The sequence below is a fragment of the Methanofollis sp. UBA420 genome (assembly GCF_002498315.1).
Classification (GTDB): domain Archaea; phylum Halobacteriota; class Methanomicrobia; order Methanomicrobiales; family Methanofollaceae; genus Methanofollis.
This window is the reverse complement of record NZ_DAGX01000005.1, coordinates 254,335-367,075: the sequence shown is the minus strand read 5'-3', so window position 1 is coordinate 367,075 and position 112,741 is coordinate 254,335. Positions and strand designations below refer to the sequence as shown.

110 protein-coding genes and 2 tRNA genes (1 of these 112 cut by a window edge) are annotated in these 112,741 nt (G+C 60.4%); 66 read left to right on the top strand and 46 right to left on the bottom strand.

The genetic code is table 11. The features are described from left to right. The 5 genes from BP869_RS07995 to BP869_RS07975 all read right to left on the bottom strand — a co-directional run. A protein-coding gene (locus BP869_RS07995; RefSeq protein ID WP_342678527.1) for a DUF2193 domain-containing protein crosses the window boundary here: on the bottom strand, positions 1-653 show its 5' portion. 847 nt of this gene lie to the left of the window's left edge; the window shows 653 of its 1,500 coding nt (coding positions 1-653); it begins with the start codon at positions 651-653; its stop codon lies beyond the left edge, outside the window. A gap of 712 nt (positions 654-1,365) precedes the next feature. After that, positions 1,366-3,291, bottom strand: a complete 1,926-nt coding sequence (locus BP869_RS07990; protein WP_342678525.1) for a methyltransferase domain-containing protein — start codon at positions 3,289-3,291, stop codon at positions 1,366-1,368. A 222-nt stretch (positions 3,292-3,513) separates the two neighbouring features. After that, positions 3,514-4,047, bottom strand: coding sequence for a ferritin (locus tag BP869_RS07985; protein WP_342678523.1), 534 nt, complete (start codon positions 4,045-4,047; stop codon positions 3,514-3,516). Positions 4,048-4,134: 87 nt separating this feature from the next. Next, positions 4,135-4,974, bottom strand: a complete 840-nt coding sequence (locus BP869_RS07980) for a thiamine pyrophosphate-dependent enzyme (protein ID WP_342678521.1) — start codon at positions 4,972-4,974, stop codon at positions 4,135-4,137. Beyond that, the gene (locus BP869_RS07975; RefSeq protein WP_342678519.1) at positions 4,971-6,617 is read right to left on the bottom strand and encodes a 2-oxoacid:acceptor oxidoreductase subunit alpha; all 1,647 of its coding nucleotides are present in this window, start codon (positions 6,615-6,617) and stop codon (positions 4,971-4,973) included. The genes BP869_RS07980 and BP869_RS07975 overlap by 4 nt, the downstream gene beginning before the upstream one ends. Positions 6,618-6,709: 92 nt before the next feature. Here BP869_RS07975 and BP869_RS07970 point away from each other — a divergent pair, with 92 nt between their 5' ends. After that, positions 6,710-7,216, top strand: a complete 507-nt coding sequence (locus BP869_RS07970) for a hypothetical protein (RefSeq protein ID WP_342678517.1) — start codon at positions 6,710-6,712, stop codon at positions 7,214-7,216. Here the strand turns inward: BP869_RS07970 and BP869_RS07965 are convergent, their stop codons facing one another. Beyond that, positions 7,217-7,900 (bottom strand): 2,5-diamino-6-(ribosylamino)-4(3H)-pyrimidinone 5'-phosphate reductase, encoded by a 684-nt coding sequence (locus BP869_RS07965; protein WP_342678515.1) that lies wholly within the window; start codon positions 7,898-7,900, stop codon positions 7,217-7,219. Positions 7,901-8,044: 144 nt separating this feature from the next. Between BP869_RS07965 and BP869_RS07960 the strand changes: the two genes are divergently transcribed. The 6 genes from BP869_RS07960 (at position 8,045) to BP869_RS07935 (ending at position 12,835) form a co-directional block, all read left to right on the top strand. Next, a complete protein-coding gene (locus tag BP869_RS07960) occupies positions 8,045-9,451 on the top strand; it encodes a PAS domain-containing sensor histidine kinase (protein ID WP_342678513.1) in 1,407 nt (468 codons plus the stop codon). Then, positions 9,441-9,806 (top strand): response regulator, encoded by a 366-nt coding sequence (locus BP869_RS07955; RefSeq protein ID WP_342678511.1) that lies wholly within the window; start codon positions 9,441-9,443, stop codon positions 9,804-9,806. Before BP869_RS07960 ends, BP869_RS07955 begins: the two co-directional genes overlap by 11 nt. A gap of 211 nt (positions 9,807-10,017) precedes the next feature. After that, entirely contained in the window at positions 10,018-11,355 is a 1,338-nt protein-coding gene (locus BP869_RS07950; protein WP_342678509.1) for a hypothetical protein, read from the top strand. Positions 11,356-11,511: 156 nt separating this feature from the next. Further along, entirely contained in the window at positions 11,512-12,162 is a 651-nt protein-coding gene (locus BP869_RS07945; protein ID WP_342678506.1) for a DUF4013 domain-containing protein, read from the top strand. Between the two features lie 69 nt (positions 12,163-12,231). After that, positions 12,232-12,636 carry a DUF2178 domain-containing protein gene (locus BP869_RS07940; protein WP_342678504.1) on the top strand — a complete coding sequence of 135 codons (405 nt, stop codon included), beginning with the start codon at positions 12,232-12,234 and terminating at the stop codon, positions 12,634-12,636. Further along, entirely contained in the window at positions 12,629-12,835 is a 207-nt protein-coding gene (locus tag BP869_RS07935; protein WP_342678502.1) for a helix-turn-helix transcriptional regulator, read from the top strand. Before BP869_RS07940 ends, BP869_RS07935 begins: the two co-directional genes overlap by 8 nt. Positions 12,836-13,283: 448 nt before the next feature. On the opposite strand, the gene BP869_RS07930 is transcribed toward BP869_RS07935, so the two are convergent. Beyond that, on the bottom strand, positions 13,284-13,901 hold the full coding sequence (locus BP869_RS07930; RefSeq protein WP_342678500.1) for a Yip1 family protein: 618 nt from the start codon (positions 13,899-13,901) through the stop codon (positions 13,284-13,286). A gap of 170 nt (positions 13,902-14,071) precedes the next feature. Between BP869_RS07930 and BP869_RS07925 the strand changes: the two genes are divergently transcribed. The 3 genes from BP869_RS07925 to BP869_RS07915 are packed head-to-tail and all read left to right on the top strand — an operon-like array spanning position 14,072 to position 17,153. After that, positions 14,072-15,292 (top strand): hypothetical protein, encoded by a 1,221-nt coding sequence (locus BP869_RS07925; RefSeq protein WP_342678498.1) that lies wholly within the window; start codon positions 14,072-14,074, stop codon positions 15,290-15,292. Beyond that, on the top strand, positions 15,292-15,972 hold the full coding sequence (locus BP869_RS07920) for an ABC transporter ATP-binding protein (protein WP_342679123.1): 681 nt from the start codon (positions 15,292-15,294) through the stop codon (positions 15,970-15,972). The genes BP869_RS07925 and BP869_RS07920 overlap by 1 nt, the downstream gene beginning before the upstream one ends. Then, positions 15,969-17,153, top strand: a complete 1,185-nt coding sequence (locus BP869_RS07915) for an ABC transporter permease (protein WP_342678496.1) — start codon at positions 15,969-15,971, stop codon at positions 17,151-17,153. The genes BP869_RS07920 and BP869_RS07915 overlap by 4 nt, the downstream gene beginning before the upstream one ends. 328 nt (positions 17,154-17,481) lie before the next feature. Here the strand turns inward: BP869_RS07915 and BP869_RS07910 are convergent, their stop codons facing one another. From BP869_RS07910 to BP869_RS07900, 3 genes are all read right to left on the bottom strand, one after another. Next, positions 17,482-18,492: a site-specific DNA-methyltransferase gene (locus BP869_RS07910; RefSeq protein WP_342678494.1), complete on the bottom strand. Its 1,011-nt coding sequence runs from the start codon at positions 18,490-18,492 to the stop codon at positions 17,482-17,484. Positions 18,493-18,672: 180 nt separating this feature from the next. Further along, positions 18,673-20,019: a PKD domain-containing protein gene (locus BP869_RS07905; RefSeq protein WP_342678492.1), complete on the bottom strand. Its 1,347-nt coding sequence runs from the start codon at positions 20,017-20,019 to the stop codon at positions 18,673-18,675. Positions 20,020-20,523: 504 nt separating this feature from the next. Next, positions 20,524-20,597 (bottom strand) — tRNA-Phe (locus tag BP869_RS07900). An 87-nt stretch (positions 20,598-20,684) separates the two neighbouring features. Between BP869_RS07900 and BP869_RS07895 the strand changes: the two genes are divergently transcribed. Continuing rightward, positions 20,685-21,650, top strand: a complete 966-nt coding sequence (locus BP869_RS07895; protein WP_342678491.1) for a phosphoesterase — start codon at positions 20,685-20,687, stop codon at positions 21,648-21,650. Here the strand turns inward: BP869_RS07895 and BP869_RS07890 are convergent. Continuing rightward, complete coding sequence (locus BP869_RS07890; protein WP_342678489.1) at positions 21,643-22,425, bottom strand: hypothetical protein; 783 nt, start codon at positions 22,423-22,425, stop codon at positions 21,643-21,645. The two genes, BP869_RS07895 and BP869_RS07890, sit on opposite strands and share 8 nt — an antisense overlap. Before the next feature lie 78 nt (positions 22,426-22,503). Between BP869_RS07890 and BP869_RS07885 the strand changes: the two genes are divergently transcribed. Both BP869_RS07885 and metG read left to right on the top strand, forming a co-directional pair. Continuing rightward, the gene (locus tag BP869_RS07885) at positions 22,504-23,346 is read left to right on the top strand and encodes a GNAT family N-acetyltransferase (RefSeq protein WP_342678488.1); all 843 of its coding nucleotides are present in this window, start codon (positions 22,504-22,506) and stop codon (positions 23,344-23,346) included. An 88-nt stretch (positions 23,347-23,434) separates the two neighbouring features. Further along, positions 23,435-25,435: a methionine--tRNA ligase gene (metG, locus tag BP869_RS07880; RefSeq protein ID WP_342678486.1), complete on the top strand. Its 2,001-nt coding sequence runs from the start codon at positions 23,435-23,437 to the stop codon at positions 25,433-25,435. 57 nt (positions 25,436-25,492) lie between these two features. Here metG and BP869_RS07875 read toward each other — a convergent pair whose 3' ends face one another. The 4 genes from BP869_RS07875 to BP869_RS07860 form a co-directional block, all read right to left on the bottom strand. Next, complete coding sequence (locus BP869_RS07875) at positions 25,493-25,942, bottom strand: hypothetical protein (RefSeq protein WP_342678484.1); 450 nt, start codon at positions 25,940-25,942, stop codon at positions 25,493-25,495. A gap of 102 nt (positions 25,943-26,044) precedes the next feature. Next, positions 26,045-26,119: transfer RNA gene (locus BP869_RS07870), tRNA-Arg, on the bottom strand. 52 nt (positions 26,120-26,171) lie between these two features. Continuing rightward, positions 26,172-26,570 carry a DUF473 domain-containing protein gene (locus BP869_RS07865; RefSeq protein ID WP_067049322.1) on the bottom strand — a complete coding sequence of 133 codons (399 nt, stop codon included), beginning with the start codon at positions 26,568-26,570 and terminating at the stop codon, positions 26,172-26,174. Between the two features lie 6 nt (positions 26,571-26,576). Beyond that, positions 26,577-27,302 carry a proteasome assembly chaperone family protein gene (locus BP869_RS07860; protein ID WP_394339030.1) on the bottom strand — a complete coding sequence of 242 codons (726 nt, stop codon included), beginning with the start codon at positions 27,300-27,302 and terminating at the stop codon, positions 26,577-26,579. Positions 27,303-27,334: 32 nt separating this feature from the next. On the opposite strand from BP869_RS07860, the gene BP869_RS07855 reads away from it, so the two are divergent. Next, positions 27,335-27,646, top strand: coding sequence for a DUF5611 family protein (locus BP869_RS07855; RefSeq protein WP_342678481.1), 312 nt, complete (start codon positions 27,335-27,337; stop codon positions 27,644-27,646). A 52-nt stretch (positions 27,647-27,698) separates the two neighbouring features. Here BP869_RS07855 and BP869_RS07850 read toward each other — a convergent pair whose 3' ends face one another. The 4 genes from BP869_RS07850 to BP869_RS07835 all read right to left on the bottom strand — a co-directional run bounded on the left by BP869_RS07850 (position 27,699) and on the right by BP869_RS07835 (position 37,888). Continuing rightward, positions 27,699-28,358, bottom strand: coding sequence for a hypothetical protein (locus BP869_RS07850; RefSeq protein WP_342678479.1), 660 nt, complete (start codon positions 28,356-28,358; stop codon positions 27,699-27,701). Between the two features lie 17 nt (positions 28,359-28,375). After that, positions 28,376-31,915, bottom strand: coding sequence for a NosD domain-containing protein (locus BP869_RS07845; RefSeq protein ID WP_342678477.1), 3,540 nt, complete (start codon positions 31,913-31,915; stop codon positions 28,376-28,378). A gap of 31 nt (positions 31,916-31,946) precedes the next feature. Then, positions 31,947-33,131, bottom strand: a complete 1,185-nt coding sequence (locus BP869_RS07840; protein ID WP_342678475.1) for a hypothetical protein — start codon at positions 33,129-33,131, stop codon at positions 31,947-31,949. Positions 33,132-33,469: 338 nt separating this feature from the next. Beyond that, entirely contained in the window at positions 33,470-37,888 is a 4,419-nt protein-coding gene (locus tag BP869_RS07835) for a NosD domain-containing protein (protein WP_342678473.1), read from the bottom strand. A 551-nt stretch (positions 37,889-38,439) separates the two neighbouring features. Between BP869_RS07835 and BP869_RS07830 the strand changes: the two genes are divergently transcribed. Next, complete coding sequence (locus tag BP869_RS07830) at positions 38,440-39,153, top strand: DNA alkylation repair protein (RefSeq protein WP_342678471.1); 714 nt, start codon at positions 38,440-38,442, stop codon at positions 39,151-39,153. 553 nt (positions 39,154-39,706) lie between these two features. Here the strand turns inward: BP869_RS07830 and leuS are convergent. Genes leuS through BP869_RS07810 form a run of 4 tightly spaced genes read right to left on the bottom strand, consistent with a single transcriptional unit; the run spans position 39,707 to position 45,649 of the window. After that, a complete protein-coding gene (leuS, locus tag BP869_RS07825) occupies positions 39,707-42,499 on the bottom strand; it encodes a leucine--tRNA ligase (RefSeq protein ID WP_342678470.1) in 2,793 nt (930 codons plus the stop codon). 26 nt (positions 42,500-42,525) lie between these two features. Then, positions 42,526-44,460 (bottom strand): PINc/VapC family ATPase, encoded by a 1,935-nt coding sequence (locus BP869_RS07820; protein ID WP_342678468.1) that lies wholly within the window; start codon positions 44,458-44,460, stop codon positions 42,526-42,528. A gap of 27 nt (positions 44,461-44,487) precedes the next feature. After that, positions 44,488-44,850 (bottom strand): phosphoribosyl-AMP cyclohydrolase, encoded by a 363-nt coding sequence (hisI, locus tag BP869_RS07815; RefSeq protein ID WP_342678466.1) that lies wholly within the window; start codon positions 44,848-44,850, stop codon positions 44,488-44,490. A gap of 4 nt (positions 44,851-44,854) precedes the next feature. Next, a complete protein-coding gene (locus BP869_RS07810; protein WP_394339028.1) occupies positions 44,855-45,649 on the bottom strand; it encodes an A24 family peptidase C-terminal domain-containing protein in 795 nt (264 codons plus the stop codon). A 103-nt stretch (positions 45,650-45,752) separates the two neighbouring features. On the opposite strand from BP869_RS07810, the gene BP869_RS07805 reads away from it, so the two are divergent. From BP869_RS07805 to BP869_RS07750, 12 genes are all read left to right on the top strand, one after another. Beyond that, on the top strand, positions 45,753-46,007 hold the full coding sequence (locus BP869_RS07805; RefSeq protein ID WP_342678463.1) for a 4Fe-4S dicluster domain-containing protein: 255 nt from the start codon (positions 45,753-45,755) through the stop codon (positions 46,005-46,007). After that, complete coding sequence (locus tag BP869_RS07800) at positions 46,007-46,570, top strand: hydrocarbon binding protein (contains V4R domain) (protein WP_342678462.1); 564 nt, start codon at positions 46,007-46,009, stop codon at positions 46,568-46,570. Before BP869_RS07805 ends, BP869_RS07800 begins: the two co-directional genes overlap by 1 nt. Before the next feature lie 8 nt (positions 46,571-46,578). After that, positions 46,579-47,496, top strand: coding sequence for a F420-nonreducing hydrogenase (locus tag BP869_RS07795; RefSeq protein ID WP_342678460.1), 918 nt, complete (start codon positions 46,579-46,581; stop codon positions 47,494-47,496). Beyond that, on the top strand, positions 47,493-48,896 hold the full coding sequence (locus tag BP869_RS07790; RefSeq protein ID WP_342678458.1) for a Ni/Fe hydrogenase subunit alpha: 1,404 nt from the start codon (positions 47,493-47,495) through the stop codon (positions 48,894-48,896). Before BP869_RS07795 ends, BP869_RS07790 begins: the two co-directional genes overlap by 4 nt. Positions 48,897-48,903: 7 nt before the next feature. After that, complete coding sequence (locus tag BP869_RS07785) at positions 48,904-49,251, top strand: roadblock/LC7 domain-containing protein (RefSeq protein WP_342679119.1); 348 nt, start codon at positions 48,904-48,906, stop codon at positions 49,249-49,251. 10 nt (positions 49,252-49,261) lie between these two features. Continuing rightward, on the top strand, positions 49,262-49,981 hold the full coding sequence (locus BP869_RS07780) for a roadblock/LC7 domain-containing protein (protein ID WP_342678456.1): 720 nt from the start codon (positions 49,262-49,264) through the stop codon (positions 49,979-49,981). Between the two features lie 3 nt (positions 49,982-49,984). Beyond that, positions 49,985-50,572, top strand: coding sequence for a hypothetical protein (locus BP869_RS07775; RefSeq protein ID WP_342678454.1), 588 nt, complete (start codon positions 49,985-49,987; stop codon positions 50,570-50,572). Positions 50,573-50,692: 120 nt separating this feature from the next. Further along, entirely contained in the window at positions 50,693-51,478 is a 786-nt protein-coding gene (minD, locus tag BP869_RS07770; RefSeq protein WP_067049374.1) for a cell division ATPase MinD, read from the top strand. Between the two features lie 96 nt (positions 51,479-51,574). Continuing rightward, entirely contained in the window at positions 51,575-52,201 is a 627-nt protein-coding gene (locus BP869_RS07765) for a hypothetical protein (protein WP_342678451.1), read from the top strand. Beyond that, entirely contained in the window at positions 52,194-54,638 is a 2,445-nt protein-coding gene (locus tag BP869_RS07760) for a type II/IV secretion system ATPase subunit (protein WP_342678449.1), read from the top strand. The genes BP869_RS07765 and BP869_RS07760 overlap by 8 nt, the downstream gene beginning before the upstream one ends. Then, positions 54,635-55,558, top strand: coding sequence for a type II secretion system F family protein (locus tag BP869_RS07755; RefSeq protein ID WP_342678447.1), 924 nt, complete (start codon positions 54,635-54,637; stop codon positions 55,556-55,558). The genes BP869_RS07760 and BP869_RS07755 overlap by 4 nt, the downstream gene beginning before the upstream one ends. A gap of 2 nt (positions 55,559-55,560) precedes the next feature. Then, entirely contained in the window at positions 55,561-56,598 is a 1,038-nt protein-coding gene (locus BP869_RS07750; protein WP_342678445.1) for a type II secretion system F family protein, read from the top strand. Positions 56,599-57,121: 523 nt separating this feature from the next. On the opposite strand, the gene yciH is transcribed toward BP869_RS07750, so the two are convergent. Then, on the bottom strand, positions 57,122-57,427 hold the full coding sequence (yciH, locus tag BP869_RS07745) for a stress response translation initiation inhibitor YciH (RefSeq protein WP_067049387.1): 306 nt from the start codon (positions 57,425-57,427) through the stop codon (positions 57,122-57,124). A 145-nt stretch (positions 57,428-57,572) separates the two neighbouring features. Between yciH and BP869_RS07740 the strand changes: the two genes are divergently transcribed. Together BP869_RS07740 and BP869_RS07735 are read left to right on the top strand one after the other, a co-directional pair. Next, on the top strand, positions 57,573-59,024 hold the full coding sequence (locus tag BP869_RS07740; RefSeq protein WP_342678443.1) for a cobyric acid synthase: 1,452 nt from the start codon (positions 57,573-57,575) through the stop codon (positions 59,022-59,024). Positions 59,025-59,089: 65 nt separating this feature from the next. Then, positions 59,090-59,437: a type II secretion system protein E gene (locus BP869_RS07735; RefSeq protein ID WP_342678441.1), complete on the top strand. Its 348-nt coding sequence runs from the start codon at positions 59,090-59,092 to the stop codon at positions 59,435-59,437. 16 nt (positions 59,438-59,453) lie between these two features. Here BP869_RS07735 and BP869_RS07730 read toward each other — a convergent pair whose 3' ends face one another. After that, complete coding sequence (locus tag BP869_RS07730; protein ID WP_342678439.1) at positions 59,454-59,705, bottom strand: hypothetical protein; 252 nt, start codon at positions 59,703-59,705, stop codon at positions 59,454-59,456. A 1-nt stretch (position 59,706) separates the two neighbouring features. Then, a complete protein-coding gene (locus tag BP869_RS07725) occupies positions 59,707-60,201 on the bottom strand; it encodes a YkgJ family cysteine cluster protein (RefSeq protein WP_342678437.1) in 495 nt (164 codons plus the stop codon). Between the two features lie 95 nt (positions 60,202-60,296). On the opposite strand from BP869_RS07725, the gene BP869_RS07720 reads away from it, so the two are divergent. After that, positions 60,297-61,460 carry a sugar phosphate nucleotidyltransferase gene (locus BP869_RS07720; protein ID WP_235809571.1) on the top strand — a complete coding sequence of 388 codons (1,164 nt, stop codon included), beginning with the start codon at positions 60,297-60,299 and terminating at the stop codon, positions 61,458-61,460. Between the two features lie 458 nt (positions 61,461-61,918). Here the strand turns inward: BP869_RS07720 and BP869_RS07715 are convergent, their stop codons facing one another. Continuing rightward, the gene (locus tag BP869_RS07715) at positions 61,919-62,707 is read right to left on the bottom strand and encodes a CBS domain-containing ParB/RepB/Spo0J family partition protein (protein ID WP_067049404.1); all 789 of its coding nucleotides are present in this window, start codon (positions 62,705-62,707) and stop codon (positions 61,919-61,921) included. A 79-nt stretch (positions 62,708-62,786) separates the two neighbouring features. Further along, a complete protein-coding gene (locus BP869_RS07710) occupies positions 62,787-63,251 on the bottom strand; it encodes an Hsp20/alpha crystallin family protein (RefSeq protein ID WP_342678431.1) in 465 nt (154 codons plus the stop codon). Positions 63,252-63,375: 124 nt separating this feature from the next. Between BP869_RS07710 and BP869_RS07705 the strand changes: the two genes are divergently transcribed. Both BP869_RS07705 and BP869_RS07700 read left to right on the top strand, forming a co-directional pair. After that, entirely contained in the window at positions 63,376-64,086 is a 711-nt protein-coding gene (locus BP869_RS07705; protein ID WP_342678429.1) for a hypothetical protein, read from the top strand. 41 nt (positions 64,087-64,127) lie between these two features. After that, entirely contained in the window at positions 64,128-64,388 is a 261-nt protein-coding gene (locus BP869_RS07700) for a thioredoxin family protein (RefSeq protein WP_342678427.1), read from the top strand. A gap of 326 nt (positions 64,389-64,714) precedes the next feature. Here the strand turns inward: BP869_RS07700 and BP869_RS07695 are convergent, their stop codons facing one another. After that, entirely contained in the window at positions 64,715-65,311 is a 597-nt protein-coding gene (locus BP869_RS07695) for an HVO_0476 family zinc finger protein (RefSeq protein ID WP_342678425.1), read from the bottom strand. Between the two features lie 9 nt (positions 65,312-65,320). Between BP869_RS07695 and BP869_RS07690 the strand changes: the two genes are divergently transcribed. Further along, positions 65,321-65,854: a DUF371 domain-containing protein gene (locus BP869_RS07690; RefSeq protein WP_342678423.1), complete on the top strand. Its 534-nt coding sequence runs from the start codon at positions 65,321-65,323 to the stop codon at positions 65,852-65,854. A 243-nt stretch (positions 65,855-66,097) separates the two neighbouring features. Here BP869_RS07690 and xseB read toward each other — a convergent pair whose 3' ends face one another. Next, entirely contained in the window at positions 66,098-66,280 is a 183-nt protein-coding gene (xseB, locus tag BP869_RS07685) for an exodeoxyribonuclease VII small subunit (RefSeq protein WP_342678421.1), read from the bottom strand. After that, positions 66,264-67,484 (bottom strand): exodeoxyribonuclease VII large subunit, encoded by a 1,221-nt coding sequence (xseA, locus tag BP869_RS07680; protein WP_342678419.1) that lies wholly within the window; start codon positions 67,482-67,484, stop codon positions 66,264-66,266. The genes xseB and xseA overlap by 17 nt, the downstream gene beginning before the upstream one ends. A gap of 38 nt (positions 67,485-67,522) precedes the next feature. Here xseA and BP869_RS07675 point away from each other — a divergent pair, with 38 nt between their 5' ends. The 26 genes from BP869_RS07675 (at position 67,523) to BP869_RS07550 (ending at position 84,210) form a co-directional block, all read left to right on the top strand. Continuing rightward, the gene (locus BP869_RS07675) at positions 67,523-68,344 is read left to right on the top strand and encodes a sugar phosphate isomerase/epimerase family protein (RefSeq protein WP_342678417.1); all 822 of its coding nucleotides are present in this window, start codon (positions 67,523-67,525) and stop codon (positions 68,342-68,344) included. A 94-nt stretch (positions 68,345-68,438) separates the two neighbouring features. Beyond that, positions 68,439-69,713 carry a hemolysin family protein gene (locus BP869_RS07670; RefSeq protein WP_342679117.1) on the top strand — a complete coding sequence of 425 codons (1,275 nt, stop codon included), beginning with the start codon at positions 68,439-68,441 and terminating at the stop codon, positions 69,711-69,713. Positions 69,714-69,738: 25 nt separating this feature from the next. Further along, entirely contained in the window at positions 69,739-70,359 is a 621-nt protein-coding gene (gene purN, locus BP869_RS07665; protein ID WP_342678415.1) for a phosphoribosylglycinamide formyltransferase, read from the top strand. Between the two features lie 28 nt (positions 70,360-70,387). Next, positions 70,388-70,717, top strand: a complete 330-nt coding sequence (locus BP869_RS07660) for a ribonuclease P protein component 4 (RefSeq protein WP_342678413.1) — start codon at positions 70,388-70,390, stop codon at positions 70,715-70,717. After that, positions 70,704-70,955, top strand: coding sequence for a YhbY family RNA-binding protein (locus BP869_RS07655; RefSeq protein WP_067049431.1), 252 nt, complete (start codon positions 70,704-70,706; stop codon positions 70,953-70,955). Before BP869_RS07660 ends, BP869_RS07655 begins: the two co-directional genes overlap by 14 nt. Before the next feature lie 137 nt (positions 70,956-71,092). Next, on the top strand, positions 71,093-71,542 hold the full coding sequence (locus BP869_RS07650) for a 30S ribosomal protein S19e (protein WP_067049433.1): 450 nt from the start codon (positions 71,093-71,095) through the stop codon (positions 71,540-71,542). 17 nt (positions 71,543-71,559) lie between these two features. Next, positions 71,560-71,889, top strand: a complete 330-nt coding sequence (locus BP869_RS07645; RefSeq protein ID WP_067053027.1) for a DNA-binding protein — start codon at positions 71,560-71,562, stop codon at positions 71,887-71,889. After that, positions 71,890-72,480 carry a DUF7411 family protein gene (locus BP869_RS07640; RefSeq protein ID WP_300163921.1) on the top strand — a complete coding sequence of 197 codons (591 nt, stop codon included), beginning with the start codon at positions 71,890-71,892 and terminating at the stop codon, positions 72,478-72,480. It begins immediately after the preceding gene. A gap of 16 nt (positions 72,481-72,496) precedes the next feature. Further along, entirely contained in the window at positions 72,497-72,649 is a 153-nt protein-coding gene (locus BP869_RS07635; protein WP_083523350.1) for a 50S ribosomal protein L39e, read from the top strand. A 4-nt stretch (positions 72,650-72,653) separates the two neighbouring features. After that, entirely contained in the window at positions 72,654-72,917 is a 264-nt protein-coding gene (locus tag BP869_RS07630; RefSeq protein WP_342678408.1) for a 50S ribosomal protein L31e, read from the top strand. Between the two features lies 1 nt (position 72,918). Beyond that, on the top strand, positions 72,919-73,584 hold the full coding sequence (locus tag BP869_RS07625; protein WP_342678406.1) for a translation initiation factor IF-6: 666 nt from the start codon (positions 72,919-72,921) through the stop codon (positions 73,582-73,584). A 12-nt stretch (positions 73,585-73,596) separates the two neighbouring features. Further along, on the top strand, positions 73,597-73,779 hold the full coding sequence (gene rpl18a / locus BP869_RS07620; protein WP_328585442.1) for a 50S ribosomal protein L18Ae: 183 nt from the start codon (positions 73,597-73,599) through the stop codon (positions 73,777-73,779). 3 nt (positions 73,780-73,782) lie between these two features. Beyond that, the gene (gene pfdA / locus BP869_RS07615) at positions 73,783-74,217 is read left to right on the top strand and encodes a prefoldin subunit alpha (protein ID WP_342678402.1); all 435 of its coding nucleotides are present in this window, start codon (positions 73,783-73,785) and stop codon (positions 74,215-74,217) included. Positions 74,218-74,222: 5 nt separating this feature from the next. Continuing rightward, positions 74,223-75,347, top strand: a complete 1,125-nt coding sequence (gene ftsY / locus BP869_RS07610) for a signal recognition particle-docking protein FtsY (RefSeq protein ID WP_342678400.1) — start codon at positions 74,223-74,225, stop codon at positions 75,345-75,347. After that, the gene (locus BP869_RS07605) at positions 75,347-76,663 is read left to right on the top strand and encodes a signal recognition particle protein Srp54 (RefSeq protein WP_342678398.1); all 1,317 of its coding nucleotides are present in this window, start codon (positions 75,347-75,349) and stop codon (positions 76,661-76,663) included. Before ftsY ends, BP869_RS07605 begins: the two co-directional genes overlap by 1 nt. Further along, positions 76,664-77,239 carry a tRNA (pseudouridine(54)-N(1))-methyltransferase TrmY gene (trmY, locus tag BP869_RS07600; protein WP_342678396.1) on the top strand — a complete coding sequence of 192 codons (576 nt, stop codon included), beginning with the start codon at positions 76,664-76,666 and terminating at the stop codon, positions 77,237-77,239. It abuts the gene before it with no gap. Beyond that, positions 77,230-78,477 carry a tRNA pseudouridine(54/55) synthase Pus10 gene (locus BP869_RS07595; protein WP_342678394.1) on the top strand — a complete coding sequence of 416 codons (1,248 nt, stop codon included), beginning with the start codon at positions 77,230-77,232 and terminating at the stop codon, positions 78,475-78,477. Before trmY ends, BP869_RS07595 begins: the two co-directional genes overlap by 10 nt. Continuing rightward, complete coding sequence (locus tag BP869_RS07590; RefSeq protein WP_067049467.1) at positions 78,464-78,757, top strand: 50S ribosomal protein L21e; 294 nt, start codon at positions 78,464-78,466, stop codon at positions 78,755-78,757. The genes BP869_RS07595 and BP869_RS07590 overlap by 14 nt, the downstream gene beginning before the upstream one ends. A 19-nt stretch (positions 78,758-78,776) precedes the next feature. After that, positions 78,777-79,127 carry an RNA polymerase Rpb4 family protein gene (locus tag BP869_RS07585; RefSeq protein WP_342678392.1) on the top strand — a complete coding sequence of 117 codons (351 nt, stop codon included), beginning with the start codon at positions 78,777-78,779 and terminating at the stop codon, positions 79,125-79,127. A 9-nt stretch (positions 79,128-79,136) separates the two neighbouring features. Then, on the top strand, positions 79,137-79,700 hold the full coding sequence (locus tag BP869_RS07580; protein WP_342678391.1) for a DUF655 domain-containing protein: 564 nt from the start codon (positions 79,137-79,139) through the stop codon (positions 79,698-79,700). Continuing rightward, a complete protein-coding gene (rsmA, locus tag BP869_RS07575) occupies positions 79,697-80,473 on the top strand; it encodes a 16S rRNA (adenine(1518)-N(6)/adenine(1519)-N(6))-dimethyltransferase RsmA (protein WP_342678390.1) in 777 nt (258 codons plus the stop codon). The genes BP869_RS07580 and rsmA overlap by 4 nt, the downstream gene beginning before the upstream one ends. Positions 80,474-80,841: 368 nt before the next feature. Beyond that, entirely contained in the window at positions 80,842-81,303 is a 462-nt protein-coding gene (locus BP869_RS07570) for a hypothetical protein (RefSeq protein WP_342678389.1), read from the top strand. A 12-nt stretch (positions 81,304-81,315) separates the two neighbouring features. Next, complete coding sequence (locus BP869_RS07565) at positions 81,316-81,804, top strand: hypothetical protein (RefSeq protein WP_342678388.1); 489 nt, start codon at positions 81,316-81,318, stop codon at positions 81,802-81,804. A gap of 76 nt (positions 81,805-81,880) precedes the next feature. Then, positions 81,881-82,342: a hypothetical protein gene (locus BP869_RS07560; RefSeq protein ID WP_342678386.1), complete on the top strand. Its 462-nt coding sequence runs from the start codon at positions 81,881-81,883 to the stop codon at positions 82,340-82,342. Positions 82,343-82,466: 124 nt separating this feature from the next. Next, on the top strand, positions 82,467-83,489 hold the full coding sequence (locus BP869_RS07555) for an ABC transporter permease (protein WP_342678384.1): 1,023 nt from the start codon (positions 82,467-82,469) through the stop codon (positions 83,487-83,489). Between the two features lie 166 nt (positions 83,490-83,655). Next, positions 83,656-84,210 carry a YIP1 family protein gene (locus BP869_RS07550; protein WP_342678382.1) on the top strand — a complete coding sequence of 185 codons (555 nt, stop codon included), beginning with the start codon at positions 83,656-83,658 and terminating at the stop codon, positions 84,208-84,210. A 152-nt stretch (positions 84,211-84,362) separates the two neighbouring features. Here BP869_RS07550 and BP869_RS07545 read toward each other — a convergent pair whose 3' ends face one another. Continuing rightward, positions 84,363-85,145, bottom strand: coding sequence for a winged helix-turn-helix transcriptional regulator (locus tag BP869_RS07545; protein ID WP_342678380.1), 783 nt, complete (start codon positions 85,143-85,145; stop codon positions 84,363-84,365). Between the two features lie 144 nt (positions 85,146-85,289). On the opposite strand from BP869_RS07545, the gene BP869_RS07540 reads away from it, so the two are divergent. Further along, positions 85,290-85,742, top strand: a complete 453-nt coding sequence (locus BP869_RS07540; RefSeq protein ID WP_342678379.1) for a hypothetical protein — start codon at positions 85,290-85,292, stop codon at positions 85,740-85,742. 41 nt (positions 85,743-85,783) lie between these two features. Next, a complete protein-coding gene (locus tag BP869_RS07535; RefSeq protein ID WP_342678377.1) occupies positions 85,784-86,128 on the top strand; it encodes a hypothetical protein in 345 nt (114 codons plus the stop codon). Between the two features lie 52 nt (positions 86,129-86,180). On the opposite strand, the gene BP869_RS07530 is transcribed toward BP869_RS07535, so the two are convergent. Continuing rightward, positions 86,181-86,762, bottom strand: a complete 582-nt coding sequence (locus tag BP869_RS07530; RefSeq protein ID WP_342678375.1) for a winged helix-turn-helix transcriptional regulator — start codon at positions 86,760-86,762, stop codon at positions 86,181-86,183. Between the two features lie 230 nt (positions 86,763-86,992). Next, a complete protein-coding gene (locus BP869_RS07525) occupies positions 86,993-87,439 on the bottom strand; it encodes a hypothetical protein (protein WP_342678373.1) in 447 nt (148 codons plus the stop codon). A gap of 289 nt (positions 87,440-87,728) precedes the next feature. Here BP869_RS07525 and BP869_RS07520 point away from each other — a divergent pair, with 289 nt between their 5' ends. Then, positions 87,729-88,310: a HemK2/MTQ2 family protein methyltransferase gene (locus BP869_RS07520; RefSeq protein WP_342678371.1), complete on the top strand. Its 582-nt coding sequence runs from the start codon at positions 87,729-87,731 to the stop codon at positions 88,308-88,310. A gap of 88 nt (positions 88,311-88,398) precedes the next feature. Here the strand turns inward: BP869_RS07520 and BP869_RS07515 are convergent, their stop codons facing one another. Both BP869_RS07515 and BP869_RS07510 read right to left on the bottom strand, forming a co-directional pair. After that, positions 88,399-89,223, bottom strand: a complete 825-nt coding sequence (locus BP869_RS07515) for an ion transporter (RefSeq protein ID WP_342678369.1) — start codon at positions 89,221-89,223, stop codon at positions 88,399-88,401. 61 nt (positions 89,224-89,284) lie between these two features. Then, positions 89,285-89,692, bottom strand: a complete 408-nt coding sequence (locus BP869_RS07510; protein WP_342678367.1) for a bacteriohemerythrin — start codon at positions 89,690-89,692, stop codon at positions 89,285-89,287. Between the two features lie 188 nt (positions 89,693-89,880). Here BP869_RS07510 and BP869_RS07505 point away from each other — a divergent pair, with 188 nt between their 5' ends. Continuing rightward, positions 89,881-90,972, top strand: a complete 1,092-nt coding sequence (locus BP869_RS07505) for an ABC transporter permease (protein ID WP_342678365.1) — start codon at positions 89,881-89,883, stop codon at positions 90,970-90,972. Positions 90,973-91,013: 41 nt separating this feature from the next. Here the strand turns inward: BP869_RS07505 and BP869_RS07500 are convergent, their stop codons facing one another. Next, positions 91,014-91,262: a hypothetical protein gene (locus BP869_RS07500; RefSeq protein WP_342678363.1), complete on the bottom strand. Its 249-nt coding sequence runs from the start codon at positions 91,260-91,262 to the stop codon at positions 91,014-91,016. 88 nt (positions 91,263-91,350) lie between these two features. Between BP869_RS07500 and BP869_RS07495 the strand changes: the two genes are divergently transcribed. From BP869_RS07495 to BP869_RS07485, 3 genes are read left to right on the top strand one after another with little or no spacing between them, the layout of a single operon-like run. Beyond that, positions 91,351-92,604 (top strand): 3-isopropylmalate dehydratase large subunit, encoded by a 1,254-nt coding sequence (locus BP869_RS07495; RefSeq protein WP_342678361.1) that lies wholly within the window; start codon positions 91,351-91,353, stop codon positions 92,602-92,604. Positions 92,605-92,606: 2 nt separating this feature from the next. Then, complete coding sequence (locus tag BP869_RS07490; RefSeq protein ID WP_342678358.1) at positions 92,607-93,104, top strand: 3-isopropylmalate dehydratase small subunit; 498 nt, start codon at positions 92,607-92,609, stop codon at positions 93,102-93,104. Further along, positions 93,083-94,195: a 3-isopropylmalate dehydrogenase gene (locus BP869_RS07485; protein ID WP_342678356.1), complete on the top strand. Its 1,113-nt coding sequence runs from the start codon at positions 93,083-93,085 to the stop codon at positions 94,193-94,195. The genes BP869_RS07490 and BP869_RS07485 overlap by 22 nt, the downstream gene beginning before the upstream one ends. Before the next feature lie 92 nt (positions 94,196-94,287). On the opposite strand, the gene wtpA is transcribed toward BP869_RS07485, so the two are convergent. The 9 genes from wtpA to BP869_RS07440 form a co-directional block, all read right to left on the bottom strand. After that, complete coding sequence (wtpA, locus tag BP869_RS07480) at positions 94,288-95,280, bottom strand: tungstate ABC transporter substrate-binding protein WtpA (protein WP_342678354.1); 993 nt, start codon at positions 95,278-95,280, stop codon at positions 94,288-94,290. Next, positions 95,277-95,831, bottom strand: a complete 555-nt coding sequence (locus BP869_RS07475) for a molybdopterin-dependent oxidoreductase (protein ID WP_342678352.1) — start codon at positions 95,829-95,831, stop codon at positions 95,277-95,279. The genes wtpA and BP869_RS07475 overlap by 4 nt, the downstream gene beginning before the upstream one ends. After that, positions 95,828-96,664: an argininosuccinate synthase gene (locus tag BP869_RS07470; RefSeq protein ID WP_342678350.1), complete on the bottom strand. Its 837-nt coding sequence runs from the start codon at positions 96,662-96,664 to the stop codon at positions 95,828-95,830. Before BP869_RS07470 ends, BP869_RS07475 begins: the two co-directional genes overlap by 4 nt. Before the next feature lie 4 nt (positions 96,665-96,668). Beyond that, positions 96,669-97,934 carry a metallophosphoesterase family protein gene (locus tag BP869_RS07465; protein WP_342678348.1) on the bottom strand — a complete coding sequence of 422 codons (1,266 nt, stop codon included), beginning with the start codon at positions 97,932-97,934 and terminating at the stop codon, positions 96,669-96,671. Beyond that, positions 97,910-100,927, bottom strand: a complete 3,018-nt coding sequence (locus BP869_RS07460) for a PEGA domain-containing protein (protein WP_342678347.1) — start codon at positions 100,925-100,927, stop codon at positions 97,910-97,912. Before BP869_RS07460 ends, BP869_RS07465 begins: the two co-directional genes overlap by 25 nt. Positions 100,928-100,936: 9 nt before the next feature. After that, complete coding sequence (locus BP869_RS07455; protein WP_342678345.1) at positions 100,937-101,719, bottom strand: argininosuccinate synthase; 783 nt, start codon at positions 101,717-101,719, stop codon at positions 100,937-100,939. 56 nt (positions 101,720-101,775) lie between these two features. Continuing rightward, the gene (locus BP869_RS07450) at positions 101,776-106,740 is read right to left on the bottom strand and encodes a PGF-pre-PGF domain-containing protein (protein WP_342678343.1); all 4,965 of its coding nucleotides are present in this window, start codon (positions 106,738-106,740) and stop codon (positions 101,776-101,778) included. Positions 106,741-106,981: 241 nt separating this feature from the next. Continuing rightward, positions 106,982-109,177 carry a DUF3344 domain-containing protein gene (locus BP869_RS07445; protein ID WP_342678341.1) on the bottom strand — a complete coding sequence of 732 codons (2,196 nt, stop codon included), beginning with the start codon at positions 109,175-109,177 and terminating at the stop codon, positions 106,982-106,984. 186 nt (positions 109,178-109,363) lie between these two features. Continuing rightward, a partial coding sequence (locus BP869_RS07440; RefSeq protein WP_342678339.1) for a NosD domain-containing protein occupies positions 109,364-112,741 on the bottom strand: 3,378 nt, incomplete at its 5' end.

Sequence of the window (112,741 nt, the reverse complement as noted above, 5' to 3'; positions counted from 1 at the left end):
ACCGGGTGGTCGTAGATCGCCTGGAGCTGTTTGACCTCCTGTTTCGTGGCGTCGGCAAGGGTGTCGCCCGCCTCCACGGCCTGTGCGAAGACCTCGCCGATGCCGTACGAGGTGTTCATGCCCCAGGACTTTGCCGCCAGGATCGCCTGTTTGTGTTCTGTCGGGATCTTGACGGTCTGGAGGATCTGGTTGACGACATTGGAGGTGCTGCCCGGTATCAGGGCGAAGTCGACGACGCAGGTCGGGCCGTAGAAGCCGGCATACCTCCTCGCCGCCTCGCGGCCGATGAGGGCTTCGGACTTCCCGATCGCCTTGATGAAGGCGTCCATGCTCTTTCTGAACGTCGGGTCCTCGGCATAGAGGATTTCCAGGACCGCAGGCGTCTGGTAGTGTTCGACGAAGGGGTCGTCCTCTGGCCTGACATAGTCGGTGAGCGCGGAGAGGTTCCGATAATGGGCCTTCACCGACTCCGCATGGAGGTCGATCACGGCCTTGCTCTGCCCTTCACCGGCCTTCATCTTCGCCGCGGCGTCGACGTAGGCCTTGCCGTCTTTCACCTTGAATGCCGTGCCGCGCTTCTTTTTGATCGTCTCCACGTCGGCGCGCTGCGCCGCCATGGCCTCGTCAAGAATCTTCGTATAGATCTCTTTCATGCTTTTCTCCTCCTGCAAAATGGTCGCATCTTGCTCCCACTCTTCTGGAAGCTCTGGTCTCGGCAGTGTGCCGGTATCAAACAAATTGGGTCGAGCGAATGACTGAGAGAAACTGAATGCCGGATGGTGTCTCTGTGCCTCCCCTACCGCTCTCTCAGGGTCTGGCCTGTGGTGACGCCTGCCTTTTCGTGCAGCCGCCTTGTACTTTCACCTCCTTACAAAGCGTGAGTGGTTCAGCCATTCACATAATAGTTTCCATCGGGGTATTGTCCCTGCATGGACTCTTCTGTCATGAAAATACGAGGCAAAATCCGGACAATTTCCAGCCTCACTCCCTTCCCCTCCCCGATACCAGGGAGGCCGGGAGAGGGGATGACATTACCTTCAATCATATGTGGGCTCAGAGGGGGTTGAGTCCTGCCGGATTTCACCCTGTTCCGCACACGGGCCCCGGTCTGCCCGGATCGCCGGATCTCCTCGATATGGCCCTGAATGGAAGGCTTGATCCCCTGATTGGGGGCAGATACAGGCGTATTTGACCTGGGCGTGTCCCGGGGATCCCCACCCTCATGCCGATATGCAGGCACCAATGGATAGGATGAGGGGGATTTTTACAGAGCCTGATTTTCTCTGTTAGCCTCACAGTTTCGATCAAAAAAGAGGTGGACGGCCCCTTTCCAGAGCCACTTCTTCAGGATCTGCGGATCGTTGCTCACGCCCGTTTCTCGCCGATCCGGCCTTCCGCGGCCTTCAGGACCATGCCGATCATCTCGGGATATGAGACCCCGGCGATCTTCGCCATCTTGGCAAGGTGGCCGTCCCAGCACCATCCCGGATTCGGGTTCACTTCAAGGAGTTTCGGTTCGCCGTCGGTCGAGAGCCGCCAGTCGAGGCGGGTATAGTCGCGGCTGCCGAGCCTTCTCGTCATCTGCACGCTCCACTCGATGATCTGTTTCTCGGTCTCCTCAGGGAGGTCGGCCTTGATGGAGGTGATCTTCCAGTACGGCGAGTCCTGGACCCACTTTGCCTCGTAGCCGCAGATCCTCGGTAGTTCGGGCGGGAGGGCAGAGTAGTCCTCCTCGATGATGGGCAGGACCGTGTACGACTCGGGTGGGTTGCCGATGATCCCGACAGAGAGGTCGGGGCCGGTGAGGTACTCCTCGACCAGGATCGGCTTCTCGAACCCGAAACGCGACCTGATCGCCGAGATCGCACGCGTCAGGTCTTCGAACGAATACGCGACGCTCTTCTCGGTGATCCCGAAACTCGAGTCCCCTGAGTTGGGCTTCACGATCGCGGGCAGCCTGAAGGGGATCTCGTAGGCGATCTCCTCGCCGCGGACGAGCACCGCCTCGGGCACCGGGATGTGCATCTCCCGCGCCACGCCCCTGACAAGCGACTTGTCGTAGCAGAACGCAAGGCACTGGGGGGCTGAGCCGGTGTACGGGATCCCCAGGATCTCGAGGAGGGCAGGGACATGCAGTTCCTTCCAGGGGTCGTTGAGGAAGCCCTCGTCGCAGAGGTTGAAGACATAGTCGGTCTTGCTGCGCACCCTCTCCAGATCGGCGATAAGGGTCTGGTGGTTGTCAAGGAAGGCGAAACGGTAGCCTTTCACCTGCTTCAGCGCCTCTTTGAGCCGGTTAATGGTGTCATAGTCGTCCTCGTCGAAGACGCAGTCCGGCTTGATGTCGTCCCTGAGGCGCGGGTCGCCGAAGATGACCGTCACCTGCCGCACGTCAGAAGCCGCACCCTTTGCAGGCTCTGTCCATGCCTTGGCGATCGTGCCGGTGACGACGATCCGCCTTTCCATCATGCCGAGGTCCTGGTTCCGTGCCGACTCGGTCGCAATCTCGCCGTGCCTGCCGATGTCGGAGAACCCGGCCGAGGAGATGAGTTCTTCGATTTTTTCTCCGGTGTACAGCCGCTCTGCATAGAACTGGTCGGCGATCACCCCCTTCTCTACATGGGTGATCACCTCCCGGGAAATGAGCCGCGCCCCGTCTGCCGAGAGGGACCGCTCCCTGCATACGAAGTGTTTTTTGTCGATCCATTCCCAGGAACGCTTCTGGAAGTTGTCCCTGAGATATCCGCCGTCAGAGATGTCGATGAGCACCCTGCCATCCGGTTTGAGCACCCGTGCAACCTCGGCAAGCACCAGGCGGTCGTCCTCCCCGCTCTCAAAGTAGCCGAAACTGTTCCCGAGAATCATGACGGCGTCGAAGGTGTCGGTGCGATACGGGAGACGCCGTGCGTCCCCTTCCTTGAACCTGACATCCAGCCCCTCCTTCTTTGCGGAGGCCCGCGCCTTCTGGACCAGGTAATGGGAACGGTCGAGCCCTTCGGCGGCAAAGCCGCGCCGGGCCAGTTCGAGGGTGTGGCGCCCCTGTCCGCAGCAGACATCGAGGATACGGTCGTCCTTCCTGAGGCCGGCCGCTTCTGAAAAGAGGTCTATCTCCTTTACCGTCAGGGTGTCGTCGCCGACCACGTCGCCGTCTGTCTTGAGGTAGAGGTGGTTGAAGATCCCCCGCCACCACTCCGGCGGGACATGGGCTTCGAGGTTGTTCACCGGACCAAGCGACCGCTCCTGCACTTTTTTCTTCTTCCCGTCCGAAATGGAGGTTGGCTTTCGTTTGTTCATTGAGGCAGCACTCCAGCATGCACATATGGTCGATCCAGCCCGGATTTTTCCGGGTACAGGTGGTATGCCCGGTGCGGTACTGAAGATCCCATCTGCTATCGTGGTGGATGGTACTACATAGGGTTTTGCCGGAGGCCTGGAGGCGAACCCCTCATAATGCCGCTTCCTGGCCCGTGCAGGCAGGCCCCCGGCAGGAGCGCGTTCCAGGAAAAAAGAGAGCAATCAGGGCGCGCCCTGACCGCTGCTTCCGGCAGGTGCCGGCGGAGTGAAGACCCTCATGCCGAGTTCTTTGTCGAGCATGAGAAGGGCGTTCGTGTCGGTGCCGACCCTCTTCAATTTGCCCAGGATCTCGGTGTCGTTCTCCTCTTCCTCGACCTGCTCGTCCACGTACCACCGCAGGAGGTTGGAGGTGGCGTGATCCTTCTCTTTTGCGGCAATATCGACGAGGTCGTAGATCATCTTCGTTACCTTCTGCTCATGGGCATAGGTGGCCTCGAAGATGGCGAGGGGGGAGTCCCAGCTGTTTGGCGGCGCCTCGATCGGGAGCATCGTCAGTCGCCCTCCCCGTGCACCACAGTAATCGAAAAATTTCATAGCGTGGAACTGTTCCTCCTGCACCTGGACCCGCATCCAGTTCGCAAAGCCGGGCAGGTTCTCCGCCGAGAACCAGGCCGCCATCGAGAGGTAGAGATAGGCTGAGTAGAGTTCCCGGTTGATCTGCCGGTTCAGCGCCTCAAGCATCGTGTGCGAGATCATGACATCACCAGACTTCCCCTGGGAGAGACAGGATATATAGTTTTTGAAGGGGCCGATCCCCCTGATGGGCGATTGGCGGCGGTATCTCTATGTCCTCTCCTGGAGAATGGCCCTGATCGTGTGTTCCCGTTCATCCTGCCCGATCCCGCCCATCGCTGGCCAGGGGTCGGCCGGGGCCTCCTCCTCGTAGAAGACGCCGAGGGCGATGGGTGCGTCGGTCGAGTAGTCCCATTCTCTTGCCTTGCCCATCGCCCCTGTCAGGTCGGCGGTATCGTGTCCTTCGAGGAGATAGACCCGGTCGTCGTAGTACTCCGTCAGGTTGTTGTAGGTGGCGCAGATCTGGAGCACGTCCACGAAGGAGAAGCCGCGGTGGAGGACAGCCGCCTTCAGCACCTCCCTGAGGTGGTCCATCTTCCGCGTGTATGTCCGGGCGACGAATGTCGCTCCCGATGCGAGCATCAGTGCGACCGGGTTGATCGGCCGCTCCTTAATGCCGCCGGGGGTGGACCGTCCCCTGAAGCCCTCGTACGAGGTCGGGGTGTACTGGCCGGTGGTCAGGCCGTAGACCCGGTTGTCATGGATGACAGCGGTGATGTCCTGGTTCCTCTTCGCTGCGAAGATGAGGTGGTCGAGTCCTTCGGCATAGGCGTCGCCGTCGCCTGCGCAGGCGACGACGGTGAGGCCGGGGTTTGCAAGTTTGATCCCGGCCGCCACCGGGAGGGTCCGGCCGTGGATGGCATAGAAACTGTTGACCGCGAGGTAGTCGGCGATCTTGGCATGGCAGCCGATGCCGCTGACGAGCACGAAGTCCTCGGCCCGCCTCCCCTCCTCTGCGAGGTCGGCGAGGACGTCCTTGAGGGCGTGTTCGATGGCGAAGTTCCCGCAGCCCGGGCACCAGGTGTTCTTCGCCCTGGTGATCCAGATCATGCGGTCACCCCCTGCAGGCGCCTCTCCAGCTCTTCGAGGGCGAAGGGTCGGCCGTCGTACTTCCCGACGACGGCGTCGGCCCTGATGCCGTGGAGGGACGCAAGACGGGCGAGCTGGCCGGTGATGTTCTCCTCCACCGCGACGATCCGCCCGGCTCCGGCAAGTGCGGCCTTCACCTGCGCCTCAGGGAAGGGCGAGAGGACGATCGGCCTGACCACCCTGAGGCCGAGGCGCCCTGCGGCCTCGGTGCAGACGCCGGCCGTCGAGCCCCAGCACAGGAGGGCGGTCTCTGCGCCGGAGTCGCCGGCGGTCGCCACGCAGGGGTAGCCTTCGAGCACCCGTGCGGCTGTCGTCCCTTTCTCCTGGAGTTTTTCTGCCATCCGCGCCACGACCGCCCCGTCCTCGGTGGTGATCCCGGCTTCGTCGTGGGCATAACTGTTCACCTTCACCATCGCCCCCGCGGTGCCGGGGAAGGCGAGGGGGGAGACCCCGCCTGTCCCGTCCCCATACCGCCTGTACTCCCCTGTCTCGTCCCAGAGGGATGACTCCAGCGCCGGCCTTTTCTTCGTCTTCCCGAAGGAGAAGATCCCCTCGCCGAGGTTCTTGTCGGTGAGAAGAATTGCCGGAGTCTGGAACCACCAGGCAAGGTCCATCAGGGCGCCGGCCCAGTACCATGCCTCCTCGGACGTGCCCGGTGCGGCGACGAGCCGCGGGAACTCGCCCTGCCCTGCGGAGAGGGCGAAGAGGAGGTCTCCCTGGGCCGAGTATGTCGGCACGCCCGTGCTCGGGCCTGGCCTCTGTGCCAGGACGACGAGCGCAGGGACCTCGGCCATGCCAGCCAGGGAGAAGCCCTCTGTCATCAGGCAGAACCCGCCGCCCGAGGTACCGACAGCGACGCGGCGGCCGGCATAGGCGGCGCCGAGGGCGGTGAGCATCACGGCGATCTCGTTTTCAGGGTGGACGACGCTGATGCCGAAACGGCCGGCAAGCCCTGCGAGGGTGTGGAGGATGCTCGACGAGGGTGTCATCGGGTAGGAGACATATCCCTCCAGACCGGCGTCGAGGAGGCCGAGGGCGATCGCTTCGTTGCCGGTGAGGGCCGGGATCGGTTCTTTGCCGGTCTCGGGAAGGCGCAGCACCTCCTGTGACGCTTCATAGCCGCGGCGTGCGACCCGAAGATTCGCATCCTGTTCCTTCGGGATCGCCCGCGCAAAGACGTCTTCGACCGTTTCCCAGGGGACCCCGCAGGCCTTGCAGAAGGCCCCGATAATCGCGGAGTTCCTGGTGATTGGCGGGGCCCTCTCCTCTGTCACGATGGCATCGAGGTCCACGCCGATCCCATCGCCCTTCACGACGCCGGCATCCCGGATGATGGTCCCGCCGGTACTTAAACGGTCTGCATGTCGCCGCACCGTTTCCTGGTCCATCGCAAGGAGGAGATCGACCTTCTCCCTGTGGCAGCGGACCTGCTCCTCTGCCGCCCTGATGACAGCAAAATTGTGTCCCCCCTTGATGAGAGAGGGATAGTCGTAATACATGTACGCCCGCAGCCCGCACGCCGAGAGGATGCGGACGACGACCGAACCTGCGATATTGATCCCTTCCCCTGCCTTTCCACCGATGAGTACGGAGATCTCCTGCATCTTCAGCCCCACCCGGAGAGGTGAAGAGTTCCAGATATAGTTTTGCCCGTTTCGGCACAATGCTCAAATAGAGGAAATTCAAAGATGAAAGCATGAAACGCGTTGCTCTTATGCTTGTTCTGGCAGTACTGGCAGTTTTTGCCCTTTCTGCCGGATGCACCGGATCGTCGCCCGCGACGACCCCGACCCCGACCGCCACCCCTGCGACGACCGTGCCCACGCCGACCCAGACGGTCTCTCTCCAGCCTGAACCGACCGACGTCATGCCTGCCGATTACCTGGTCGCCGCACAGGTGCAGAAAGACCCGATCTACCGGGGCATCACCGTTACCTTCAGCGGCGGCCTCGGCCAGGAGAATGTGAAGGAGTTCATCGCCACCGTCACCCGTTCTGACGGCACGACCGAGACAAAGTCTCTTACCAAACCCTCGGGTAAATCTCTTTCGAAGGGGCAGAGCGTTGAGTTTACCGGAACGGCTGGCGACGACCGCGTCCAGGTCTGGGTCGTGATGGATAGGCCGCTGGGCAAGGACACACTGACGAAGTTCAAGATCTGGGACAATGTCCTCGACTCCACAGGGAAGAAGAAGTTTCCCTGATCATTCCTTTTTTCTGACCATCCACCTGAGCAGGACGCCGTCGTCGATCTTTTCGACACTCACAAGTTCAAGGCGCGGGAACGCGTCCTCCTCGACAAAGCCCTCTCCGTCAGCAGGTGTCGGTGCGTCCCTGCCGCCGATGACGATCGATCCGACATAGGTAATGAGTTCGTCGACAAGGCCTGCCCTGAAAAGCCCCCAGATGAGTGTCCCCCCTCCCTCGACCATCAACCGCCCGATGCCGCGGGCACCAAGTTCGTCCATGAGTCTCCCGAGGTCGACCCCCTCCTCACCTGTGACGATCACCTCTGCCTTCTCCCTGAGGGTGCTGACTCTTTCTGCGGGTGCGGACGCGGAGACCGCCACGATCCTCCGCCCCTCTCCCTTCATGAGGATGTCGGCGTCAGGCGGCGTCCGTGCCGCCGAGTCGACGATGATCCGCACCGGGTGTTCGTCACGCCCTCCCTGCCTGCGCGCGGCCTTCAGGTCCGCAGACTTGACCGTGAGGGATGGGTTGTCCGAGACGATGGTGCCGATCCCTACCATGATGCCGTCTGCACCGGCCTTGATGCGGTCGACGCGCTGAAAATCGTCTGTTCCTGAAATCTTCACCTGGCGCCGTTCTCGTGTCGAGATCTTCCCGTCGGCGCTCATTGCAAGGTTGACAAAGACATACGGACGCATGCTCTGAGGTTTTGATCCGCTCTGATTTATTGTGCGCGTATTCTTACTTTCAACGCCGTTATTTTTTGAAATAAAAAGAAGGCAATATATAATCGTTGGATTCACATTTCTGTGCGCATGATGTCGAGGGATTGGAATGCCCCCATGATTTCCCCCTGGGACCTGAGGCGGTGGCTGTACCTGATCGGGATCAATGGTCCACTCATTGGCCTTCTCGCCCTTATCGTCCTGTACTCCATCATGCAAACTGCAGGTTTCGCCATATCCTATCTCTACTATATCCCTCTCGTGATCGTGGCAACCTGGTACTCGAACAGGTCGATATGGACTGCGGCTGCACTCTCATCAGGGTACACGGCAGTGACACTCTTCCTCGCTTTCGGCGGGTATGCCGTTGACCCGATCGTCCTCTTTCTCTTCACTATGCTCTATCTCTGGGGGATGACGGCCGTCACCCTCTTTGGCGCCGGGTCCGGCAGAATTCCAGGCTCTATCCTGCAAAAAGGCCCTTCCTTTTTTTTCGACGCAAAAAGTCTCCAGATCACCCGGGCTGATCCTGCCCTCGCCGTGATCCTGGGTCTACCGGGTCACGAGATCTCAGGCATGTCTCTTGCCTCGCTCTGGGAAGACCGCACTGATCTGAAGACCTTCTGTGGGGTGCTGGAGAGGGGGGTTGCGGTCCTCCACTATGAGACCTTTTTCCATGACCCTTCGGGACGACCGGTGCCTGTGCTCCTTTCCTGCGTTCCCGGTACGCACGAACACCGCTGTTCGGTCCTTGATGTCGCCTCCTTGAAGGCATTCAGGGATGCACGTTCGGCCGGGGAGGCCGCGGTCAGGAGGTGTGCCGCAGAGGTCGAACGGCGGCAGGACTTTGTCACCACGGCGGCCCACGAACTCAGAACCCCTCTCCAACCGGTCTACGGCTACCTCTATCTCCTCCTTGAGGACAGGCAGAAGTACGGCCTCGATGACGAGGTCTGCCGTATCCTCGGTATCTGTATGGAGAATATCGGCCGCGAGAAGAATGCCGTGAACAGGATGCTGGAACTGAGTCTTCTTGAGGGGGGGAAAGTGCGGTGCGAGCGTGCTCCTATCGACCTTGCGGGTATTGTCGGCGAGGTGCTCGCCTGCCATGACTTTGGCAACGATGTGTCGCTGTCCCTCCGAATCCCGGAGAATACGGTGATCGATGCGGACCATGACCAGTTCTTCATCGTTCTTGAGAGCCTCATCACCAATGCCGTCAGGTACAGCGAACCCCCGAAGGTCGTCGAGATCTCGTACGCCGAGGACAGGGCAGCCCGGTATGTCATGGTGAAGGACAATGGCATCGGGATCGAGCCCGGGAAGATCAGGACAATATTCGAACCATTTTATCTTGTCGACGGGGAGAGGACGAGTCGGACCTTCAACAGGATGGGGCTCGGCCTTTCCATCGCCGAGAGATATGCCCGCCTGAACGGGGGGGAGATCCGGGTCGAGAGCGTGCCTGGTGAGGGGAGTACATTTACGATCGTCCTGCGGCAGGGAAACGATCATGGGGCGTAGGATCCTGGTCGTTGACGACGACCGCCTCACCCTTGAGATGGTTGCGCTCCTCCTTGAGCGAGGCGGGTACGAACCGGTCGTCTCAGGGAATGCTGCCGAGGCCCTCGGGATCGCCCGTGTCTCCCGGCCCGATCTTGTCCTCCTTGATGTGCTGATGGAACCGGTCGACGGATGGGAGTTCCTCGACGTACTCATGGCCGATCCCGCCCTCTCCCCTATTCGGGTGATGCTCTTCACCGCCTGCCCTCTTGTCGGTGGGGAGTATGAAAAATATCGCGGACATGTCGTGAAGGTCTTCCAGAAACCGGTGTACCCCCCGGAGTTGATGAGTGCTCTGGACAGATTTTTTGCCTGAAGGATCTTCAATCCTCATTTCATGACTCTGAAGTTCTCTTTTTTCTGTATCGTCTTGTCCCGGATCTGCACAATGTGAGATATCTATATATAGAAAAAAGGTCTTTTCCGGATCGTCACGGGGGTGACGGGTCGCGGTGCTGTCATTGGGGTGGTGTCGTACTCCGAATGCTCTCGATGGACTGTTGTTGTGAAAACAGGAGAGATAGAAGATGAAATATGTGCTCTGTATTGCTCTGGTGCTCTGCTCCCTGCTTCTCATCCCGGTCGGTGCGGTTCCGGCCGCCGATGAGGGAGACGCCGGTGCGTATCAAACCATGGACCTCAGGTCTGCGGAAAAAAGTGCAGTCCCTCCGCCCGATGCTGTTGTCAAGACACTCTATGCGGGGCGGACCATTCCTGTCGGCACTGTATCACTCTGGACCGAGGACGGTACTATGATGGTTGCCTATGCGACGACCGGAGGATGGGTCCTGAAGGAAGTGCACCTGCATGTGGACTGTGTCGAGGCCGGGGACGTTCCCGGCGGTGCCGACGAAAAACCGTCGAAGAAGGGGGGGGGCAGGTACGGACATGGATGGGAGAAGAATGCCGGCAGTGCTGGCAATAGCGGTTATCCTGTCCCCGATCAGGACGACGTCCCGCAGAACCGGAACGGGAACCCGATCGTCGGCCACTTCGAGCATAAGGTCTACTACCCTGATGGCGGGACGACCACAAGCGGCACCATCGACATGGGCCCTGTCGGCACCTGCGATGCCATGTACGTCGCCGCCCACGCCAAGGTCGCGCGCGGCGGGGAGTCGATCCCATTGCCGCCGCCCGGCGTCGTGACCTATCTCCCTGTCCGGAACAAGGGGGACGCCCCTGTCACGTTCTCCCTCTTCGCCGCAACCATCACGGGCGGGGGACTGGACGGCGTCTACCCGGCATGGTGCATTGACTATGACACTGCGATCCGGTCGGGAACCGGGTACACGGCGAGGTTCTACCCGGCCTACGGCCCCGACGTGCCCGGCCCTCTGCGGGACTATGAGGCGAGCGACCTCTCCTGGGAGGAGGTCCTGAACTGCATCGCCTACCTGATCAACCATAAGGACGGTTCGTACACCTTCTCGTTAGACGACCCCTTCTTCCCGGGCGAGACCGTCTCCTGGTCTGAATCAGGGAACTGGAAGGAACTTCAGGGTGCGATGTGGTGGGTCATCAAGCCCTCCCTGGTGCCGGAGAATATGACTGGCATGTCCTCCGGAGGTCAGATCAAGTGGGACAACAGGATCACCTATGCGATCCTCTCCTCTGCCCGTGCCGACGGGTGCACCTCCTTCATGCCTGGCTGCGGAGACCTTGCCGCTGTGATCGTCGACCCCTACTCGTCCGATGCGCCCGACACCCCGCGGCAGTTGATGGTCATCGAGGTGCCGGTACCCTGCGGGCCTTACGAGGAAGAGAGCGCCTGGGGGGCGATGGGCGATCCGCTCACCTATCCGTTCCCATGGAAGAACTGGGCGACCTATATCGTCTACACGGTGAACGGCAACGCTGATTGAACTCCATGCTGCCGGGCGAGGTCTTCCCGGCCGTCTTCTTTTTTCTCTGGAATGCGCGGTTTTGTCCCTCTGGTAGTAGGTGCCTCCTCCTCCCCTGCCCCGCATCCGAGAATTCTTATCGCTCGGTCGCACACCTGATACAAACGGGATATGTCGATGGATTTCAGTGCACTGTTCATGGACGCCGCGGCGTACACGCGGGATGCGTTCTCGGGCCGGTGGAAGGATGTGCTCATGCTGCTGGTCAGCCTCATCCTCTTCCCGGTCTTCTTCGGGCATCTTGTGCGGGTCATGCGGGGGGAGAAGTCCGCGCCATCGGTGGAGTGGTCGTGGCGGTCGTGTGTGGACGGGATCAAGCTCCTCGTGATCTGGTTCTTCTACACTCTTCCGGCGATTGTTGCCGGTATCCTGCTCTTCGGGTACGTCGCCGTCGTGTACGAGATGGAGGGCGTGACGGCGATCGAGCCCGTCCTGCCCGAGATCATCGGCGGCTTCCTTGTCGTCTTCGTCGTCTATATTTTCACGGCCCTGATAGCAAACCTTGCAGGAGTCAGGTTTGCACGGGAGCGGAGATTCTTTGCCGCATTTTCCGTCAGGAAGATCTGGGGGCTGGTCGACCGCATCGGTTTCTGGGACTATGTCATCGCGGTGGTGCTCATCTCGGCCTTTACGAACGCGATCGTTGCCGTCATCGCGCTCATCCCTCAGGACGCTGTCGTGTTCGTCCTTGAATTCCTGGCTTTCATCCCTCTGCTCATTTTTCAGGCGCGGTATTTTTCCCGCATCTACGACCTGGCGACGGAGTGAGGAGACCTCTCCCTCCTCCATGTCAAGTTATATTAACATGGCTCGCGAACACATGTACTTACACAGTCCATGGATCGAAGCCGTTTTTTCCTCTGTATTGCGTTGATCGCCCTTGCCGAGGCGGCTGTTTTCGGGGCAGCCTCGGTTGCTGGCTATGACAACCTTGCCGAGCTCTCCTTCTATGTCGCCCTCCTCCTGATGTTTGTCTGCCGGCAACGGGTGAAAGGGGTTCTCTGGGACGAGCGTCTGGAGAGGCTCGACGAGCAGGTGGCCCTGAAGACCCTGCGGGTCGCCCTGTTCCTGATGCTCTTTTTCGGGGCTGGCTTCGTGGTCTCCGGTCTCCTGCTTCAGCTGGAGCGGGCCGTAAACGATGGGTTCTTCCTGCTCTCCCTCTCGGGCGGGATCATCCTCCTGTATCTGATTTTCTGGATCCTGGCGATGAAACCGTACTGGAGCGAGGGTGAGGATGAATAATAGGCTCAAGGTGTACCGGGCGATGCACGACCTCACACAGGAGCAGCTGGCCCTGGAATTGGGGGTGACGAGGCAGACGATCATCGCCATCGAGAAGAACAAGTACGACCCCTCCCTCGATCTCGCCTTCAAGATCGCCCGCTATTTCGGCGTCGCAATCGAGGACGTCTTCAGTCCTGCCCCTCCTGACGGGGACTGAGGGTTACCCGGCTCCGGCGGTATCGATTCGCCTTTTTTGAGATTCTGATCGACATTACACGCGGAGGGGAAGGCCCCGCGGTTCCCTCCTCTCAGGACACCCTTTGGATAAGGGTTGGATGGCAATCTTTCTCCTCAGGATCTCCGGTTCGCTCTTCCCGGGACCAATCCCGAGAAGACAGAACAGGAGATCATGAGGAGAGAGAACGATCCCACTCCTATCCTCATTGGTGGGCGCGGGCGGAGTGATCCTGAGTCGCCCATCACATTGTGTATCCTAACGTCTCCGGAAACGATCAAAAAAGTACCGCGTCGAAAAACCGGGACGCCCGATCGCTACGCGAGTGAAGTGGTGATGTGCGTGCGGTGCGGTCGGGCGAGTGTCCATCTCTGGTGATAGCGAACCGGCGGTCCCCACGACCGCCCGGTCAGGTGTGTGTTCTCCTGTCTCAGATGAGGCCGAAGAGCATGCTGATGATCGCCATGACCGCCGGAGCGATGAGGGCCTTGCCTAGGGGGAGGTCATGGGCGTGGACAAGGCCGTAGGCCTCGATCACGACCGACCAGACCAGGACGACGAAGCCGACGATGACGGTGACGGCCATGGCCGGAGCCATCGCGCCGAGTGCCGCCGGCCCGGCCGTGGCGATGGCGTTGACGTCAGGGTGGTAGATGAGAAAGACGGCGAGTGTCAGGAGGCCTGCGAAGATCTGCGGAAGGTTTGCGTAGCCGACCGTGGAAAGCGTCGACTTGAACGACCCGGTGCCGCCGAGGAGTTTCACGATCCCGTGCATGACGAGGGATCCGATCGCCCAGGCAAAGAGCATCACGACGACCACGACAAGAGCGGCGCCGCCGCCGGTGATCAACTGCATCATGGCCGGGTCGACGTCGGGGACATCGATCGTCATTGAAGACGCCATGAGGTAGGCTCCTGCTCCAGCGATGAGTGCTGAAACGAGGACAATCAGTGCAGGGAGACCGATTCTCTCCCTTCCTGCACCCAGCGCTCCGAAGAAGCGGTTCGGAGCGATGAGGACGTTAATAAGGGAAGCATCATTATCCATTATCTATTCACCTGGAGAGGGGTCGCCTCTGCGGCCCCTGCTGCAGATCAATGTACGTCCTGTGTGACTATATGAATACTTCTATTGACAAATGGTAAGTTATTAAAGACAAAATGTACATAGTATTTTACACGCATGCGGGGCAGGGGCCCCGCGCTGGAGTTATACATATGCATCGTACTGGCCTTGCCCTTATCATCGGGCTGATATTTCTCGTCTGCGCCGCACCTGCTGCGTCTGCCTTCGAGGCTTTAGACGAAACGACGGACAAAACTGTATCGCAGGCTTCGGTTTCGGTTACGAAGACCACTGTCGAACCGGGATCCCTCATGCCCGGCGACATCGCCACCGTCAGCATCGAGGTGACCAATAGCGGTGCCGAGGCCGTCCAGATCACGCGCACCTTCCTGCGGGACACAATGCTCCCCTCCATCGGCGAACAAACCTCCGGAGGTATCATCAGTGCCGGTGCAAAGCAGACCTTCACCTACACCGTGAAGGCCGACACGAACACCCACACCGGCACCTACTATCCCTGGTTCTACATGGAATTCCGGGAAGGCGGCAGCCTGAGCACCCACATCCCGGTTCAGGTCGACGAGACCCCGGCAACCATCCTTGTCACCTCTCGCCCTGACTCCTTTGTCGAGGGCAAGAAGGAGCAGATCAAACTGGTCATCGGCAACCCCCGCTCCTCTGCGATCAGCGGCGTCTCTGTCGTGCCTGTCGGCGACGGGATCGAGGCCGTCCAGACCGGTCACTTCGCCGGCGCCATCCCGCCCTCGGGGACCGCCAACCTCACCTTCGACGTGACACCCACGAAGGAGACCACCCTCGGCTTTGAGGTCACCTACCGCACCGGCCCGAACACCCACACCACGCGCACCGAGATCCCGGTGGTCTTTGGCGATGCCAAGACGATGGCCCACCTGGTCGTGAATAACATCGAGGTGAAGGGCGGGTTTGGTTCGTACTCGATCAGCGGCGATGTCACCAATGCCGGTCTCACCACCGCGCGGGGTGTCGTCGTCACCACCGGCAACCCGGCCGTGCCCGAGAACCCGTACCCCGAATATGTCCTTGGCAGCCTTGAGGCCGATGACCTCTCCAGTTTCGACCTCAACTGCCGTGTCGAGAACGCCACCCAGATCCCCCTGCTGATCTCGTTCAGGGACGCGGACGGCACCCTGTACACGCAGTCGACCACCGTTTCGCTTGACAAAGCGGGAGGATACGTCCAGAAAAAGGCCCCCACGGGTGCGGAAGCCGATGCCAGCGGTCTCCCCCTGCCTGTCATCGCCATCCTCGGCGTTCTCGCCGTCCTCGCCTGCGGACTGATCGTGAAGAAGACCGGTCTGATCGACGACCTGAGGAACTCACGGAGGCCATGATGGACGAGGAGGCGGTCATCAGCCTCAGGGACGTCACGAAGATCTATCCCCTGGCCGCGGGAGATGTCACATCTCTCGACCATGTCTCCCTTTCGATACCGAAGGGGGACTTCGTGGCGATCATGGGGCCGTCGGGTTCGGGCAAGTCGACTCTCCTGAACCAGATCGGCTGTCTTGACACCCCGACCGCCGGGGACGTCATCATCGACGGAGTGAACACGAAGGCCCTCTCCGACGATGCCCTCACCGAACTGCGGCGGGACTCCATCGGGTTCATCTTCCAGAAATTCAACCTCATCCCGGTCCTTTCGGCGCAGGAAAATGTGGAATACCCTTATATTATCAAAAACCGGCGGCGTGACGACGGCGGGAGGGCCGCTGCTCTCTTGGAACGCGTGGGGATCGACGCGGGTCATGCCACCCATACCCCGAACGAACTCTCGGGCGGGCAGCAGCAGCGGGTGGCGATCGCCCGGTCCCTCATCAATGACCCGGCGATCCTCCTTTGCGACGAACCGACCGGCAATCTGGACTCGACGACAAGCGTGCAGATCATGGAACTTCTTACTGAACTGAACCAGGGGGGGAAGACAGTGGTGATGGTCACCCACGATCCTTCCACGGCGACCTATGCCAACAGGGTGATCAGGATCAGGGACGGGAGGATTGAGGAGTCATGATCTTCACCGACATCTACATGGACCTTGCAAAGAGGAACGTGCGCCTCCACTTCCTCCGCTCCCTTCTTGCGGTGATCGGGATCGTCATCGGCGTCTTTGCAATCACCTCGATGGGGATCATGGGCTCTGCCCTCCAGGTGGCGGTGAGCGGCGACCTCGCCGAGAAGGGCGGGCAGTTGAGTATCTACCCCTCTTCGTCAGGGATGGGCGTCTTCGGGGTCTCCTCGGAGAAGAAACTCATCACCGAGCAGCAACTCACGAAGATCAAGAAGGCGAGCGGGAAGAACCCGGTCATCCCGTTCCGTTCGAGTTATGTCAGGTACGCGACGAAAGGAAAGGAAGGCTACGCCTCGATCTACAGCCTTGCACCCGAGGATCTCCCGCAGGTGCTGGAACTTGAGGAGGGCGTGATGATCCGGGGCGGGAGCCGCGCCCTTGTCTCGTCCACGATTGCGGAGGAGCACGACCTCAGGGTCGGGAGCAGGATCAAGGTCGGTGAGGATGAGCATGAGAAGAGCGTCCTTGTCGCCGGCATCCTGAAAGACACCGGTTTCGGGAGCGGGATCTCAACCTACAACTCGATCATCGTCACCGACCGCCTCTATGACGAACTGGAGGGGAAGGCGAATGGCTATGACCAGGTGCTGGTCATGGTCAGGGACATCAACGATATCGACGGCGTGAAGGATGCGATCGAGAAGAGCCTCAACGGCCGGAAGGAGACCGTGGAGATCATGGACATGCGGGGCCTGATCGAGTCGATCAACTCCATCATCGGCACGGTCTCCCTTGTGGTGACCGGCATTGCCGGGATCTCCCTCGTCGTCGCTGCGGTGAGCATCTTCAATGTGATGATGATGTCGGTGAACGAACGTATCCGGGAGATCGGCATCCTCAAGAGCATCGGTGTGAAAAGAGGCGAGATCAGCCGGATGTTCCTGTACGAGGCGGCGATCCTGGGCTTTATCGGTTCGGTGATCGGCGGCATCCTCAGTCTCCTCGGCGGCGGGGTGCTGATCATGGTCGTCCTCCAGGACATTTCGTTCTTCTTCAGCCCCCCGGTCCTCCTCAATGTGGTCTGGGGCATGCTGGTGGGGACAGGGGTCTGCGTCCTCTCGGGCGTGTACCCCGCCTGGAAGGCCTCGAAACTCTCCCCGATCGTGGCGCTGGCGGCCGAGTGACGGCCTCAGCCCTGCTTTCTTTTTTTCTGGCTCTGGAGAATGTCGATACGGGGGGCTTGCCTCTGGTATACTCCTCAGGGAAGGCAGTTAGTCGCCGTCCTTCCAGGGGGCAAAGCCCCCCGTTCCCCCCACCTTAGGATAGGGACAGGATGGTTATCTCCCTCTCGGGATCTCCACCCTGTCTCCCCCGGTCCTATCCTGGATCCGGGTCCGGGGGATGCGAACGGCGTGAGCACAAGAAGATCTCTGATTTTCGGTGTCAGTCTCTGATCTCTATTGTGGGGAAGGCGGGGGATCAGGGAATGTATCGATCCGAGCATGAGCAATTCTACAGGGGTCCTCTCTTCTTTTTCCTGCTCCCGATCCCGGCCCTTTCCAGGGCATAACTGATCGCCCACCGCCCCCTGCCAAACTCCTCCCCCAGGACGTCGACGGCCGCCTTCTTCGTCGCACCCTCTCTCACGAGTTGTCGATATCTCACCCTGAGCCTCTGGAGGTCTTCCGGTCGCCACCTCTTTCTCAGGTTTGCCGGGCCGCGGACGACCGGGCACCGTAGCGTCTCCAGGAGTTCGCCGGACTGCACCCCGGCCGTCTCCCGCACTCCTGCCTCGAAGATCGTTTCCGAGACCTCGAAGCCGACACAACGCCGGTTCAGCCCGATGGCCGCGATCGCCGTCGAGAACCCGCCGAGGAAGAGGTCGCAGACGAGGTCGCCCTCGTTGCTGCTGTACTGGATCATCTTGGTGAGGAGTGCCGTCGGGAGTTCGTTTTTGTTCTTCGCCCTGCCCGGTTTGTACTCCCGGTTGATGGTCCAGACGTCTTCCCGGTCGAGGTAGTTGAGGCATCCGCCGTCCTCTGTCTTCTCCTCCCTGCCGAAGCGCGCCTCCAGATTGAAGGTCCGCTTTCCCCCGGGCTTTTCGTAGAAAAGGATGTGGTAGTGGGATGAGACATATTTTCGGCTGGTGTACACGCCGAAGGGGTACTTCCAGATGATGTGGTTCACCTCCTCAAGGGAGGTCTGGCGGAGGGCGTGGAGGATGTGGTAGAGGTTTGTGTAGCCGGAAACGATATAGAGGGAACCGCCTGGCCTGAGGATCCGCTCGGCCTCCCTGATCCAGCCCTCACTGAATGCCCCGTACTCCTCTTCCGGGACCTCGACATAGCCGTCCACCACGAACTCTTCGTCCCTGTTGTAGTGGCGGTCCATCCTGTCGCCATGGATGCCGTACGGCGGGTCGGTGATGATCAGGTCGACAGAGTCCGTCTCAAGGTGCTCCACGGCGCCGCGGATGCAGTCGCCGTTGTAGAAGAGGTTCCTGCCAATAGTGACCGATCTCATGTCCTCACGTTTGACCCGGCAGTGTGTTTCTTTCCCTGTCCTGCCTCTAGTGATGTATTCCGGTCTCTGTTTTTGCTTTTACCGGTTGCCCTGTTACACAGGATATGTCGCCCCGGCAGGTGTGCAGCAGGGCCCGGCCCTCGCTTTCTCAGAAGGACCGGAAAAAAGTTGGGATCTCCCCTATGACGTGACGGTGATGTAGTCTTCCTTTGTCTCCTGCCCGCGTGTGGCGTTCTCGCCGTACACGGTGAGGTTGACGTCAAAGCTGCCCGGTCCGCTGTAGGTGTAGGCCGGGTTCTGCTCTGTCGAGGTGTTGCCGTCGCCGAAGTCCCAGAGCCACGAGGAGATATTCACGACTGTGCTCTGGTCGGTAAACTGCACGGCCAGAGGGGCCGGTCCCGACGTCCTGTTTGCGGTGAAATCGATCGTCCCTGCGGCTCCGCTGACATTGATGAAGCCTTCTGTCGATGTGTTCCAGGTGACGTTCTCTGCATCTGTCAGGGTGAGGGTGACGGTAAAGAGCCCCGGTTCATGGTAGGTGTAGATCGGGTTCTGCCGTGTCGACATATAGCCGTCTCCGAAGTCCCAGTACCACGAGGAGATGTTCTCCACCGTGCTCAGGTCGGTAAACCGGACCGTGAGCGGGGCCTCTCCCGAGGTGACGTCCGCGGAGAAGTTTACCGCCGATGAGGCATTTGTCGGGGTCACGTCGATCAACCCCTCTTTTGTTGCGGCATATGTCGCGTTCTGTGCATCTGTCACTGTCAGGGAGACATTGTAGAGGCCTGGCCGGGTATAGGTGAACGCCGGGTTCTGTTCCGTCGAGGTGGCGCCAGCGACCCCGAAGTCCCAGAACCATGAGGTGACGTCCCTGACCGTGCTCGTGTCGTTGAACTGCACGGTGAGCGGCGCCGGCCCGCTCGTTGGTTCTGCCGTAAAGTTCGCCGTGTCCTCCCCGGCGAGACGGATTGTCATGTCGACGGCAGTGGTTGCGCTCTCCACGGTCTGTTCGAAGGAGGCTGTCTGGGGCGCGTAGATGAGCCTGATCTCCTCGCCGTCGCGGAGCGATTTATATGTCGCGTTGTTTGTGATATAGGCTGTCGCGACGTCATAGAACCACCAGATTGTCGTTTCGTTGTCCCCCGCACTCACGGCGATGTCGTTGACTTTGTTGACATAGAACCCCCACTCTGCCTCCCAGATTTCATACGAGAAGTTCCCTGCTTCTGCTGCGGCATCGAGTGCTCCGAGCGGGGTGTTGCGGCTGATCTCAACGTCGGTGTCGGTGTTGACCGGCCTGACCCTGAAAGTCTCGCCCGGGTCGACGTTCACCGTCCCCTCCCAGACCGTGTTCACCTCGGCCGCCGGCACGGCGACGGACGCCCGGGACTGCAGTGCGGTGTCGTCGCCTGCTTCCCCTGCGAGAGAGAGGTGGCCGATCTCTTCTGCGGCCAGCGTCCCTGCTGGCAGGGCCATGCACAGAACAACAAGCAGGAGCATTCCGGTTATGCTGTGTGTACGCATCATTCTCTTTGTCTCTCCATTTTTTCCGGGTGGTGCGGCCTCGCCTCTGTGATAGCCCCCCGGGCCCGGCGGTGTCCGGGGATGACCCGCTCCGTGCAGGTATCTCCGTTTTCGGTTTCCCGGTCGATGGGTCATGGCCACATACCGCTGGATTTCGGGAAGTATAATGAAGTTACTGATATAATAATGCTTTCATATATGTGTGCATTCGTGCATGCCCTGCCGGTGGCCGTGTCCCGGTCAGTGAAGAAACTCAGGCCAAAGACCACCGAGAGGTTCCGGGCATGAACGAGGGCTTGCCGGGAATAGCCCTGCCGTCTGCTCCCTCCGGTGGCACCTGCCTGTCCTCCGGGGAAGAGAGGGAATTGGTCGTCATGACGAAAGGTGCCGTCGTGAAACCCGCCTTAGGACGTGTCGTGGAGTTGGTTGCCTGCCACCGACACCTGAGCGTCGTCGAATCAGAATGTGCAGAAAAAGAAATTCGGGGATTGATGCAATCCCCATCTATGCCCCAGCCCGGATTTGAACCGGGGACAACCAGATCTTCAGTCTGGCGCTCTCCCAGTCTGAGCTACTAGGGCGACCACTACATGTTGGTATTTCCGGTTAATAAATGATGCGGTTGCCACCGCCGCCCTTTTTATGCCTCTGCTCCCAGAATGTAGGTAATGGTTAGCGTCATCGATGGCAGAAAGACCACAAACGAGGACATTGTCGCCGCGGTCGAGGGGAGGAAGGCCGGGGTCCTTCACCTCACCCACAACGATCTCGACGCCGCCGGGGCCGACGCCGTCCTCAGGATGAAGTGCGGGAAGATCACGACGATCTTCTCGTCGGTCGGTCGGTATACCGCGATCCTCGCCCTCATCGCAGGCTGCAAGGGGCGGGGCGACGTCCTCTCGATCAGCGACCTCGGGTACCAGAAGGGGGTCGAGGGTATCGTGAAGACGGCGGCAGGGAATGGCTGGAAGGTCGAGTGGCGCGATCATCACCGCTGGACCGACGCCGAGACCGCGCTCGTCGAACCGCACTGTTCCCTCCTCCACATCGACACGACGGTCTGCGCCACCGGTGTCGTCGCCCGGGATATCATGCCCGGCGACGGGACGGCCGCGGAGGTCGCCAGGGTCGTCTGCGACTATGACCTCTGGAAGAAGGAGGACCCGCGGTCAGACGTCCTTGGTCAGGTGACCCAGCGCCGCCAGCACCTCACCTATGTGCGAAACCTCCTCATGCAGGGAAAGTTCACCGACCGCCGGGTGGCGGGGGTGTATGCCGAGATGAAAGCCGAGATGGACGCCGACATCCAGGCGAGCATCAGGGAAGCGAATATCTACGGGAAAAAATACCGGATCGCCTTCGCCCCTCTCCACGGCTACCCGTCGGAGACGGCCCATGCGATCAGGGACACACTCGGCACCGACATCGAGGTGATCGTCTCCTCGAACGGCCGGTTCTCCATCAGGTCGGTCCCGCCGGTCAGCCACCTCATCGCCCGCGAGTTCGGCGGCGGCGGCCACCCGAATGCAGCCGGGGGAAACCTCCCCTTCACTCTCATCGACCGCTTTTTCTTCTGGCTCCTCAAGAGGAACCGTCGCTTCGACGACCTCGTCGCGGTTGCCGAGGCTATCTGAGAATATAGGCCTCGTCACGGAGGGCCTTCCACCTCTCCTCCTCTCCCTCCTCTGTGTAGCCCGCGGCCGCGATCTCGTCGGGGTCAAAGTGGCCCGCGGCCGCCATCAGGTCTTCGTGGGCCGGGTGGAGGACGGCGAGTTCGCGGACCTCGTACTCGTCGGCAAGACGCCCGGCCTCATCGATCCCGGCCGGGTCGGTGATCAGCGTCGTCTGGTGTTCGAGGAGCGCCTGAAGGTGGCCGAGATCCCTCTTCAGCGGGAAGAAGCAGGCTTTCTTCCCTGCGAGTTCCTCCAGTTCGATCTCTCCGGCCTCCTCCGCGATGAGGACGTGGCCGCCCGCGCCCGCGTCCCGCATCTCCCGCATCAGGCGGCCGAAGGCATCGACGACCTCCTCTGTCATCTCGTCGTCGTCGCCATAATACGCGTCCGTGAACCTGAAGAGGGACGGCGCCGGCAGGGCGAACCAGAGGCCCTTCTGTCGCCGGGCAAGCATCCTGACATCCGCGACCGCTTCCTCCGCCCGGACGCCGACCTCGCCGGTCACCGCCGTACCCTCGATGCCTTCGAGGCATCCGAGCACGCGCCGCGCATAGAAGCGCCCGCCCGCGCAGGGGATGTCCACGCCCTGCTGGAGGCCGAAAGAGCGCTCGATCTGATAGGCCGTGAGGTCACCGCCTATCCCCCGCCTCTCCGCTATCCAGGGAGCGAGTTCGTCGACCGCCGGCTTCCCGACCTCAGCCCCGAATGAGCGCGTCCTGACAGCAATCCGCTTCATCGGATAGTGAATCGCCCTCCTCCCATATAGGGATGATCGAAAGGAAAGGCAGATGTGCCGGTGCGGCAAGGGATCTCCATGGACAGCAGGCTCTCTGTCAGGCAGATGGAGCGAAAAGACGTCGACTTCGCCATCACCCTCGCGCGGGATGAAGGCTGGAACCCCGGCCTCCATGACGCCGACGCCTTTTATGCCCAGGACACGGAGGGCTTTTTCATCGCCGAGGCGGACGGCGACCCGGTCGCCTGCTCCTCGATGGTGCGGTACGGCGACCGCTTCGCCTTCTTCGGCCTTCTCATCGTCAGGCCGGACGTCAGGGGGCGGGGGCACGGTCTTGCTGTCACGAAGGCCGCACTCGCCCATGCGGGAGACCGGACGATCGGCGGCGACGGCGTCCTTGCGATGCAGCAGAAGTATCACGACCGTCTCGGTTTCGACGTCAGGTACCGGAATATCAGGTACAGAGGGACGGGAGGCGGCACAATGCCCGACGGCCTGGTGCCTGCGTCCGCGGTCCCCTTCGCCGACCTCGTTGCCTACGATGCCGGCATCTTCTCCGCGGCACGGCCGAAATTCCTCGCGCCCTGGCTTTCGCAGGAGGGCGCGACCGCACTCGCTCTCTCTGGCCGCGACGGCATCGCCGGATACGGCGTGGTGCGGCCCTGCTTCGAGGGCTACAAGATTGGCCCCCTCTTTGCCGACACTCCCGCCGCCGCGGAGGCCCTGCTCGACGGCCTGCTGGCTTCGGTCCTGAACGCCCCCGTCTTCTTCGATGTCCCCGAACCGAACCCTGTCGCCGTCTCCCTCGCGAGGGCGCGCGGCATGGTGCAGGTCTTCGAGACCGCGAGGATCTACCGCGGCGCCCCGCCGGATGTTCCCCTCGACCGTGTCTACGGCGTCACGACCTTCGAACTCGGGTAAACAACTCTTTGAAAACCCCTTATGGGGGTTTCCACGGCAAACCCCATTTAAATAATCTATGTATATCTTCACCACCAAGAGGATACAGATGAGTGGCAAACCGTTGCTGGTGACATGCGGGCTTCCTTACACGAATGGCCCCTGTCATCTCGGGCATCTGCGGACCTATGTCCCTGCCGACTTCTATGTGCGGTACCTCAGGCGGTGCGGGGAGGACGTGGTCTTCATCTGCGGGTCTGACAACCATGGAACGCCGATCGTGATCAGCGCCGAGCAGGAGGGTGCGACCCCCCGTGTCCTGGCCGAGCGCTACCACGCGCACTTCGACGAGACCTTCAAGCGCATGGAGATCACCTTCGACCACTTCGGCATGACAGACGACGCGGCCAACCACCGCCGCGCCCAATCGATGGTGCAGGCCCTGATCGACAACGGCTATGTCTACTCGCAGACGATCCAGCAGAGTTTCTGCACGAAGTGCAACCGTTTCCTCCCTGACAGGTACGTGGAAGGGGTCTGCCCGTACTGCGGCGCCGAGGCGCGGGGCGACGAGTGCGACCGTGGCTGCGGCCGCCACCTGGAGCCCGGCGAGATCAAGGACCCGGTCTGCAAGGTCTGCGGTTCGCCCGCGGAGATGCGTGAACAGGAGCACTTCTTCTTCAAACTCGGCGAGTTCAAGGACTTCCTCCTCGACTACTTGGATGGCCTCTCCGGCACCTCGAATGCCCGCAACTATGCGATCGGCTGGGTGAAGGACGAACTCCACGACTGGTGCATCACCCGGACCCTGGACTGGGGCGTGAAGTTCCCTGGCCGGAACGACCTGGTGGTCTATGTCTGGGTGGACGCTCCCATCGGCTACATCTCCTTCACCGAGGAGTGGGCCGAGAAGACCGGGAACGACTGGAAGCGCTACTGGTGCGGCGAGGGCGAGGTCACCCACTTCATCGGGAGCGACATCATCTACCACCACTGCATCTTCTGGCCTGCCCTCCTCCACGGCGCCGGCTATGGGACGCCCCACGCGGTGGTCGCCTCGGGCATGGTGAAGTTCGAGGACCAGAAGTTCTCGAAGTCCCGCGGCTATGTCGTCTGGACGAACGATGACTACCTGGACCAGGGCCTCCCGGCCGATTACCTTCGCTACTACCTCCTCTCGTACACGAGCCACACGAAGGAACTGAACTTCTCCTGGCGGATCTTCCAGGAGCGGGTGAACTCCGAGATCGTCAACACTCTCGGGAACTTCTTCTACCGCACCCTCCACTTCGCCCACAAGTTCTTCGGCGGCGTCCCGCCCGGCCAGGCCGACCCCGAGGTTCTCTCCGAGATCGGGCGCTGCCTGGAGGGGCTGGACGTCTCGGTGCGGGAGTACGAGTTCAAGAACGCGGTGGACTCGATGATGGCGCTCGCCGCCTACGGGAACACGTACATCCAGAACAACGCCCCCTGGAAATTGGTCAAGACCGACCGCGCCGCCGCGGAGCAGGTGATCATCAACTGCCTCCAGATCGCCCGCGCCCTCGCCCTCATCATTGAGCCGGTCATGCCCGACGCCGCGGGGCGTGCCTGGGCGATGCTTGGCTATGCTGACAATGTCTCGGCCCACCGGGTCGACGAAGCTCTCGAACTGGTGCAGAGCGGCCCCCTGCCGGCACCCGAACCCCTCTTTGCAAAGATCGAGGACGAGAAGGTGGCCGAACTGGAGAAAATACTGGAAATGCGCGTGAGTGAAGCACGAATGAAAGAAATGAAAGCAGCAGAAGAGACCTCTGAGATCTCCATCGACGAGTTTGCGGCGATGGACCTCCGGGTCGCCCGCGTCGTCAGCGCGGAAGCGGTGAAGGGTTCGAAGAAATTGTTGAGGCTCATGGTCGACCTCGGCGACGAGCAGAGACAGGTCGTCTCCGGCATCGCCACGTTCTACTCCCCCGAGGAACTCGTCGGAAAGAGCGTTGTGATGATCGCGAACCTGAAACCTGCAAAGATCTTCGGGATCGAGAGCCGCGGCATGATCCTGGCCGCGGGCGAGGAGGCCTCCCTCCTGATGCCCCTGCGCGATGTCGCGCCCGGCACGAAGATCCATTAAACTCTTTTTTTCTTGACTAAGAAGGGCCGCATCCTGTGGGGGAAGAGAACGCCTTTCTCACTCGCCGACCCGGACCCGCACACTGACCGTACCGGCCCCGTCGTCGATCCCGACCTCCCAGATGCCGTTGTAGGGGAAGGGTTCGACGGCGTCGAGGTAGTCGTCGGAGAAGACCATCGCCGGTTCATTGGTGATCCAGTATTCCGGGGTGCCGGGAGTGCCTGGGCCGTACCTGAAGAGGTACCAGGTGGTGTTCCGGCCGCCTGCGGTGGGCCTGAGGACGCCTCTGCCGACCGTGTGGCCGACACCCCCGGGGTCGGTGAGAGTGACGACCTCCGCGGCGCAGATCCCCTCGATCATGATCGCTGCCCCGTTCCCCGCGCAGACGGTTTCAGCCCGGGGGATCTGCCGGTCATGGGAGGGTGCCGTTGCGATCAGGGGGTATGCGACGAGAACGACGGCTGTAACAAAGACCAGAAGAAGGGCGATTGGCCGCGTGAAAGTCACACAGATGCTTCACGCTCCGGGAATATATGTTTTGTAGAATCGCTCATGCGAAGTTTCAGGCGGTTTTCGAAAACCATTTCCGTGGTTTTCATGATGAAGGAGCGGGCCTGGAGGGATTCGAACCCCCGGCATCCGGGTTAGAAGCCCGGCGCTATGTCCTGGCTAAGCCACAGGCCCCTGTGACCACTAGAGTTTGCTCTCTGTAGTTAAGAAAGTTATGAAGGAGGGATCAGATGGCGTGGTAATGCGCCGCCTTTACCGCCTCCACCACGACCGGGTGACAGATGGAACCGATCTCCACCGACTTCGCCATGGAGTTGCCGCAGTAACTGACCTGGACCCGGGCGGAGAGGCGCTCGCGCTCCTCGTAGTAGACCGGGTGGATATAGTCGATCACCCGCTTCATGTTGATGTTCACCGAGAGCACCCTGACAATGATTCCGACGTCCCCGGCCGAGAGGTCCTCGAGGTCGACGCTCGTGAGAAAGAGGTGGGTGTCGGGGCCGGGTTCGAGCGCTGCGACGGAAACGACATTGTTCGTGCTCTGCAGCTCGATGGTCCGCGGTTTTCCCTGTTTGAGTTCGGATATGACCCCCCCTGCTATCCCTGTCAATGCAGTCATTTTCATCGTGCATCACCCGTACATCGGAAGGTTCTCTTTTTTCTGGGGCGTTTCGGTGCTCTGGACCTCTTCGGCGAGTTTGTGCATCGTCGCCTCGATCTCGGCCGCCTGTTCGAGGAGAGGTTCGACATCGACGTCCAGACCGTACAGGGTGTTGAGCACCTTCAGCGTCGCCGCCGCCGAGCGGGGGTCGGGGGTGTTCACCGTCTCGCCGAGGAACCCGTAGCCAGGGAGATTCCTGATCTTGCACTCGGTGAGGATGCTCCCCGCGATCCCGGAGATGCTCCCCATCGGGAGGATGACGGTTTCGTCCCTGATCCTCTCAAGCATCTCCTCCCGGGTGGCGACGCCAAAGACCCTCTTCTCCGGTTCGTTGGTGACGATGCCCGCGATCGTGATCACCTCCCTGACCGGGTACCCGGCGAGCCATTCGATGATCCCGTTTGCGACTTCATAGCAGATCATCGGGTGGATCGGGATGTCGGCGACGATGGCCGCCGTCTCCGCCTTCTCGTAGATCCTGACCGGGACATTGATGACGCCCTTGGCCATCATGGCGACAGGCGGGAAATATTTGCTCGTGATGTTCCCGATCTGCTCGAACTCCATCTGCTCCACGAGGTATTGCAGGGCAATGCTCCCGACGAGTCCACTGCCCGGAAAGCCCATGAGGACCAGAGGATTTTCGCCGCTCAGGGGCTTTGAAGTGATTTTTATCTCCGGTTCGGCCGACATCATCTTAAGATACACAGTCGACTACATAAAGTACTATGCAGGAATATCCGATTAAGCGGGGGTTTAAGGACGGGCTTGGCGAGCGGATGGTCGCCTCCCTCTCGGAGTGCTTTGACGTGGAGCCTTCGGAGACGGCAGGCACGTACACCATCTCGTACGGCGCCCTGAAGATGCTCGCCGTCTCCCTCGGCCCGAAGGGGAGCACGGTCCTTGTGGACACCGAGTCAGACCTTGCCGCGGACGATGAAACGATCCTGGATACGAACCGCAGGTTCAGGAAGTATCTGGATTCCGTGACCGGGTACACTTCCAAAGAGCGGGCGAAGAAGATGCAGAAGGCTGACTGAAGAGGATACTTTTTTTCTGACCGGTCCGTGCAAAAAAAAGAGGGGGGAGTGATCACTCCTTCCGGTTTTTCCCGATGTAGAATCCGGCGATACATGCAATGACGACGAGCGATAGCGCCGCCGCCGTCCAGATGATCGTGTTCAGGTCGCCGGGTGCCTCGCCGGTCGGTGCGGCGGTGTCGACGGGTGCTGGTGTTCCGGCTGCCGTGGTGCCGGTGGGTGCGGGGGGCAGGGTCGCCGTGGTGGCGGCGGCCTGGAGGGCCGGAGCCGTGGTGACCGGGACTCGCGGGGAGGAGGAGCCTCCTCCGTCACCGCCGCCGCCGGGACCGCTGGGGCCCGGCGGATTGGTGCCGCCGCCCGTTGCGGCGATTGCAAGGGTGTGCTGTTTGTCAGGGTCGAAGGTGGCGGTCATGGGCACGGTCTTCCCGTTTACGGTGAAGGTGATTGTCCTGCCGATGTCGCTCGCATAACCGGTGACGGCGAGTTTCTGATCGTACTGGTCGGAGCCGCCGAAGACTCCTTCCTGTGTCGTCGTCAAGGTGCCCCGCACCTCGCCGCCGATGAGGGCGGTGATGGTGGTGCCCGCGGGGGCGGGTGTGCCGTCGATGGTGAGGGTGCCGCTGTACTCGTCAGGGAACTGGGGTATCTCCTCCGCCGCCATGGCCCCTGCCACGAGGGCGAGGAGGAGGATGAGTGTGAGGTGTGTCTTCATGGTCTGCCTCGAAAAAATTAGGCGCTGATGGCCGCCAGCGTGCCGTCGGCCCGCATGAACAGCCAGTAGCCCCGGCCTGGTTCCATCGGGAGAGTGTCGACGTGGCTGCCGACAGCGCCGTTGATGGCCGAACGTTCGTAGGCCTGGTTCCCGGCGTCGAAGCCAATGAGGATGGCCCAGGTATCTTTCACTGATTCGAGTGCGTCTCTGGTCGGTTCAGGTTTGATGTCTGAGTACCCAACAGCGTTCCAGCCTGCGGCAAGACGCCGGTTCGGCGGGGTGGTGATGTCCTCGGTGCTGAAGGTGAGGGGGACGTTCGTGACCTGTTTTGCGTAGACCCAGACGCCCTGGAGGGGCAGGATCTTGTCGTCCGTCCCGAGGGCCTTCCAGAGGCCGTTCCTGGTGTCGAAGGTGTAGATGGAGTGGCCGGCGCAGTCGACGTTCGCGAAGATCAGGGCGGTGTCGTTGCCGGGTGCGAGGGTCCGCGGGGTGGAGACGAAGTTCCAGCCCTTCTGGAGAGTGAGGGCCATGCCCTCGTCGCCTGCGGCGAGACCGACGAGCCTGATGGCGTCGATGCTGCCGAGGCGCTTCTCCGCGGGCACGCCGCTGCCGACGAGTTTGAGGGGCCAATCGCCCTTGGCGAGGGGCCAGTCGTCGACCTCGTTCGCGAGGATGATGTCGTTGTTTCTCTTCACCTCTTTGCTGGTGAACTCGACGGCGCGGTCGTCGGCGGTGCTGGCGATGTTGTCAGGGCCGTAGTCGATGAGGACGACGGTGTAACCGGCGTCGGCGAGGTCGTCGCGGAATGGTGCATGCTGGTCGGCGTCGTCGACCCAGCCGCAGAGGAGCCAGAGGGGCATGCCCGACCACGTCTTCCCGCCGTCTGTCCAGGTGGCGCTGTGGCCTGCCTGGGTGCAGCCGACGCCCTGTTCAAAGGCGGGGCGGTCGATCTTTCGTGTGATCGCGCCGGAGAGGGCGAGGGTCCAGTCCTCCCTGGGTTCGGGGACGATCTTGATGGTGGCGATCTTCTTGACGGACATGCCTGCCGCCGATGGCCATTCCTGCCAGTAGTGGTGGTAGGCCTCGTCGAAGCAGATCCGCATGTCGTCGTTGCCGAAGACGCCGTCGGGGGTGAGGAAGAAGAGCTGCGGCCCGTCGCCCCATTCGGGGTACTCGCCCATCTCGGCGTCCCACCAGGCGATCATCGCGGGGCCCTGCCTCTCGTTGGGGGCGAGGACGGTTGAGGAGGGGAGTTTGCCAGGGTAGTCGTCCCTGCCGGCGAACTGGATCTCGCCGCCGTCGTAGGCACCGCCGACGATGGCGCAGAGGTCGGCGAGGGCCGTGCCTTTGACGGTGTTGTTGACCTTGCCGAGGTTGAGGTCCTCTGCCGGGTTCCAGGGGTCGTTCTTGTCGAAGGTCGGGCCCTGGAACCTGAGCATGGTGCCGTTCTCACCACCGAGGAGGGGGAGGTGACGCTGCATCCACCTGATGCTGACGGTCTTCTTCTCCGCGACGTTGACGCCGTCGGGGGCGTACTTGATGATCTCGATGGAGGTGAGGGTCTCCGGTGTGACGACGGTGACGTCGGCGGTGCCTTCGATCTCGCCGCACGCGGCGGTGAGGGTGACGGTGCCGGGTTTGACGGCCTCGAACCACCCTGTCTCGTTCACGGTGCCGATGCTCTCGTCGCTCGCCGTCCATGTGAAGTCGAGGCCGGGGATGGCGGATTTGTCCCAGTTGAGGCCGGTGGCGTTGAACTGCCAGGTCTCGCCTGTCTCGGCCTCGAAGGTTCCGGGTTCGACGGTGATGCCGGTGAGGACCGGGGCGGGTTTCACGATCACGCCGTCCTGCCAGACGCCCATCATCGGGTAGTCATCATGGTAGTCGCCGGCGACGCTGTCTGTGCCGAGGAGCATGGGTTCGTCGCCGATGCCGTTTCCGTCCCCATCGGTGCCTTCGTAGCCGCCATAGTAGTTGCCGACATAGCCGGTGTGCTCGGCGTCGTTGTAGGTGTAGGTGACCATCTCAGGCGAGTGGTAGGTGCTGGGGTTGAGGCACTCGACGGTGCCGAAGAAGGCGTTGGCCCAGATGACGTTGTCGGCGGGGTAGTCCTTGACGCAGAGTTCGTCGTCGACGTTGTTCCAGCAGGTGTTGTTGAAGACGGTGTTGCCGGTGACAGTGTCCCTGAGGCTGATGCCCCTCCGGGTGTTGTCGTGGCAGGTGTTTGCCTCAATGAGGTTGCCGGTGGCGTCGCCGCCGAGGTGGATGCCGTTGTAGCAGGCCCCGCCACAGTCGTTGCCGATGATGCGGCAGTTGTCGTAGCCGACGCTCTCGATGCCGGCGACGTGTTCGTTGGTCGGCCCGCGGACGGAGAGGCCTTCGACGGTGATGCCGTCGGCCTTGAGGTCGAAGACCGGTTTCTCGGGCACTTTGGCGGTCACGGTGACGGCCTTCGTCCCGTTCTCGGCCCTGATGGTCAGGCCCTTGTCGACGAGCACGTTCTCGGTGTAGGCGCCGTCGCGGACGACGATGGTGTCGACGCACTGTGCGGCGTCCACGGCCGCCTGGATGGTGGTGTAGACGCCGTCCCCGCCGTCGTCGTCGACGTACAGGGTCTGCGGGACGAGGACTTCATACTCCCCGCCCGCCTCCTTCAGCGGTGCGTAATCGGTGCCGAGGCCTTCGGGGAGGTCGTAGGGCGTGTCGATGACGCCGTCGACGTCCTCGTCGGCGCCTGTGTAGTCGGACCAGAAGTTGCCGAGGTAGCCGGTGTGCCCGGTGCTGTTGTAGAAGTAGGTGACGGGGGCGGTGGAGTTCCAGTGGGTAAGGGTGGGGGCGGTGCCCATGAGGGTGATCCCTGAGATGTTGGAGTTCAGGAAGATCTTGTTGCCCTCGCCGGGCGGGATAATGCAGAAACTATTCCCCATTACATCGAAGATGTTATCGGTTATGGTGCTGTTGGTTGCCTGATAAAGTACGATAGCCCCATAATCTTGGATTGTAATATTAGTGAACGTGTTATTGATGATTTTGCAGTCTTTCGAATCTTGCAGCATTACAATGGTCTGCTGCACCCTCTTTCCATTCATGAAAGTGTTGTTCTCAAGCGTGAGATTGTCGCCTTGTGGAGCGAATTCGCTCACTATTTCTTTTATGATGCAATTCCTGACAATCGAACCGTTGGCGGGGCCATACGTTCCAAGTTGAAAACTTGGTTTTCCATTAATAATTGTTAATCCGTCAATGATCGTCCCGGCCGCGTTACAGTTTTTTCCGTCCGGGATCCTGAGCCCCGGTCCATCCCGACAGTCAATGATGACAGAATCGGGCCCATCTCTGCTCTGGAAGGTCAGGTGAGGTATTCTGACAGCGAATCTTGAGTAGGTGCCTGGCAGGATACAGATCGTGTCCCCCTCCGCTGCGGCGTCATGAGCAGCCTGGATGGTTGTGTAGACTCCCTCGCCGCCGTCGTCGTCGACATACAGGGTCGCCGCCGCCGTCGGTGCGATGAGGAGAGTAAGTAGGATAAGGCAGAAAATTCCAATCGATTTTTTCATGAAAATCACCATAAGGAAAAGAAAAAAAGGGTTAGTAGGTGTGGTGATGGGTCACCACGAGCTTCACGTAGTCGGTCGCAAGGGTTGATTTAACGAGAAGTCCGGTGGCTGCACCCTTCTGCTTCACGAGTACGGTGACGTTGCCGTTGACGATGTAGTTGCTGATGCCTGAGGTCTTCTCGCCGGTGAGCGAGACCTCGGTGCTGCTGGTGCTGTCCTGCAGGAGCTCGTAACTGCTGCTGGTGCCGTTCCAGATGTAGAGGTCGGCGCCGGGGGTGCTGGCATGGGTGCCGGTGCCGTTCCAGGTGATGGCGAGTCTCTCGATCTTCGTGGCGTTCTCGGCGACAGTGAAGACGAAGCGCTGCGCGGCGGACTCGCCGGTGACTGAGGTGCTGCACTCTTGATCGATGCCGTCATCGGAGGCGATGTATGCGGTGCTGCTGAACGCGGTGCTCGGCACATTGCTGGCGGTCGGGACGCCGGTCACGCCGCCCTCGTACGCGTACTCGACGGTGTCGCTGCCGGTGGCGAAGTCATAGCGGTGCGGGGGGTAGATCTTGATCGTGTCGACATTCTGGACGGAGAGGCCCTTTGCCGAGGGTCCGACGAAGTCGGAGTTCCTGTCCTTCGCAAACTGCTGGTACCAGGGGGCGATGCAGTTCTTCATGTTCTGGTTGCTGAAGGTCAGGTCGTTCGAGGAGTAGAAGAAGAGGCGCATGCCTTTAGACCAGCCAGGGACGAAGCCGTACTCGGAGTCCCACCAGCAGAGGATCATCTCGCCCTGGCCTGCGATGGGGGAGTAGACGTTGGTCTTGTTGAAGTACCGGGTCGCCTTCGGGAATGTCGAGTCGGCGATCACGATCTCCGAGCCGTCGGGCATCCCGCCGACCTGCATGACGATGTCTTCGAGGAGGGTGCCGTTGTGGGCGCCGTAGTTCCCGAGGTTCACGCTCTCGGTGGTGTCCCAGCCGTTCTGGAATTCTGCATCGGTAAGATTGTACGTCACCTGGTCGGCGGGGGTGACCAGGCCCTGCATGGAGATGTTGCCGGAGCTCTGGTACTGGGTCATACCCATGAGGGTGGTGTTGTACAGGGTCGTCGAGTCATCGACGGTGGCATAGTTGTTGTCGCAGTACCTGGTCACGGTGACGCTTGTCGATGCCGCTGCCGGCATGACCAGCACCGCGAGGGCGATGCACAGGCAGAGAACTGCCATTGGTGTTTTTATTCGTGTAATCATACTTTCCGAGGTCATGGTTTCCGTTCCTGTCGTAGTAACGACAATGAATACTCGATCGAGGGCACTATAAATCTGTTTTGATGAAAATGTCAAAAATATTAAGTAAATTATGTTGATATGTTTGACCGGCATCTCAATTTTTGCCGGGGAAATGCCGGAAAATATCAGACATATGCACGATATCTCTGTGTTGTCTTGCCATATGGTGAAAATTTCTCCATTTTATAACTTGAATGGATCGTTTTCACCGTTTTATGTGGCATGGGACGAAAAATGGAGAATATAATCAAATTTGTATTCTGCGCTGCCCATCCTCAGGCTGCGGTCCCCGCCAGGGTGCCGTTGCCGTTCATGTGGAGCCAGTAGCCCCGGCCAGGGAAGAGGGCGGCGTCGGCCGCGACCGCGGGCTCGTACGCCTGCCGCAGGGCGTCGTAGCCGGCGCACGTCTCCCACTGCCCCCAGGCCGAGACAAGGGCGAGGCCCGCGGGCGTCGCCTCGGTGTCCGCGAACCCGACAATGTTCCAGCCCTTCGAGAGCGCCTTCGCCGGCGGGGCATGGAGCGGGTCGGCGTCGAAGGCGAGGGGCACGGCCGTCGCCTCCGCCGCGTAGACGAGCACGCCGGTGAGGGGCTCGATGCGGTCGGCGGCGCTCATGGGCCTCCAGAGCTGCGCCTTCCCGTCGAAGATGTAGAGGGAGTGGCCGGCCGACGCCACGCCCGCGAAGATCAGGGCCGTGTCATTCCCCGGCGCCAGTCTCTTCGGGACGGAAACCACGTTCCAGCCGGGTGCGAGTTCGATCACACCCTCCCTGAAGGCCGGGCCCTCGCCGGCCGAGAGGACGTAGAGTTGCTTCTTCATCACATTGTTCTCACGTTCCCTCTCGCCGGGCGGGCCCTCGACCACCGCCTCGAAGGCGTGGGCCCCGGCCGTCGCCGGCCGCCAGGGGAAGGCGAAGGTCGCCGTCTCCCCGGCAGGAAGACCGGCGGACTCCTCTCTCCCGAGGGCCGCGCCGTCCGCGGTGAGGTTCACCGCGAAGGCCCCGGCATCGCTCCCGCCGATGTTTGCGACCGTCACCATCACCGTGGCGTTATCTCCCGCCACCGCCGGGCTTTCAAACCTGATCGTCCGGGGCACAAGGTCGGGCCCGCCGGCGCCGCCGATCACCACCGGGTCAAAGACCTCGCCGGGCTGGTAGACCTTTACAATCTCTCTGTTGTCCTCAGAGACGTCGGCCACAGGCACGAACTCCAGCGTCACCGTCGCGTTCGCCGGGTCCACATGCACCCTCTCGTAGCCCAGGACATACTCCCTGCCCGCCTCGTAACAGGGCTCCTTCTCCTCCTCCAGGGGATACTGCAGGCCGCCGCCTGTCGCCGCGATGATGTACTGCGTGCCGTTGGCCATGTGGCGCTGGTACGAGTGGACGTGGCCGCTGAAGATCACGTCCGTCCCCTTCGCCTCGAAGGCCTCCCGCCAGCCCGCGTCTGCCCAGGCGCCCGTGTGGTGACCGCCGGAGTTGTACGGCGGGTGGTGGAAGGCCGCGACCGTCCAGCGTGCTTCGTCGGCCGCCAGGTCGTCCCTGAGCCAGGCCGTCTGCCCGGCCATCTCGCTGCCCTTCATGCTCGTGGAGTCCAGCACCACCACATGGAGGTCGCCGCAGTCGAAGGAGTACCACGGCGGCAGGGCGAAGACCTCGCGGACGAGGTTCTTGTACTTCTCCTCGTGGTTGCCGAGGGCCGTGTACAGCGTGGTGTTCGCAAGCATCGTCCGCGCCGAGGCGAAGAATCTGTCCCACTCGGTGGCGTCCTGTGCCTGGCTGACCATGTCGCCGGTGTGGAGGATGAAGACGGCGTCGCCCTCCTCCTCCGCGATCCTCTCCGCTACGATTCTGTGCCTCTCCAGCTGCGTGTAATACGGGACCTGCTCCTGCGAGTCGCCGTACACGATGAAGGTGAAGGGCTCTCCCGCCGCGGGGAAGGTCTGGAAGGTGAAGTCCTGCGTCACGTTCCGCCCGGCCGTCACCCTGTAGTGGTAGGTCGTCCCCGGTTCGAGGCCGGTGAGGGCGACATGGTGTAGCGAGGTCTCCCGGTCGTCGTCGGCGCTCAGGGTGTAGTTCCCGTCCGCGTACGCCGCCGCCGGGGCATAGTCCACCCTGCCTGTCGTTGGCACGTCCGTCTTCCAGCTGATAGTCGTCCCTGTCCCGGTGGTGCCGGTGATGTACGGCCCGTGGACGATCTCCTGCATCGGCGGGAGGACCTCGTAGTTTTCGAGCGGCCCGATCAGCGGGTAGAAGTCGTGGTCGTCGGCCGAGGCGTCGTAGGGCGTGTCGCCGACGCCGTCGCCGTCCGCGTCGACGCCCTCATAGTCGAAGTAGTAGTTGCCCAGGTAGCCGTGGTGGAGGGTGCCTTTGTAGATGTAGTCGACCTCCTCAGGCGTGCGGACGGTGTTGTTCGCCGACCCGGTGCTCTCCCAGCTTTTATGCTTCACTCCGGGCTTCCCGCTCTTCTCCAGCAGGTCGTTGAGGTAGAAGGCGTTCCCGCCGGAATTCGTCATTATGCTCCTGGAGTCGGTGTGCACGCAGGTGTTGTTGGTGATGGTGCTGTTCGTCGTGGAGATCCTCATCCCGTGGTAGGCGTTGGAGACCACGTTGTCGCGGAGCAGGTTGTGGTCGCCGGAAAGAACTATGGCTTCGCCCCCGCCGGAGACCGTGTTCCCGGAGACGGTCGATTTCGAGGCGGCGATACTGATCCCATTGTTGCTGTAGGACGAGACCGTGTTCCCGGAGACGGTGACGTTCTGGGACGAGGAGAGGGCGAGGCCAAAGTCGGCTCTCTTCACGTTCTTCAGGGTGTTCTGCACGACTCTCGCATTGTCTACCCTGCTCAGGACGATGCCGTAGGTGCCCTCTGTCGTGAGGGTGCAGGCCCGGATCACCGGGCCTTCTGAGGCGGAGAGAGCGATCTCCTCCCATGCATTCATCTCTACCGTGCATCCCTCGATCACGGTCCCGGCCGACGCCGTACCCGTGATCCCCGACCTGTGGTTCGCGTCCACCGTGGCTCCGGTGAGACGGGTGCCGGCCGAGGCGTTCAGGAAGACGCCGTTGTAGTTCTCCGTCGCCCTGATGCCCCGGAGGGTGCAGCCGTCGGTATGGTCCACCACAATCCCTGCCGTGCCCTCGATGATCCCTCCCTTCACCGTCAGTCCTTCGACCGTCACGTTCGCCGCGGTCACCGTCACCGGCGCTCTCTTGCTATCGGGCGTGGCAACGACCGTCGTCGCGGCTCCGTTCTCCGACCTGAGCACGATCCTCCGGTCCACCACCACGTTCTCGGTGTACGTCCCGTCCCTCACCACGACCGTGTCGCCCGCGTTGCAGGCATAGACGGCCGCCTGGACGGAGGTGAAGTCTGCGGTGCCGTCGTCGTCCACGTACCACGTCTTCGGCTCGGGCGGGAGCGGAACCACGCTCGCCGTGGCCGTCCCGCTGACTCCGCCGGCCGAGGCGGTGATGGTCGTCGTCCCCTCTGCCCGGGCCGTGAAGACGCCGTCCGCGACCGTCCCGACAGTGGTGTTGGAACTCGACCAGGCGACCGCGACATCCTTCATCTCACGCCCCTTCTGGTCGCGGACCATCGCCGTGAAGACCTGCGTCCCGTCGAGGGTCACCGTCGCCACGGGCGGGAGGACCTCCAGGGTCGTCGGCACAGGGCGCTCCTGCGTCACGATGAACATATGCCGCGTCGCCGTCGCCGTGCCGTCCGCGGCGGTCACGGTCAGGCTCACGTCGAAGAACCCGGCCTTCGCGTAGGTGTGGGTCGGGTTCTGCACGTTCGCCGTCGCATTGTCGCCGAAGTCCCAGTGCCAGGCCGTCGGCGAGGAGGCCGTCGTCGCCCCGGTGAACTGCACCGTCAGGGGGAGATAGCCGGAGGTCTGGTTGGCCGTGATGGTGACCGGGAAGAGAGGTGCGGGCTCCTGGCTCCTGATCACGATCTTCTGAACATACTTCATGGACTGCGAGCGTGAAGACGGCCACTTGACCGCGCCGTCATAATAATAACTCCAGTACTCCTCGTCCATGAAACGGCGCATATCAGTGTTCCCGAAGACGTACTGCCCCTTCGCGTTCTGTGTGGTCGCGAAGAAGATGGTGCGCATCCCTGTCTCGTAGTCGGGCACGTAGCCGTCGTCCGGCCGCCACCAGGTCAGGACCAGTGGCCCCTGCGCCGGGTTGCCGCCGTGGGCGGTGTCCGTGTAATAGATGTTCCTGTACGGGTAGTGCGCCGGGCTGAAGCTGTCGCTCGGGTGGATCCAGACGATATCGTCCGGCCCCATCCCGCCGACAAGGTCGCAGAGGTCCTGCATGTCCGTGCCTCGCATGGCATGATAGTCCGAGCCTTTGATACTCTCCGTATCTATCTCATCGGGGTCCCAGAGGTTGCTCTCGTTGAAGGTCGGCCCCTGCATATAATAATGCGTCACGCCGTCCCCCTGTATCGGGAGGTTCGCCTCCATCCAGCGGTAGTCCACCGTCCTCTCGTCAAGGACCGTCGTCCCGTCCGCGGCCAGTTTGACAACCGTCACTTCGGTCGTTTGTTTCCCGGCCGAGACCGGCGCCACCAGGAGGAGGCCCAGGAGAACAAGGATAAGGAGGGGGGTGATGTTCGCTTTTATCCTCGATACAGGTATTGATTCTTTGAATAATCTCGATTTACTCTTTTTTTCACTTTTCATGCGATCTCATCCAGTAATATGTATATCGATATCACCTCTCTGCCGGTATTATAAATTGGTTTTCATTATTCTGTTAATTATGTTAAACTGTCATTGTTAATGCTCCGGGCGTGAAGGGGGACGGAAAAACCGGGAAAAAAGTGTGCGTTGCTCGAACGTGGCGTGATATCAGGATGAGCACCTGAAAATGGACTTTTAGTTCGTTTTTCTCCCTCCGTCCGGGCATTTCTGGGGGATGGGGCCCTATCCGCCGATATGGGGGTGGATCCGGGATGCGCCCGGGATCAGAGAGAAAATGGGGTCGTATCTCGCTGTTTCAGAGCAGGAAAGGGCAAAAAAGATGGGGGAGATTATTCGATGATGATAAACGGCATGAATGAAGAGATAGGCGTCTGGAGGTAGGAAAACTGTCCGGAATTTCTCGACAAAGCATTTCGGAAGATGGTCTCTTCTTCATCCGCGTCATTTCAACGTTTTTTGGTGTTTGAGGTTGGAAAAAGCCCTGAAGATCTCTTCCAAACCCTTATCTTTCCCCCCCGCCACCTCTCTCCATGGACCCCGTCATCTCCTCTATCCGCAAAGAACTGCAGGAACAGGCAGACCCCGAGATCCGGAAGAACGCCCGGCGGTACTTCAAGGAAGATATCGTCTGCTACGGCATGAAGACCGCGGACGGCGCTGCCATCGCAAAAAAATACTGGCGAGAAGTCAAAGACCGGGACAAACAGGAGATCTTCGCCCTCTGCGAGGAACTCTATCGCTCAGGGTATATGGAGGAGGCGTTCATCGTCTCGACGTGGGCACCCCTGCTGAAAGACCGGTACGAGCGCGAAGACATCGCCGTCTTCAGGCACTGGATCGACACCTACATCTCCAACTGGGCGGAGTGCGACGGTTTCTGCAACCACACGATGGGCGACTTCATCGACCTCTACCCCGAGTATGTCGAGGAACTCAAACGCTGGACACGGTCAGGGAACCGGTGGATGCGGCGGGCCGCGGCTGTTTCGCTGATCATCCCGGCAAAACGCGGAAAATTCCTCGATGAGGCACTTGAGATCGCCGACCTCCTCCTCACGGATCCGGACGACCTGGTGCAGAAAGGGTACGGCTGGCTTCTCAAGGAGGCGAGCAGGCAGCACACGAACGAGGTCTTTGCATATGTCATGCAGAACAAGAAGGCGATGCCGCGGACGGCGCTGCGGTACGCGATCGAAGTGATGCCGAAGGAACTGAAGACGGAGGCGATGAAGAAGGACTGGTAGCAGGAGGGACTCTGTGAAAAACCTCTCCCTGTGTGTCGGGTGGCATCTCCGATCCCATAGTGGCAGTGCGAACCCGCCGCCTTCCCTCTCCACCTTCCCAAGATCTATCGTACTATGGGGGTCTGGGGCAACGAGCGTCAGCGAGTTCGAGAAGACCGTTAGGTCTTCGAGGAGCCCCCGGCGTTGTGTGAGGGGAAGGTGATGGATCGGCCTCCTCCTCCGGGGGGCTGCCGCCCCCCGGTCCCTCGAAAGCCTCCGGCTTTCTCAAGATCGCTCCGCTCGCACCCTGCCATTACGATAGGGGCGGGTTTGGCATACTCCCTCAGGATTCCTGCCCTGTCTTCCCGGAACCAATCTTAAATCGGGGGTCTGGGGGAATGACCGGAGGAAGTCGAGAAATCCGTACGTTTTCGAGGAAATCCCCGGCAACCTGTATGGGGAAGCCAGCGAACCCGTGCGTCCCATCATGGGGTCATGAGGGGAACCATGAGCGATTCTCCAGAGCCGGGAAAACACCTCCCTCGGCTCCGCGCAGAAAAAAAGAGGAAAAAGATTATTCGATGACGATCGCGGGCTTGAAGGGGAGGGCGGCGTCTGCCTTCGCCTCGCCGCTTCCCTCTGCTGCGAGGACCTGCACCGGCACGCCGAACTCCCTCTCCAGGAACTCCTTTGCCGACATAAAGACCGCCATCTCGTCGACGCCGTTCGTCGCAATGCTCCTGACCAGTTCTGGCGGCAGGCGGTGGATGAACTTCGTCACCTGTTTCGCCGTGTTCACCGCCTCCTTGCCGCGGGCACGCAGGCCCTCGTCGGCCATCACGAGCTTCACCGCATTGGTCCTGTCCTCGGCCGCCGCGATCATTGCGAAGACCTGCTCCTTCCAGGTCGGGGCGACATAGAGCCTGATCGCCTTCGGCTGGATCTGGATCAGCTTCGTGATCGACTCCACGTCCTCGACAGTCCGTGCGAGGAGTTCCTCGGCAAGTTCAGCCTTCTCGTCGACCTTCGCAACGTCGGCCACAGGCCAGGGGGCAAAGGCCACAGGGCCGTCATTGCCCATCGCGTGCCAGAGTTCCTCGCAGGTGTACGGCACGATCGGGGCGAGCAGCCGCACCCAGACAGAGCAGAGCTCCTGCACGGCCGCAGAGCCCGGCGCGATCGTCGGCAGGCGCCTGCGGTACCACTTCAGGTCGGCCTCGATCCCGAAGAACGCCTCCTGGAGGGCCTGCCGCGTCTGGAAGTTCAGCATCGCTGCGGTGGCATTCTCGATCCTGTGCTGCAGCCTGGAGATCAGCCAGCCGTCGATCTCGCGGCCGTCATTCTCCTCAACCGCGAGCCCCTCGGAGACCGTGTTCCAGAACCGCTCGATCTGCTTCTTCGCGCCGATCACCAGTTCGTTCCGCCAGTCGAAGTCCTGCCACGGCTCGGCCGAACCGATCAGGAACATCCGCACCGTGTCAGGCCCGAACTCGTTCAGGGCGTCTTCCAGCAGGACGACGTTCCCCTTCGATGAGGACATCTTCGCCCCGTTCAGCAGGCCCATGCCGAAGATGACCATGCCCTGCGGCTGTTTGTCCGCCGGCATCACCGCACGGTGGTGGAAGAGCTGGAAGGTGAGGTGGTTCGAGATGAGATCCTTTGCCGAGAACCTGAAATCGTACGGGTACCAGTACAGGAACTCGGCCCTGATCGCGTCCAGCGTCTCCCTCGGCACAGTCGTCGGGTTGCCTGTCCCGTAGACGACGTACTCGAAGACCTCGGGGGTGAGCTTCTCAGGCTCGATCTTCTTCACATGATGGGCGATCGTGTAGAAGGCCATGTAGATGGTCGAGTCAGAGAGCGGCTCGATGATCCAGGCCGGGTCCCAGGGGAGCTTTGTCCCGAGGCCGACCCGCCTGGTGCAGGCCCAGTCCTTCAGCCAGTCCACCGTCCGGTGGAACTCGGCGCGGACCTCCGCGGGCACGACCTTCATCTCGTCGAGCTGCTCGTGCACCTCTGCCTTCCAGGCCGGGTCCGAGTACTGGAGGAACCACTGGTCATGGAGGATCTTCACGTACACCCGGCCGCCGCACCGGCAGATCACCTGGCGGGTGTCGAAGTCGAACATCTCCTTCGACCCGTAACTCTCGACCATGATCGCGGCCACGTCGTCGCGGGCCTGCTTCACCGGCTTGCCGGCCTGGTCGCCGCAGTTCACGAGGAGGGTGCCGTGGAGCACCTCGGCTGCGTACACCTCGCGGGTGACATCGTCCATTCTCGGGTCGAGCTGGTGCCTGATCCCGGCCTTCTCAATGGCGTCCTTTGCCGGGAGCGCGCCGTAGCCCTCGGTCTTGATGATCGCGACCGGGGCGATGTCGGTAAAGCGCCCCTCCTCCTGGAGGTCGCGCAGGGCGATATAGTCGAAGGGTGCGTGGGCCGGCACAGACATCACGAGACCTGAGCCCATGTCAGGGTCCACGAAGTCCGCGGGCAGCACAGGCACTGTTCCGCAGAGCGGGTGCGAGGCAGTCGTGCCGACGATCTCCGTCCCCTTCACCTCGCCGGTGATCTCGATGGTGTGGTCCTGGAGTTCGAGTTTGTAGGCCGCCTCGCGGGAGAGCACCCACTCCTCGCCGTCCACCGTCGCCCGCACATAAGTGACGCCCGGGTTTGCCCAGAGGTTGGTCACGCCATAGATCGTCTCCGGCCGGAGAGTGGCGCACGGGACCTTTGCACCCTGCCACTCGAAGACGACAAGGGTGAACTTCATGATCTCGGCCTTTTCGCCTTCGAGGAGGTCGTGGTCGCCCACAGGGTTGTCGCACGACGGGCAGTACTTCACCGGGTGGACGCCCTTCACCACATGCTCCTCCTCGTGGAGGTGCTTGTACTGCCACTCGATGTACTTCGAGTACTGCGGGTCCACGGTGATGAACCGGCGGCGCCAGTCGATGGACAGGCCGCACCGGCGCATCAACCTCTCGTATTCCCCGGCAAAGTACCGGACGATCGTCATCGGGTCGTCGAACCTGTCGAGGACGTCCTGCGGCACCCGGTACAGGTCGCGGTAGATCCGCACCGTCGAGGGGTCGTTCTTCGCGATCCGGCGCGAGATCCCGATCACCGGCGTGCCGGTGACATGGAAACCCATCGGGAAGAGGACATTTTTGCCCTGCATCCTCCAGAAACGGGCGACCACGTCGGGTACGATATAGGTCCGCCCGTGCCCCACGTGCATGGCGCCGCTCGGGTACGGGAAGGCGACGTTCAGGTAGAACTTTTCATTGTCGTCCGGGTTGGCCTCGAATGCCGCCGGCCATGTGTCCCGGTACTTCTCTTCCAGTTTCTGAATATCCCATTCAGCCACGGTATGTCACTCCCACGATACTCTCTTTATACAGGTCTCAGTCTGATGGCCTCACGGTCGTTGTACCTGCGGATCAGTTCCTGTGCGATGCTGCTGCTCTTTGCCAGGTCGATCTCGCCCTTCTCGTTTACTGTTGCAGTAAAGAGGTACTCTTTCCCGGCAAAAACATCGACGATCGCCTCCCTGAATTCGGGGGCGACCAGGGTGAGATGCTTCTTCTCGACGCGGAGGCGCAGGCCCTCGCTCGCGGGCATTTCCTCGGCGGTCTCCTTCACCTCAGGGAGAGGGAGTTCGGAACGCGGCCTGATGTCGATCCCGATGCCGATCTTGTTCACGATCCCGGCGATATTCTTGCCGCCCCTCCCGATGGCTGCGGGGACATCTTTGTCCTCGATATAGGCGACGGCCTTCGTGTCGCTCTTCATGAAGACATCGATAGCCCCGGCGGTGAACCGGCCGAGTTCACGCTGGACCTCCCGTTCGGTGACCTCCCAGGCGGTCTCTTTCTCCTCGGCTTCGGGTTTTTCTTCGGCAACTGTCTCGGGAACCTTCTCTTCAGCCTTCGCCTCGACCTTTTCCTCGACCTTCTTCACCGGTACTTTCTTTTCGGCGCCGTCCCCTGTCGGCATCACGATCGTCTCGCCCTCGTACTTGAAGATCTCGAAGGCAATCCTGTCGGTCACCGTGTCGCGCACGGTCGTCACCGGCCTGATGTGCAGGTCGGAGTTCATGCCTTCGGGCACCTTGATCGAGAAGCTGACATCGTAGACCCTGGTGATCTCGCCGTTGTCCACGTAGATGATGGTGTTTATGATCTGGGGCAGGACGCTCGGCTCGACCCGGCCGAAGAAGCGCTGAATCGCGTCCTTCACCTCCATCGCATGGATCACGCCGACCATGCCGACGCCGGCAAGGCGCATATCGGCAAAGACGCGGAAATCCTCGTTCTTCCGCAGTTCGTCGAAAATGACGTAGTCGGGCCGCACGAGCAGGAGCACCTCGGCGGTGTTCTCCATGCTCCCTTCGAGGGCCGTGTACTGGGTGATGTTGTCTGGCACCTGAAGGTCGCGCGGGGCCTCCATCGTCTTGACGATAAACTCCTTATCGGCAAGGAAGGTGGCGACGCTCTGGGCGAGCGTACTCTTCCCGGCACCCGGCGGCCCGGCAATGAGAACGCCCTGACGGACACCCGTGATCCTTTCCTTGATCAGGTCTGCCATCGCGTAGTTTTCGAGTGCCACGTCACGGATCGGCCTGACCGCTGTGATCTCCATCCCGTCGGAGAAGGGCCGACGGGCGATTGCGATCCTGATCGATCCTATCTGCACCACGGTGATGCCGCGGCGTTCGATCTCGATGAAGCCGTCGGGATCGCGCTTTGCCCTTTCGAGCACTTCCTGTGCCATGGTGCGGAGTTCATACTCGTTCATCGGGCTGTCGCGGAGTTGCACAAGGCGCAGGTTCTTCATCGTCCCTTTTCTTGCCATCGGCGGGACGCGTTCTTTAAGGTGGACGGCGATCGTCTCCTCGTCGAAGTACTGGTCGAGCATGAGAGGGGTGCACTCGCCGACCTGGGGCTTCAGGTACATGACATCGATCCCCTTTGCCTTTGCGACCTCTGACTGGACGACATCGCTGGTGACGAACCTGGCATCATACTCGATGGCGACGTTCCTGATCAGGGCGTCGATCTCGCCGCCGCTTGCGAGTTTGACCTGGCTGAGACTTGGGCGTTCCCCCACATATCGGAGTTCTATAGTCCCCTCGCCCGCCATTCTGGAGAGGTTCTGCAGTTCTGTCAGACCGGAGAAACCGATCTCGCGGCCCTGGTTTGCCTGGGCCTCGAGCTCAGCAACGACCGCTTCCGGAATGATTATTGTCGACCCTGTATATTCACCGGTTTTTATCATCTGGGTGATGCGTCCGTCTATGACGACACTTGTATCAGGCACTATTTTCATAAAAAATTCACCATATTCTACGTGTCTTTATCCTTTATTAGCATATACATCCGCAGGATCGAAGAGCGGCGCGGCGATCTCCCTCCCCTCGATCGTCCGGTAAAAACAGGAATAATGGCCGGTATGGCAGGCCGCTCCCCTCTGCCTGACAAGGTACAGGAGGGCGTCCGCGTCGCAGTCGGCCCTGACCTCCACGACCTCCTGCACATTCCCGCTCTCCTCTCCCTTCTTCCAGATCTTCTGCCTGCTGCGCGACCAGTAGTGGGCATACCCTGTCTCCCCGGTCAGCCGCACTGCCTCCTCGTTCGCCCAGGCGAGCATCAGAACCTCTTTTGTCTCCGCGTCCTGCACCACGACCGGGACAAGGCCGTCTGTATAGTTCAGTTCCATCACCTCATACTCCTGCAAGTACCTTTATGATCATAAAGAGCAGGTCGCCGATAAAAAGTGCCGTGACGAAACCGGCGGTGATCGGGATGATGAAGGGGACGGCATAACTGATCCAGACTCTGCCTGCCTTCCTGTACAGGGCGAGTTCCTGCGCGTAGCGCTCGGGGTGCTCGCGCAGGTCCTTTGTGTACATCCGCCGTTCGCCGCCCTGCACAGTCCGCCGCAGGGACTCGCGGATCTTGAGGAAGCGGCGGGTGATCGTCCTGTCCTCCTCCTCGGTGATCTCCTCCATCACAAAGCCGAAATGGTTCCTGATATCTTTCCCTTCCACCGGATAGCCGAAGAACATGTACGGGAAGGGCGCCCTGTTCCCCTTCACGATATTATACGCGCAGAGGGCGAGGGGCGCGACGAGGTTGAGGAGGAGGGCGTCTGTGATCACGGAGAAGGGAAAGAAACCCATGGGCGGGACGCCGAGCAGAGGCTCGACCGGGAAGGCCGGGATACAGAGGGAGAGAAAGATCAGGGCCCAGGCATCGGCGCCTCCGAAGAGGTGGAGCATGCCGAAGGTATAGAAGACGGCGGCAAAGATCAGGGAGAGCGCGAGGAAGTACAGGGCCGTGCCGGCAAGGCCCCCGGTGAGGAGGCCTGCGTAAAATATTACAGCAGAGGGCCCTGCCACTATAAGCATCGGGTACCAGGTGCGGAAGGGCACCCGCCGGTCACGGTGATCGAGAACCGATGCGTACATAAGCGTTGCACCCACAGCAAGAGATGCGATGACAAGAGGAAGTATCATGACTCATATTTCTTATATTTTCATCCCTTTTTAAGGCTAACTATTTTCAATACATTTTAATACTGTGGAATAGGAGAATTGTATCATTCTCCGTTTGAATCCGGTGGTGTGTGTGATAGAGATAACTGTCGATTCAACGGCCTGTAACGGATGCGGTCTTTGCGTGAAGGATTGTCCGATGCGGGTCTATGAACTCAAGGATGGAACCAGTGTTCCTGTCCGTCCCGAGAACTGCATGGGCTGTCTCTCCTGCCATGAGATCTGCCCTGCCCAGGCACTGGAACACCGGGGGGTCTACCCCTCGAAACGTCACTATGTTGATATCCGCGTCTGCGAGATGCTCAATCGGGTGATCTGATGGTCGACATTACTGCGGAAGAGATGAACAAACAGTTTCATGCAGGTGCGGTCTTCAAGGCCGAGGACGTCCCTCTCTCCTGCTCGCCGAACCCGAAGGAACTCGAACCAACCCTCCACGGCGTCATGCATATGAACGGCATGATCATCAAGTCCCTCGAAGAGATCGCGGGCCGCGGCGCGAACGCCGTCACCTACCGCGCCGGCAAAAAGTTCGGCCACGAGACGGCGAAGTACTTCAGGAAGATCGACAATGTCGAGGAAGCCCTGCGCGAACTCTCGTACATCCTCCACGGCCAGTACACCTTCGAACTCTGGAAACCCGAGGACAAAGAGAACTATGTCGTCACCGAGAACGGGGAGACCTTCATCTTCCTCGTCTTCCACGACTGCATCGTCCGCCAGACCCTCCGCCGCAACGGCATGGACCAGGGCGGCCCCCTCTGCCAGACATTGTACGGCTATGTGGTCGGTGCGATCGAGGAGATCACCGGGAAACGGGCGAAACTGGAGATCGTCCACACCGGCCCGAATGCCTGCCTGAAAAAACTGATCCTGAAGTGATGATGGTTATGAAGATAGCAATCGAAGAACTTGCAGGGTGCTCAGGCTGCACCATATCCGTCCTCGACCTTCACGAGGCCCTCCTCGACCTTGTGGCGCAGGCCGATATCGTCTATTCCCCGGTGATCATGGACGCGAAAGAACCCCCCGAAGGTATCGACATCGCCTTCGTCACCGGGGCCGTCAGGAACGAGGAGAACGAGGCGCGCCTGAGACTTCTCAGGAAGCGGGCGAAGACCCTCATCGCCTTCGGCACCTGCGCCTGCTACGGCGGGGTCTCGGGCCTGTCCATGCTCGGCAAACAGGAGGACCTCTTTGCCTGCGTCTACCGCGGCGTCGAAACTGCGGACGAAGGGAACGTCGTCCCCACTGACGTCCCCCCCTTCCTGTACCGTGCCTTTGCCGTCGGCGACCTTGTGAAAGTGGATTACTATGTCACCGGTTGCCCCCCGAAGGAGAAGTTTTTGAAAGAGATCCTTCCGGCCCTTGTTTCCGGGAACAGGGTCGAACTCTCCAAAAAATCGGTCTGTTCGGAGTGCGACCGGAAGATGGGTGATGTCAAGGACTGGCATCTGAAGAGGCGCTATGAAGGTATTCCCGACCGCGAGCATTGCCTCCTCGGCCAGGGCTATCTCTGCCTCGGCCCTGTCACCTTCGGCCGGTGCAACGCCTCCTGCCCGCACAACAACGTCCCCTGCCACGGCTGCAACGGCCCCTCCCTCGACATCCTCAGGGAACCCTGCCGTGACATCTACAATATGATGGTGAAGCGGATCGCCGACCTCACCGATCTCCCCCAGAAGGAGGTCGAAAAGGAGGTCTATGACGTGGCCCACACCATGTATCCCTTCACTATCGGGAGCCTGATCATGGAAGACAAAGAGATCTCAAAGATCCGTGACCTCGTGAAGGGGGCAGGGAATTGACGCGGCTGACCATCTCGCCGGTGACCCGGGTCGAGGGGCATGCGGAGGTGCGGATCGACCTCGACGAGAAAGGCGAGGTTTCGAGCGCCCACTTCAATGTCGTCGAACTCCGCGGCTTTGAGAAGTTCCTTCTCGGTGCGGCTGTTGAGGAGGCGCCGAGGATCACCCCGCGCATCTGCGGGATCTGCCCCACCTCCCACCATGTGGCGGCGGCTATGGCCACTGACCAGATCTTCGGTGCGGAACCGCCCGCCACCGCGAAAAAACTCAGGGAACTCCTGATGGCCGGGCAGTACATTCACTCGCACGCCCTCCACTTCTTCATGCTCGCCGCCCCTGATTTCCTCCTCGGCGACGCCCCGGCAGAGGAGAGGAACGTCATCGGGCTTGCGAAGAAGGTCCCGGAGATCGCAAAGAAGGCGATCGAGGTGAGAAAACTCGGCCAGAGGATTACCGAGGCCGTCGGCGGCAAACCGATCCACCCCTCGAACGCCATCCCCGGCGGCATGTCCAGACCCCTCTCCGAAGACCAGCGCCAGACCCTCCTTGCATCGGCACAGGCAGGCCTTACCGTTGCCGAAGAGGGATGGGAGACGGCGCAGGGGATCATGGACGGCGTCGACCTCTCCCTTGGTGCGGTCGAGACGGCCTTCATGGGCCTCTCCGACAACGGGATCCACAGCGTTCTTGGCGGTGAGGTGAAGATCCTGGGGAAGGACGGGTCGGAAGTCGGTTCATTCACCGGCCAGGAATACGCCCGGCAGATCAGGGAATACTCTGAGGACTGGTCGTACCTCAAGTTCTGCCGCCTTGCCGGCGGCGACCACTACCGGGTCGGCCCCCTCGCCAGGCTGAACATCGTCCGGTCCATGGGCACGCCGAAGGCCGACGCCGCCCTTGCCCGGTATCACGAGACCTTCGGCGCCTGCACCCAGACGACCCTCGCCTACAACATTGCGCGGTACGTCGAGTTCCTCGGCGCCTGTGAGAAAGCGGTCGCCCTCCTTGAAGACCCGGCCATCACCGGCACCGATGTCAGGACGCCGGTTTCCGGCATCGCGGCAAGGCGTGGCGTCGGGATCGTCGAGGCCCCGCGCGGCACCCTCATCCATGACTACACGGTAGACGAGCAGGGCATGATCGAGAAGTGCAACCTCATCGTCGCCACCTGCCAGAACAACTACGCAATGGACAGAGGGATCGAGGACGCTGCCCGCAAGGTGATCGTCGGCGGGGAACTGACTGAAGCAGCATCGAACAGGATCGAAACCGTCATCCGTGCCTATGATCCATGCATCTCCTGTGCAACCCATGCCCTGGGTCGGATGCCGATGCGGATCCGGGTGGTACAGCGGTCCGGCAGCGGTCATGAGATTATTCAGGAGAAGGAAGTGAATTAAAATGGAGATGCTCAAACAGATCTTGACGGAGTTTCTCAGGCTTGATGGTGTGACCGCTGCTGTTGTCGTCGGGCGGGACGGGTTTGTGATCGAAGACGCAATCTCCGGGGATATCGACACCGATGCCCTCGGAGCCATGGCATCGACAGGCATGGGTACCTCCGAGGCGATGGGTACCGAACTTGGCAAAGGGGTTCTCAATCAGATGCTTGTCGAACTGCAGAGCGGGCCTATCCTCCTCTCTCCTCTTTCGGAGGACGAACTCATCGCCATCGTTGCCGGTGACGGCGCCAATATCGGCAGGATCCGGTACGAACTGAAGAAGAACAAGGAACGGATCATCGCGGCTCTGTAGAGTACGTATCATGATGTTGCCTGATGGGAAGACTTTCGGGAGCATGACGGCCCCTCTCACCGAGGTGCTGCCATTTACCGAGGCGTTCCACGCCATTGTGCGAGTGCGCACCGACGACGGCGAAGGCTTCGTCCTCTCTGACGAGGGAAAAGCGGTAGCTGCCTGGTGCCGGGAGGGGACAAAGGAGTTGAGAGGTGGTTTTGCCCTCGCCCGCCTCCTTGCCGAATCGTCACTCCCCTGCGAACTCAGCAGGTACGGGGATGACGAATACGACCTTGCCCTGGAGAGATGCCGGGATGCGGGGTACCTTATTGGCTGGGAGAGTCCAGATGAGGGGGGTGCGGTTCCTGTAACGACGTTTCCCGAGGCCGAGGATTCTGCCCCTGCAGGGTCCGCGGTACCCGAACTGAACGAGGAGTCGCTGCACCTCATCCTCTCCCAGCCGGGAGTCGTCGCCGTATCCGCGTTCTATGAGGGTTTTGCCGTCCAGTCTGTCGGTGCGACCGACTTTGACCGTATCGCCGCCATCTCCGAGGACCTTCTCAGGGCCGGCCTGAAGATTGCCGACGACATGGAGATGGGCTGTCTCGACGAGATCATCCTGGAGACGCCGGGTGGAAAATTGATCATCGCTCCCTTTGGTGACCTCTCCCTCTGTGTCCTCACCGCAGCCAATGCCAATCTGGGCCTTGTGCGGGTCGCCCTGCGAAGTATCAGGTGGGAGGGATAGATCATGCGCCTGCCGCGGTCAGGGTCTCCGGGTGCCAGCCTGACCATGCCCCTCAGGGTCGTCATTGCTGAATGCCGGAAGAAGGGCTTCACCGGTGCCGTGACATTTATGGTGCACGGCTCGCCGGCATCTCTTCTCTTCAGGTGCGGCATGCTACTCTGTGCGGAGTCTGGCAGGGCCACTGGCATCCAGGCACTTGAGGAGATAGAGAGATTACGTGACGTCGTCACCGCAGAATTCTTTGGGTATTCTGAAGCGGAGATCGGCGCCGCTCTCCTTTTTAACGATGCCTGCAGGGTGACAGCCGGGCCGCGTGATGCCAGGCCGGCAACCACGATTCATGCGGTGCGGGTCGGCCAGAAGAGCCGGTCTGCAACGGTGAAGGTGGTACGGACGGTGGAGGCAGGCGACGACAGGTCGGCGACGCCCCCTCTCCCGAAGACCGGAGAGAAGAAGGACGTCCTCAACCCGGAATCGGTTACGGCCCTGAAAAAGATGCAACAGAATTTCATGGTCGACGCATCCGATCTCCTTAGAGAAATGCATATGGGGCACCTTATTGTCGATCCGGAAAAACGCCCGGATCAGTGATGGATCTGATATATTCGAGATCCATCCTTAAATGACAGTTTAGGCCGCCCTATCGGCACGCGATAAATTAGGTATAATTAAATACCATCTTTCACAATCATTGGAGTAGAAGGTGTCGGATTGATCAGGGCATTTACGATCGCATCGGGGAAAGGAGGGACGGGGAAGACAACGGTAACCGTCAACCTCGGCACCTCTCTTGCCCAGCTCGGGAAAGAAACCTACATTCTTGATGCTGACATCGGTATGGCAAACCTGGGCCTGGTGCTCGGGCTTGAGGACGCCCCTGTCACGCTCCACGAGGTGCTGGCCGGGAAGGCGAAGGTGGACGACGCGATATATGAAGGGCCAAACGGCGTCAAGGTGGTCCCGAGCGGGATATCCCTCCAGGGTTTCCAGAACGCCGATCCCGATCGTCTGCGTGACGTCATGAGGGATCTCGTCGACCGCTGTGATTACCTCCTTGTTGATGCCGCCGCCGGTATCAGCAAGGACGGGGTTGTCGCCCTCGCCATCTCTGACGAGGTCATCCTGGTGGTGAATCCTGAACTCTCCTCCATGGCCGACGCCCTCAAGACGAAGATCCTCACCGAGATGGTGGGGGGCGAGGTCTATGGAGCGATCATCAACCGTTCGGGAATGGAGAACACCGAGATCAGGAGGCACTCCGTCGAGGACGTGCTGGGGGTTCGTGTCATCGACATGATACCTGAAGACCCGAATGTCCGCAGGTCGGCCGCGTACAAGACGCCGGTCGTGATCAAGTATCCTGCCTCCGAGGCTTCCCGCGCATTCAGGAGGATCGCCGCCGATATCGCCGGTGTCCACTATGAGGAGGAGACCGAGGAGAGTAAGCAGCACTTCATCGACCGCCTGGCTCACACTCTCTTCGGGGGGGCCCAGTAACATCTCATCATCTTCTGCGCCCGGTCCTGATCTGGACACCGACATGCCGTTGGTGAGCGGAACACAGAACCCGGCAACAATCCCGGGAGACGATCGATGAAGATCATGGACGTCATTAACGAGATCCTTGGTCAGTCGCGGTACCTGGGGTCATTCACCTATTGCGAGATGGCACAGAGGGCCAGGTCCGAGGAAGGGGCCATAGGAGTCTTTGTCGATGGTCTCAGGAACTCGGTGGTTCTCTTTTCCTGTGGTGAACCCTCGGGGGCAATCTATGGGGACGAGGCCGGAGCGCTCTACGGGGATCCCGCGGCACTGAAAATCCTGGAGATGGGTGAGTATGAACTCTATGCCGCGGAGAAGAGGATTGTCGATATGATCGTGGCGCGGTGCCGGGTCTTTAACAGGAGCCATTTCCCGCATCAGCTCACGTCTGACATCCCCGAGTTTGGGGGCGAGAGAAAGAGTCCTGGTGTCCTTTCGATCGTGGTGGAGAAGGAGAACAGTCCTCAGTCAGGGATGCGGGTTTCGATTCGGAAAGGACGGCACGTGCTCCTGACCGATACGACAACCGGCGACGGCAGGGCTTCCTTCCGCCTCCTCAACGGACGATACGATGTTATCGTCGTTGACAGGGCGCAGGAGGTCTACACCTTCATGGTGGATTTTCATGGGTCCCGCAGTGAACTGGTCATTGAACTGGGTGGGATGATGGATGGATAAAGGCAAACACGCGCAGCACCGCCTGCATGATATTCTGGATCGTATACGGGGAAATCCGACAGAGCAGACCGACGGTTCTGTCTCTCCCGGAGAGGACGCGGAAAAAGGCGAGGACGACAGGGCCCTCACCTCCCTCCGGTCGATGGTGGAGGGAAACAGGAACCTTGACATTCATTCCATGATCCGCGATGTCAGGAGCATGCACGAGGTTTCGGGTGAGGATGCCGCGAACCCGGCCGTTCAAGAGATCCCTGCGGTGAAAGAAAGCCCTGTTGCCGTTCCCGTGGAACCCTACCCTGGCGAGGCTGAAACGGCTCCGGGTCCAGCCCCCACAGAAGAGAGCCGCCCGGCACCGGAAAGCCGGGTGCCGGCTATCGACCTTGACGATATCGATGCACTTCAGGGCATGATCGATTCGATCTTCGGTGACGAGGGTGCTACGACCCCCGCGGCATCCCGGCTCAACGAGGCGAATAATGGGGACATTGCAGGTTTGACCGACACACCGGCCGCAACACCTGCGGCACCCCTGGCCACGGCCACCCCGAAAAAGACCCGGTGGTCGGGAGGAGCTGTTCCTGACGCCGAAGAGAACGGAGAATCTGTCCTTGCCGGGATCACGGATGCCGAGGATATCGGCGCCCTTTCAGAACTTATCCTCCCGAAGGCCGCGACTTTCGACGTCGAAGAACTTGCACTCGACCAGGCCGCGCGCGATGCCCCGCTCGGGATGGGCTCTCTCCCCCCCGAGATCGAGACCCTCTGGAAGGAGGCGTTCCCGACGATCACCGAAGAGGCACGGAGCGTGGTGATCGGGAAGGACCAGGAGAAAAAAGCCGGTTTCCTGGGGAAGATCAATCTCTTTACCAAACTTGTCCGGAAAGTGGAGGAGTACGACCCCCGGCGCCACGGCCCTCTCGTCGACCTCGCCTTCACACCAGGGCCCGGCATCGAGGAGGTCGAACTCTACCCGGTCAACGAACCTTATGCCTATATCAGGATCATCTACGACAATGCCTCGCACGAGTACACCTACGAGGTGCTTGAACCGGTCCTCTCCGATGCCGAAAAAGAACTCCTCGGCGAGATCAAGAGCCGTCTCTTTGAGCAGCTCGACGTCAACACGAAGGACATCTCCAGAGATGGGGCCAGAAAGGTTCTCCGCGACCTCTCCGACGAAATCATCCAGGATTACGGTATCAGCCTGACACCGGTCGCCCGTGAGAAACTCTTCTACCACATCGAACGCGACTTCCTCGGCGACGGTCTGATCGACGCCATCATGCACGACAAGTTTATCGAGGATATCTCCTGCGACGGCCTCGACAACCCGATCTTCGTTTTCCACGGTGGGTACGAGTCGATCAAGACGAACATGATGTACACCAGTGCGGTCGAACTCGACTCCTTCGTCACCAAACTGGCCCAGAGGTCAGGGAAGTATATCTCCATCGCCGAACCGATGCTCGATGCAACGATGGTTGACGGTTCCCGTATCCAGATGACTCTCGGCAAGGAGGTCACGGCCCACGGTTCGACCTTCACCATCAGGAAATTCAAGGACGAACCGATCACCCCGACCGACCTCATCGAGTGGGGCACCTTCTCGCCTCTCTCCGTCGCCTTCCTCTGGCTTGCGGTCGAGGCGGGGAACTCGGCGATCTTTGCTGGCGGCACGGCATCAGGGAAGACAACAGCCCTCAATGCCATCTCCCTCTTCATCCCGCCCCTGGCGAAGATCGTCTCCCTGGAAGATACGCGTGAATTGAAACTCCCGCACCCCAACTGGATCCCCTCGGTCACCCGTGACTCCTTCGACACAGGCGGCAAGGGTGCGATCGATATGTATGAACTCCTCCGTGCTGCACTGCGGCAGCGGCCTGAGTACATCTGTGTCGGCGAGGTCCGTGGCAAGGAAGCCCAGACTCTCTTCCAGGCAATGTCCACCGGCCACGTCACCTATGCGACCATGCACGCCGACTCGGTGGCGAGCGTCGTCCACCGTCTTGAAAACCCGCCCCTGGACGTCCCGAGGAACATGCTCACCTCCCTGAACCTCGTCTGCATCCAGGTGCAGGCGCGGGTCGGCGGCCAGCGTATCCGCCGCAACAAACAGATCATCGAGATTCTGGACATCGATCCGAGGACAAACGAATTGATCACGAACGAGGTCTTCTCCTGGCACCAGGCCACCGACGAGATCAGGTATTCGGGCAAGTCGTACGTGCTTGAGAGTATCATGGAGACGCGGGGATGGAGCGAGGCACGGATGCGCGAGGAACTCAAGAGGCGGCAGGAGATCCTGGAGTGGATGCGGAGACAGAAGATCCGGCACTTCAGAGATGTCTCGAAGATGCTCATCTCGTACTTCCGCGACCCCGACGCGGTCATGGACGTCGTACGGCATGACCTCTATGGAGAAGGTGCATCGCAATGAATGGTTTTGAACGGTTCAGTTTCAACCTGCTCGGGCAGCGGGTGAAGGAAAAAAGGGAAGATTATGTTGAGCTGAGGAGCGACCTGATGCAGGCGCGGCTGAAGACCCCTTTCGAGGCGTACCTCTCGACGGCCTATGTCGCCTCCATCGTTGCGGGCCTTGGCATGGCAGTGCTGCTCGGTGCGATCACCTTCTTCCTGAACATACCCTCGATGATCTCCTATAAAGGGGCGTTGCCCTCCTTCTTTTACGGATTTTCAGACTACCGTCTCCTCATCGGGACAACGGTCGTCGTCATTCTCTCTCTCCTCATCTTCGGGGGATTCACCTACTTTGCCTTCCTGATCTACCCGAAGGTCGTGTCCGGGAACAGGCGGCGGAACATCGACGCCACTCTCCCGTACGCGATCAACTATGTGACGGCGATGTCCACTGCAGGCATCACGCCTGCCGAGGTCTTCAGGCTCCTCGGACAGAGCCCGATCTACGGGGAGACCGCCGTCGAGGCGCGCTACATCTCCCGTGAGATCGACATGTTCGGCAAGGACCTCATCGAGGCGATGCGTATCGCCTCGACCTTTACGCCGAGTGCGAGGATGAAGGAATTTTTCCAGGGTGCGATGGCGACGATCTCCTCGGGTGCGAACCTCACCGAGTACTTCAGGAACAAGGCCGTCCAGTACAGCAACGAGAACCACCAGCAGCAGAAAACTTTCCTTGAGACCCTCGGACTCATTGCCGAGAGTTATGTGACGGCCATGGTCGCCGGCACCCTCTTCCTGATCATCCTGCAGTCGATCATGTCGATCATCGGCGGCGACTCGAACCCGATCTTCCTGATGATCATCATCTATCTCATGGTGCCGTTCGGGAGTATCATGTTCATCATCCTGATCAGTTCCATGACCCCGGAGGTGTGAAAATGGGATTCAAGTCACTCTTTAACGACCTTTTCAATCGTGGGGGAACTGGCAACGCCCAGGTGAAGGCGTCCGAACTGGAAAGGTACGAGAACCGGGAAATGCAGATCGTCGATAAGATCGAGCACCAGCGGAAGGCGCGGGTGGGCTTTGGACGGTTCATGAAGCACCCGGTCCAGGTGCTCACGGAAACGCCGCTCAACAGCCTCATAGCGACGGTCCCCTTCTCATTCCTCTTCTTTATCGTCGGTTTCTCCCTGATCATCGTCAATTACGGATGGTCGGCCCTCTTCAACACCACCCTCATCGACGATGTCATCGTCTTTACCGTCCTGATCCCGGTGATCCCGCTCGCAATTCTCGACTTCAGGGAGGGGAAGCGGGAGAAGAACCTTGAAGACGCGCTTCCGAACTTTTTCAGGGACGTTGCCGGGATGAACGACGCGGGCATGACCCTGCCCAATGCCATCCATATCGTCGCTGGAGGCGAGTATGGGACGCTCACGCCGTACATCAGGAAACTCGACGTGGACATGTCCTGGAACATCCCCTTTGTCGAGGCAATTTATAACTTCGGCCAGCGTATCGGGACTCCCCTTGCCGAGCGTTCTGTCGACCTCATCGCAAAGGCGAGCAAGGCAGGCGGCGACATCTCCGAGGTGCTCCGGGCGGCTGCGCGCGATAGTTACGAGTTCATCAACCTGAAGACAGAGCGGGCGAGCAACATGATCATCTATGAGGTGATCATCCTCATCGCCTTCTTCGTCTTCCTCTTCGTGATCGTGGTCCTCGAGTCCACCTTCCTCACGACGATGGCCGAGGCTGGCGCCGCTGCGTCGGCGTCCGGTGCAGGAAGCCAGTTCATGGGTAATGTCGATATGGACCTCTACAAGAGGATCTTCTCCCACTCCGCGATGGTCATGGGCTTCTTCTCGGGCCTCGTTGCCGGGCAGATGGGCGAGGGTAGGGCGACGGCAGGTCTCAAGTTCTCTGCCATCATGCTCATCATTGCCTGGGCTCTCTTCAGGTTCGCGGTCTGAAGGCCGTCCCCTTTTTTTCGTGCTGCCGGCACGGCTTCATGACGGAAGAGGGCAGGGAACGGGATCGAGAATTCCCGTTTCGAGGTGCCTGTGCCGTGGGGCTATATCCCTGGGTCTTCTCGAACGCCCCCCTAGTCGCAGCCACCCGCCCTCGAAGGTCATCAGGTCTTCGAGGAGCCCCCGGTTTGGATTGTATGGAAGGCAGGGGGCTCCGCACTTCCCCTCATGGGATCGGGGAGATACATTTACCGGAACATGAGGGTTTGCCATGAAAAACAGTTCCTGCAGTATACTTGAGACGTGCTCCCGGCTCATGCCCGATTCTCCTGAGCCAGAATAATCTCTGATTTTTGCGAAGGTCATTCGTCCTGGTGAGATAGAGACGGGGAACCAGAGAGGCCTCCATGAAGAGAGATGGAGATGTACCATGACCTATTCATGCGGAATTTTCCAAAGAACCACCTGAAACTCTGTTTCATGAGCGGTTCTACAGGACTAAAAAAAGTATTAAAAAGGTCGGGGGTTAATTGATCTGTTCCAATTTATACCCCTTCTTAGCCAGCAATTCCTTGACTCTTTCCTTGTGGTTACCCTGAAGCTCGATGGACGTGTCCTTGACAGTCCCGCCGCAGGCAAGTTTGGCTTTGAGGAATTTTGTGAGGTCTACAAGGTCGATGTCGTAGGGATCGAGTCCTTCGATAATGGTGACTTCTTTCCCGTATCGGCGTTTATTGATCTTGACCTGAATCCTCTGCTGTTCCTTTGCGACCTCCTCACAGATACACAGTTCCTTTGGTAGTCCGCATTTGGGACATATCCCACCATTCATTAGTTATACCTTCAAGTTCTCGTTATATATTTCTTGGCATGAATATCCTTTCCATCCGGTGAATATGTATTTTGAGGTGACCGATGTGGCTCTCCTCCCCTTCTGATCGCACCCGTTATCCGCTCTGACAACAAACCAGAGATCGATGTCGCTGATGGTCCTCGGGACCGCCTCCCATGTCGGCAAGAGCACGATAGTCGCAGGGCTCTGCCGGGCCCTCAGAAACCGCCGGATTACGAACGCCCCTTTTAAGTCCCAGAACATGAGCCTCAACTCCTGGGTGACGGCCGACGGCGCCGAGATCGGGATCGCCCAGGCTGAGCAGGCGAGGGCTGCGGGCATCGAACCCGCCGCGGAGATGAACCCGGTCCTCCTCAAGCCGAAGGGGGACATGGTCTCGCAGGTCGTCCTCTTCGGGCATCCCTATAAGGACGTACAGATCGGAGAATATTACCGGGAGACTGACGCACTCCTCGAACAGGCGGTCGACGCATTTCGGGTGTTGGAAGTGCGCTATGGCACTGTTGTCGTCGAAGGCGCCGGCGGTGCGGCCGAAGTCAACCTCTATGACCGCGACATTGCCAATATGCGGCTTGCCCGGGAACTCCGCCTCCCGATCATCCTTGTCGCCGACATCGAGCGCGGCGGGGTTTTTGCCCAGGCCTTCGGCACCATATCCCTCCTCCCTGAGGACGTCCGCCCGCTTGTCGCCGGGATCATCGTCAACAAGTTCAGGGGAGACCCTTCTCTCTTCGACAGCGGGGTGAAGGCGCTGGAGGATCTCTGTGGCGTCCCGGTCCTCGGTGTCGTCCCGTACGCCGACCTTGGCATCGCCTCGGAGGATTCCCTCTCCATCGAGGACAAGCAGGCACGGGACAACCCCATCAGGATCGCCGTCATCAAGCTTCCCCATATCGCGAACTTCACCGACTTCGAACTCCTCGAACGCCATGCCGCGGTCACCTATGTCAGGCCGGGCGAGTCTCTCGCGGGTTACGACTGCATCATCCTCCCGGGCACCAAGAACACCATTGACGACCTTGCCGTCCTCCGTGCCGCAGGAACTGCCGACGAGATATGCCGCATGCGGGCGGCAGGCGTGCCCGTCATCGGGATCTGCGGCGGTTACCAGATGCTCGGGACGCACCTTGTCGATGCCGGTTATGAGTCGGGAGAACCTGCCGAGGCAGAGGGGCTCGGCCTCCTCGATGTCTCGACCACCTTCTCGGCCTACAGGAAGACGACCCGCCAGGTACGGACCCATGCCGCTCCTGTCCCGCCTATCCTCACCCGGTTTGGCGAGGTGGAAGGCTACGAGATCCACATGGGCGAAAGCCGGAGGGGCGTTTGCAGGGAGGCCTTCGACGGCGACGGTGCGGTGAGTGACGACGGCCTCGTCTTTGGAACCTATCTCCACGGCATCTTCACCCGCCCCCCTGCTGCCGCCGCCCTTCTCTCGTATCTTGCCGGGAGAAAAGGGCTGGAGATCGAGGAAGAAGACGTTTTCAGAGACCCGTACGACGACCTCGCCGCCCTTCTGGAGAGGCACCTGGATATGGAACATATTGTCGGGCTTGCTCTCGGGAGGGTACAATGATTTATGCCGGCAGGGAACGTACTCTCAATACTGTGTCCGGAGACCCGGCTGCGGAGTGAGAGAGTATGGTGATGCGGTGTTCTTTTACCCTCGACCCGGAGATGCTCGATAGCATCGACGCCTTTGCGAAAAAACATTCGATCGAACGGAATGAAGCGATCCTTGAACTGATTGAGACGGGCTTTGCAAGCCTTGAGAGCGGCAAAGAGATCGAGATCAAGAAGCAGCGGGCATTCGAGGAGTTTATGCAGATCCGGCGCGAGATAGACGGGCTCAAAGAGATCGTGCAGCACATGCGCGACGAACTCCGGCTGATCCATCACACCATCGAGTCGGATTACTGCAAGGAAGCCAGGTGCGTCCCGTACCAGACGAGGAACATCTGGGACTACCTGATGAAAAGAAAAGAGTGACCGATGATCGTCAGGACTAACTGATGATCGACATGATGCTCCTGAAGCCCTCGCTGCCGTCGTCGTCGCACTCCACGGCGCTCACCCTCTCCATGTTCACCGCCCTGATCGCCCGCTTCAGCATGCAGTAGGCGCGGGCAGGCGAGGTCACCCACTCCCCGTCCTCGCAGAGCCGTACCGAATGGACGCAGAACCGGCAGTTGTCCAGCGTCCGTGTCGCCCCTGCCTGACAGGGGACTGCCCCTTTTTCGACCTTCAGCACCCGCATGTCACCCCTCCCTGTACCACACTGCCACGTACCCGGCGTCCCCGAGGACCCGGTCGGCGTCGGCGTGCCAGGCGTCCCCGGCATCGCCTGCACGGGGGACGACCTCTTTCTCCCACAGGGCCTTTAAAACCGGGTCGTCTGTCCTGAGGTCGAGCCTTCCTTTCAGTTCGCCGACGACCCCGCCGGCGCGCAGCACCCGCATCCTGCAGCAGGCGAAGTCCCGGCAGAACGACGGGCGGGAGGCGTGGACCGTGCAGACGTACGTCCCCTTCTCCGCCCTCAGGAAGGGGCAGGCGGCAGGGTTGGTCCACTGGACAGACGGGCGTCTGAAGGCCGGGAGGTAGCGATCCTCCACCCTCGCCGTGAATGTCTCCCCGGTGATCGCGACGGTGCACCTGAACTCCTGCGGCCCGGTCTGCCGCAGGATCCTGACAGAGCGCCCGAAGCCCATGCAGCATCTGCCGCAGAGGGTGCAGGTGAAGGGCTCTTCTCTCATACCTCGTACTCTCCCGGCCGGCCAATAGCCTTTTCCTCTCCAGTAGGTTCAAATGGTTTTTCGCGCTATTCTTCTTCACTATGAAGGTTTGCATCATGTGCGGGGGAGAAGGGACCCGCCTCCGCCCGCTCACTTTTGAGCGGCCCAAGCCCTGCATCCCTATCGTGAACCGGCCCTCGATCACCCATCTCGTCACCCACCTGGCCAATCTCGGCTTTACCGAGATGGTCATCACCCTCGGCTACAAGGGGGACGATATCGAGCAGGCCCTCGGCGACGGTTCGCTCTTCGGCGCCGAGATCACCTATGTCCACGAGGACATCAAGCTCGGGACGGCCGGAAGCGTCAAGAACGCCCAGCAGTTTCTTGACGGCGCTCCCTTCCTGGTGGTCGGCGGCGACCATGTGGCAGACCTCAACCTTCTGGAGTTCTACCGTGAGCACCTGAAACGCGATGCTATCGCCACCATCGGACTCATCTCCATCGACGACCCCTCGGAATACGGCATCGCCGAGATCGACGTGAACTATTGCATCAAGCGCTTCAAAGAGAAGCCCGGCCCAGGCGAGATCTTCTCGAATCTCGCCTCGACAGGGATGTACGTCTGCAGCCCGGAGATCTTCGACTATATCCCGACAGGCGAGAAGGTGGACTTCGCGAGGGATGTCTTCCCGCGTCTCCTTGGTGAGGGGAAGACCATCCGCGCCTGGCTTGCCCGCGGCAACTGGAGCGATGTGGGCAGCCCGCGGTCCCTGCGGCAGGCAGAGCGCTGGAAACTCCAGGAGATCACGACGACGAACATCTCCGGCGACCTCCATGTGAAGGGTGCGAAGATCGTTGGCCCTGTCTCCCTCGGCGGTTCCCTCTCTCTCGGGAACAACTCCCAGATCATCGGCCCGGTCTCGATCGGCAGGGGGACAACCATCGAGAGCAATGTCCTCATCGGCCCGTACACAAGCATCGGGGAGGACTGCGTGATCAAGAGCAACGCGAAGATCTTCTCTGCCTCCATCTACAACCAGGTCGTCATCGGCAATGGAACCACAGTCTCGGGGGCGATCCTGGACAATGAAACCATCGTCGGTGACGGGTGCTCCATCGAGAACGACACGGTCATCGGCCCCCGGAGCGTCATCCAGAATAGGGTGACCATCCACTCGGGCACCCGCCTCTGGCCCGAGGTGATCGTGCCCGACGGGTCTGTCGTCAAGGAGCATGTCCTCAACGACAAATATGACGTGCGCTATGAGGGGTCGTGAGGGGCCTCACCTTTTTTTGATGGGGCTGCAGTCGTATGGGCGGCAGTCCCCGTTTTGAGAATGTGGGACGGTTAGTGGATTGGTTTCCCGCGCCGGGGGACTACCGCCCCCCGACCCCCCGGTGCAGGATAGGCAGGGTATTGCTGTAGGGACCCACCTGTTCTTCGTACTCTCCTCTCTCGATCCACCTTCTTTCCCGCGCTCTCCCATCCCCCACTCTATCCTGATGGCAGGGGGTCCGGGGGTGAAACCCCCGGCGTCTGATTATGGGATGGCAGTCATAAGAGCTTTGCAGGATTTGATTTCCTGCATCGGATGAAAATCCTGTTTTGAGGGAAAGGCGGTTGATCGGTGTCCCTGATGGAGATCATGGGATCACCAAGAACATATCGACCCGAGAATGAGGGTTTCTCTAGAGCCTGAAAAAAAGAATACGCGGGTCCTCTCCGGACGACCCTCTAACTCTGCCGCACCAGGCGGTGGGTGACGGCGACGAGGGGGTGACGGGCATAGTCCATGACCTTGATGTCGTCGAGGGTCCTGAGGTTCTGGGCGTGGGCGGTCCTCTCCATGCCAAGCTCAAAATTCTCGGTGACATTGATGATATAGGCGTCGAGGGTCTTGTACCCAAGCCTCTTTGCGGCGATTGCACGGTGGTGGCCGTCGACAAGGATGTAACGGCCCGGGCGCTTCACCACGATCAGGGGTTCGGCCAGGCCCTTCTTGATCTCGTATATCCTCCCCTCCAGTTCGTCCTCGTATATCTTTGCCTGGGTGGGGAGGAGCTGGTCGATGGGGACGAAACCCCGCGACAGGGTCGGTTCAATGCCGTGGAGGCGCCTGAGCGTGTCCATAAAATTGTAGACCTTCTCCGGGGAGACATGCTCGATCTGGGATCTGATCACGTCGGCATTCGAGATGATCCCGATCAGGTGGTTGTTCTCGTCCACCACCGGGAGTTTCTGGATCCCTGACCTGAAGATCACGCGGGCGGCGTCGTTGACGCTCATCTCCGGGTCGGCAACGATGAGATGGCGGCTCATGACCCGCTCGACCGGCGTTCCCGGGTGGATCGTCAGGAGGTCCCGGGCGGAGATATAGCCCACGACCTCTTTTTTATCGTTGACGACCGGGAAACCGTCGTGTTTGGTCTTCTGGATCTTGTCGATGACGTCCTTGGCCGTTTCGTTGGCGCCGACGGTGACGACATCATAGGTCATGTAATCCTTGACCCGCTTTTTATCCATTAACATCTCTTGTAACCAAGGCTACATCAAGGATTCGGTGATATATAGTGTTTACGAAAAAAAGAGGGAGAATTGGCGGTTACTCGATCGGGATGACCGCACCCTTCTCGACCTCCGCCTTCTTGAAGTGGACCTCGAGGACGCCGTTCTTGAAGGTGGCGCTCGCGCTTTCCTCCCTGACCTCGGCCGGAAGAGATACCACCCTTTTCATGGTCCCGTAGAAACGCTCCCGCATGACATATCCCTCCTCGCCGCCCTCCCTCTCTTCCTTCTGGACGGCTGCAATCTCAAGGAGCCGCGGGTTGATGAGCCGTAGCGAGATGTTCTCCTTCTCGGCGCCCGGGAGATCCGCGACGACGATCACCTCGTCTTCGTGAGCATAGACGTCCACCCTCGGCCCTTCTCCCCTGAGCATGGGGAGGGCGCGGGCCGGTGCCGACTCGGCGAGAAGGGATTGGAAGCGGCCTTCCATCTCTGCCCGCATCTCGTTCATCACCTCGTCGAAATCTCTCCAGAATGAGTAAAATCCACGTTTCTGTGCCATATTTTCTCTTCTCCTCGCACCCTCTGTGTGGTGCTAACCTCTCGTTAGTATCTGTTATATTTATACATTCTCTATGGTGTGCCGACAGCGTCCTTTATGGCCTGGGGATACGATTGAGTACATAATGGTCAGCAAACCAAAGACGCGCACCCCGGAAGAGAAAGATTCCGGGAAGAGAACGAAGACCCAGATCGCGATGCTGGTTTTCGGTGTGCTCTTTGCCTTCCTCATGGTGGCTTCGTATGCCGTCCCGGCAATGAGCGCGTTCAAGAGCGTACAGCCTGGAGATTCTGTTCTGGTCGACTGCACCATCCGCGATGACGCGGGCATTCCAGTCCTTACGACGAGCCAGCAGATCCAGGCCGATGAGTATGCAAAGAAGCGGGCCGTCTTCCTCACCTCCCCGATGAGCCTCGTCGGCGGGGCTGAGCCCTCGGAAGACACCTTTATCCACCCGGTGCCGGCAGTCGTTCCGGGCATTGCACAGGGCGACTTCGGCATCCTCCCCTGGGAGATGGCCGCCCTTAACAAGGGTATTCTCGGCATGCACGAACTGGAAACGAAAAAGATCCCGATCAACACCGAGTCCTCCTCCATCACCGTCGGGGCGAACGAGTCCGACCGTCTGGGCCTGAACTTCACCGAGGTCAATGTCGGTGATCGCTTCATCAGGCAGATGACGATCACGAAGAACGCGACGGTCTTCACCGACCCGGAGTCTTCGATATCGTACCTCCGTATCGGGAAGGTCACTGAGAAGAATAACGAAAACCTGACAGTTGACTTCACCTATGCCACGGCCGACGTGACAGTCAGGTCTATCGCCTCCGCGTGATTCCCGGTGGGTATTTATACCCACGCTCTCTTCTTTTGCCCATGGCACTGACTATCCTCTGCTACTTTCAGGAAGGCTGTATGGGGTGCATGGAGCAGGAACCGATCAACCGCGAGGTCGAGCGCACCTTCGGGGTGACGATAGAGGAACGTGACGCCGTCATGCATCCCGAGGACATCCAGACATACGCCCTCACCGTGACCCCCACCATCATCGTCATCGTGGACGGCGAGGTCAAAGAACGGTTCGAGGGCGTCGTCCACACCGAAACTCTCGGAGAGGCGATCGAGAAGTACCGGTGAACAGGATTCCGGTGAGGGGGGCCATGGCGATCGAAGGGAATATTGGCGGTGGAGGGTCATTCGCATTTTTGTCGGGTGAATCTTCTATCCCATAATATCGCTGACCGGACGCCTTCCCCAGAAATCGAACAGGGGGACTACCACCCCCGGCTCCCCGGTACAGGATAGGAGGAAGGCAATGGATACGCGCGTCCCCTCATGGGATCAGGAGTACGCATCGACCAGAGCATGAGGGAATCTACGAACCTCAGAGCCCGAAAAAGATCTCTCTCAAAAAATGACGTGCAAAGGTGTGCGGACAGGGCGGTACCCCCGCCCCCCTGCCCTCACACCCGGTATCCGTAGATCCGCTTGATCTTTTTTGCAACCGTCTTCCAGCCTTCCTTTCTGAGGACAGGCCCGTCACGCAGTTTGATGTGGGAAATACGGAACTTTATCTTGCCGAAGGTATAGATCTCGTCAACGGCGAAGAACTCCTCGCCATCGCACTTTTTGTAGAGGGGGAGGGTCTTGGCCTTGTCGTGGACCGACACCCTGACCACTACCTCCTCGATCGCACGCGTCCAGAGTGCGGTGATCTCCGGCGCCTGGGCCTTTATGACCCGCCTTTCTCCCACCTCGATCGCCGTCACCTCGACCGAGACGCCTTCCTCGCCGCACTCGGCGACGAGGTAATCGCCGACAGAACAGACATCCTCTTCGAGGAGTTCGACGGTGCAGACCTCTGACTCCTGCTCGCGGCTCACGATCGCCTTCACCGAGAAGGTCTTTTCTATAGGTATGGGAACATGATGAACGGCCCCGCAGACGGTGCAGCGCACCAGGAGGTCGCCCGCCTCCTTGAGGAGGTCATGATCGGTTTCATCCTCGCACTGCGGACAATAGGTGGTGATGTACATTTCAATAGAATAAGGGTACACCATTATTAAAGGATGAAGGCGCAGGACACTATCCACTGTTTCGGGCACGTCAATGTGCGGGCCCTCCACCGCACCACCTTTGAGGTGACGAAGGAGGCCGACCTTTCGCCGGCCGGCGACTGTATTATCGGGGTATCTGCCGACAAAGGCGCTGCCGATCTCGACCCCGCACTGAAGGCCCTGCTTACCGACGACCGTGCCGAGGTGACCACCCGTCTCTGTGCCGGGGGGGTCGAGGTCGTCGTCAGGTCGCACGGCAGCGCTGCCTTTTCTCTCGACCATCCTTCCGACCTTGTCTGGCGGCGGAGCACCTTCGCCTGCGGGAGGACCGTGGCTGTCGGGTCGGACACCGTTGCGGGAACGATCGACCGGCGACTCATCGCCGCCCTTGCCGCCGGCGCCGAACTCGTCGTCGAGATCGAGGCATCCGTCCCTGAGTTGGGGCCCGGTGGAGAATGCCTATCCACCGCCTTCCCTCCTATCTGTGCCGGGGGACTACTCGAAGACCTTCCGGCCTTCTCGTTGTCCCCGGACCCCCGAAATTAGGATAGGGTCGGGGAAGACAGGGCAGGAGTTCTAGGCGGTATACCAACCCAACCCCCAATTCTGAGCGGGGGTTCGGGGGCTGCGAACGGAGTGAACACGAGAAAATCTCTGATTTTCGGCGTAGTCCCCCGGCAGAGAACATGGGGAAGGCGGTGGATTCTCCCATCCCTTTCCAGGATCAAGGAGGAGACATCGATCAGATCGTGTCCGACTCTCCAGACCCGCCGGGTACTCGGCCACCACCTACCCCTGAGTCAGGGCCGTGATCTTCATCTCGGCCTCTTCGAGGAGGCGTTCGCAGCGGCGGATCAGATCCTCGCCGCGCTCGTACAGGGCGATGCTCTCCTCAAGGCTCGTCGAGTTGTCCTCGATCTTTTTTATCGTTTCTTTCAACTGGTTCAGAAGTTCTTCATACGTCTCTGTCATGTCTCACTCTCTCCGTGATGACCGTACATGTCCCATCGGCAAACCTCAGGTCAAGGCGGTCGCCCGCTGCGATGCCCTCCACCGAGCGCACCACCTCCCTGTCCCTCCTCACCAGCACATAGCCGCGGCGCACCGGCGCGAGGGGGTCAGACGCCGCCAGGCGTGCCGCAAGCCCGGAGAGGACGAGGCGCTCCCGCCCGGTCCGCACCTCATAGCCCCGCCTCATCCGCTCCTCCAGGTCTGCAATCTGCTGTCTCCCCTCCTCGACCCTCCGGCGGAGACGTTCGGGCCTGAACCGCAGGGAGAGGGCATCGAGGTCGGCACGGCACCGGTCGACCTTCCCGAGGGCGGCGTCCTGCAGTCTCTGTCTGTCCTTTCCGAGGCCGGCCCGGAGTTCGGCACGGTCGGGCGCGGCAAGTTCCGCGGCGGCCGAAGGCGTCGGCGCTCGCAGGTCTGCCGCAAGGTCGGCAAGGGTCACGTCCACCTCATGGCCCACCGCACTGATCACCGGCGTCGTGCACGCCGCGATCGCCCGCACCACCTCGGGCCTGTTGAAGGGGAAGAGGTCCTCGAAACTCCCGCCCCCTCTGGCGACGATCAGCACGTCGGCCAGGCCGTCGGCCCGCCTGATCGCCTCCGCGATCTCAAGGTGGGCCGTCTCCCCCTGCACCGCCGTCGGCGAGAGGAGAATCTCGACCGGATACCGCCGGGAAAGGACGTTTTCGATATCGTGGAGGACCGCGCCCGACGGCGAGGTGACGACTGCGACACGCCGCGGGAAGGGCGGGATCTCTCTCTTCCGTGCCGCCGCAAAGAGCCCCTCGGCCCCGAGATCCCTCTTCCAGCGCTCGACAAGGAGGTGCTTCTCCCCCTCCCCCGCGAGTCGCATGTCCTCGACATAGAACTGGTACTTCCCCTGCGGTTCGTACAGGCCCACGTGCCCATAGGCGATGACATCCATCCCGCTCGCCGGTTCAAAGGCGAGCGCCCGCGCGCTCCCCCGGAACATCACCGCACCGATGACCGCGCTCTTCCCTCCCCTCACCTCGGAGAGCGAAAAATAGCGGTGACCCGAGGAGGCATGGGTGTAGTTCGTCACCTCGCCCCGCACCCAGCACCCTGCCAGCACCGGGAGGTCGAGGGCGTCCCTGATGATCGTGGTGATCTCAAGGACGCCCCGCACTCTGTCCAGCCCCGGATCCATTGATTTTATCGTGGGTCGAGGACCTATAAGAACCTGTCATGGCCCGTCTCGCCGTCTCCAGCATGTTCTTCCATGAATACCCCCTTGACGAGATCTTCGCCTCTGTTGAGGAAGCAGGCCTCACCGGCATCGAGTTCTGGGTCGAGACACCCCACTTCTGGCTGCGCGGCCTCCCCTTCGCCGATCTGGATGCGGCGGTCAGGGCCTACCCGTCCCTCGCGCCGATCACCCTCCATGCCCCTGTCCTCGACCTCAACCCCTGCTCCATCAATCCTCGCGTCTCCGCCGCCTCCCAGCAGTACGCCGTCGAGGCCGTCGACCTTGCTCATACCGTCGGCGCGGAGACCGTCACCGTCCACCCGGGCCGCCGAACGGCAAAAAGGCGTCCGAGCGCCTATGACTACGAACACTTCAGGACCTATCTCGCGCGCCTGCGGGACGCCGCGGAAAGGACAGGAATCAGGGTTGCGATCGAGAACATGGAACAGACGATCAACTCCCTCCTCAGCACTCCCGAAGAGATGCGGGAAGTCCTCGACGCTAACCCCTGGCTCTTCTTCACCCTTGACGTTTCCCACGCGATGGCCGTCTCGCCCGCCGTTGTCAGGCAGTACATCGACCTCTGTGGCGATCGACTTGCCAACGTCCACCTGAGCATTGCAGACAGTCGGAAGATGCACCTCCCTGTCGCCGGGAACAGTTATGCGCGGGACGTTGTCAGGGCCCTTGCCGCTGCGGGTTATGACGGGTGCCTCACCATCGAGATCGAGGACAGGAATTTTTTTCATCCGCTCTCGGTCGAGGAGAAGATCACTGTTTTGCGGCAGGAAAAGGAGTTTCTTGAGGGCTGTCTCCCCTGAACGCTGGTTTTAAGAACTCACAGTACATATCACCCTATAGTACTACATTTATGAACGATAGTTGGCTAATGAGCCGTACACCGGCGTGGCAGCGATGACACCCGATGAAATTATATTAGGTGGCTTATTCATCGCATGTCTCGCCCTTTCGGGTTTTTTCTCCAGTTCTGAAGTCGCCCTTATATCGATCACGCGGGCAAAAGTCCGCACCCTCGTCAATGAAGGGAAAAAGGGCGCCGACGCTCTTGCACGCCTGAAGGAATACCCCGACCACATCCTGATCGCCATTCTCATCGGCAACAATGTCGTCAACGTCGCCGCAGCCTCGATTGCGACGGCGATCGCCATCGAACGCTTCGGGAGCGCAGGTGTGGGAATTGCCACCGGTTTTGTCGTCATCCTCATGCTTGTCTTCGGCGAGATCGGGCCGAAGACCTATGCGTCGAGGTACACCGAGAAACTGGCCCTCTTTGCCGCCCCGATAATCCTCTTCCTCACGAAACTTCTCCTCCCCCTCCTCTGGTTCTACGATCGGCTGAGCGCTCGCTTCGCCCCGGGTGCAGGCCTCGCCGAACCCGCGATCACCGAGGAGGAGATCAAGGAATGGATCGATGTCGGCGAGGAAGAAGGGATGATCGAGGAGGAGGAGCGGCAGATGCTTTACTCTGTCTTCAGGTTCGGCGAGACGACCGCCCGCGAGATCATGACTCCCCGCGTGGACGTCGTGCTGATCGAGGACGTCAGTTCCCTGGAGAACGCGATCACCCTCTTCAACGAGACCGGCCTCTCGCGCCTACCCGTATACCACGACCAGATCGACAACATCGTCGGTGTCCTCAACATCAAGGATGTCTTTGCTGCTGAGTTCTCCAAAAAGGAGGTCGTCACGATCAGGGAACTGATGCACGACGCCTACTTTGTCCCCGAGAGCAAGATGATCGACGACCTCCTCAAGGAGATGCAGCTCCGGAAGGTCCATATGGCCATCGTCATGGACGAATACGGCGGTTTTGCCGGTGTCGTCACCGTCGAGGACATCCTCGAAGAACTTGTCGGCGAGATCCTTGATGAATTCGACGAAGAGGAACCCTCTATCCAGAAACTCGGCGAAGGCGTCTATATGGTGGACGCGCAGGTCTGGGTCGAACACCTCAACGAGGAACTCGGCACGAGTCTCCCGGTCGGTGAGTCGTATGAGACTCTTGGCGGCCTTCTCTTCACCATCCTCGGCCACATACCTCTCCGCGGCGAGGTCGTAAAACTGGCGAGCGGCGTCACCATTGCGGTGATGCAGATGCGTGGGCGGCGGATCGTGAAGGTCAAACTGATCCTCCCGCCTCCCGCGGCAGAGGAGGGAGAGAATCGTTAATACCTCCCCGCGCCGACGTGTGAGCATGAAGCGCATTGCAGTGCTGGCATCAGGGAGGGGCTCCAACTTCCAGGCCGTCCTCGACGCAATCTGTGCCGGTACGATCAGGGCCGGGTGCGTCAGGCTGATCACCGACAAACCCGGCGCCTACGCGATCACCCGCGCGGAACAGGCCGGCATCCCGGTGACAGTCCTCGACTACGCCTCGTACCCCTCGAAACAGGCCTATGAGGCCGACCTGCTTGCGGCAATGCAGGACTGCGGCGCCGACATCTTTGTGCTTGCAGGCTACATGCGCATCGTCGGCGACGCTATCGTGGAGGCCTTTGCCGGGAGGATGATCAATATCCACCCCGCCCTCCTCCCCAGTTTCACCGGCCTCCACGCGCAGAGACAGGCGATCGAGTACGGCGTGAAAGTTGCCGGGTGCACGGTTCACTTCGTCGACACAGGTCTTGACAGCGGGCCTATCATCATCCAGGCCTGTGTCCCTGTCCTTGACGGCGACGACGAGGATACCCTTGCGGGCAGGATCCTGGTCGAGGAGCACCGCGTCCTTCCCCGGGCCGTGTCCCTCCTCTGCGACGACCGTATCCAGGTCGAAGGACGGCATGTCAGGATCCTGCCGCCGCCCAAGGCTCTTTGAGTTTGTGCGATCAATCTGGTTCTATACGATGGCCATGCGATGGAAATCCCGCACCTCAGGTACAAAACGGATCGCGGAGGAGCGGATCGCCCGCCTCTTTGCCCTTGCCAGTGAAACCTTCGGATCTGACCCGGCCTTTGCAAACCGGTATGTGGCGCTCGCCCGCCAGATTGCAATGCGCCAGCGTATCTCGATCCCGCGGGACTTGCGGCACCGGTTCTGCAGGCGGTGTTCTGCCTACCTCGTCCCGGGCGCCAATGCCAGGGTGCGAGTGCAGCGCGGGAAGGTGATCGTCACCTGCCTTGTATGCGGCCATCAGAAAAGGTATCCGGTGGTGAAGAGACATCGAAAAGAATGAACTGTTCCAGGAACTCAAGCCGACTGTCTGGATCGGCAAAAACGGCTATTCGGAGACTCTCATTGAGGAGATCAGGCTCCAGTTGAAGGAGCGGAAGTACATCAAGATCAAGTGGCTCCGCAGCACCGATGTAGACCCCGTGGAACTCGCACGTCTCGCCCGGGTCGACCTGGTGGGTGTGCGCGGGCGAACGATTGTACTTGCCGAACGGGGCCGTGGCGGGAGTCAGGGCCGCTGATCCGGTCCCTCCTTTTCTCCCGGGTTTCCGGTTTGATCGCCGGAAAACTCCGGGGATTTCCCGCTCGAAATATATAAAAACATCCATGGCAAATAGATAAAGACTGGTAACATCGATCGTTACAGTGAGGTTAACCAATGACAACTGTATATGACATCCCGGCTGAGATGCTCATTCCGCAGGCTGCTCGCGATCTTAAGGAGCTCCCTGTTATCCAGCCACCTGAATGGGCAGCAGTCGTCAAGACCGGGATCCACAAGGAGATGCCTCCCGAGGACCCTGACTGGTGGTACACGAGGGTCGCATCCGTTCTTCGCCGGATCTATATTGACGGTCCGGTCGGCGTTGAGAGACTGAGAAGCGCATATGGTGGAAACCGGGACCGCGGCTCGAACCCGAGCCAGTTCCGGAAGGGAAGCGGGTCCATCCCGAGAAAGGCACTCCAGCAGCTCGAAGCTGCAGGTTTTGTCGAGAAGGTCAAAGGCGGCCGGCAGATTTCGGCACAGGGCCGTGCCTTTATGGACGGCGTCGCGCACGGTCTCCGGGCCGCGGCGACCGAAGCTGCACCCGAGCTGGCGCGCTACTGATGCGGTGAGGGATGCTGATGGGTGACGATGAACTCTCTGAGATCAGACGCAAGAGAATGGAGCAGCTCCAGCGGCAGTCTGCCGAACAACAGGAGGATATGGAGCGGCAGAAGAGAGCTGAATCAGAGATGCAGCTTGCGCTCATGCAGATCCTGGAACCTGAAGCGCGGGAACGACTGAACACGATCAAACTCACCAAACCTGAGTTTGCCCGTGCGATCGAGCAGCAACTTGTGATGCTTGCCCAGAGCGGCCGGATACGGCAGAAGATCACGGACGAGCAATTCAAGGCACTGCTGGTGCAGGTCGCCCCGCCGAAAAAAGAGTTTCGCATCACACGAAAATAGATGAAAGCCGGTCTTCTCTTCAGCGGAGGAAAGGACAGTGCCCTTGCGGCTCTGATGCTCGCGAGGGACTACGAGGTCGAACTCAATACCTTTGTCTTCGACCCTGAGCGTGAGCTGCCGTCGGTCGAGGCGGCAGCCCGTGCGCTCGGCTTTCCCTGGCACAAAAGGTCGTTCGGCCTGGAATATCGTGACGAGGCGGCGCGTATGGTGCTCGCCTCGGGCTACCCGAACGACGCCATCACTGCTGTGCACCGGCGGGCCGTCGAGGCCCTTGCGCAGGAGTACGGGGTGGTTGGAGACGGCACGCGGCTCAACGATAGGGTGCCGATGCTGACGAAGAGCGATGTTCTCCGCATCGCGGACCGGTACGGGTGTTCTTATGTCCGACCCCTCCTCGGATATGGGAAGGCCGAGGTGCAGCGTCTTGCCGGACGATATCTTATTGTCGCGAACGGCGAGACGGGCACCCTCGAGAACGGGGACTACGAGTACGAGATCAGGGCCGCCATCGAGCGCATGGGGCACCCGTGTGCGGGGCTTTTCCCCGCGCACCACGGGCAGTCCCTTGTCGTTGGTGCGACCGGCACCTGAGAGATTGGTGATAACCATGAGCAAGGTATCAAAAGGCCGGAAAATTCGGCTGGCTAAGGCGTGCATGCAGAACCGGCGCGTTCCTGCATGGGTAATGATTCGGACGAAGCGCCAGGTGGTATCCCACCCGAAGAGGCGCATGTGGAGAAGAAGCACGCTGAAGGTGTAGAGACATGGTCGAAGTCTTAAAAGAGCAGATCTATGTTGTCCCTCTTCGCAGCACCAGACGCGCTCCCCGGTGGAAGCGCTGCAATGTTGCGGTGAAGGACATCAGGGCGTACCTGGTCCGTCACATGAAGAGCGAGAACGTCAGGCTTGACAGCAGCATCAACGAGAAGGTCTGGGAGCACGGCAGCCAGAAGCCTCCGGTGCAGATCCGTATCCGTGCCATGAAGTTCGAGGACGGCCAGGTTCAGGCCGAACTCGCTGAGGAGTGAAATGCAAAGAACGATCGCCTTTGCCGCAGATCCCCATATCGGTGTCTTTGCGCGGGCCTTTGAGGAGTTCGCCGTCGTGCCGCCCACCGCACCCGACGCATTTGTGGCGGGCATAGCCGAGGCGCTCGACGTCGATGTTGTCAGGACAACCATTCAGGGGTCTTCGATCATCGGCTCGCTCCTTGCCGGGAACTCGAACGGCATGGTGGTCAGCGGTCTCGTGACCGAGGACGAACGTGCCGTCCTGGAGGAGTACGGCGAGGTGATGACCCTCGGAACCTCGATGAATGCAGCAGGAAATGTGATCCTCGCGAACGACCAGTTCGCGGCGGTGCATCCTGAGATGTCGATCGAGGAGGCTGAGGCGGTCGGGACGTTCCTCGGCGTGCCGGTCAGGCGCCTCACCTTCGGCGGGATCAAGACCGTCGGGATGGCGGCAGTCGCCACGAACAAAGGTGTGCTCATCCATGCGCGGAGCAGCGACACCGAGGTCGCCCGTCTTGTTGAATGTGCGGAAGGCCTCCAGATCGGGGCCGGGACTGTCAACATGGGCGGCGGCCTTGTGGGGACCGGCGTCCTTGCGAACAGCAAGGGGTATATTGCCGGGCTTGAGACCACCGGTTTTGAGCTTGGAAGAATAGAGGAAGTTTTTGGCTTTCTGGAGTGATGTATAATGGCTATGCAGAGTTATGAAATCACAGGTGCCTGCCTGATCGGCGACTCCTGGCAGCCCTTCACGAAGGTGGTCTCGGCCCCGAACGAGGATGTTGCCCGGGAACACGTCTTCACTGATATTGGCAGCAAACACCGCCTGAAGAGAAATTATATCTCAATCAAGGGCGTTACGGTAGTAGGTGAATAAAATATGGATGAGGCCGACCCGCGGGAGCTGCAGTCGCTCCAGTATTATCTGAACGAGTACGGACAGCAGGCAGAAGTCTTTGCCCGCCAGCTGGAGATGCTGGAGCAGCAGAGACTTGAGTCCCTCGCAGCGGTCGAGACCCTCCAGTCCCTGGGCGGTGCGGAGGACGGTACGGTTCTTCTCCCCCTCGGCGGCGGCGTCAGTGTCAGGGTGCAGGTGCCTGACCCGGATCAGGTGCTCGTCGCCATCGGGGCAGGGGTGACGGTCGGGCAGAGTTCCGCCGGGGCCGTATCCTATCTTGAAGACCGTGCTCGGGAGCTCGAAGCCTCTGAAAAGAAACTTTCCGAGACTATCGAGAAGATCCGGGCACAGATGAATGAAATCGCAGCCCGGCTCGATGCCGCCTACCGCCAGCAGCAAACGGCTCCGGGCAGGTAATCCCCATGTTTGAGGGCCTCAAGAACAAATTACAGAGCATCAGGGAGAAGTTCGGGAAATCCATCGGGGATGCGGCCGGCCCTGATGTGCGGGAAGTGGAGAAGCCGGTAGCAATCCCTGCACCGCAGCCCGAAACCGTATCAAAGCCTGTTTTGCCGGAGGCCCCGAAGGCCCCGGTCGAGCCTGAAAATGCCGTCCCCGTACCGGTCAAAATCGTGCCGGTCGAACCGAAGAAGCCTGAAGGACTGGTCTCCCGTTTCAAGTCTCTGGTGATCGAGCGCGAACTCGTCGTTTCTGAGAAGGACATTGAGGAACCTCTGACCGACCTTGAAATGGTCCTCCTGGAGAACGATGTCGCCCTGGAGGTCTCGGACGCGATCCTCGCCTATATGCGCGAGGACCTCGTCGGGAAGCACCGAAAGATCGGCACCTCCGTGGACGAGATCGTCAGCACGGCTCTTCGCGGGGCACTCCTCCGGGTGCTCGGGGACGGTTTCGACCTCCCTGCTTACATTGACAGCCACGAGAAGCCGGTGAAAATCCTGGTGACCGGCGTGAACGGCACCGGCAAGACGACGTCGATCGCGAAGATGGCCCATCACCTGATGGAAAATGGCTATTCTGTCGTGCTCGGCGCCGGCGATACGTTCCGGGCTGGTGCGATCGAGCAGATCGCGGAGCACGGCCGGAGGCTGAACGTCAAGGTGATCCACCATCAGGAAGGATCCGACCCTGCGGCTGTCCTCTTCGACACGGTGGACTATGCAAAGGCCCATGGGATCGACGTGGTGCTCGGCGATACGGCCGGGAGGTTCCATAACAGGAAGAACCTGATGAACCAGCTCGACAAGATCCGCCGGGTGGTGAAGCCTGACCTCGTCGTCTACGTCGACGAGGCGGTTGCCGGGAACGATGCCGTCGTCAGGGCGAAGGACTTCAACGACCTCGTCGGGACCGACGCTGTGATGCTCACAAAGGCCGACATGGACTCGCGGGGCGGTGCGGCCATCTCGATTGCCCAGACGATCGGGAAACCGATCCTCTTCCTGGGTACCGGCCAGGCGTACGGCGACATCGTGCCCTTCCGTCCGGCGACTGTCGTGGACGAACTCCTTGGAGTGGAAAAATAATGTTAGACTCGCTCAGTTCATCCCTGAAAGACGCGTTGAAGAAGATTGCAGGCAAGACGGTCGTCGACCGTGCGGCGGTGGAGGAGCTGGTGCGGAGTCTCCAGCGCGCCCTGCTGCAGGCAGACGTGAATGTCAAGCTCGTGATGCAGCTCTCCCAGTCGATCAAGACGCGTGCCCTTGAAGAAGAGCCGCCGAAAGGGATGAACGTGCGCGAGCACGTCCTGCGGATCGTCTACCAGGAACTGGTCGGCCTGATGGGCGGGGCCGGGAAGGTGGAACTTGTCCCGCAGATAATCCTGATGGCCGGTCTACAGGGGAGCGGCAAGACCACAACGACCGCGAAACTCGCCCGCTATTTCCAGAGGAAGGGTCTCAAGGTCGGGCTGGTCTGCGCCGATACCTTCAGGCCCGGTGCCTACAAGCAGCTCGCCACCCTTGCGGGGAAGATCAATGTCCCGATCTTCGGGGACCCGGACGAGACGGACGCCCTGAAGATCGTCCGCGAGGGGATAAAATACTTTGCCGGGGCGCAGGTCGTGATCATCGATACCCAGGGGCGCCACGCCCTTGAGGACGAACTGATCGAGGAGATCGTCAATATCAACGAGATCGCACGGCCCGAACACCGCTGGCTTGTCATCGACGCTGCTCTCGGTCAGCAGGCGTCCGAACAGGCGCGCCGTTTCAACGAGGCTATCGGGATCGACGGCGTGCTGATCACGAAGATGGACGGCACCGCCAAAGGCGGCGGCGCCCTCTCCGCGGTTTCGGAGACGAAGAGCGGGATCGTGTTCATCGGCGCCGGCGAGACGATCGACGACCTCGAACGCTTCGAGCCTGACGGATTCATCTCCCGTCTCCTCGGCATGGGCGACCTGAAGGCCCTGGCCGAGAAGGCCGAGGAAGTGATGGCCGACGAAGAGATGGACGTCAACGCCATGCTGCGGGGCAAGTTCACCCTGAGGGACATGTACAAGCAACTTGAGGCGGTGAACAAGATGGGGCCCCTCAAGCAGGTGATGTCCATGCTCCCTCTCGGCGGCCTCCAGATCCCCGACGACGCCTATGACATCACCTCGACCAAGATGGACCGGTACAAGGTGATCATGGACTCGATGACGAATGTCGAACTCGAAGATCCCCAGGTCATCTCGGGGTCGCATGTCCAGAGGATCTCCCGTGGCGCCGGCGTCTCTCCCGATGACGTGCGTGAACTCCTGAAATATTACCGGACCATGCAGAAGGCGTTGAAGGGTATGCGGGGGAGCAAGTTCTCCATGCAGCGCATGATGAAGCGCTTCGGGAAGATGCAGTAGATGAGACGTTTTGTGGTGGTCGGTCATCTCGCGTGCACCGACCCTGACTTTTCTTTGAACGACCTGCCGGGCGCCGGCAGGATGGACGAACTCTGCCGGTGCGTGGCAGCGTCTCTCTGCCTCTCCCACGGGATGAGGAAAGACGCAGAGTGCTGGCTTGTCCTCCTCGGGGCGCCGAAGGCGCCAAAGACGATCTGTTTTTCAGGCGACGGCATGAGAAATCTCAGCCCCGACGAGCGGAACATTGCCGGCCTCATCAGGAAGGCCCTTGCCCTCCCCTGCGGCACCGTCTTCCGGGAGTCAACTCCCGGGGTCTCGGTGCGCAAGGGAGGTCTTGCCGGGGTGCTCGCCGGCTGTGGGTGCGCGGTGCTCGACGAGGGGGGAGAGGACGTGCGGAAGGTTTCGTCCCTTCCCGACACCTTCCTCCTCTCCGACCACCTGAACTTTACCGATGAAGAACAGGAGGCGATAGCAGGGCTGCCGGCGTACTCCCTCGGCCCTGCCGTCCTCCATGCCGACCAGGCGATTGTGGTCCTGCAGAACGAGCAGGACAGGAGAGAGAGAGGATGGATCTGATCGAGACGGTCGGGGCGATCCTTGAGTATGGCCCGATCTGTGATCATTGCCTCGGGCGTTTCTTCGGGAAACGCTCGTTCGGGCTGTCTAATGATGAACGGGGGCATGCCCTGCGGACGGCATATGCCCTGGTGAAGAACGAGCCTTTTGCCGGAGAACCTGACGAGTGCTGGGTCTGCGGAAGGCTTTTCGACCATGTCGACCTCTGGGCCGAACGGGTCGTTGCGGCCGTGGAGGGGATCGAGCATGCAACCTTCCTTGTAGGGACGCGTGTGCCCCCCCTCATGGCCGAGAGCGAGGAGATGGTCTGGAGCGACCTCTCCCTCGCCGACCCCGAACCCCTGAAGTCGGAGGCGAACCGTGAGGTCGGCAAAGCGGTCTCGGCCCTGAACGGGAAGGTCGTCGACTTCAAGCGCCCCGACGTCGTCGCCATCCTGAACCTTGCAGAGGACAGGGTGGAGATCGAGATCAACCCGGTCTATTTCCGGGGCCGGTACTTCAAGTACGAACGGGGCATCCCGCAGACGCACTGGGACTGCCGGGTCTGCGGCGGCAAGGGGTGCGAGAGGTGTAATTTCACCGGGAAGATGTACGCCGACTCGGTCGAGGAACTCATCGGGAAGAGCGCGATGGAGGCATTTGATGCCGAGAACGCGGTTCTCCACGGTGCCGGACGGGAGGACATCGATGCCCGGATGATCGGGAGCGGTCGTCCTTTCGTGATGGAAATGATGAACCCCCGGAAGAGAGATGTGGATCTCGCCGAACTCGAGGCTGAGATCAACCGGTATGCCGAAGACCGCGTTGGGGTGAAACTGACCGGATGGAGTTCTCACTCCGAAGTGGAAACCCTTAAATCGAACAAAGCGCATAAAAAATACAGGATTCTCGTTGAGGTCGGTGGAGAGATCTCCATAGACGAACTCAGATCCGCACTTGTCCTGTTGAACGGGGCAGTGATCCACCAGCGCACCCCACAAAGGGTTGCACACCGGAGGGCCGATCTGATCCGGGATCGCCAGGTGATCGACATCCAGTCGCCCGGGATGCAGGATGGCAGGTTTGTCATCGAGGTCGTCGGCGAGGCCGGACTGTATATCAAGGAACTGGTCTCGGGCGACAGCGGGCGGACGAATCCCAGTCTTGCCGGGATCCTGGGCAAAGACGCTCATGTAACCAGCCTCGATGTAGTGCTGGTGGAAGAACCAGGGAGTGGTGAATGCAATGGCACATCATAACGGTCCAAGGAAGAAGACACGGTATAAGTTTAAGAAGGATCTCAGACGCCGCGGTCTGGTCCCTCTCACGGCAGTGATCCAGAAGTTCGAGATGGGGCAGAAGGTCCACATTGTCTGTGAACCGAGCATCCAGAAAGGAATGCCCCACCGCAGGTTCCACGGGAAGACCGGCACCGTTATCGGCCAGCGCGGCCGTGCATGGCTTGTCGAGATCCCGGACGGAAATGCAACGAAGATTGTAATTTCGAGACCACAACATCTAAAGCCTCAGAGGCAATAAATCTGCACGAGTGATTGGCATGAAGGTTAAAGGAGTTATCAGCGAAGAGCGGGTCACCCTCCCTGATATGAGGGATCAACTCTCTCGGGTTGACGCAAAGCGCCGTGAGGCAGGGCAGGAGATGTCCTATGAACTCCGCCAGAGCATTGAGCATGCCAATCACCTTTCCAAGACGACAGCGGAACAGTCCCGTGCCCTGGTGGACTCCCTTCTCGCCCTTGAAAAGATGAAACCCGACATCGCCTACCGGATCGCCAACATCATGCCCCAGTCAAGGGACGAGTTGAGGGCGATCTACGCCAAAGAGCGGTACACGCTCACCGGCGAGGAACTCGATGCTATTCTGGAGATGGTGATCACCCACCTCTGAGGGGTTTCTATGAAGGCTGAGAAAAAGGAGATCTACGCAGTAGTTGTGGATGTACTTCTTCAGGGACGTGCTGACGACCCGAAACCGGTCTTCAAGCGCGATCCTATCGTGCAGGCGGTCGGGACCGACCAGTTCAAGCTCCTTGAACTGATCCCGAAGAAGGGCGCCGATATCCAGATCCATGATACGGTCTATATCGGGGACGAGGCGCGGGACAAGGTCGAGCGGGTGAAACGCCGGATCGGGTTATCCGATCTGACGAACATGGCCCGGCTCGAACTCCCCTTTGCTATCGAGACGATCGTGAAGGCGAACGAGGCACGCTTCGTTACGTTCTTCAATACGGCCGTCCCGATCACGCCGAAGCTCCACATGTTCCACCTGTTGCCGGGCGTCGGAAAGAAACTGATGTGGGAACTTATTCAGGAAAGGGAGAAGAAGCCCTTTGAGAGCTTCGAAGATATCTCTCTCCGGATCAAGTCCCTGCCAGGCCCGGTGAAGCTGATCGTCGGACGGGTGCTCGAGGAGCTCGAGGATCCTGAGGTGAAGTACCGTCTCTTTACGGCAAAATGAAGGCACGGCACGACCAGCATTTCCTCACCGACCCGCGGGCAGTCAGGCGGATCGTCGCCCTCGCTCCTGTTTCCGGACGGCGGGTGCTCGAGATCGGGCCCGGCGAGGGGGTGCTGACCGCCGAACTTCTTTCGGCCGGGGCGAATGTCGTCGCAATCGAACTCGACGGCGCTCTGGTCGAGGATTTGTCCTCCCGTTTTGCCGTGGAGATGGCGTCTGGTCGGTTTGAACTGGTCCATGGCGACGCCGTGAAGATCCCGTATCCGTCCTTCGATATTGTCGTTGCGAATCTTCCCTATTCTGCGTCGTCCCCGATCACCTTCCGCCTCCTTGACGTGGGCTTTGAGAGTGCGGTGCTGATGTACCAGCGCGAGTTTGCCGAGAGGATGGCGGCGCGGGTCGGGACGCCGGAGTGCGGGCGTCTCTCGGTGATGGTCCAGACGTACGCCGACGTGGAACTCTGCTTCAACCTCAAGCCCGGGGCTTTCTCCCCGCCGCCGCAGGTCGCCTCGACGGTGGTCCGCCTCACGCCGCACGAACCGCCATACTATATTGCCGACCGCGGGGTGTATGCCGACGTGGTGCGGGAACTCTTCTCCCACCGGAGGAAGACGGTGCGGAACGGTCTCCGCGGGGGGCGTGCCGCTCTCGGCACGGAGAACGTGGAGAGGGCGGTCCGAGAACTCCCTGAGGAGATCCTCTCGATGCGGCCTGAGGAGTTGTCCCTGATGCTCTTTGCGATGATCGCGAATCTCTGCGTGCCTGAAGAGTGAGTTTTTCCGTCATCCGGGTACAGACCCGGACTCCCGCACTGCCCTCCGATCCCCATTCCCGCTCGCACTCCTGAGGGCCTCCGCGACTCCGGGGTGAGGAGATCGGTTCCGGTGGGAGCGTGCGCCCGATGGGGATCGGGCCATTTTCTTTTTTCCGACGCGAAGACTAATTGATCATAATCGACATATATTGTATTAAATATACAATTGGTCGTGGATGCCCGAACAGGCGTCCCGCGGGAGGTCGGGCATATTCGTTCTGCATGCAAGGCCCGGTTCCTCGTATGCCCCTGAATGGTTTCGGGTGTCACCGCGGATGGTCGCTGCAATCCGCGGCCTTCCGGGGAGATTCAGAAAGAGGTGTGAAGATGAAGACAGAATTAGGCTTTGTGCTGGCGGCACTGCTGCTTGCGACCACGAGTATGTCGGCGGGCGCCGTGCCCGGAGGACCGGACGGGATCGCGGTCCTGCCCGCAATACCTGTGGGGAATATGTCCACGGGCGGCGACGGCGATACGGCAGGCGTGTCTGGTGTGGGGCCTCTCACCGCTCTGGCAGGACAGAACACCTTCACGGCGACGTACACTCATGCCAACGACAGGAAATATGACGGGCAGGGAGCAATTTTCCGTCTGACAGTCTATGACGCGAACGGCGTGGCGCACACGACCGAAAAAAAGGTTGACTCCGCGGTCAGCGGTGAAATCAGCGTGACTTTCAATTCGCAGGGCAGCGGCGATGCCCAGTATGAACTGTGGTGCGAGACGCACGACCTCTTCGATAGGGAGACGGCATCGGCCCTTGACTACACCGATCTCGACTATGTCTGAAGGGTGATCTGTGTGAATGGCAAAATACTGTGCAGCATTGTCCTGGTCCTCGTCCTTGCCGGTGCCCTGGCATACGTGACCTCGTACGCCCGGGAGGATGTCATCGTGAATACCACCGATTCCGGCGGCAGGGTCGTCTTTCATGACAACGACTCCCATGGCACCTTCCACCTCGGTGTGGCTTCTGCCGACTTCAAGAAAAATGCAGTTTTTTCGAGTTCTTTCTCTTCAATCGAGACGGGGACGGGAACGAGCACCTTCACCGCCGTATGGAAGAGTAGCCGGGGGAACACATTCGGTGGTGCGAAGACGGCCGTCTTCACCCTGACGGTCTGGGATCCCGCAGGGGTGCCGGACAGCACTACCCGGGAGTCGCGGAGTGTCTCTTCCGGGGCGCTGAGCGTCTCCTGCTCCCCGCATGGGTCCGGAGAAGGCCGGTTTTTGCTCACGTCGACCATCTATGAGAGCAGGCTGAATTTCTCGACTCCCCTCTTCACATGAAAATTGCTGTGCGTCGGGGACGGCAGTTCTGGATCGCGTCCCTTCCGGGAATGTGCATGAATGAGGTGAAAAAATCATGGAATGGAAAAAAGTAATCGGGCCGGCTGGTGCTGCCCTTGTCGGCCTCCTCCTCGTCTGCATGGCGGCAATGCCGGTCAGTGCGGAGGAGGGGCCGGTGGTCGAGGTTATCGACGGCGGCTCTCTCCTGATCGACGAGAACGGAGGTCTTCACTGCACTGCCTTGGCGGGCACATTCTTCCGCCCCTCTCCACCCGCGGCGACCTACCAGGTTGTGGTGCACTACGAATACAGGGACTCCAACGACGTAATCGGGCAGACGGCGACATTCCGGCTGAAAGGGCCGGACGGTACGGTGGTCGAGCAGTCCGTGCCCGACATCCCGCTCCTCAATAGCAACAGGAAAGGAACGCTGTCGGTGAACATCACGCCCGCCGATCCGGGTGAGTACCACTGGGACATCGAGTGCAGCGAGGGCGCGGATAGCGCTTCGTCACGCGGGGACCTCATCTTCAGGTAGGGTAGGGACATCTCGAATGTCAGTACCCTCTCTCCACCCTCTCAGGTCGCCGCGATCCTGCTTCTCGTCGTCATGGGGATATCTCTGCGACGGCAGAGGTCGGGGAGTATAATGGAGATGTCATATGGTAGCAGAACGAGTCTTTATCGTGGCCAGGAAAGAGTTCGCCGACCACCTCACCGGCAGGAAGTTCCTGGTGATCCTTGCGTTTTTCCTGATGTTCGCCCTTGCCGGCATGCAGCAGGGGATCGATCGGTACAACCAGAACCTTGAGTCATATAACGAACAGGTACAGCTTGCAGAGGATGCCGCCGGGCCTGCGGGCGTGATGCCGGAGAGACCGTCGGTCCTGTTCATTCTCTCTGCTCTACTCAATTCCCTGGTCGTTTTCGGGGGCATCCTTGCGATTGCAATCGGGTTCGACCTTGTCTCGAAGGAGAAGGAGACCAGAACACTTCAGATGCTCCTCTCCCACCCGGTGTACCGGGACGAGGTGATCAACGGCAAGGCCCTCGGCGGGAGTGCCGCCCTCGGGGTCGCACTGGCGCTGGCATTCGCCGTCACCCTCGCCGTCCTCCTCCTCCTCTCGATCGTGCCGACGCCGGGCGAGTTCGTCTCCATCGGGGTCATCGGGATCGTATACTTCCTCTTCCTGCTTGCGGTCTTCACCCTTGCCCTCTTCCTCTCGGTCGTCGTGAAAGAGAGCGGGCATGCGGTGGTCTATGGTCTGGCCCTCTTCCTTGCCCTCTCGTACGTGCTGCCCCTCTTCGGGACGTCTCTCGGAGACGCGGTTGCAGGGGAGATGCCACAGATGCCGGAGATGCCGATTGACGGGAGGGACGCGGACGGGGTGATCTACATCTCATCCGACCCGGCGGCGCTGGAGGCGTACGAGGAGGAGTGCGATCGGTATGATCAGGAGATGGAAACATATCAGGCAAAAAAAAGATTTGTGACAGATTCGGTCAATTTTTTCTCCCCAGTGGCAAGTTGTTGTGCCGTGACCTCGACGGTTATCTATCCCTCTGATATGCCGCCAGAAGATGCGGCAGGCCGGATCTGGGGGGGTATTGCGGCTCTGGTCGTCTTTGCGTCGGTCTTTTTCGCCCTTGCGTACGGGAAGTTCATGCGCATGGACCTCCGGTGACCTGATGGGTCCATCGGTGCCCTTCCAGGCGACTGATGCGAAGACGATTCGCACAAAACACTTTTATAACCCTGTGTCGTATTTTACGCCATGGATGCCTGACCTGGCGCTTTTTTGGGCTGAAACGCGATATCATCCCCCACCCGGAGGCATTCGAGGTGTCGACATGGAAGTAGATAATAGCATGCACCCGGAAAAGTATCTCCCCCTGATGAGCGGGGCGCTCCTCCGCCCGGCCCGGACCTTCAGGGATGTGCGGGAGGAGACAGATAGAACAATTCTCGGCTACGGCCTCGGGCTCATCAGTATCAATCTCGTCCTGACCCTTCTTCTCTGGACGACCGGCCGCACGCAGGGTCTTCAGGTGGCGGTGGTGGTTGCATCCCTCCTGCTGGTGCCGGTCGGCGCTCTCTGGTTCTATATCTGGATATACGCCGCCGGTGGCCGGGAGGGGATGGGGAGCACCTTCCGTCTGGTCCTTGTTGCCCTGACCCCCGCGGCCCTTCTTGGCTGGATGCCCGGTGTTGCCCTGCTCGGTTTCCTCTGGTCTCTCGTCATCCTCTTCGTGGGCCTGCGGGAGATGCACCGCATCCCGGCGCCACGGGCGGTTGCCGTCCTACTCCTCGCCTGCGGCATCCCCCTCGTCCTTCCGGCCGTCATCGCCATGCTCCCCGGCTTCACGGTTGTCTGGCCGACAATCTGGCAGGTCACCTGGGTCTGAGGGGCGTCTCCCGACAGTGAAGAAGATGAGTGCCCATGAGAAAGACAGCAATCGTGTGCCTCGGCCTATCCCGGCGACGATGGCTGTGACCGTTGGCGCAGTCGTGAGATGGCGCAGTCGTGAGATGGCGCAGTCGTGAGATGGCGCAGTCGTCAGGCTACGGCCGACTCCTCGTCCCGCCCTGTCCCGTCTTCCCCGAGGGTCGCATCCCTGAGGGCCCTGGCGGCCACGCTCGTGAGGCGGTACCTGGTCGCCCTGCCGTCCCTCTCAGACGCGGCGATCCCGTCGGCGATGAGGCGCTTCATGTGCCAGGCGACTGTGGGCCCGGCGACGCCGACGGCCTCTGCGATCTCCGACTGGGAGAGGTCGGGTGTCTCCAGCAGGAGGGCCAGGATCTGCTCTTCTGTCGGGCTCCTGAGGTGGAGGAGAATGGTCTGCTCCATCGTTCCGCAGGCGTTTTTGCTCTCAAAATAGCCGGTCAGGCTGTCCCTGCGGACGGCTCTGACCAGGCGCGCCGCCCTGAGACGGACGAGGTGGTACTGTGTCGTGCCGCGGCTGATCCCTGTCGCCTGCACGATCTCCGCAAACGAGATGCCCGGACTCTCCCTGATGCATGTATAGATCGCCTTTCTCTTCTCGTTGTCGAGGGGGTGGCGCCTTCGGTCCCTGGCGGCGATGACGATGGCGCCGCTGAGGGAGAAGAGGATCTTTATGATGGGGTGGGCCCATTCGGGGCTGTGGACGAGAGTTAAGACCGTGAGCAGTTGCATGGGCGGGACCGCCCACCAGGGCACGAGCACTTCGTCGTCCACATTGATCGCATCGGCGGGAACTTCCGCTGGCTCCGGCTCGACGACGATCTTCGCCGCCGCGGGGTTTCCGGCGACGAAGAGGACGAGGAGGAGCAGGAGGGCGATACGGCTTATTCTTTCCATGATACCGGGCCGGGGACGATCGTACCCGTGCAGGTTAATCGGGGAGACGGCCCTTAAACTTTCTGAGCCGATCGTCTTTCCGTCCCCCGTCGGGGAGACGGACGTTTCAAAAGTCACATATACCGAAATATCGTACGGCGGTTCATGCACCCCTTCACCGCCGCCGTCCTCCTCTTTACCGTCGCCGTGCTCGTTTTCGGCCTCTGGTTCTTCTTCCCCTCCCTGAAGGGGAGAGGGGACGGCATCTCACGCCCGGAGTATGCCTGGTTTGTCGTCTGCCTCATTCTCATCGCCTTCATCACTCCGGTCATCTCCATCACCCTGACCTTCTTCTTCCAGTGGCTCGCCGACCCCGCTCATCTTGATTTCTGGTCATGGCTGGTCCTCGTCCTCCTCCTGACTGTCATCCCCGCGGCGGTGCTGGTCTTCGGCATCAGGGAGATCGTGCGCCTGCGGGCCGGAAAAATCCCCGACAGAGAGACGATCCGCACAGAAGGGATATATAATTCAGGAAGAGAGTGTGCTCCATGGACACCAGTGGCCTGTGGTTTCTCCTTCTGGTCATCGGCATCGTGGCCTGTGCCACCGGCTGCATGACGCCGGCGGACACAACACCTCCTGCAATGACACCGCTCCCTATGGAAATGCCCACACTGCGGCCGGCGACATCCGCCGATCTTCCCGACTTCGACTATGCACACGTCCCGGTCATCTCCCCCGGTGGCACTGACTGGATGACGACGAACGCCTCGTACGTTGCCAGGACCGCCCTGAGGGACGAGGCGGCACGGGCGATGTACCTCGACGGCGGCACTGTCAAGGGGGTGCTCCTCTCCTGTCACCCGACGCCCTTCCCCTCGTCAGGGGACGGGTGCGCCCCGGCACTCAGGATCGCGAACGAGACGGCGGTCGTCGATTTCCTGGTCGATGAAGAGGAAGGGAGGGTGGTCTCGACCGTGACCGGGATCAGGGGAGGTGCATGAGGTCGGGACGAAGAGAGGAATTCATCTCCAGGATGAGGGAGAAGATCTCCCTTCAGGCAATACTGTGTTCATCTCCAGATGCCTGAGCGATCTCAGGAGCACCGGAAGCGGCGGCACGCTCCTCCCTGAGCACCGCAGCAGCCTTGGGTTCGAGAGCATAACACATCGATCGTCCGTCCCGCCATGAAGAGACGACAGAACCCATCCGTTTCATATGCCAGGCAACTGCGGATCGTGAGAGGTCGAGTGTTTCTGCAATCCGACTCTGGTTGATACCCGGACGCTGAATGAGGAGACAGAGAATCTTTCGTTCGGTCCGGTTCCGAAGACATATCAGCACCTGCTGCTCTATCGTACAATACCCCTGACTGGGGAGGAAGTATCCGCTCTGCCCCTCAACTCGCGAGGATACAAGAAAGCCCTCTTTCCTCAGCACCCAGAGGTGATACTGAACTGTCCCGGCGTTGCTCTCGATCTCCTTCACGATTTCAGAGAAGGGGATGCCCGGGTTCGTCCGGATGCACGCGATGATCTCTGAACGGATCGGGTGGCTGAGCAGGTTCTTGCCCTGCCGGTATCTGACGCCAAGGACTGCAATGTAGATAAGTACAATATGGAGGGTAGAGGGTGCCACCAGAAGAGGGATAAAGCAGATAAGGAGAAGAAAATCGGAGAATGCATGGGCCACCGGGAGCCCGGGGATAGATGCGTAACTGGAATCATCCCACGCCGGATCCTCATCGGAGACATATGCCGGATCGAGAAGATAGCGGTCGGCAGATCCCGGGCCAATGAGAACCAGAAGTATAAAAAAGGAGACGAGAGTTACCCTCAGGCTGGACACACGCTCCAGACCCCTGCAGTTCATGAGAGTTTGTGCTGCATGGTGAAGTCCTCGGTTCCTTCGACATCCTCTCCAAAGACTCTATAGTACCATCTACCAGGCGCTATTCCAAAGGAGTTGGAGAAGGAAATACAGGTGCACCCATCTGTTATGCCGTCGTCGCTGTCATAATATGTCCCGATAGGGGAAAGAGGATCGTAGACGGTCAGAGCAAGAACATCAGACGTGTCTCCCCAGTCCAGTTTTAGCGCTATCTTCTTTGTTCCCAGCGGTACATCGGCGTAAAACCATTCGATTCCATTCTGGCTGATGTTATATGTCTGGGACTGTATGGAGACAGAATCGAGCGCATCGATAAATTCGTCGTATCCCGTGGTCACGAGATAGTTCCTATCCTCAGCAAGGTTTGCCGCAGCACCTGCCGGCACCAGTAGCAAGGCGCAGAGCAGTGCCGTTACAATCAGCATCTTTGATCTCATACAAAGGAGGGGTGACCGATACGACTATTAAAGGTATTGATGCAATCATTTAACATTCGGATGGTTTAAGATGGTTCATCACACCATTGGAAGATGAAAAAGATGAAATACTGAAAATAATTCAAGGATGAGATAAAAAGCGTCGCAGAGCCCCGGCGCGCTATCAATATGATAAAAATATCCGAAATGAGAGGGATATAACCTGGCAGCAAGAGGGGAGAGGGTCTTTTAAAATCCACAGGGATAAGTCGGAGGAGACCCAACCCGAGAGGCAGGAATGGAGTACCAGCACGACCAGGTCTACGAACCCGCGGAGGACACCTTCCTCCTCCGCGCCGCCGCCCTCGCGGAGGTGCGGCCCGAGGACCGCATCCTCGAAGTGGGGTGCGGGAGCGGGGCGGTTACGGCGGCCCTCCTCGGCCGGGCGGGGAGCGTCGTCGCCACCGACATCAACCCCCATGCGGCCCGGGCGGCGCGGGAGCGGGGCGTCGAGACGGTGCGGACCGACCTGATGGCAGGGGTTCGCGGCCCCTTCGACCTCGTCCTCTTCAACCCGCCGTACCTCCCGACCGCACCGGAGGAGAGGATCGATGACTGGCTTGAATACGCGCTGGACGGCGGCCCGAGCGGGAGGGAGACGATCGAGCGCTTTGCCGCCGACGTCGGGCGGGTGCTTGCGCCCTTCGGCCGCATCCTCCTCCTCGTCTCCTCCCTGACCGATCCCGATGAAGTGCGGAAACTCTTTTCAGGCTTCGGTTATATTGTGCTCCTCGCTGCAGAGGAGAGGGTTGAGGACGAGGACCTTATCGTGCTGCGGATCAGCCGCGACCTCTGCCGCTGTGCCGGGTGTGATGATTAACATCTGCAGAGCCTGAAGACCCGTGCGGGACAGAGATCCTGGACCTGCGCCCGCGCCGAGCGTCCTGGTTTCCCTCAGTTTAGAGATCTCACCAATTTTTCGCGTCCTCTTTTTTAGATGAAGGATCGTCGATGTATTTCCCGCAGTGTGGGCAGACCTGCTTTTTCCTGTGCCTGTTTCTGATCTCGTCACCGAAAGCCGAGGCAAGGATGCCAGCAGGGAGGGCGAACATGCCGATGCCGAGGACGGCGATGCATCCCCCGAGGAATCTGCCGAGCGGGGTGATCGGGTAGACGTCGCCGTAGCCGACGGTGGTGAGGGTCGCCACCGCCCACCACATCGCCATCGGGATGCTGGAGAAGGCATCGGGTTGGGCGTCGTGCTCGACGAAGTACATCCGGGTCGATGTGATCACAAGGAGGACGACGAGCACGAACCCCACGACTGTGAGCGCCTCCCTCTCGGCGCTGAGCACACGGCCCAGGGTCTTGAGGGCATCGGAGTAGCGGTAGAGTTTCAGGAGCCTGAAGATCCTCAGGATCCTGAGCATCCGCAGGACGCGGAGGTCGAGGGGCAGGACCATCGGCAGGTAGAAGGGGAGGACCGCAAGAAGGTCGATCACCGCCATCGGCGTGGCGGCAAAGCGTGCTCGCCCGCCGATACCCCGGAATGTCGGGTTGCAGGGTGCCGTCCAGAGGCGGAGGAGATATTCGACGGAGAAGACTGCCACAGAAAAGACCTCGAAGAGATCGAATGCCGACCGGAAGGCGAGGTACAATGGTTCGTCGGTGGCAAGGATCACCGCGGTGACATTGAGGAGGATGAGGGCGGCGATGAAGACACCAAAGACGCTCCCGGCGATGCCTCCTGCGGGAGTGCTCTCAAGAATATTGTAGACCCGGTCTCTGAGCATCTATAGTATACTTTTTTCCGGGATGAGGTATGGGTTTATCGCCGGGGAAAGCCCCCGACTCTCAGTTCAGTCCGTGCTCCTGGAAGCAGGTAGTATAGTGCGTGTCGCTCCCCCTGATATGGCCCGCGACCCAGTCACGCAGGAACTTCATCACCTCAATGGAGAGACCGAGACGTCCGCCGGCATATGCCTCCTGAAAATCCGCGACTTTTGCGACAAAGGCGTCGTGTTCCTTCTTGTGGGAGGCGTAGGCGGGATACCCGAATTTTTGCATGTACTCTTCTTCGGCGGTGAAGTGGTACTGCGTGTACGCCGCAAGTTCTCCAAGAGTCTTTTCGAGAGCGTCCTTCCCCTGCCCGGAGCGCATGGCGTCGTGGAGTGCGTTGATCAGGGCGACGAGTTTCTTGTGCTGTTCGTCGATCTCGGAGACGCCGACAGAGAGGTCGTCTGACCAGTTCATGTATGCCATAGAATATTGTTCGCCTTTGTACTAATTATATCGTCCGGTCAGGGAGGGGTCCTGGCGGACTTCATCGGATCTCGTTGTCCCATTTTTCGGAACACGTTTGCTCCTGATCCTGATAGGGCGTTCCATCAAAAAGAAAGGATAATGTCGGTCAGGACCGACTCACGCATACCAGTCTCAGAGGGCGACGTATGAATGTTTCCAGATGCATGATCATAGCGCAGAAGGAGTTTGCCGACCACCTCACCAGCAAACGCTTCTTTGTCATCCTGGCGCTCTTCCTGATCATCTCGGTCATCGGGATCTCCCAGGGTATCGGAGAGTACGACAGAGACCTTGCAGCGTACCAGGAAAAGATAGCGGCTGTTGAAAGCAGCGGAGTAACCGGGTGGATGCCCGACAGACCTTCTGTGCTCTCCATATATTCCTCCATCTCAGACCAGATCGTCATTATCGGGGCGGTCCTTGCGATCGCGGTGGGTTTCGATCTGGTCTCAAAGGAGAAAGAGACGAAGACACTCAAGACCCTCCTCTCCCACCCGATCTACCGTGACGAGGTGATCAACGGCAAGGCGATCGGCGGGGGTGCGGCGATCGTCCTCGCAATTGGGCTGGCCCTCCTTGTCTCCCTTGCAATGCTCCTCATCGCCGGCATCATTCCGACCGTCGACGAGTTCTCCGCCATCGTCACCTTCGGGGCGGCCTCGATCCTCTTCCTCCTCATCTATTTCTCCCTCGCCCTCACCCTCTCCACTCTTGCACGGGACAGCGGGAGCGCGCTCATCGCCACCCTCGTCGTCTTCATCATCCTCTCCTCTCTCCTGCCTCTCGCAGGTGAGATCACCATCGATGCATGGGCGGGTGAACGACCAGATCCTCCGTACGTGCAGAAGATCATAATGTCCGAAAGCGGGGCCATGATCCCGGTCGGTACGGATGAACAGGACCCCCAGGGAGAAGAAGAGGCGCTGAAGACGTACGAGGCCGAAGCAAAGGTATACTATGAGAAGAAAGCGGCCGTCACCGCCATCGTCGAGGCGGCTTCCCCGCAGACCAATTATAAAAAGATCACGGAGGCGGTCATCGATCCCTATCGCGTCGTAAAGATGCAGAACAGTCCGCAGGGCCCGTTCGGAATAACTGTCACCGACCCGGACGCCACGCCGCCGCACTTCACGGATGTCCTCGCAGGCCTCTGGGGGAACATCGCCCTGCTCCTCGCCCTTCTGGGCGTGCTCTTTCTCTCCGCCTACCTCTATTTCATGAGGATGGATGTGCAATGAGACTCCGGAACAGGCACTGACATGCCCCCTCCCTGCCCCTCTCAGACGATATATTCCAGCAGGATAAGGGCGAGGAAGAAGATGGCGGCGATTTTTACGCCGTCATAGAAAGAGTACCGCATCTGTGTCCGGTTTATCTCATCCTCATCGGGCGGCGGCGGGAGTTCCTCCTCCGACTCGACGACAAAAGACCCGGTGTAGCCGCACCTCTTGCACCTGTACATCGTCCCGGCATAGCCGCCGAGCACCTGGTAGAGGTCGGTGCTCCCGCACTTCGGACACCTGAGCATGGGGGAGACTCTCCCTCTCTCTTCATCAAGCTTTGCCCGCCCCAAACCTCTTAAACGCGGAGGGCGCGATTGATCGGTTGATCACAGCATGGGAGCGACTCTCGTTGAAAAGATCTTCTCTTCCCGGTGCGGGAAGGAGATAGAGGCAGGCGATGTGGTGATGGCGGCCGTGGACCGCGCGATGATCCATGACATCACCGGCCCCCTTGCCATTCAGAAGTTCAGGGAGATGGGCGGAGAGAGAGTCTTCGACCCGGCGCGGATCGTGATGCTCTTCGACCACCAGGTGCCGGCCGACTCCATCCAGGCGGCCGAGAACCAGAAGTTCATGCGGGAGTTCGCGCTCGGGCAGGGCATCCACAACTACGACCTCAGGGAGGGCGTCTGCCACCAGGTGGTCCTGGAGAAGGGGCACGCGGCCCCCGGCGAGATCGTCGTCGGTTCTGACTCGCACACCTGCATGTACGGCGCGGCAGGCGCGTTCGCGACCGGCATCGGCTCGACTGACATGGGCTTCGTCCTCAAGTTCGGCGCCCTCTACTTCAGGGTGCCGGACTCGATCCGTGTCGAGGTGAACGGCGCCTTCGCCCCCTGTGTCGGGGCAAAGGACCTCATCCTCTCGATTGCCGGGGACATCGGCGCGGACGGCGCCACCTACCAGGCCCTGGAGTTCACCGGCGAGACCTTCAGGGCGATGCCGATGGCCGGGCGGATGACCTGCGCCAATATGGCGATCGAGATGGGGGCGAAGGCCGGGATCGTCCCGCCCGATGCAGTCACGCGTGAATACATGCAGGCCCGCCGGCCAGACGCCGCCGGCTTCGACCTGGCGAGCGACGGGGACGCCACCTATGCGGAGTGGCGGGAGTACGAGGTCGCCGACCTCGTGCCGCAGGTTGCGGTCCCCCACAATGTGGACCATGTCGTCGGCGTCGACGAGGTCGCCGGCACCCACGTCGACCAGGTCTTCATCGGTTCCTGCACGAACGGCCGGTACGAGGACTTTGCCGAGGCCGCCGAGGTCCTCGGCGACAGAAAATTCTCCGACGAGGTGCGGGTGATCCTGATCCCGGCCTCGAAGGAGGAGTACCTGAAGACACTCAGGGCCGGACTGATCGAGCGTTTCGTCGAAGCGGGCGCCCTCGTTGAGGCGCCGTGCTGCGGGCCGTGCATGGGCGGGGCCTTCGGCCTCCTCGCGCCGGGCGAGGTCTCCCTCTCCACCTCGAACAGGAACTTCAGGGGGCGGCAGGGGAGCACGGAGGCCGGGGTCTACCTCTGCTCTGCGGCGACGGCGGCGGCGAGTGCGGTCACCGGCGAGATCACCGACCCGAGGGAGGTGTGACGATGCGGATCTGGATATTCGGCGACGACATCGACACGGACGCGATCATCCCGGGGAGGTTCCTCACCGAGTACGACCCCGGGAAACTTGCGGAGCACGTCTTCGAGGGGACGAGGGACGACTTCAGGGAGGGGGTCAGGCCCGGCGACGTCGTCGTCGCGGGCAGGAACTTCGGCTGCGGGTCCTCTCGGGAGCACGCCCCCCTCGCCCTCCTGGGTGCGGGGGTGAAGGTCGTCGTGGCAGAATCCTTCGCCCGGATCTTCTACCGGAACGCGGTGAACACGGGCCTCCTCCCCCTCGTCTGCCCGGATACGGGGGCGCTCCTCGAAGGGCACGAGATAACGGTCGACCTCGCGGACGGGTCCATCGAGTCTGACGGCGTCAGGTACCCGGTCGAACCGGTGCCACCCTTCATGCAGGCAATCGTGGACGCGGGCGGACTGGTCGAATACGCAAAGGAGATGAAAGAGGTGGAACTGTGTACAGGGTCGCGGCGATAGGCGGCGATGGCATCGGGCCGGAGATCCTCGACGAGGGGAAGAAGGTCCTCGATGCCGCGGGGGAGAAGTACGGCTTCGATATCGGGTGGACGGACTTCGATATCGGGGCAGAGAGGTACCTGGAGACCGGGGTGCTGATCACGGAGGAGGAACTGAAGGAACTCTCCGGGTACCCGGCGATCTATTTCGGCGCCATCGGCGACGACCGCGTGAAGCCCGGCATCCTGGAGAAGGGCATCCTCCTGAAGATGCGCTTCTTCTTCGACGAGTACGTGAACCTGCGGCCGATCCGCCTGTTGCAGGGGGTCCAGACCCCTCTCGCCGGCAAGGGGCCCGAGGACATCGACTTCGTCGTGGTGCGGGAGAACACCGAAGACTTCTATGTCGGAATCGGCTCGCGCTTCAGGAAGACGGAGAAAAAGGAACTCGAAGTCGTCCGCGACCTCTACTCGGTGAAGTTCGGCCTCGACGTCGAGAGCGACGCCGAGGAGATCGCCTACCAGATCGGCGTCCTCTCCCGCGAGGGGTGCCGGCGGGTGATGGAGTACGCCTTCGACCTGGCCGGGAGGCGGCAGAGGCGGGTCACCTCTGTCGACAAGGCGAATGTCCTCTCCGACGTCTACGGCCTCTGGCGGGAGGTCTTCTCCGAGGTCGCCGGGCGCCACCCGGGCGTGGCGACCGAGTTCACCTTCGTCGACGCCATGACGATGTGGTTTGTCAAGAACCCGGAGTGGTTCGACGTCGTCGTCACCCCGAATATGTTCGGCGACATCATCACCGACCTCGGGGCGATGATCCAGGGCGGCCTCGGCCTCGCGCCCGGCGGGAACATCAACCCGAAAGGGACCTCGATGTTCGAACCCATCCACGGGTCGGCCCCGAAATATAAGGGCCTCGGCGTCGCAAACCCCATCGCCACCATATGGGCCGGGGCCCTCCTCCTCGACCACCTCGGCGAACCGGAGGCGGCAGAAGGGATCGTGCGGGCGATCGAGGGGACGATCCGGGACGGTGTCGTGACCCGCGACCTCGGCGGCGCGGCGAAGACCGCGGACGTCGGCGACCACATAGCGGCGCTGGTCAGGGAATAAACTTATTTTTCGTGATGCCGTGAAAACTCCCTGAAAATCCAGACGGTGCCGGGAAGGACGTACAAAAAGATTTTGTGATGGATTTCCGGCCCTCACGCAGGGAGGGGCGCCGGCCATGCCTCATACCCCTTCCCGAACTCGGCGACCATGGAGTCCATGAACTCGCGGGCAAGGTCGGGGTGGGGGGCGGAGTTCGGGACAGTCGCCGCATAGACAATCGGGGTCCCGACGCGGTCGCTCCCTATGGAGCCGAAACGCTGGAAACCGAGGTTGACGACGACGTCCCGATACCCCTCCTGGTGCTCCGCAGACCCGAGGTCGATCTCTGGCGGCAGGGTGACGTACCGCAGACCATGCTCCTTCGCGACGCTCAGGTACTCGAAAGCATAGTCCACACCGCCTGTCTCGACGAGAGAGAGGAGGAAGATGCTGCCGTCGCGTATCCTGACCTTCCCGGTCTCCTGCTTGAGCACCTCGGGGAGGGTGATGGACGTGACGCCGTCCTTTTCTTCCACCGTCACGTTTGGTCTGAGGTGATCGCCGAGGACGGCGTCGAAGAGGCCATCGTCCCGGTAATATCTCTCTGCCAGGATCGTCACCATCAGTGCCCGATAACCTGCGGCGTCGAGCATCGGGTTCGAGATCCCGACGACGACGTCGGGCCTCGACAGCACGTCATGCCAGTTTTCGGAAGAGATCTCGTCCGCATACCTGCTCTGGTTCGTGAACGCGATCACGACCCTGTTGGTGGCAAAGGTGGTGTACGCGTCGGTGTAGTTCCCCTCACCCCCCTCGACTGGCCTGTACATCAGGTCGGGGATGAGGGCCTCGTCCGCGACGACCACCAGGTCAATGTCGCGGTGGAGGTCTGTCACCTGCCTGATGCACTGGATGCTCCCGTGCGCCTCTACCTGCACGTCCACGCCAGGGTGGGACGCCTCGAACTCCGTCTCCAGGTCTTCGAAGGGGCCGACAAGACTGCCTGCGGGCACGACCTTCAGCACAGTCTGTTCGTCCCCCGTCCCCGTGCACCCTGCCGCGAGGAGGAAGCAGGCAAGGGCAAGGAATATGATCCCCTTTTTCATGGCGTCTTGACCTCGATCCTGTCGACCCACTTCACCCAGGTGCTCCCCTCGGTGACGACGCCCGGTTCTGCCGTTCCGACGACGATCCGCAGGGGCCCGCCGTCCTCATTCGTGATCGCCGTGCCATTGAACTCGTAGGCGAGGACGACGGTGAGGGCAGGCGAGGGTATCTCCTTCAGATCCTCGTTGAGGGTGATGAAGCCCTCACCATGCACCTGCTCGTCGTCGAAGACCCAGAGGTAACCGTCAGGCGCCGAGACCCAAGCCTGCCCTCCCACAGGGATGCCGCCGACCAGGTCTGCAAGATCGGTGACAGGCACGCCCTTCACCGTGTACGGCCCGTACGTGATCCCGGTCGTGGAGACGGCATAGCCGTAGCCCTCCCAGGCCGGCAGGGCCCTGATATCTTTCATGGAAAGCACCTTCTCGCCGTCGCCGACAAGGGTCAGGTTCCATGCCGGGTCGTCCTGTGCGGTGGTGCCCGTGCACCCTGCAGCCGCGAGGGTGCAGAGGAGGAGACAGGCCGCCATTAGTCCCTGAACTGCCTTCATGGCGCCACCCTCCTCACGAAGAGGCAGAGAACGAGCGCCGTGAGCGTCGCAAAGAGAGGGGCAGGGCTCTGCGGTGCGGTCGTCGTCGGCGCCGCATCGCCGCTCCCCTGCAGAGACTTCACCGGGACGTTCTTCTTGCCCTGGTAGCCGCCTGCATAGACCCTGACCTCGTCGATCCACTTCACCGTGTAGCCCGAGGTCGAGGGGTAGAGGTCGTTGAAGAGGTGGATAGCCTCGGGCGGGAAAGACTCGCGCATGTCCTGGTTGCCGAAGACGTGCTTCCCTTCGGGGTTGGTGGAGTTGTCGGCGAAGAAGACCAGGCGCATGCCCATATAGTAGTCAGGAGGGTATCCGACACCCTGCCTCTCGCCGACGGCGACCTCCTCGCCATTGTACCAGCAGAGGCCCATCGGCCCCTGCCTGGGTTCTGGCGTGCAGACGTTTGCGTAGTCGAACTCGACATGATAGCCGTCAGAGGCGCGGATCATCACCTCGTCGCCGGGCTGCATCCCGCCGACAAGGTCGCAGAGGTCCCTGACATCCGTGCCCTTCACTGCCCCGCGGTCCTTGAAGTTCGTGGTCTCGTTCCTGTCCCACTGGGCCTCCTTGTCCTCGGCGAAGACTGGGCCTTGGTGGTAGTAGTGAGTCGTACCGTCGCCGAGGATGGGGAGGTTCGCCTCCATCCACAGGTAGTCAACGGTCGTCTCATTAAGCACCGTGGTGCCGTCGTCTGCAAATTTTACCACATGCACCGAGGTCGTCGGTGCGGCCTGCACCCCTGCGATACAGATACAGAGGAGCAGGAGCAGAAATACACTCTTTGTTACGTTCATACGATCATCTTTCTTTTCTCAGCCACAGGGCGGCCATACCTGCCGCCGCACATGCACAGAAGGGAGAGAGAGGCGCCTGCGCGGCGTCCCTCCCTTCTGCCTCCTGCGTCACCTCAACGGTCTCGAAAGTACTGTTCCGAGGGTAGAGGCTCACAACCTCCCTGTTATCCCCGGAGATCCTGGCAACAGGCACCGTGGAGACTGTCACCCTCTCTCCGTCCACACTGACCCGCAGGTACGCGAGGGTGTGGTCGAGGCCGTTTTCAAAACCCGGGGCCTTTTTTTCGGCAAGAGGGAAGAGTTCCTCCCCGCCGCACGGGATCACGAAGTATGGCGTCCCGTTGACTTCGTAGCGCTCATAGGCATGGACATGCCCGTTGAAGACCGCCGTTACGTTGTAGCGATCGAAGAGTGGCGCCCACTCCCTCTGCAGGACGCGGTCGCCGCCCCAGTGACGTTCATTGGACGAGTAGACTGGGTGGTGGAAGGCGACGAAGATCCGGCCCGAAGACCGGGCGAGGTCGGCCTCCAGCCAGGCAGTCTCTTCGTCGATCCTTCCCTTTGTCCAGTCGTTCGAGTCCAGGACGACGACATGCGCGTCGCCCCAGTCAAAGGAGTACCACTCGGGGACGCCGAACGCGTCATAGTACGGCGTCCTGTTCCCCTCGTGGTTGCCGAGGGCAGGCACCAGGGTGGTGTTCGCAAGCATCCCCCTCGCCGCCGCGAAATACTCGTCCCATTCAGCGAGGTCATTCCCGAAGGTGACGAAGTCGCCGCAGTGGATGACAAAGGAGAGGTTTTCCTCCTCCGCGATCCTGTCGGCAACGAGTCTATGCCTCTCCATCTGGGTGAAGAGGGGGACCTGTCCCCTCGTGTCGCTGTACACCGCGAAGGTGAAAGGCCCCTGACCTGCGGTCATGAACCGGCAGTCAGGGCCCCTCGCATCCCCTGCAGTGACGACATAATGATACATCGTCCCGGCTGTGAGGTTCGTAAGCCGCATATGGTGGAGGGTCACACCAGAAGGGTCGGTAACGGTGTGGACGTACTCCCCGGCATTTTCAAACTCATCGGCAGTCGCATAGGAGACATTCCCGCTGGACGGCCCTGCGGTCTTCCAGGAGACGACGGCCGTCGTCTCGTCGGTACCGGTGACATACGGCCCCCAGAGAAAGGTGGCATTCCCGGCAGCAACGGCTGAGGGGATGATCAGGAGGAGGAAGAGGAGGAAAGTTCCTGCCCCTCTCATCTCCTCAACCTGACTTCGCACGTTGTCACCTCGTTGGGTCTGACCAGCACGTCATCGACTGTCCGTGAGTCAGAACGGCCGACGACCTTGACCGAGTAACTGCCGAGGTCCATGCCGGTGAAGAGGTGGGGCGTCACCTCGCCGGTGTTCTGGCCGTAGAGATAGATCTTCGCTCCTTCAGTCGTGCTGTTCACGTACAGGGAACCACTGGCATAGGACGCAAGCATGAACTTCACGTCCACCTCATCACTCCCCTTCGGAACGAGGACCACATCTTCCTTCGGCAGGTAGCCCGGTTTGGTGAGCATGGCCCTGTGGCGTCCGGGAGAGACATTCTCAACGACGTACGGGGTCGCATGCCCGGTGTCAAAGCCATCCACGAAAATCTCGGCGCCCTGGGGGGTAGAGTCCACCCTGAGGGCGGTCAGTCCCCCGGTCTCCGGTCGGAGTGTCAGGGTGCTCCCGTCTTCGACAAAGTCCGAGATAGGGACAGAGATATAGGAACTGTTCCTGCTGAATGATACGAATGAATTCAGTCCGCCGAACTTTATCTTCGCAGGTATTTTCTTCCCGGTATAATACCCGTTGACAGAACAGGGTTCGCCCTTGTAGCCGGGAACCTCGACGGTAAGGGTCTTTTGCATCACATGCTCGTTCCGGTCGAAGCGCACGGGGACGACCACGCCCGGAGAGACCCAGACCTCCTTCGTGTCGATTTCATAGGAGGCCTTCGCCTTCTTCACCTTCACGCGGTGGAGACCTTCTCTGAGGCCGTTGACCACCTGCGGAGTCTTCGGATCGATCTTTTTGTTGTCGATGTAGATGTCTGCCCCGGCGTCGCTCGCCTCCACAGATATACCGCCTGAACGAGAGTCCATACCCTGGACTGCGGCGAGGGTGATGCAGAGGGGGTCGACATCGAGGTTCGAGTTGCGGGGTTCGAGGGAGACGGCGACATCTGTGTCCTCTTTGAGGTTGAAAGAGGTCTCGTAGGGACGGTAGTTCTCCAGTTCGATCCTGAGAGTGTGGTCTCCTGCCGGGAGGTTGGGGAGAGATGCCGGGGTGATCAGACCGGTGTAGTCACCGTCCAGGAAGACCTGCGCACCTGCGGGGTGGGTGATGACGGTGACCGCGGCATGGGAGGCCGAAGGTGTCACCTCAGGGACAGGTGTCAGGGTCGGGCCGTCAACATCCTGCTCTGTCCCGGCAGGCGCTGGAGTTTTTTCATTCTCCTCGATGCCGAACCACCCGGCGATCATCGTCCAGATCCCGGAGAGGAGACCTTCAGAGGTTTCTATCTCTGCTGGCGGCATGGAGGCAGTAGGTGTCACAGGAACAGTGGTGACTTCAACAGTTGTTGTGGTCGTCTCTGTCGGCGGCACTGTCGCGGTCGTGATCGGTATGGCCGGAGCAGGCATTCTGGTCGCGGCAAGGAGGACGATCCTGTTCTCCATGTAATCGCCGGGATCGCCGGTCGGGATGCTGGCGATCTCAACCGTATTTCCTGCATCCCTGAGATAGGGGGTTACATCGACATGGCCGATGCTGACAGCGTCCTCACCGCCGGAGAGGATGTTGGTCCACTCCCCGTCATTGAGGACGACGCGGTTTGTGAAGGTTTCATTCCCGGCCGCCCCGGTGCTGACGACGGAGAGACCGACGACGGTCTGATCGTCCTTCCCGACAGGGTCGGGGAAGTCGGCGGTGGTGCAGGCATCGTCCTCCGTGATCCCCCACTCCGGGTCGGCCTGGATGATGTCGGCACCCTCGGCAATCCACCAGGAGGTGCAGTTGCCCGAGGTATCGGGAAGCGGTACGACGAGGACACCACCAGAAAGGGTGAGCGAGCTCTCATCCTCTCCTGCATTCCGGACATGGAGAGTATGGTTCGCCGGCGGGAGTGTCTTTATAGGATAATACCAGGTCTCGACTGCAGGGCTGCGTCCCTCCGCATCGTCGACATAATACGTCTCTGCCCTGAGATCCATGTTCCCCACGGAGACTTCAAGGTCGGTACCGTCTTCAGACGGACTGCCCGTGTTGTTTGTCCCGAAGAGATAGAGGCGCACACCGGGGGTCTTCCCAATGCCGGTTGTGTTCAGGAAGAAGGTGCAGGAATCACCGCTCTCTAGGGTGCAGAAACCTCCATCAGAGGGGATGACCTGCACCGTGCCGTTCACTGTGCCATGGTCGGCGACCGTGAGGTCAGAACCCTTGAATCCATGGGGCCTGCTCACGCTGCCGTCAGAACCACCTGAACCACCCTGAGAGGGGGAAAGCTGGCTGTGGATGATGATCTGGTTGACCGTCTGGACCGAGTTGCCGCTCGCAGAGGGGTACTCGTTGTTGTAGTAATACCAGTACTCTTCATCCCAGGACTCGTGCATGTCCCAGTTGCCCCAGACATGCATCCCCTGCTCATTCGTTTCAGGAGTAAGGAAGTAGAGACGCATGCCTTTGTCGAATCCTTTATCAACATATCCGGTGTCCCCTTCAGGCCCGGTGTCCTTGCCATGGTACCACGCGATCACCATCGGCCCCTGCCTGGGGTTGGGGGTGATGATATACTCGGCCGGCCAGGTTTTTTTCATGCCGTCCGAGGCCTTGACCGTCACCATATCCCCTTCTACCGCACCGTCGACAAGGTTGCAGAGATCCTTCACGTCTGTGCCCATGAACTCCCCGTGGTCCTTAAACTCAAGGTTGACGTCCTCGGTCGGGTTCCAGTAATCATAGGGTTCATCGGGGTGGACTTTCTCCCATGCTCCTTCGAAGATCGGCCCCTGATTGTAGTAGACAGTCTCGCCGTCCCCCTGGACAGGGAGGTTATCTCTCATCCACTGCCAGGTGACCGTTTTTTCGGCGAGGACGGTCGTGTCGTCACTCGCCAGTTTTGTGACGGTGATCTCGATCGTTGCGGCCGACACTGGCACTGCGGCCACCGCCATCATGAAGAGGAGAACGGCAAGGAGAAGGAGGGATTTTTTTCCCATGCCATATGCTGTCGGAGTCATGGCGGGGCCTCATCTCCTGAGGGCGCAGACGGCGCAGAGGGCCGCAATGACCACGACAATCCCGAGGGGTGCCTGCGTACCGGGTACCGTCTCTGTGTCTGCCGCACTGTCATGCATATAGATCTCAAGGTCGCTCACCTGCTTGATCGAGAGACCGCTCGTCGACGGCCATTGCCCGCTGAAGAGGTGCCACTCGTCCTCGGGCAGGGTCTCCTTCATATCATTGTCCCCGAAGACATGCCAGCCCCACGGGTTTGTCGAGTTATCGGCAAAGAAGATCAGGCGCATGCCGTCATAGTACTCAGGGGCATAGCCCGAGCCCTGCGGGTCGCCGGTCACGGAGTCCTCGCCGACATACCAGGCAAGGCCCATCGTCGCTTTACCGGAGTCTCCGGCATAGACAGTTGCATGGGAGAAGTTCTTGTAAAATCCGTCCTCCGCCCTCACCTGCAGAGTGTCGCCGGGTTCCATGCCGCCGACGAGGCCGCAGAGGTCCCTGACGGCCGTTCCTTTCACGGCGCCATAGTCCCTGCTCTCCACATTCTGATACTCGGCAGGATCCCAGAGGTCTGACTCATTGAAGGTCGGACCCTGGTGGTAGTAGTGAGTCGTCCCGTCGCCGAGGATGGGGAGGTTCGTCTCCATCCAGGTATATTCCAATGTCGTTTCGTTGATAATGGTCGTGCCGTCAGGGGCATACCTGACGATATGGACCTCAGTCGTCGCCGCCACCGGCAGGACAACCAGACAGACGGCGATAAGGACGTTCGGCACAATGTTATGACTGTTCATATTTTCCACCACACATGATGACTTGCCGTTCTCCGGGCATAAAAAAAGAGAGGATTTTACCTTCTCCTGAGGAGGAGAAGGGCGCCGAAGGCGATGAAGGGCAGGGCCCAGAAGACCGGTGACTTCTGCGGGGTAGTGGGAGTAGGTGTCGCTGCCGTTGTCTCATTGATCGCCGGTGTCGGGGCCGTGACCTCTCCCGCCGGTGCCTGCACATCGTCGGGAGTCACTGCCGAACCTTTCTCTGCCGTGATGGCAAAGAAGGAGAAACCCGGGGACTCGGCCGAATAATATGCCATCCCGTCCTTCTCCTCGACAAAGGTCGTGTCCAGACGGTTCCACCGGTCGTTTGCGTACCGCAGGAGGGTCACGTCGCCGGCCGAAACGCCTCTGGCCTTCAGCCATCCAGCGCCAACGGCAAACTCGATCGTGGTCCCTTCGATCGCCGACGGGTCGGTCTTGTACAGAGTGATCTCTTCGATCTCGTAGACCTCGCCCTCAGGTGCCGGGACGTCCTTCGGCAGTTTCGCCACCTTCACCGTGAAGAGGAAGTGTTCGATCTGGTCATAGGCGCGGACCGTGATCGTCGAGAACGCTGTCCGGCTCACGGAGAAGGACTTCGACTCCCCTGCCGGGATGGAGCCTGAAACGGCAGATATTGCCGCCGTACCACCACTGGAGTGGCTGGAGGGGTATACCGGTGATGAGGGTTTTGTGCCGCCGACCGCAAAGTACGAGAAGCCCGGTGTGGTCGCCGTGAAGTACGCGGAACCGCCGCGGCTCTCAAGATAGGTCGTCGGGAGTTGCTGCCAGGCACCGTCGTGGTACCGCATGAGCCTCACGTCCTTTGCCGCGATCCCCTGTTCAGAGAGCCAGGAGAGCGGGACGGAGAAGGTGATCCTGGCCTCCTGGATGGAGTCCTGGGGCTGCGGGTACAGGACATGGACGAGCTGATAGACCTGACATCCGGGTGCCGGCACGTCCTGCGGGAGAGTGCCTACCGCAGAGACGGCAAACTCGCCGCTGTTGATATCATCCTTCGCCTTCAGGGTGAGGTTCGAGAAGGCGCAGTTTTCGACGGTAAAGTTCTTCTCAGAGCCTGCCGGGATGGTGCCGATCTCCTGAACGGCATCGCCCATGCCGGGCGGGATGAAGGCTATCCGCACGACGCCCTTCGTCGATGTGCCTACATCGTCTCCGACAAGCCTGAGAGGCCAGCTGCTGTCCTCGGGCTGGATGTGCCTGCCGTCGAGGGAGTTGGCGAGGATGAAGTTGGTGTCGTCATAGCGGCTCAGGTTCTTGGAGTCGATGGTCGTCTCGGTACCGTCCGAGGCGACGATGTGGATGGTGTAACCCTCGGCCGCCATCTCGTCGTTGAAGGCCCGGCCGGTGTGTTCGTTGTCGTCGTCAACCCAGCCGACAACACGCCAGAGGGGCATGCCCTGCCAGACACGACCCTTGTTGTCCTTATACTCGGCCCGGTGGGTCGCTTCACAGGCGATACCTTCCTCGAAGTAGTGCTTGCTCATCGAGGTGGAGATGGTGCCTTCAAGGGAGAGAGTCCAGTCCTTCTCAGTCTGGTAGATCTTGATGGTAGCGATGTTCCGTGCCGATAGGCCGCCTGCAGAGGGATACTTTATGCCACTATCGAAGTAGAAGTGGTGATACTGCGGGGCAAAGGAGACTCTCATGTCCTCGTTGCCGAAGACCGTGTCGGGCGTGATGAAGAACAACCTGTAGCCGTTGCCGTAGTCGGGCACATAGCCTTCGTCTTTCTTGTACCATGCGAGGACTGCGGTACCCTGCTGGTCAAGGGGCGCATAGACATTGTTGTAGTTCATCTTGGTCTGATACCCGTCGCCCGCTTCGAGGGTGATCTCGGTACCGGGTTCCATGCCACCGACAAGGTCGCAGAGGTCCTTGATGGACGTACCCTTCACAGCGCCATAGACCTTGCCGGGATCGACGTTCTTGTTCTGCTCGGGGTTCCAGAGGTCGTCCGGATCGAAGGTCGGGCCCTGGAAGCGGTAGACTGTCTCGCCGTCGCCGTAGACCTTGAGGTTCTCCTGCATCCAGGTGTAGTTGAGGGTCTTCTCGGCGACGATGGTCGTGCCATCCGCGCCGTACTTGATGATCTGGAGGTCGGGGATCTTGGTCGGTTTCTGGAACTCGGTCAGTTCGATCTTGGCGATGCTGCCGACGCTGTTGCTGCCTGAGACGGCAGGACCGACAAGCCGCAGGGGCCAGGGTGCCTTGCTCCCGTCCTTCGGGAGAGCGGTGCCGTTGAGAGTGTTTGCAATGATATACCCATTGTTCCGGGCGATGTCCTTGCTTGAGAACTCCTTGGAGTAGCCGTCCCCGGCGGTGACGATCACCTTATAGCCAGCCGTCGCCGCACCATCGTTGAAGCCGTTCGATCCGTGGGGGATGCGGTCGTCGACCCAGCCGCAGAGGTCCCAGAGCGGGAGGCCGGACCAGCGTTCACCGGTCTCGGGATTGGTCCAGGTAGCCGTGTGATGCGAACAGTCGACCGCCTGCTCGAAGAATTCCTCGGTGGCGGTGTAGTCGATCTTCCCCTTCAGCTTGAGGTTCCAGGAGCCTTCCGGCGCCGGGCCGGGGATGAGGTCGACAAGGTCGATTTCCACGATATTCTTCAGGCCTGTACCGACGGAATCGCCGACGAGCCTGAGTGGGTATGATGAATCGGTATCGGCAATCGGCGTGCCGTCCAGTTTGTCGGCAAGGATGTAACCGCTGCTCCTGTTGATCTGCTTGCTCCCGAAAGACTGGTTCTGCCCGTCTCCAGCAAAGAGTTTCACGGTGTAGTTTGTCGCAGCAAGTGCGTCGTTGTAGGTCCAGTGGTCGGTGGTCTCGATGTTGTCGGAGACGCCGACAAGGAACCAGAGAGGGACACCGCTCCAGACACGGCCCTTGCTGTCAGTATACTCTACACCACCATGACAACCGGCTTCTTCAAATTCAGCCTGGGTGATGGTGTCGTTGACCACACCGCAGACCTTCAGGGTCCATCCCTGATCCGGTTCAGGGAGACCGACAAGTTCGATGGAGACGATGGCACCGACAAGCTGTCCGGCATCGGCTTCGGAGCCCTTGATCTGAAGCGGCCAGCAGGGCTTTTTCTTATCACCGATCGTTTCGGGGAGGGCTGAGCCATTGAGGGTATTCGCAACGATGAAGCCATCGCTCCTGGCCATAGCGGCACTCGGGATGTTGATCGAGTAGCCGTCCTTCGAGGTGACCTTCACCGAGTACCCCTTGGCTGCAAGGGCGTCGTTGAACTTGTAGTGGTCGCCAGTCTCCTCGTCATCGACCATGGCGACGAGCATCCAGAGGGGCATGCCAGCCCAGCGTTCACCGGTTGCTGGATCGGTCCAGTTCGCCGTGTGGCTGGACTGACAGGCGATAGACTGTTCGAAGTAGGCCTTCGTGACCGTCTGCATCGTCTTGCCCTTCATGGAGAGGGTCCAGTCGCCGGGCGCAGCAGCAGCCTTTACGGTGAGAAACACAGCGGCTTCGGCGTTCTCCGGGGTGGTCGCACCCTTCGGACCGTAGTAGAAGTTCACCCTGTCGCCGTCGACGAGGGAACGCTTGTTAAGACCGTCGGTGCTCGGGTTGCTGTAATCGTCGAGGGCTATGTCGTTCACGTAGCAGGTCCAGCTCTTCTGGCTCTTGATGAAGGGGTAGGTGCCGATGTCATCAAGCATCAGGATACCAGAATCGGTCCACTTCTTGTTGGTGACTGCATAGGTGAAGCCTTCAGACTTTGCAACGGTGTCGAGGGCGCCAAGCGGGGTTCGGTACGGGATCTGATAGGCCGGGCCCTGGCTTGAGGTCACAGTGGTTTCCCCTTCGGGAAGGTAAACGTCCCCTTCGTAGAGGAGATCCACACCTGTAGACGCTGCCCTCACCGTCACATCCGCAGCACCCTCGACGGTGTCGTTCTTTGTGGCGACCGTCGTCGTGCCTGCTGCATGTGCAGTGAAGTATCCGGTCTCGTTCACGGTCCCGACAGTTTCATTGCTGCTCGACCACTCGAAGGTGAGGCCGGTCATCGGCCGGTCATTCTGGTCGAGGGCAGCGGCGGTGAACTGCTGCTTTTCGTTCACCTTCAGGTCGGCGACAGCGGGAGTAACATTGATCGAGGTCAGCACGGGGGGGATGCCAACGACAGAATACGCACTTGTACCTGGAGCGGTTCCCCCGGCAGCATTCACATTATTGGTCCAGGAGATGCCCTGTGCCTGGTTGGCGGCAAGGCACCAGCCATAGGCATTGAAGGCGGCGAAGGTCTCAAGGTTCTCGAAGGAATACTCGACCTTCACCGCACCTTGACCTTCATCGGAAAGCCCGGCGAAATTCGCTGATTTCAGGTTCCCGGCATTGAGATCAATGAACATGAGACTGAAGGTGTTGTTGGTGTCGCCCATGTCCTGACCTTCGTACAGCGGGAGGCCAGGCGGCAGATAAGGTTCTACCTTGCCGGGGCCGGGCTTCCACATCTGCGGTCCGTAGATGAAATCTTCCTTCGTGAAGGTTTCGTCCACCGCACCTTCAACATAGGTGTAGTTGGTGGGGGCTTGGTTTTTGACTGAAGAGGGGATCCAAGTGTACCCGCTCGACTTGATGTGGACGGCAAAGTCGTCGGGAATCGTGCCATTCACGGCAAGCAGAAGGACGATGGTATCGTCAAAGCCGCGGCCGCCGGTGTTCGAGACATAGAAGGTGCCGGACTGGTCTTTGCTCGTCGTCACCTGACCGGAGGGCAATGCCGCATCTGCAGTGATATGAAGTTCGTTCAGGCCACCGCCATCGGCCTTGATGTAGTAGGTGCCGTTGTTCCCTGTTCCATACACGCCGCCATCGAGGTCGTACTTCACGCCATCCGTATTGGAGACATTGATGAAGATGTGGCGTGTCTGTTCCAGCGGCTCAGCCGCCGCCGGGGCAATACAAACGGCCGAAAGCAGGAGGAGAAGGAGGACCAACCCCCATTTCCACTGCATGCGGCCTAAATCATTCGTACATATTGTCATGTTCTTCAGTCCTCAGACTTTCATTTCTAGAATTCCCGTGGGGAACGGGGGAGTTAAACAAACTTTTTTAACATTTTGTGGATATTCAGGGCTAATTTTTGCAAGACAACGATATTAATGTTCTGAATTGCCTGAAAAGTTAATGGGGTGTGGTTAACGCCGCCGCGGAGGGCCGAAGAGGAGACGACAGAAAAAAAGAGTGGAGTATCTGTCAGTGCCGCCGGAGAAACATGAGGAGGGCAAGGGCCGCTACAGCGGGTAACCAGCCTGCCGGCGACTTCTGAGGTGCGGTGGTCGCACTCGCTACCGGTGTAGTCTTCATATCCGAAACAGTTGCATCATTTGCGGCCTTCCCGCCGATCACAAAGAGAGAGAGCCTCCCGGCCTGTGCCGTAAACTCTACCGACCCATCTTTCTCCTCTCCGGCAACAGTCGGGAGTGCCTGCCATTCTCCGCCTACCCGATGCATCAGCGCGACATCCTCCGCTTCAAGGCCGTGGTCGGCGATCCACGTAGAGGGGACATGGAAGGTGAGGGCAAGAGATGCTGGCTCGGCCTTCGCACCCTCGAGTCTGAGCTTCAGGTAGCGGTAGACCTCGCCTTCGGGCGGCGCACCGCCGCCGGCCGTCTCGGTGTCCTCCACCACAGCCAGGAAGGGCGCCCGCTGCTCAGGGAGGGTCACCGAGACATGGGAGACCACCGGGTTGTCGATGAGGAAGGCCTTGGTCATCATGGAAACCGCCCCGGACTCCGCACCGGCGGCGGCGCTGACGGGCGTGCCCCGGGTTGTGACAAGGACGGCAAGACGGTTCACCAGGACACCACCGTCATCGGCATTCTTCTGCGCTCCGATGGTGACGGTGTTCTCGCGGGGGAGGAGAGCGCGGGCAGTGTCGAGGTCGGCCAGCAGCACGGAACCGTTCCGACCGAAGGCACCGGGCCACTCCCGGTCGTTGAAGCCGACCCTGCCGCCGCCGTCGGTCCATGCCTGCGGCCCGGTGCCGACGACGTACAGCCTCGCCGCACCGACGCAGTCGAGGTCGAGACGCTCGTCGAAGACCGTCCTCGTCACGGCGTCCTCTTCATAGACTCCTTCATCAGCGTCGATGGCGACGGCGTCGCACCCTTCGGCGACCTGCCAGAGGATCTCGGGGAGGGTCGGGTCCTCACGCACGACAAGGAGGGCGCCGCCGTCAAGGGTGCAGACAGCACCCTGCGAATCGGTGTTCCTGACCTCGATGGAGAGACCGCCTTCTGGGAGACGGTTCATGTCGAAGGCATAGGTGGCGGTGACCGGGGCGTCCTTCCCGCCCTCGCGGTCGGTGGCTGTGCGGTCGGGAGAGACCGACCGCCCATTGAGCGTGAATATCAGGGCAGGGTCAATCCCCCTGTCATCCTGTTTCGACCCGTCCACGAAGAGGTAGAGGGTCGCCTTTTTCACGGTTCCCGTACCGGACGGAGGAACAAGGGATAGTGTCGCACTCCCTCCCCCGTCAAGGAGGACGGGGGCACCGTTGGTCGTTACAAGGGCCACATGACCATTTACCTCCCCGCTTTCCTGCTCGGTGAACTCAGATCCAGATAATCCGGAAGAGGCACCTGTATCCGAATCCCCACCGCTGCCCGGTGCCACGTCTCCTCCCTGCGGCGCAGTCCCGATGACCGCGTAGCCGCTCGAACCCTCACCGACAATCCTGTTTGTCCAGGAGATGCCCTGGCCCTGATTGGACTGGTTGCACCAACCATAAGAATTGAAAGCCGCAAAGGTTCCGAAGTTCTCGAACTCGTACTCGATCTTCACGGCACCCAGATCCTTCAGGCCATCGATCTGGGAATTTTTGCCAATATTACCGACATTGAGGTCGATATAGACGGTATGGAAGGGGTTCGAACCGTCGGAGACGTCCTGACCATAGTAGATGGGATATGCCCCGGGCAGATTGTTCCCGGCAGGCTTCCAGGTCTGTGGGCTGTACTTGAAGTTGTCCTTCGTGATCGTTCCCTCATAGGCCCCGTCGACGTACTCGATCTGATCTGCTGTGGGCGGCATGTTCAACACCGGCGTCGGGGTCCACCTGTATCCACTCGCCCTGATATGGAGGGCGAAGTCGTCAGGAATGGCGCCATTGACGGCGACCATCAGGATCATGTCGTCAAAGAAGCCGCGACCGCCTGTTTCTGAGAGATAGAAGACACCCGACTGTTCTTCAGTTGTCGTTACCTGCCCATAGGGCTCGGACTCGGGATCGGTTGTGACATGGAGGGCGTTGAGTCCGCCGCCTTCGAACTTGAAGAACTTGGTCATCCCATCTGAGAGGATGAGGTCAAAATTGCTGGTGCCGGGCATCGTGATCCCGCCGACGTCGTCGGCAACCGCGGGGGCGATGCAGACGGCAGCCAGAAGCATGGCCAGAGCCAGAAACACATGTCGTGATTTTATTCCCTGATTCATGATAATCTCCTTTAGGTCATGGTATCAAGCAGAAACGAAGGTTATACATCCATATTCTGGATTATGCACAGATTATTCTTATGATCTGAAAAATGTTCATCAGATCTCGTTAACCTTACCTGGCCAGAAAAAAGAGAGGATTCAGTCCCTCTTCAGGAGGAAGAGTGCGCCTATGGCGACAAGAGAGAGGAACCACGGTACCGGCGACTTCTGCGTCGTCGGGGTAGTGGTTGCCGGTGCGGTCGTCTCCGCGGCGGCGGTCACCGTCACGGTCGGCGTGACTGTCTCCCCGACCTGCTGACCGGCAGAGGCGGTCGTGCCCGCGGCAATCGCGAAGTACGAGAATCCCGAGGCCTCGGCCGAGTACAGCGCCTGGCCGTTCTCCTCCTTCAGGAAGGAGGTTTTGAGCGGCTTCCAGGCATCCTTCTCATAACTGAGGAGGACGATGCTGTCGGCGGAGAGGCCGTGCTCTTTGATCCAGGCCGTCGGTACCGCAAACTCAAGAGTCACTGTGTCGATCGCGGCCGGGTCGGCCAGGTAGAGAGTGGTCTTGATGACCTCGAAGGTCGTCTGAGCAGGGGCGTCCACGCCCTTCGGCAGGGAGGACCTCTCCACCGTCACAAGCATGTCGTCGATCGCGTCCCAGGCAGCGACCGTGATCCTGGTGATCGCTGTTTCTTTCACAGCAAAGGACTTCGTCTCCCCGGCAGGGATGGAACCGGAGATCGCGGCGACGTCAGAGTTTCCACCACCGGATGACGAGTGCGAGGAACCAGTCTCCCCGCCGCTTGTTGTGGGTGAGACTGCGGCCAGACCGAAGACCGAGAGGCCCTTCGGCGAGAAGGCCTCGAAGACCATGTTCCCGTCGGCATCGGTGCCGACGAGGACCGTTTTCAGGACTTCCTTCGTGCCGTCCTCCGCGGACCTGATGATCTTGACCGCATCGACGCCGCCGTGGGCATCGACCCACGCAGGGCTCACGGTCATCCGGATCGTGGCATCGGAAACGTCCTGCTCGTTCGTGAGGTTCGTCTTCACGATGTTCAGCGTGTAAGCGACCGCGCCGAGGTTCAGGCCGTCGCCCGAGGCGGCGAGCTGGAACGCGCTCCGGGCATCGGCTGAAACGTTCTGGGAGACGGTGGTTTTCAGGGCGGCACCGGAGGGGATGCCGGTCAGGTTCGCCGCAAGGGAGGCGGTGACCGTGCCGAGATCGTCGAAGATCGTGGTGACCGGCGTGGTGGTGAGGGTGATCCCGGCGACCGTGCCGGTCACGGTGCCGTTCACAACGGTGGGAGCGCCCTCGGTCTCGATGATGAGGCTGAAGGTGTCCTCGTCGATCTGGATGGTGTTGCCGGAGACGGTGGTGTTGGTGGAGGTGGTGTTGATCCTGACCTCATGCGTGCCGTCGCCGTTCTCCGTGATAGTGCAGCCCGGGACGTTCAGGGGCAAGTCTTTCGTCTGGTCGCCGTGCGGCGGCGTCACCGTCACCGTGGCCGTGCCGACCGCACCATTCGCCGCGGCGCTGACCGTGGTCGTGCCGATCTTGTGGGCGGTGAAGACGCCGGAGGCGTTCACCGTGCCGACGGTGGCGTCGGACGACGTCCACCCGAAGGCGAGGGGCGAGATCTCAGCGCCGTTGTCGTCATAGGCGACGGCGCTGAACGTCAGGACGTCGCCGGGGGTAAGCGAAGACGTCTGCGGCGTAAGGACGATCGAGGCCGGAACGAGAATGACGCCGTCCTTATAGGGGCCACACAGGGGGTAATTGTCGATCTGTGACGTACGTATCAATGGAATTATGAACGGGTCGTCACCAATACCGTCATTATTCGAGTCATTACAGGTAAAGAGGGGACCCCAGAAGTTTCCGAGGTACGAGGACCGCGCCTCACCGTGGACCATATAGGTCACCGGTTCGGTGGAGTTCCACTGCCAGGATGCAGGGTGTTGACCACCGTTGCCTAGGGATCCAAGTGCGGAGGAGGTATTAAACGTGTTGAGATATGCGGTGTTTGAACCGCCTCTTATAACCCAGAATGCATGTTGCCCGCCCGTGAACGTGTTGGACACAAAGATGTTGTTGGTGGCGTAACTCGGATAAATACCAGCGATGCTGACATTTCTAAATTGATTTTCTGAGATAACATTTGATTCCGAACTTGCCAGACTCAGTCCATATTCAGTGTCATGGATCTCGTTCTTCACTATAGTGTTGTCCATGGCACAGACCAAGACTAAACCATATGTACCCATTCCCCCTGGGATTCCATAGAGAACATTGTTGGAGATCGTGTTCCCGCTTGCTCCCCTGCCTATTTTGTCCCATAAGGACACCTTGCCATCCAAAAAGATCCCTTTGGCGGACACATCACGAACAGTGTTCCCGCTGATAGTGGAGTTGTGCGCTTTTCTAAGGCAAATACCTAAATAGTTGTCGAAAACCTCATTTCCTGCAATGGTAAGGTTATCGCATTCATAGGAATAGACGGCATTTCGCCAGTACCACATATCGGCAGAAGGATTATTACTCAGGTTGGGAGTTGTCCCGGTGAGTGAGAATCCCTCGACGGTGACGTTGTCCGATTGTATCGTGACGATGTTGCCGGTCGGATCCGCCGGCCGGATGATCGTCGATGACGATCCGTTCATCGATCCCAGATACACAGAGCGGTCGAGGACGACATTTTCAACATAGGTGCCGTCCCTGACGATGATGCGGTCGCCATCGAACGCCGCGTCGACGGCCGCCTGGATGGTGGTGAAATCTCCTCCGCCGGAGGCATCGACGTACAGGGTGATCGGACTGTCGGGGTGGACGGTGATGGTGGTGTTGCCTTTCACCGTGCCGTTTGAGGCGGTGACCACCGTTTTGCCGGCGGTAAGGGCGGTGAAGTACCCGGTGGCGTTCACCGTGCCGACCGTCTCGTTGCTGCTCGTCCAGGCGAAGACGAACCCCTCCATCTGGTTCCCGTACTGGTCGATGGCCGTTGCATTGAGCGAGAGTCCATCCCCTTTGAGGACGAGGGGTTTCTTCGGCACAAGAGAGATTGTGGTGAGCTTGGGCGCGGTGTTCTCGGTGATCGCATAGAGTTTACTGTCGCTCGACCCGACGTAGATGGTGCCGTCCGCGCCGATGGAGGGTGCGTAGAAGAACCGCGAGGTGGTATTCGGATTGGCGAACGTCCACTTCAGGGTGCCGTCGGAGCCGATCGCATAGAGGTTCCGATCGTTCATGTCGGTGGACGGGATATAGACGGTACCTTCGACATCGACGGCCGGTGCCTCCGTGATGGTGCCGGTGGTAGTATAGGACCACTTCAGGGTGCCGTCGGGGTTCACGGCGTTGACGGTCTTGCTGGCCGAACCCACATAGATCGTGCCGTCTCTGCCGATCGCCGGGGACGCAACGGCGCCGCCGGTGGCGTACGACCACTTCAGGGTGCCGTCGGGGTTGATTGCATAGAGGCCGCCGTCGGCCGAACCGGCGTAGATCGTGCCGTCCGAACCGATCGCAGGGGC

Excerpts from the sequence above, each read along its gene's own strand:
- BP869_RS07990 (WP_342678525.1), bottom strand. The coding sequence starts at position 3,291 with ATGAACAAACGAAAGCCAACCTCCATTTCGGACGGGAAGAAGAAAAAA.
- BP869_RS07985 (WP_342678523.1), bottom strand. The coding sequence starts at position 4,047 with ATGATCTCGCACACGATGCTTGAGGCGCTGAACCGGCAGATCAACCGG.
- BP869_RS07980 (WP_342678521.1), bottom strand. The coding sequence starts at position 4,974 with ATGATCTGGATCACCAGGGCGAAGAACACCTGGTGCCCGGGCTGCGGG.
- BP869_RS07975 (WP_342678519.1), bottom strand. The coding sequence starts at position 6,617 with ATGCAGGAGATCTCCGTACTCATCGGTGGAAAGGCAGGGGAAGGGATC.
- BP869_RS07970 (WP_342678517.1), top strand. The coding sequence starts at position 6,710 with ATGAAACGCGTTGCTCTTATGCTTGTTCTGGCAGTACTGGCAGTTTTT.
- BP869_RS07965 (WP_342678515.1), bottom strand. The coding sequence starts at position 7,900 with ATGCGTCCGTATGTCTTTGTCAACCTTGCAATGAGCGCCGACGGGAAG.
- BP869_RS07960 (WP_342678513.1), top strand. The coding sequence starts at position 8,045 with ATGATTTCCCCCTGGGACCTGAGGCGGTGGCTGTACCTGATCGGGATC.
- BP869_RS07955 (WP_342678511.1), top strand. The coding sequence starts at position 9,441 with ATGGGGCGTAGGATCCTGGTCGTTGACGACGACCGCCTCACCCTTGAG.
- BP869_RS07950 (WP_342678509.1), top strand. The coding sequence starts at position 10,018 with ATGAAATATGTGCTCTGTATTGCTCTGGTGCTCTGCTCCCTGCTTCTC.
- BP869_RS07945 (WP_342678506.1), top strand. The coding sequence starts at position 11,512 with ATGGATTTCAGTGCACTGTTCATGGACGCCGCGGCGTACACGCGGGAT.
- BP869_RS07940 (WP_342678504.1), top strand. The coding sequence starts at position 12,232 with ATGGATCGAAGCCGTTTTTTCCTCTGTATTGCGTTGATCGCCCTTGCC.
- BP869_RS07935 (WP_342678502.1), top strand. The coding sequence starts at position 12,629 with ATGAATAATAGGCTCAAGGTGTACCGGGCGATGCACGACCTCACACAG.
- BP869_RS07930 (WP_342678500.1), bottom strand. The coding sequence starts at position 13,901 with ATGGATAATGATGCTTCCCTTATTAACGTCCTCATCGCTCCGAACCGC.
- BP869_RS07925 (WP_342678498.1), top strand. The coding sequence starts at position 14,072 with ATGCATCGTACTGGCCTTGCCCTTATCATCGGGCTGATATTTCTCGTC.
- BP869_RS07920 (WP_342679123.1), top strand. The coding sequence starts at position 15,292 with ATGGACGAGGAGGCGGTCATCAGCCTCAGGGACGTCACGAAGATCTAT.
- BP869_RS07915 (WP_342678496.1), top strand. The coding sequence starts at position 15,969 with ATGATCTTCACCGACATCTACATGGACCTTGCAAAGAGGAACGTGCGC.
- BP869_RS07910 (WP_342678494.1), bottom strand. The coding sequence starts at position 18,492 with ATGAGATCGGTCACTATTGGCAGGAACCTCTTCTACAACGGCGACTGC.
- BP869_RS07905 (WP_342678492.1), bottom strand. The coding sequence starts at position 20,019 with ATGATGCGTACACACAGCATAACCGGAATGCTCCTGCTTGTTGTTCTG.
- BP869_RS07895 (WP_342678491.1), top strand. The coding sequence starts at position 20,685 with ATGGTTAGCGTCATCGATGGCAGAAAGACCACAAACGAGGACATTGTC.
- BP869_RS07890 (WP_342678489.1), bottom strand. The coding sequence starts at position 22,425 with ATGAAGCGGATTGCTGTCAGGACGCGCTCATTCGGGGCTGAGGTCGGG.
- BP869_RS07885 (WP_342678488.1), top strand. The coding sequence starts at position 22,504 with ATGGACAGCAGGCTCTCTGTCAGGCAGATGGAGCGAAAAGACGTCGAC.
- metG (WP_342678486.1), top strand. The coding sequence starts at position 23,435 with ATGAGTGGCAAACCGTTGCTGGTGACATGCGGGCTTCCTTACACGAAT.
- BP869_RS07865 (WP_067049322.1), bottom strand. The coding sequence starts at position 26,570 with ATGAAAATGACTGCATTGACAGGGATAGCAGGGGGGGTCATATCCGAA.
- BP869_RS07860 (WP_394339030.1), bottom strand. The coding sequence starts at position 27,302 with ATGATGTCGGCCGAACCGGAGATAAAAATCACTTCAAAGCCCCTGAGC.
- BP869_RS07855 (WP_342678481.1), top strand. The coding sequence starts at position 27,335 with ATGCAGGAATATCCGATTAAGCGGGGGTTTAAGGACGGGCTTGGCGAG.
- BP869_RS07850 (WP_342678479.1), bottom strand. The coding sequence starts at position 28,358 with ATGAAGACACACCTCACACTCATCCTCCTCCTCGCCCTCGTGGCAGGG.
- BP869_RS07845 (WP_342678477.1), bottom strand. The coding sequence starts at position 31,915 with ATGAAAAAATCGATTGGAATTTTCTGCCTTATCCTACTTACTCTCCTC.
- BP869_RS07840 (WP_342678475.1), bottom strand. The coding sequence starts at position 33,131 with ATGGCAGTTCTCTGCCTGTGCATCGCCCTCGCGGTGCTGGTCATGCCG.
- BP869_RS07835 (WP_342678473.1), bottom strand. The coding sequence starts at position 37,888 with ATGAAAAGTGAAAAAAAGAGTAAATCGAGATTATTCAAAGAATCAATA.
- BP869_RS07830 (WP_342678471.1), top strand. The coding sequence starts at position 38,440 with ATGGACCCCGTCATCTCCTCTATCCGCAAAGAACTGCAGGAACAGGCA.
- BP869_RS07820 (WP_342678468.1), bottom strand. The coding sequence starts at position 44,460 with ATGAAAATAGTGCCTGATACAAGTGTCGTCATAGACGGACGCATCACC.
- hisI (WP_342678466.1), bottom strand. The coding sequence starts at position 44,850 with ATGGAACTGAACTATACAGACGGCCTTGTCCCGGTCGTGGTGCAGGAC.
- BP869_RS07810 (WP_394339028.1), bottom strand. The coding sequence starts at position 45,649 with ATGATACTTCCTCTTGTCATCGCATCTCTTGCTGTGGGTGCAACGCTT.
- BP869_RS07800 (WP_342678462.1), top strand. The coding sequence starts at position 46,007 with ATGGTCGACATTACTGCGGAAGAGATGAACAAACAGTTTCATGCAGGT.
- BP869_RS07795 (WP_342678460.1), top strand. The coding sequence starts at position 46,579 with ATGAAGATAGCAATCGAAGAACTTGCAGGGTGCTCAGGCTGCACCATA.
- BP869_RS07785 (WP_342679119.1), top strand. The coding sequence starts at position 48,904 with ATGCTCAAACAGATCTTGACGGAGTTTCTCAGGCTTGATGGTGTGACC.
- BP869_RS07780 (WP_342678456.1), top strand. The coding sequence starts at position 49,262 with ATGATGTTGCCTGATGGGAAGACTTTCGGGAGCATGACGGCCCCTCTC.
- BP869_RS07775 (WP_342678454.1), top strand. The coding sequence starts at position 49,985 with ATGCGCCTGCCGCGGTCAGGGTCTCCGGGTGCCAGCCTGACCATGCCC.
- BP869_RS07765 (WP_342678451.1), top strand. The coding sequence starts at position 51,575 with ATGAAGATCATGGACGTCATTAACGAGATCCTTGGTCAGTCGCGGTAC.
- BP869_RS07760 (WP_342678449.1), top strand. The coding sequence starts at position 52,194 with ATGGATAAAGGCAAACACGCGCAGCACCGCCTGCATGATATTCTGGAT.
- BP869_RS07755 (WP_342678447.1), top strand. The coding sequence starts at position 54,635 with ATGAATGGTTTTGAACGGTTCAGTTTCAACCTGCTCGGGCAGCGGGTG.
- BP869_RS07750 (WP_342678445.1), top strand. The coding sequence starts at position 55,561 with ATGGGATTCAAGTCACTCTTTAACGACCTTTTCAATCGTGGGGGAACT.
- yciH (WP_067049387.1), bottom strand. The coding sequence starts at position 57,427 with ATGAATGGTGGGATATGTCCCAAATGCGGACTACCAAAGGAACTGTGT.
- BP869_RS07740 (WP_342678443.1), top strand. The coding sequence starts at position 57,573 with ATGTCGCTGATGGTCCTCGGGACCGCCTCCCATGTCGGCAAGAGCACG.
- BP869_RS07735 (WP_342678441.1), top strand. The coding sequence starts at position 59,090 with ATGGTGATGCGGTGTTCTTTTACCCTCGACCCGGAGATGCTCGATAGC.
- BP869_RS07730 (WP_342678439.1), bottom strand. The coding sequence starts at position 59,705 with ATGCGGGTGCTGAAGGTCGAAAAAGGGGCAGTCCCCTGTCAGGCAGGG.
- BP869_RS07725 (WP_342678437.1), bottom strand. The coding sequence starts at position 60,201 with ATGAGAGAAGAGCCCTTCACCTGCACCCTCTGCGGCAGATGCTGCATG.
- BP869_RS07720 (WP_235809571.1), top strand. The coding sequence starts at position 60,297 with ATGTGCGGGGGAGAAGGGACCCGCCTCCGCCCGCTCACTTTTGAGCGG.
- BP869_RS07715 (WP_067049404.1), bottom strand. The coding sequence starts at position 62,707 with ATGGATAAAAAGCGGGTCAAGGATTACATGACCTATGATGTCGTCACC.
- BP869_RS07710 (WP_342678431.1), bottom strand. The coding sequence starts at position 63,251 with ATGGCACAGAAACGTGGATTTTACTCATTCTGGAGAGATTTCGACGAG.
- BP869_RS07705 (WP_342678429.1), top strand. The coding sequence starts at position 63,376 with ATGGTCAGCAAACCAAAGACGCGCACCCCGGAAGAGAAAGATTCCGGG.
- BP869_RS07700 (WP_342678427.1), top strand. The coding sequence starts at position 64,128 with ATGGCACTGACTATCCTCTGCTACTTTCAGGAAGGCTGTATGGGGTGC.
- BP869_RS07695 (WP_342678425.1), bottom strand. The coding sequence starts at position 65,311 with ATGGTGTACCCTTATTCTATTGAAATGTACATCACCACCTATTGTCCG.
- BP869_RS07690 (WP_342678423.1), top strand. The coding sequence starts at position 65,321 with ATGAAGGCGCAGGACACTATCCACTGTTTCGGGCACGTCAATGTGCGG.
- xseB (WP_342678421.1), bottom strand. The coding sequence starts at position 66,280 with ATGACAGAGACGTATGAAGAACTTCTGAACCAGTTGAAAGAAACGATA.
- xseA (WP_342678419.1), bottom strand. The coding sequence starts at position 67,484 with ATGGATCCGGGGCTGGACAGAGTGCGGGGCGTCCTTGAGATCACCACG.
- BP869_RS07675 (WP_342678417.1), top strand. The coding sequence starts at position 67,523 with ATGGCCCGTCTCGCCGTCTCCAGCATGTTCTTCCATGAATACCCCCTT.
- BP869_RS07670 (WP_342679117.1), top strand. The coding sequence starts at position 68,439 with ATGACACCCGATGAAATTATATTAGGTGGCTTATTCATCGCATGTCTC.
- purN (WP_342678415.1), top strand. The coding sequence starts at position 69,739 with ATGAAGCGCATTGCAGTGCTGGCATCAGGGAGGGGCTCCAACTTCCAG.
- BP869_RS07660 (WP_342678413.1), top strand. The coding sequence starts at position 70,388 with ATGGCCATGCGATGGAAATCCCGCACCTCAGGTACAAAACGGATCGCG.
- BP869_RS07650 (WP_067049433.1), top strand. The coding sequence starts at position 71,093 with ATGACAACTGTATATGACATCCCGGCTGAGATGCTCATTCCGCAGGCT.
- BP869_RS07645 (WP_067053027.1), top strand. The coding sequence starts at position 71,560 with ATGGGTGACGATGAACTCTCTGAGATCAGACGCAAGAGAATGGAGCAG.
- BP869_RS07640 (WP_300163921.1), top strand. The coding sequence starts at position 71,890 with ATGAAAGCCGGTCTTCTCTTCAGCGGAGGAAAGGACAGTGCCCTTGCG.
- BP869_RS07635 (WP_083523350.1), top strand. The coding sequence starts at position 72,497 with ATGAGCAAGGTATCAAAAGGCCGGAAAATTCGGCTGGCTAAGGCGTGC.
- BP869_RS07630 (WP_342678408.1), top strand. The coding sequence starts at position 72,654 with ATGGTCGAAGTCTTAAAAGAGCAGATCTATGTTGTCCCTCTTCGCAGC.
- BP869_RS07625 (WP_342678406.1), top strand. The coding sequence starts at position 72,919 with ATGCAAAGAACGATCGCCTTTGCCGCAGATCCCCATATCGGTGTCTTT.
- rpl18a (WP_328585442.1), top strand. The coding sequence starts at position 73,597 with ATGCAGAGTTATGAAATCACAGGTGCCTGCCTGATCGGCGACTCCTGG.
- pfdA (WP_342678402.1), top strand. The coding sequence starts at position 73,783 with ATGGATGAGGCCGACCCGCGGGAGCTGCAGTCGCTCCAGTATTATCTG.
- ftsY (WP_342678400.1), top strand. The coding sequence starts at position 74,223 with ATGTTTGAGGGCCTCAAGAACAAATTACAGAGCATCAGGGAGAAGTTC.
- BP869_RS07605 (WP_342678398.1), top strand. The coding sequence starts at position 75,347 with ATGTTAGACTCGCTCAGTTCATCCCTGAAAGACGCGTTGAAGAAGATT.
- trmY (WP_342678396.1), top strand. The coding sequence starts at position 76,664 with ATGAGACGTTTTGTGGTGGTCGGTCATCTCGCGTGCACCGACCCTGAC.
- BP869_RS07595 (WP_342678394.1), top strand. The coding sequence starts at position 77,230 with ATGGATCTGATCGAGACGGTCGGGGCGATCCTTGAGTATGGCCCGATC.
- BP869_RS07590 (WP_067049467.1), top strand. The coding sequence starts at position 78,464 with ATGGCACATCATAACGGTCCAAGGAAGAAGACACGGTATAAGTTTAAG.
- BP869_RS07585 (WP_342678392.1), top strand. The coding sequence starts at position 78,777 with ATGAAGGTTAAAGGAGTTATCAGCGAAGAGCGGGTCACCCTCCCTGAT.
- BP869_RS07580 (WP_342678391.1), top strand. The coding sequence starts at position 79,137 with ATGAAGGCTGAGAAAAAGGAGATCTACGCAGTAGTTGTGGATGTACTT.
- rsmA (WP_342678390.1), top strand. The coding sequence starts at position 79,697 with ATGAAGGCACGGCACGACCAGCATTTCCTCACCGACCCGCGGGCAGTC.
- BP869_RS07570 (WP_342678389.1), top strand. The coding sequence starts at position 80,842 with ATGAAGACAGAATTAGGCTTTGTGCTGGCGGCACTGCTGCTTGCGACC.
- BP869_RS07560 (WP_342678386.1), top strand. The coding sequence starts at position 81,881 with ATGGAATGGAAAAAAGTAATCGGGCCGGCTGGTGCTGCCCTTGTCGGC.
- BP869_RS07555 (WP_342678384.1), top strand. The coding sequence starts at position 82,467 with ATGGTAGCAGAACGAGTCTTTATCGTGGCCAGGAAAGAGTTCGCCGAC.
- BP869_RS07550 (WP_342678382.1), top strand. The coding sequence starts at position 83,656 with ATGGAAGTAGATAATAGCATGCACCCGGAAAAGTATCTCCCCCTGATG.
- BP869_RS07545 (WP_342678380.1), bottom strand. The coding sequence starts at position 85,145 with ATGGAAAGAATAAGCCGTATCGCCCTCCTGCTCCTCCTCGTCCTCTTC.
- BP869_RS07540 (WP_342678379.1), top strand. The coding sequence starts at position 85,290 with ATGCACCCCTTCACCGCCGCCGTCCTCCTCTTTACCGTCGCCGTGCTC.
- BP869_RS07535 (WP_342678377.1), top strand. The coding sequence starts at position 85,784 with ATGGAAATGCCCACACTGCGGCCGGCGACATCCGCCGATCTTCCCGAC.
- BP869_RS07525 (WP_342678373.1), bottom strand. The coding sequence starts at position 87,439 with ATGCTGATTGTAACGGCACTGCTCTGCGCCTTGCTACTGGTGCCGGCA.
- BP869_RS07520 (WP_342678371.1), top strand. The coding sequence starts at position 87,729 with ATGGAGTACCAGCACGACCAGGTCTACGAACCCGCGGAGGACACCTTC.
- BP869_RS07515 (WP_342678369.1), bottom strand. The coding sequence starts at position 89,223 with ATGCTCAGAGACCGGGTCTACAATATTCTTGAGAGCACTCCCGCAGGA.
- BP869_RS07510 (WP_342678367.1), bottom strand. The coding sequence starts at position 89,692 with ATGGCATACATGAACTGGTCAGACGACCTCTCTGTCGGCGTCTCCGAG.
- BP869_RS07505 (WP_342678365.1), top strand. The coding sequence starts at position 89,881 with ATGAATGTTTCCAGATGCATGATCATAGCGCAGAAGGAGTTTGCCGAC.
- BP869_RS07500 (WP_342678363.1), bottom strand. The coding sequence starts at position 91,262 with ATGCTCAGGTGTCCGAAGTGCGGGAGCACCGACCTCTACCAGGTGCTC.
- BP869_RS07495 (WP_342678361.1), top strand. The coding sequence starts at position 91,351 with ATGGGAGCGACTCTCGTTGAAAAGATCTTCTCTTCCCGGTGCGGGAAG.
- BP869_RS07490 (WP_342678358.1), top strand. The coding sequence starts at position 92,607 with ATGCGGATCTGGATATTCGGCGACGACATCGACACGGACGCGATCATC.
- wtpA (WP_342678354.1), bottom strand. The coding sequence starts at position 95,280 with ATGAAAAAGGGGATCATATTCCTTGCCCTTGCCTGCTTCCTCCTCGCG.
- BP869_RS07475 (WP_342678352.1), bottom strand. The coding sequence starts at position 95,831 with ATGAAGGCAGTTCAGGGACTAATGGCGGCCTGTCTCCTCCTCTGCACC.
- BP869_RS07470 (WP_342678350.1), bottom strand. The coding sequence starts at position 96,664 with ATGAACGTAACAAAGAGTGTATTTCTGCTCCTGCTCCTCTGTATCTGT.
- BP869_RS07460 (WP_342678347.1), bottom strand. The coding sequence starts at position 100,927 with ATGACTCCGACAGCATATGGCATGGGAAAAAAATCCCTCCTTCTCCTT.
- BP869_RS07455 (WP_342678345.1), bottom strand. The coding sequence starts at position 101,719 with ATGAACAGTCATAACATTGTGCCGAACGTCCTTATCGCCGTCTGTCTG.
- BP869_RS07450 (WP_342678343.1), bottom strand. The coding sequence starts at position 106,740 with ATGCAGTGGAAATGGGGGTTGGTCCTCCTTCTCCTCCTGCTTTCGGCC.
- BP869_RS07445 (WP_342678341.1), bottom strand. The coding sequence starts at position 109,177 with ATGCTTCTGGCTGCCGTCTGCATCGCCCCCGCGGTTGCCGACGACGTC.